Here is a 114,185-nt window from a genome sequence, read left to right as displayed (position 1 = left end):
GACGGCCCAGGCAAGTCCGTTCCGACTTTTCGCCTCACCGCTCGCCGAGCAATTCCCAGGCACCGCGGACCCTGGTGCTCAGCCGACGCTGTGTGTCGTGGCTGTCGAGACGCACGTCGAGCGCCCCTGGCAGGTGCGTGTCCGCACGCCGGCCGGCGGGCAGCCGGGAGGCGTTGAGGCCGTCACGCTGGGCGACGAACACCCCGAGGTCGTAGCAGCTAATCGCGTCGGATCCAGCGACGTGGAATACGCCGGCCATTTCGGACAGCGCCAGCTCCCACAAGGCAGCCGCCAAGTCCTCGACATGAACGGGGCAGCGGTAGTCGTGCTCCCGTGCTGACTCGTGGGCCGCAGCTCCGCAGGGCAGGAGGGGATGCGGGCGAGTGACCCGCGCTCACGCTTTCTTCACGGCTCTGAAGCCCCTCGCGGAAACAAACCTGCACCTGCCCGACGTTGTCGATCTCCTAGCCGAGGAGGGGAAGGTGTCGGGCCTGAAGCTGTTCCACACGACGAAAAGCGGCATTGCCGAGGTCATGCCGCGTCTTGCTGAGGTCGAGGCAGATGTGCAGGGCCTCGTCGAGGCGCACATGGAGACATTGCTGGGCGTCCGCTTCCTGGCGAGGGAGTACTGCACCGGGCTGCGCCACGGCGGTCGGATCGACTCGCTTGGGCTCGACGAGAACGGGTCGCCGGTCATCGTTGAGTACAAGCGTGGCGTAGACGCCGGCGTCATCAACCAGGGCTTGTTCTACCTCTCGTGGTTGATGGACCATCGCCGGGAGTTCGAGCACCTGGTCCGTGACCGGCTCGGGGTTACGCCTGCGGCCCAGGTGCTCTGGAGCGGACCGAGGCTGATCTGTATCGCTGGCGACTTCACACGCTACGACGTGCACGCGGTCCGTGAGCATCGCCGCAGCATCGACCTGGTTCGCTACCGGTATTTTGGCAACGACCTCGTCGGGCTTGAGACCGTGGCCTCGGACACCGGGCAGACACGTGCGAGCAGGCGGGTTCGCCGGCGCGCGGGTGGGCTCGAGGTGTCTCAGAGGCGGATCGTGGCCATGGCGGAGCTGACCGAGGCTGCCGACGAGGTTCTCCTCGGCCTGGCGGACGGCGTCACCCGTGTCCAGCGCAAGCAGTACGTGGCCTATCAGCGACTGCGGAACTTCGCCTGCGTGATACCGCCCCAGCGGACCAAGGTGCTGGTCTACCTGAAGGTCGACCCGAAGGCGGTGGACCTCGTGCCCGGGTTCACTCGGGACGTGACGGGGCTCGGCCACCATGGCACGGGGGACCTGGAGGTGCAGTTGCGCACCGAGCGGGACCTGGAGCGTGCCCAGGATCTGTTCCGTGCGAGCTACGCAGCAGCGTGATCGCTGCACGGCACTTCGGTGATGCGCGCTTCGCGCTTGGACTGAGGTCGTCTGGGTGATGCCTTTCGACGTACGGGCAGTTCGTGGCGGTGGACTATCAATGATGCGAGGGATCGCCGGTTTGGCTAGCCGGCGATCCCACGCTATGTTGCCCCGCCTGACGGGGCTCCGATGTCCTGCCTTTCGCCGCCATGGTGAGCGCCCTGGTTGTCACTCTCGCCTTCGCTCACACTCCCGGTCGATGAATACACTCCTTCGGCCCAGCCCAGACCAGGCAGTCGTCTAGGCGGAATCAGGCCCTAGCTTCCTCCCCTGAGAAGGGGCAAGAGCGTCCTGCAGCGCTGTCCGAATCCCGCCCTACTGCCGTGCAGTGGACGCGGGTTAACTCAGACGTTCGCCCAGAGCTGGGTTGGAGAACTGAGAGGAGAGCTCGATGGCAGACAGGGCATCCACACAGGTGGCGGGGACCAGCCCCGCGCTTCTGATCGCGGTGGAGGAGCTGGCGACTGCGCATGACCGCAGCGAGTCCGAGCGGTCCGACATCACCAGCTCGCAGAACAGCGCGGGAGATGACGGCGACAACCGCGACCTGAACCTCCCGAAGGAGTAGGGGAACCCATGGAGCACCGGCTCGTCAGCCACATTGAGAAGGCTCTCGGCTGGGACGGGCCGGGTTCCGTGGGATCCGCGTTCGCGCGCGGCCGTCTCACGGACCCGGAGCTGCCCGCACGGCTGTTGACCCCGCTCAGACTGCTGGACCTGATCAAGCGCCGCCATCTGGCCAATCCGCAGCTGCGCTGTTATGCCGAAGGCGAGGAAGTGCACCCGTCCACGTTCCTGTCCACCAACGTCAACCGGCGCAGGCAGGCTGTGAGCCAGGCGGACATGGCGGCCCTCGGACGAATCCTCAACGACGGCGGCACCGTGGTCCTGGATCACGTGGACTTCTTCGACGCGACGCTGGAAGTCGCCTGCCGGGCCTTGGGCTGGTGGTCCGGCGAGCTCACCTCTGCCAACGCCTACCTCGCGGTGGGTGACACCGACGGATTCCATCTGCACTGGGACGACCACGAGGTCATCGCCGTGCAGCTTTCTGGCGAGAAGTCGTGGGAAGTGCGCGGTCCCTCGCGGCCGGCGCCGATGTACCGCGACGCGGAACGCAACCGCACGCCCTCCGAGGAAGTGCTGTGGAAGGGCACGATGCAGGCCGGGGACGTCATGCACATCCCACGAGGCTTTTGGCACACCGCGACCCGCCTCGGCTCGGGGAGTGGTGGACACTCCCTGCACGTGACGTTCGGGTTCACCAAACGGACCGGTGTCACCTGGGCCAACTTCCTCTCTGACGCCGCCCGCGCCGACGACGCGTTCCGTCACGACCTGGAGGGCGTGCAGGGCACCGCACACCAGGTGCTGACGGACAAGCTCAGCGCCCTGGCCGCCACCTACAGCCCGGAGCGGTACCTGGACGAACTGCGGTCCAGCACCCCGCCCGCACGCCACATGCCGCACGTGGCGGCCTTCGGTCGGCCGGACGGAGTCGCGGCCGTCACCGAGTTCGCGCCCTCCATCGTCCGCTCCGGTGACACCGTCCAGGTGTGCGGTGGCGGTAAGCGGCTGACCTTCCACGAGCGCGCAGAACCGAGCTTGCGTGCGCTCCTGTCAGGTCACCCGGTCTACCTCGAGGGTGCCCCCGACGACATCATCACTTTGGCCGACTTGTTGATCACGGAGGGGCTGTGCGAACCGCTGACGGAACTATCGTCCTCGGGCTACACCGGTCTGGTCACGCCCGTGACCTACTCGAAGCGGCCGCCGACCTCGATGTAACACGCCTCGACACCGCGTCTAACTACCTGCGTCATCGCTCCCACGAGGTCCTGACGCGACGGCAGGCGATCTTCTGCCGAAATTCTCGGTCTCCACCAAGGTCGGGTATTTCCCCGACGGACACAGTCTCGCTCCCGCCCGGCTCCGCGTAGCCGTCGAGCAAGCCATCAAGGATCTTGGGCGGGAGCCTGATCTGGTATTTCTCCACAACCCAGAGCGCTCGGCACCCGACGCCGAGACGCTGGAACAGGCGTGCACGATCCTGGCCGACGCAGCGCAGGCGGGGCTCTGCCGTTCCTGGGGCGTCTCGACCTGGGATCCGCGCTCGCTCATGGACTTCGACGTGCCAAGCCCTGATGTCCTTATGGCCCGAGCGGGGTTGCTGGTCGGGGTCGACGTCCTCGAAGCGGCCGAGGCCCTGGCGATGCGGTGGTGCCCGTCGCAGGTGTGGGGCATGAGCCCCTTCGGCGGAAGTACGGCCGAGGCGGTGTGGGAACGCTTCGATCCGAGGATCTTCCTGCGAGGCTCCCCGTCCGCCACGAAGATCCAGGCTGCCTTCCGTTCTTCGTATGGCCTCCCTCGGGTCGACGCGGTCGCGGTCGGCACAGACGACGTCGCCCATCTTCGGGAGCTGACCGAGGCCCTGGCGTACGAGGTCGACGAGAACGTGGTCCGGGAGTACAGGCAGCTCCTCAAAGCCCGTCAGGGCGCCTGAAGTTCCTGCAGCAGCTGCTCCGCCGTCTTCCTCGCGGGGACCAGGCGGGGGTCCTCGGGATGGGCGTAAGGGCCGAGGATCTTCGCGGCGACGAACAGGGTCATCAGCATGCCGTCCCGGCTCTCCAGATCCTCACGCCGCTCGCTGCGGACGCGGTCTGCCAGAGCTGGGACGGCGAGCGAGGCCCCCCACAGACTTGCCGCGTCCAGGCCGCGAGGGGCCATGCCCCAGTCCTCCCAGTCGAACACACAGAACACCGGCGCCGTGATATTCGCCCAGTTGAAATCTGCATGGGCCGGCCGCCATTCGGCTACGGCCGCATCGACACCCGGGAAGACGTTGTGGATCGTTCCCCTGACCAGGTCCTGAGTGAGGGTCTCGGTATCCGGTGTCGCGATACGGTTTGTGTGCTGCGTGGCCAGGGCACCCAGCGAGGCGTTCAGCGCATTCCACCACTCCTCGGGCAGCTGTGGATCCTCCGCCACTACAGCGCTGCTCACCGGCGCCGCCGGCAGCATCTCCGTCTCGTCCGCTCGCCACGTCACCGGCTCCGTGTCGTCCCGCCACGCGACGCCTGTGAGCCAGGCCGGTTTCGCGATCCCGCGAAGGGCCTCGGCGGACGCGGTGCCATCCCCTCCCTGGACCCCGATCCGATCGAGTCCGCGCCGCTCGATCCGCACCCACGTATTTCGGTCCGTACGCGCCCCCAGAGACCGGCGCTTGCGCACTACAGCCTCCCGGCTAAGGCGTACCTCAAGCGACCGTTCGACACGGTCCAGCACGGCTTCCACAGGCTCCTTGCGCAGGTCCATTGAACGCGGTGTCATGCGCCCGAACGTACCAAGTCCCAGCCACATCGCGAGGGAGATTCGGGGCGAGGCGTACAGGTGCAGCTGATGAGGAGATCGATCCCGTGATGCCCTCTAGGTGAGGACGCGCCCCCAACGGGGACAGGTGCGATACCGGGCGTACCGGGCGCAGGGCTGCCGTTGGGCGGCATCAGCGACATAAGCCGCTCGTGTCCGGTTCAGAGACTGCGGCTGATCGTGTGCCCGGTCGTTGGTGGGGAGATAGCTGGCGGCGAGGGTCGGAGTCGGACGCTGCGGGGGCGCCTTGCGGTATTGGTGCGCCGGGTGCCGGTTCTGTGAGCGAGGGGCTCGGAGAGGTCGGCCAGCAGCGAACTTGGGGTGTGCGGGGACGCGGTGAGGGCCCAGGTGGGTCGGTCGGGACCTGGACCGCCCCAGACGGTCCAGGTGGCGAGGTTCTGGCTCGGGTGCTGGGCGGCGAAAGCGTTGAACCGGACCCCCGCGTCCCCGGCGGGGGACGTCCAGCCGATCCATCGCCCGTCCACAGTGTGCTTCCACCCGGCCTCGGACAGGGGCTGTGTGGCGGCGGCGACGGTCTTCTCGTCCACCGGGGCGCCGACGGCCGTGTCCCAGCCGTCGCCGTCGGCGAGGTGATCCAGCAGTTCCTGCAGCACTGGGGCCGGAGTGGCGGCGGTCGCGGTGAGGACCCACATGCGGTCGGAGACGGGCGTCTCGTACGCGGCTACGGTCCAGGCGGTCTCGCGGGGGTGGGCTTCGTGGACGCGCTCGATGCGCAGGGTCTGGGACTCGTGGATCGCGTGGGTCGTCTCGTCGGACCAGGTCCGCCACTTCTCCCAGTCACCGTGGGCGGCGAGGAACGCCTCCAGCAGAGCATCGTGGTCGCCGGCATCAGCCGCGTACGCGGGGACCGTTTCCGGCGGGGGGCGTGGAGGTCCAGATTCGGCGGCGGGTGGGGACGTTTCCGCCTGGGCGGCGGCGCGCTCGGTGTCGGTCATGGGTGCCGGGCCTGGCCGCATGGCGGCGCCGTGGACCCTCTCGAAGGTGACCAGGGCTGCGGCGGGCGAGTCGAAGGTGTCGACGACCTGCCGCAGATGGTTCTCGCCGTGGAGATAGACGCTCCTGCCGCTGCCGAGGTAGGTGCCGACCGCGACGGTGGTGTGGCCGTCCTCGGCGTGAGCGTGGATGAGGAGCTGGCCATGGCGGATGTCGTCATAGATCTTCTGGGCCGCGTCGGAGACCTCGCGGATTTCGCTGCGGGTGCACCAGGGCATTGGATAGTCGGCCCAGGTCCATTCCTCGGCCATGGCTTCCCGGAGCCGCGGGGTGATCTCGACGCTGACCCCGTCAGCGGCCAGTTGCTGGGCCGCCGTTTCGGCCCAGTAGGGCTCCTCGTGATCGATGCGGGCCAGGACCAGGGTGTTCTCGGCCACCACGGTCCAGTTGGCGGCCTCTAGGCCCACGTGGGGGATGTGGGCCTGGGAGCCGGTCAGGACGGCGGTCACGGCACTGGGGTGGGTGGGGTGGACGTCGAGGCGGACGTGCGCGTCGATGAACTGGGCGGTGGTCACGTGGGGGTGTCATCTCCTGTGCCCGGTGGCCGGGCACGGGCCCGGCCACCGGCGTGTGCGGGGGGCTATCGGGTGGCGCGAGTGGTGCGGGCGGCCGTGGTGGTCGGGGGGCCCGCGCGGGTGGTAGGCGCGGGGCGTGGGCGCTGCGGAAGGATCCGTCCGGTGGCGTGCTGCCAGCGGGGGCGGATGGCGCCGAGGTCGGCGAGGGCCCGGCGGGCACCGACGACGAGCTGGAACGGTGTGTTCGCAGGGTCGCTGGCGTACGCCTCGATGCGGCGGCCGACGTGGTCGGCGGCGGCCAGAAGGGAGCGCTGCAAGGTGCGTTCGCCCCAGTGCTCGACGGAGCCGACCGGTCCGGCGAGAAGGCAGAGCACGTCGCCGGGTTCGCTGCCGTGCTCAAGAAGGCCGCGCTGTTTTGCTTCCCATAGGACGGTGACGGGGTCGATGGGCTCGTGGCGGCGTTCGAGGGTGGTGAGGCACTGCCACAGGCCGGCGTGCAGCGGCTGGGTGAAATCCTCGGGAAGCAGCCACCGTACGGACTCGATGCCAGCGGGGTGGGCGGTGGCGGTAGCGATCAGCAACTGCTCCTCCTGCGCCGCCTCGGCATAGTCGGGTGCGATGGCCGGCGGGGGTGGCGGGGTGCGGGGCAGGACGCCCGCGCGTGGCGGGAAGCGCGCTGCGATGTCGTCCACGACTGCGGCGAGCGCGTCGGCCTCGGCGAGCACCGTCTGGACGGGGTGGGGGAGGGAGGCGTCGTGGACGGTCTGGAGAAGGTGCTCGGCGGCGGCCCGCAGCCGGCGGCGGGCGTGTTCGGCCTCGACCATCCGAGCGTAGGCGGGTGCGTGGCGGGGCCAGGGGCAGACCTGGATGAGGGTGTGCAGATAGGAGGCAGTCAGTCCGCGTCCCTGCTGCTGGCTCGCTGCGAGCACCTGGTTGAGCCACGTGGTGTTCTTCGCGTGCTCGGCCGGGTCGGGCGGCGGCAGGGTGCTGATCGCGGCGAACAGGGCGGCGTGCGCGGCGGTGGAGAACGAGTCGGCGGAGACCCCGGTCACGTCGCCGAGACGGTGCGGACCGAGAAGAAGCGCGCCGAGGAGGGCCTGCTCGACGTGGAACACCGGCTGCGGCGCCGGGATCGTGTCGAGGTCGTCCTCGTCGGGTTCGGGGCTGAGGGGCATCAGGCGGCCAGGGTGAAGTCGTTCGGGTCGAGGGTGACGCCGAGGTGCGGGGCGAGGAGGTGGCCGGCGAGCAGCGGCGGGACCGCGTTGCCGATCTGCGAGAACTGCTGGCCCTTGTTACCGGCCCACGGGTAGTCGCCGGGGAAGGTCTGCAGGAGGCCGGCCTCGCGAGCGGTGATCCGGATCGGCTCCGGTACTGCCGGCGCGTCCGTGTCCTTCGTCGGCGCCGAGAGCGGTGTGGCGACCCAGGTGCATTCGTTCGCGCGGTGCCCGAAGAACAGCGTGCCTGCCGGCTCCTCGATGGACCGGACAGTGGCGTTGGCCTGGTTGTTGCTGCGCAGAGACCAGGACCAGCGGTGCGCCTCGGCGGTGAACGTCGGCGCCGGGGCGGTGGCAGCACGGTTCTCACGGGTGCCGTGCCGTGCCGCCCACCCCGCGCCTTCGCGACGGGACTGAAGGACCACTCCGTCCGGTCGCGGCATCCAGGTTCCGCGGTCCCGGGCGTCGGAGAGCGTCTTGCGGGAGCCCGAAGGGAACGGTTCGGGCCCGCCGCCGGGCCCGCCCCCGGCACAGACGGTGGGAACGGGCCGGTCGGTCGCACCCCGCCCCAGAGCTTCGGCCATGCTCACCCAGCGGGCACGTCCCGGACCGAACAGCGAGTCGGGCTCGGCGACACGGGCGTGCGTCGGCGTGGGAGGCTGTGCCGTACGGACTCGCGAGGCGAGCAGGATCGCCCGCTTGCGCGTCTGCGGAACGCCGAAGTCGGCCGCGTTGAGGATCCCGTACCAGACCGAGAAGCCCCAGCCGCGCAGGATCGCCGCGTACTGCTTCCACAGCGGCAGGACGTCCGGAACCTCCTCCATGGCGACCCACTCGGGCTCGCCGACCGCGTTCAGGGCGTGGAGGTAGCGCATCGGCTCGGCCGCGAGCAGGGAACGCTCGTCACGGCAGGCGGCGAGGAGGCGCTCGCGGGTGTCGCGTCCGGCGGCGAGGTCCTCGACCGCCGCATGCACCAGCGGCTGGTCCACCAGGCCAAGACGTTTGCCGGCCATGCTCCACGCCTGACACGGCGGAGAAGCGATCAGCCCGCGCGTCCGGCCGAGGAAGGGCCACGTCGGATACATCGCCACGTCGGTCCGGATCGTCAACTGCCCAGCGGCAGCACGGGTCCTGCACGCCCACTCGTCCCACTCCAGCCCCACGTCACGCACGCCGAAGACACCCAGTGCACTGCTCCAGCCGCCCGGCCCCGCGAAGAGGTCGAGTATCACGTGGCCAGCCCGAAGTCGTCCTGCGCCAGCGCGTCCGCATCCCCGCGGCACGCCCAGGGCGAGCAGCCGTCCGTGACACCCCGCTCCAACTCGTCCTCGTCGGCGAGCTCCTGCTGGAGGGCCGCCCACTCGGAGGCGGTGACGTGGTCGATCGGGGCCCGGCCGAGGGGGACGCGGGAGCGGTGCAGGAACGCCTCGCCCAGCAGCCGATTGCCGCTGGCGTTGGCGCGGGCATTGCCCTTTCGGATGGCAGCGTCGAATTCCACGACGTCCTCCCACTCGGCGGGGGAGTTGTCGCGGATGTGCCGCCACTGAGCATTGCCATGGAAAGGGCAGCCCAGGCAGCTTGATTTCGGGGTTTCGGCCAGATCGAGAGAGGTGAGATAGCGAACGCAGTCGGAACGCGACCAGCGCATGTCGATCAGCGGATGTCGGTTCTGCATGTACTTCACGTCGGCGTCCTTGGCGCGGTGGAATTCGTCGGTGGATATGCCGATCCACTGCTCGACGAAAACGCCCTTTGGTACCCGAGTCGGATACGGGTAGCCGAGAAGATCGCGGATCTTCTTCTTGATGGGCTTCACCTTGTACTCCCCGGTGCTTCTCTGCACTTCACTCTCATGGGTGAAGGCGGGTATGTGACTCGTCAAAGGGCCTCCGAGATGGATGGGGTGAGGGGTGGTGGTGGCGCTGGCGACCGTCCAGCACGTCGCCGGGCGTCGGTAAGATCAGCGCTCTCAATGGGGGTGCGATGCGAACATCAGGGCGGGGCGGCGAAGGGCAGAAGTACGCGCTGACCTCGGACGAGGACGACAGCGATTTCTGGGGCTTTGCTCACGAGGCCGCGGGGTTGTTCACTCCGCTGCCGGATGAGGAGGGAGCGCGCCGAGTGCACCTCGCGGGTTGCCTCCCGCAGGGTGGCCTACTGAAGGGCATCGATCACGTCGGCAGTCGTCGTGCTGTGGCAGGGAACGCCTGGTTCGAGCTCCTCGACGGTGACGGTGCCATCATGGGGTCCTACTTCGTCAACGAGGTCACCGTCCTCGACGTCAAGCCTTCTGCCTGCGGCGCCGGCCTCGTAGACCTCACGGTGACGCTGTGGTGCGAGAATGCCCTGGCTGGAGCGGAACAGGTGTGGGACCTGATCCGCACGGGGCACCTGAATCGCACCGGCATGTGGCACGAACTTGCCCCCGAGGAAAGACATGCGTGGCTGTCGGTGGCGCTGTGGTCCCAGGAGTACCAGCGCCAAGGGAAGCCCGACGCTCCTGCAGGCCAGGTTTTCAGCCTGGACGGCCGACACATCGCTGACAGAGACACCTTCTACTGCGCGATCGGTGAGGCCATCAATGGGCCTGGCGGATACTTCGGCTGGAACCTCGACGCTCTGGACGACTGTCTGAGCGGCGGCTGGGGCGCCACCACTCCGTTCACCTTGCACTGGGAGTCGTCGACCGAGACCAGGGCACGGTTGGTGGAGCGCGTGCCCGCCGGCGATCGCGAGGTTGCGCTGTTCGACCTGCTCCTGGAGATCTTCGAGGAACGGGGTGTGAGCGTCATCCTTCGGTGACAGCTCGTAGCTTCCGGGCATCGGTCTGGGCAAGGTCATTCGGACTCCTGCGGACGGCGGCGGGCGGGGATGCCGAGGTGGACAGCTGGCCGTTGGGCTCGGCGTTGGGTCTCGTCGCGCTTGGCGCGAAGGAAGGTGAGGGTGAGGTCGATGCCCTCGATCTCGCCGATCCAGCCCTCGGCTTCGGCTTGCTGTCGGCGGTGCAGTAGGTCGGCTTCCAGCTCAGTGAGCCGGGCGAGCATCCTGGGGTTGACGTGGAGCATCGGGCAGCGGATGCACGCGTGTTCGTGCTGGCACGGGGTGCCGTAGGGACGTCCGCAGGAGCCGAGCTCGACCTTGCGGCGGTCGAAGTGCTCCTCGAACTCGGTCCACTCCTGCTCGGTGGCGTCCCGGTATTCCTCCGAGGGCCGGACCTGGCGCCGTTGGTGCAGGTGGGCGTGGTAGTGGCGGATCACGTCCTCGTCGAAGACGGCGACGTAGCCGCGGGTGGTCTGGATGCTGAGGTGGCCGAGCAGGGCGGCGCCGATGTGGATGGGCAGGCCGCTGTTGACCAGCTCGGTGGCGAAGATCCTCCGGAAGTCGTGCGGGGTGAACTTCAGCCCGCGGAAGCCGGGGTGGGTCTCGGCCAGGTCCTCACAGCGTCGGCTGATCATCTTCTGGATGGTGCCGGGGTTGAAGATCTTCGATCCGATCGCTCCGTTCTGGCGTTGGAAGAGGAAGGGCATCGGAGCGCTCCAGACCTTGTCGTGCGGGTCATGGCGGCTGACCAAGGGGATCGGCCTTCCCCGCCGGCCGTGGCGGCGGATGATCGAGGCGATGACGTGGAACAGCTCGGCGGACATCGGGATGACGCGCTCGCGGTCGGTCTTGGACGGAGCGATGACCAGCAGGGCGATGACCTCGCCGTTCGCGCGCTGGTACTGGCGGATGCTGAGGTGGGTCAGCTCGCACAGCTCCTCGATGCGGACGCCGGAGTGCCGCAGGGTTTCCACTGCCGCCCAGTCCCAGAAGGCGGCCTCCTCCTCGGTGCCGAGGTGCACCAGCTCGCCGGAGTCCAGGTTCAGCACGCGCGTGGGAACGGCGTCGCCGTGCCGGAGGCGCTTCCGGTCCGATTCGCTGATCACCCGGCGGTAGGCGGTACCGGCGTGGGTGAACACCTCGCCGTCGGCGGCCTGGTCGGCGCGTTCGAGCAGGAGCCTGGCCTGGTCGTAGCGGGACTCGACATGCTCGACCAGGACGGGCAAGAGGGGCTGGCGCTGCCGGGTGCGGTCCGCGGAGCGTTCACTCACCTTCCGTCGGCGGACGCCCAGGCCGTGGAGCTCACCGGGCGGGACGGGACACGGTGCGACCCAGGTGGCCCAGCGTTCGGGTTCGGCAGCAGCCCAGGTGTGCAGGTCGTAGTAGAAGCTGCGGACCGAGATGACGATGTCGTCCTGGCCCATCCTGTGGGATCCGTCGTCCTTGAGACGGATCGTCTCCCGCCAGCGCGTGTAGAGGTCAGGCGCGATCCGCAGGCCCTGCTGGCCGGGGTTGAGCTGTTCGATCTTCACCCAGAAGTGCTTGACCAGGAGGAGCGCGAGCTGTTTCAGGCTGGCGTAGTCGAGGTCAGCGCGGCGTCGGCCGAAGTAGTCGATCAGCAGCCCACGGACGGCTTGGTCGCGGACTCCGTACTGGTCGATGAGTTCTTCGATGGTCCGCTGGCCGCGCATCATGGCTGCCCGCATGGTCGTCGGCGTGGAGGTCGGGAACCGGCCCATGCCAATGAGAGCCGTCCACATTCCGTGCCCGAACAGACGGTTGGAGGCGGGCTGGCCGGGCTGGAGACGGCAGCGGGCCAGGCGGTTGTCGTGCGCGTACTGGAGGATCGACGCCGGGGTGACGTCGGCCAGCGCGACGCCCTGATAGGTCAGGAGGGTGCACATATCGAGCACCGCCTCCCGCTGGTGTTTGAGCCGCAGCTCCTGTGCGGCGATGTGCTCCTCGAAGGTGATCAGCAGTGGGTCGTTCTGCGCGGAGATGAACAGGGGCGTGAAGTTGTTCAGCTGGTTCTGCCGGAAGGCGAGCATCGAGGGCTGGACGACGCGGAGACAGAACAGCGTGCGGACCCCAGGGGTGACCGCGAGGCCGGTCGTCCGGCGGGATCCGAGGCTGTTCGCCTTGATCAGCCCCTTGCCCAGAGGACTGGCATCCCAGCGCTCCTGCCAGGTCTGGCCCGGGTAGGTGGACAGGTACTGGAGGATCCCTCGGGTAGCCTGGCTGCGCTGGTGTCGGGTGACGGAGGGAGCGTCCGCCCAGACGTCGAAGGCCAGTCGGGAGATGTGGTTGATCGAGGCGGCAGACAGCTCTCCATGCGGTCGCGGCGGGGTATCCGCGACTGCGGCCTGCGGCTTCATCGGACCGCCCACGAACCGGCTCGGGAAGGTGAGCCCCTCCACGATGGGCCCGTGCCGGCGGCTGACGCCTGTGGTCGGGCTGGCCTGTGACCTAGGCACCGAACACCGCCTTGATGTCGTCCGCGGAGTACCCGGTGGGATAGCTCGTCGCGGGCCGGGGGGTGCTGTAGTGCTCGGCGAGCTTGTCGAACATCTCCTCCACCCGGGCGGTCAGGTAGCGACTGGTGGTCTGGATGTTGGCGTGCCGCATGATGGCCTGGACCTCGACCGGGGTGAGCTTCCCGCCGTTGGCCATCCGGGACGCCGCCGTGTGGCGGAGGTCGTGCAGGGTCCAGTTCGTGCCCAGCAGCTCGTTTGGCGTCCCCGCTGCATGATCCGGCGCATCGCCCAATAGGACAGGGGGCGATCACTCCCGCGCCGGGTGCGCCAGACCGGCTCGCCCCGTGACGGCGTGCCCGCCTCGTCGAGGTAGCGGGCCAGCCTGACGAATGCCTGCGGCGAGGCCGGCACCGCTTCCCTCTCCCGGGTGCCCTTGGAGATCACGTAGACCCGCTGGCCGGCCCAGTCGATGTCGTCCACTCCGACCCCGAGCAGCTCGACCGCGCGGGCGCCGCTGGAGACGTAGAACTCCAGCAGGGCGCGGTCGCGCTCGCAGCCCATGCGGTCGAACAGCTCGTCCCAGAGCCGGTCGGGAATCGAGCGGGGCGGCCGGTCGGATACCTTCTGCCGCAGCCGGGCCCGCCCCACGACCGCCCGCGGCTCCAGCGGGCTTCGGTGCGCGAGGGCCCGTCGGCGCTGCGGAGAGATAGGGACGGGATTGACCACCGGCCCGTTGCCCTGATGGGCGTGGAACCCATAGAAGCCGCTGACCACCGACAACGCGTGGTTGATCGTCCTGGGTGCATACCCGGCACGCAGCGCAGGCTTGCCGGTCCTCAGGTTGACCGACCCCGGCGCGGCGCCACCCGCCTGCGTCCGCTGGCGCTGCGGATTCGAGGCCGTCCGCAGCCATCCCGCCAGCACCGCGACCTCAGACTCAGTCGCCTTCTCCCACGCGACCCCCAGCAGCCACAGCAGCCGAAACCACCGCAACAGGCCGTACCCGTAGCTGCGTACCGTCAGCGGACTGCAGTCGTTCAGTGCCAGGTCCCGCAGGTAGGCGGTGGCCGCCTCGATCTCGTCGTCGTACGCGTTCAGGACGACGTACGGAGGGTGGACACCCCGAGCGGGGACCACGGCCCCCACCCGGGGCAGCTCGGCCCGCCCCTCGATCAGTTCATGTCGCAGTTCCACGGTGTTCCTCCTCGTTGATCGCACTGACCATCAGGCTGACCAACGAGGAGACTTGGTGCAGATAACTGTGCACTGGCGCCGGGTCATCCCAGGAGGCCCGTCCGTGTTGAGGATGTAGAGGGGCATGGAGGCGAAACGGTGATCCGGGTTCAGGGCGTCGTTGCGGATATTTCCGGAGGAAACCCGGAGAACAGGTATACCGGCGGGCGTTGCTATTTCGCGTTCGAGGCGGTCGAGATGGTCATAGACGGATTTGGGCTCCCATCCGGTGTCGGCGAAGATCGCGTAGTCAATTTTCGGGAGGATGCCTTCGGCAGACAGGGCGAGCAGGGTGCTGGACTGGACGCCGGCACCGAGAGAAAGGGCGTGGAACTGGGGGGAAGGGTGAATGGGCAATCCTTGGGCGGAGCGTGGAGGCCGGGTCAGCGGGCGCGGGCTCGGGAGAATGTCCGGTTGCGGGACGGGCAGGAGCGCGGGCACCAAGGAGCGCCGTGCGGCGAGGGCGGCGGTGGCCTCGCGGGCGCCGGTGACCGCAGCGGTGTAGTGGGGCAGGATGCGGTCGGTGATCCGCCAGGCGGCGCGGGCCGGATCGAGAGGGCCGGCGACGGTCGGCGGCGCGGGGATGCGGTCGGTGATGCCCTCGTGCAGCCCTTGGGGGATCACAGGGCAGACCAGGACCCGGCCTCGCCGGTGCTCGGCGAGGTACAGCTCCAGGTCGTCGTGCCGCCGCAGGGTGATTCCGTGGCTGCGGAAGGCGATGGCCGGCCTGGCGTCCAGCGGCGTCCACACGCGGCATGTGTCAGCGAACTGGTCGGCGGCGCGGGTGTACTGGCGGTAGAGGGCCGTCCAGGTGCCGGGCAGACGGTCGGCGAGCTGGAGGGCGAACAGGTGGAAGGGGTGCAAGAAGTGTCTCGGCGGGAGAAGGTCAGCGTGTCCAGCTGGCGGCGTCGGGGCAGCGTCAACGCCGTACGCGGGGAGTGCGGGACGCTGAGGGGGCTGTGGTGGGGCCGGTCGCCCGCTGAACAGGCTTCGCTTGTTCTTGTATGGCGGCGAGGTCGCGGGTGATGGCGGTGGCGACGTAGTGGCACCCGATCGCGCTCAGGTCGAGCTGGTGGGCGGCATCGGCGAGGTGGCCGGTCATACGCGGTATGGCCTCGGCGTGGCGAGGGGTGCGTACCGCTTCGTCGTCTGCCGGGTAGCCGACGAACGGCGCGCCTTCGTACGGGTTGGCGTACAGCGCGCTGGCGAGGTCGTTGCCGGCCAGGGAGGAAGCGACCACGACCGAGGCCAGGCACTCCAGGCTGGCGCGGCTGCCGGCGATGTCGGCGTACGCGCCGCCGTCGAGCGCGCCCAGGCGTACGAGGGCGGTGGCCATCAGGTCCTGGACCTTGAGCAGGAGCGGGCTGATCCGGCGCAGCGCGTCGGTGCCGGGGGTGTAGGAGAGGTCCCGGACGCGTGCGTGCAGGGCCTCGAACTCGCCTGCCAGGTCACGGAGTTGTTCTGCCTGTTCTGCAAGGTTGAGCGAAGGCATGGGGCGGTGTGCTCCGGGAGATCGGGTTAGAGATGGAGGCGCAGCGGGAGATTCGGTCGGTGACCAGCTGGGCGTGACGCAGGGGCAATGCGTGGGTGGCGTCCGGGACGATCTCCAGCTGGGCGCTGGGCAGACAGGCGGCGAGACGACCGGTCCGCTCGGGCGGGATGTGGGCGTCGAGGCTTCCGGCCAGAAGGTGGACCCGCCCGCCGAGCTGCTGCAGCGAACCGGGGTCGGGCCGCTGATTGGCGAGGTCGTGCCACAGGGCAGCGAGGTCTCCGGTCGCCATGGTGTGCAGGCCCTGCCGGCACGGCAACGGCAATGCACCGGACGTCGACTGTGCGGGGGAGTGCAGGGCCCACCGACTGGTGGTGGGAAGGCACCGCCGGACCGCGTCGAGCAGGTACGGCGCGTGCGTGCACGCGGACGCGAGAAGGTTGCGGCCCAGCGTGAGGAAGGACTGGGCCGGACCGGTGCCCGTGCGGGTGCTGATGCCGCCGTACGGGGGCGAGATCAGCACCAGCCCGCGGATCCGGGGCGCGAGGTGGGGGTGGCGCGCGACCAGGCGCATGAGCGTCATCGCTCCCATGGAGTGGCCGGCGAGCACGAGCGGGCCGCGTGGCGCTGTCGTCTCAAGAACCTGGGCGAGGTCGTCGGCCAGCTGGTCGAGGCTCAGGGCGGCGGTCCCGCGGGTGGAGTAGCCGTGCCCGCGCTGGTCGTAGCGCACGACGCCCATCCCTTCACGGAGCAGGAGCGGTACGTGCGAGCGCCACAGGGCAGCGGTGACCGAGAGCCCGTGCACCAGGACTGCCGTCACGGGTGCTTGTGCAGGATCGTCGATGTAGGTGGCGAGCCGGGCACCATCCGGGAGCCGTATCGATCTCATGCTGCGGTCCCGAAGTCGGTCTGCCGCGGTGCGTGCTTGGCGACGGCCCGCTTGGTGATGCCGTCGGAGGCCCGCTTCGAGGCGGCGGTCAGTTCGGCGGCGCCGGGCTCCAGGTACCACGGGCGCAGGTCGAGCATCGCCGCGCGCATACCGGTGGCGAAACACAGGGCAGTGCCCTTGGGCAGGGCGCGGATCGCGTCGGCCGGCAGGATCCGCTCCTGCCGCATCGACACGGAGGTCGACTTGCCGGACTCGGAATGTGAGGTGGACGTCGTCTCGACGTCATGGTCGCCGATCAGCCGGGACAGCTTGTCGGCGAAGTCCGGGTCGTCGATGCCGGAGCCGATCACCTTCACGGTGGACGCTGACCACATGGCGTCCATGCCTGCATCCCCCCAGACCTTCTGGCCCTGGCGGTAGGACTGCAGGATCGTGATCGGGATGATCCCGCGCGACCCGAGATGCGAGTACAGGTCCGGAAGGTCCGAAATTTTGCAGACGTTGGCGGCCTCGTCGAGGATCGCGAGCATTGGCGGGTCGAGCCGCCCGCCGGCTCGCTCGGCCTACGCGGTCGCGGCGCGCATCACCGAGTCCGCGCACGCGGCGATCAGCGCGCTGGCGCCGCCTCCGCCGTCCTTGCTCAGGAGGAAGAGTGTGTCGGTGGAGGTGACGAACTCGGTCGGCCGGAACTCGGGCACGTCCTTCTGCGGGGTGACCCAGGCGGCGATCTCGCTGTTCAGCAGAGCGGCGGCGTACTGGCGGGCGGTCTCGTAGATGCCATCGCGGGTCTCCGGCGGTCCCTCGACCGTGCCCTTGAGCTGGGCGGCGACGGCGGCGAAGTCGTGGTCACGGAGGATGTCGAGCGGCGTGCGGTCGGCGGGGAAGGCGAGCCACTGCATGACGTCGGTGATCGGCCGTTCGTCGAGGGCCGCGGCCAGGAACAACTGGGACAGGATGTTGGATCCGGCCTTCGACCAGAAGTCACCCTGCTGGCTCGCGTCCACCGAGGCGGCGAGGAAGTGGCCGGCCAACCGCCCGGCGCCGTCCAGGGTTTTGGCGTCCGCCAACGGGTTCCACCACATCTCGCGTGCTGCGTGCGCGATCTGCTGCGGATCCATCGACCACACCTGACCGACGCGTGCGCGGGCGTCGTAGGTGGCGGTGAACGCATCACCCGCAGCCTTGTTCGAGGTCAGCAGAACCGGGCCGGGCGCGGCGAGTACGGAGGGGATCGCGAGCGAGGTGGTCTTACCCGAGCGCGGCGCCATGATGGCGACGGCCACATCCTCGTAGCCCATGCGCACCTCGTGCTTGGTGCCCTGCAGGTTGCCGAGCAGGATGCCGGTGTCGCCGGCCTCGATGTGCTTGGCGTCCTTCAGGCTCGGGCGCAGCGAGCGGGCCTTGGCGGTGATCGCCTTGGCCATCAGCGGTTCGATGTCCCGGGCCTTGGCCATGCCGGTGATCTTCTTCCGGCCGCCGCCGCGGCTCTTGTGCCGCGCCCACAGGACGCCGGTCACAGCGCCGAGGGCGAGCAGGGCTGCGATCGGGACGATCCGAGCGCCGACAAGCAGGGACGTTTCTCCGACCTGGGGCCAGAGCTGGTCAGGATGGAGCAGGGCGGCGGTCGGCTGGTAGGGCGCCCAGTGGTCGGCGGTCAGCCATGCGGTGATGTTGCCGGACAGCCAGGCGAGATGAGACAGCGGGACGACGACGCCGAGCACTCCGAGGAGGAGGCGCAGGACGATGTCGTACCCGTCGGAGGAACGGTTGGAGGAGGGTGGCAAAGGGCTATGTGCTTCCGGGCGGGGACGAAGGGGTTAGCGGCTGCGGGTGGTCTTGGCCGGTGACCGTCGAAGGGGGCTCGGATTCGCCGGCGTGCTGGCGCGGCGGGCGGCGAGGGCGTGGACGCGTTCTTCCAGGGCGGAGGCGACCTGCGCGGCGGGGACTTCCCGCCGCGTGACGGTGATGCGATCCGGGTCCCGGGTGGGGAGGTTGACGACGGTGGCCGCACGCAGCACCGGGCTGGGGTCGGTCAGTGCTGCGGTGAACGCGGTGATCAGGTGGGGCGGCGTGTGCTCGCCGAATCGGGCCTGCCACAGAGGAGGGCCGGTGCGATCGAGGGCGGCTTCGACCCACCAGCAGCCGGTGGTCTCGTTGACCTCGATGCGGATCGTGCCGTCGGCCGAGGCGAGATGGTTGTGGCTGTAGGCCGGTGACCAGCCGGCTTTCTGGAGCGGTTCCAGCGGGTCCCAGTCGTCTGCAGGATCGGCTGCGGGACAGGTGAGGGTGTCGGTGAAAGCGGCGATGAGTTCGACCGGGGTGCGGGCACCGAAGCTCGCGTACCAGGCGGGTCGGTCCGGCTGCTGGGCGTGATGGAGCGTCCACCACTGGCCGCCTGGGTCGGGCTCGAGCCGGAGGAGGGCCCTCTGGTCGGGGCTGGAGAGGATGACGCGCGGCATCAGGGGGTCGTGGCCGTAGCTCCAGCCGCAGGCCCGATGGAGAGGGACGGTGACCCAGGAGGGATCTCCGCCTCCGGCCAGGTGGCGCGGGGCGACGAAGTTGATATCGACGATCTTGGGGGGCTTCGGCATGGTCACCTCCGCACTGTGCTGGCCCGGCCGGACGCGGGGGCCGTGGTCGCCGTCGGTGGCGGTGCCAGGGTCGAGGGGGCGTGGCGGGCAGCTGTGTTGATGTCGAGGACGGGCTGGCCGTGGGAGGCCCAGTCGTCGAGGTAGCTCCAGGCTTCGGCGTGGTACTCGGCGAGGGCGTCGTCGTACGCCGGGATTCCGGGGCAGGCGTCGGCAGCGAGGTTGTCGCGCGTCTGCCGCCATTCCTCTTGCAGTACATCCAGGCGGTCGAGGGCATCCTGCAGGACGCCCAGCTGCCATACCCAGCGGCTCTGTACCGCGTGGGAGGGGAGTTGGGCGAGCTGAGTCTCGGCGGTGGCCAGCAGGTGGCGGGCGCCGGCGTGGACGGTTTCGAATGCGGCGCTGGTGTCGGCGTCGCGCTGGCTCTGGCGGAGGCCGTAGGCGTTGTCGTCGTACGGCCAGCCGTCGAGGCCGGTGTGCTCGTCGGAGTACGCGTCCCAGGCGTCGAGGATTTTCTTGCTGTCGCGGATGAAGGCGTTGAGGTGACGCAGCACCTCGCGATGTGCGGCGGGGGCGAGGGGAATGGTGGGGTGTCCTATCGGGATCAGCGGCGAGCGGTGGAACGGGTGGTGTTTTCCTTCGCCGGGGGCGTCACGGCCTCTGGCCGGCGCCGCATGCCGCGGGTCTGCCTGCGGATGCCGGCGAGTCGGGCGGCGTGGGCCTCGACGACCTGCTCCGGGGTGAGCGGGCTCGGCTTCTGCACGGCGCCGTGGGCGGTGCGGTCGTACATGCCGCGCTGGAGCGGGGCGCGGTCAGCGAGCGTGGTGATGAAGGCGGTCACGAGGTGCTCCGGTGTGTTGCCGTCGAACCAGGCGTGCCAGATCCGGGGGCTCGCAGCGGAGGGTCCGGGGTGGTCCCGGACCTCGATGTGCCAGGACGTACGGTCTGGTTCGCGCCATGGCACGGTGCCGTCACCCTTCTCGGGCCGGCGCTCCACCCTGCACCCCGGTGGATCGGAGACGGCGGCCCCGCGGCCGTCGATGAGCCAGCCGGCAGCTTCCAGCGACGGCAGGGGGTTGCCCGGCTCGGCGGGTGCAGGTGTGACGAGGGCGTCGGTGAGGCCGGCGAGGACCTCGGCGGGGACGAGTTCGCCGAACTCGGCGTACCAGCCCGGCTCGCTGCCGGTGGGCTCGGCCCGCAGCCGCCACCACGCGGAGGTGGCGGACTGCGGGTCGAACTGCAGGCTGTGACGGTGATCGGAGCTGCGCAGGACGATCTCGGGGCTGAGCGGGTCGGAGGTGGGTCTCCATCCGGCGGCGGCCAGGCCATGGGTGACGTGGCGGGCGTCTCCGGGGCCGGCGAGGTGGCGGGGGCTGGTGTCGAACGGGATCCGCCAGGCGTGCTTGTCGGCGAAGGCGGCGAGCTGCCGTTCGCTCAGCGGCACGAGCCGCACTCCGGCTCGGTGGCGACGGCGCTGCCGTACAGGCCCCGGAGGCCGTCCAGGACGTAGTGGAGGCTGTGCTGGTCTGCCTGCTCCCATGCGGCGGTGCGCAGGTCCGTGATCAGGAGGCCGACCTCAACGGTGCGCGGGGTGTCCGGGTGGTCCTGCACGGCGCGGGCGAGGGCGCGCAAGGTGTCGGCGAGCTGGACGGGCAGGCCCGTGTACTCATCGAGCAGAGGCTCGACGAGGGCGAGCGCCTCTTCGGGGTCAGGGCTCTCACGCAGGTAGTCGGTAAGAAGGGACAGGGTCTCGGTCGCCGTGCGGATCGTGTCCGGGGTGAGTGCGGGCATCAAGCTCCTCGGTTCGTGGGGTGTGGGTGATCAGCGGTAGGTGCGGGCGCCACCAGTGTTGGCGTGGGGGCGGGCCGTGGTGCGGGGCCGGCTGCTCCGGGCGGCGTTGCGAGCCCAGGTGGCGGCGCGGGCGGCGGTGATCCGGGCCTGCTGCCAGGCGCTGAGCTGGGAGGGCAGGACGGACACGGACGTGGTGCGGATCTGGGCGCTGTGTGGAACCCGTCCCAGCGGGCGCATCACGGGTTCGGGGCTGGCGAGCGCGGTCGAGAAGGCTTCCACCAGGTGCATCGGGGTGCTGGGGGCGAACTGGGCTGTCCAGCCGTTGCCTTGCTTGTCCTTCGCCCCGGACCACCACATCGCCTCGCCGTCGGGGCCCTGGTGGAACTGCATCCAGGCGCTGCCGTCGGGGCTGGTCGCGGTCACGTGCTCGGCGTTGGGCGGACGGTCCCACCCCTGCTCGCGCAGCGGTGCCCACACGTTGGGGGCGTGCGCGGAGCGGGGCCGGGTGAGGGCGTCGGTGAGACCGGCGACGATCTCCACCGGTGTTTGCCGCCCGAGGACTGCCCACCACTGCTCTTGGTGGCGGCTCGCGGCACCGTGGATCGTCCACCCGCCGGGCAGTACGAAGGGGTCGTAGGTGATACGGACCGCGCGGTCCGGGCTTTCCATGGCGAGAGGACCGCCGGCCTTGGACTTGTCCCGCCAACCCGAAGCGCGCAGGAACTCGGAGACGTGCTGGAGGTCACCGCCGCCGGCGAGGGCGCGGGGCTCGACGAGGTAGTGCTGCTGCGCCTGCTCGCCCGCCCCCCAGCCCTGCCACTGCTTCCTCTTCACCGGCGCCGCCGTACGACGAGTGGAGCAGGGGCCGGCGGCTTCGCCGGTGCGGTGCTGGGCCGGTCGCCGGCCTGCCGGAGGATCTCTCGGTGTTCGTCCAGGTCCCCGCCGATGGCGTCGAGCTCGTTCGTGGCCCGCCCCAGGGCGAGCCACACCTCAGCGGGCAGGGCGCCGCGCTCGGCCTGGACCTTGGCGAACATGCTGCTGACGGAGACGAGGTGGGTGACGCCGGCGAGGACGCCGTCCGCAGGGTTGACAACGCGTGCGATGACCTGCGTTGCTTCATGCGGGGGGAGTATCGCGAGGTGGTCGCCGAGCTGGCCGAGCTGGCGGGCGATCTCATCGGCCAGCCGCACCGGGTACGGGTTGGAGTGGGGCATGCTCCTCCAGGACGGGGGTCGGTATCAGTGGTGGTGGCGGTGGCCGATCCGCCGGGCTTCGCCGGGGACGGCTTCGGGACGGGCAGGTGCCGGCGGGGAGGGGCGGTGGGGGCTGGTGGTGATGCAAGCGCGCAGGTAGCGGCGGAACAGGGCGGTGGCGAGGCGGGGCGTGAGGCGGTGGCTGATCGGCGGTGGCTTGCGGGGTGTTACTGGGTTCTCCGATAAGGCTGTCGGTGCGGGGCGGGCGGCCCCGAGCAGGAAGCCGGGGCCGCCCGACGGGCGTTACGGGGTACGCCGGGACGGTGTGGGGCGCGAGGCGGAGGCAGCCCGTGGCGGCTGCTGTCTGACGGGGCGCGGCTTCTTGGCGCGGATCTCGCGAACGGCCTGCTGGTAGGCGGTTTCGTCGAGCAGGTCGGGGTCGATGTTGACCCTGTATCCGGCCATCAGCAGCGTCGGGACCGCCCGGCTCGCCAGGTGCTTCTGCTCCTCGGCACCGAGGTGGTCGGGCACGGTGTGCCAGATGTACAGGGGCGTGCCGACGGGGTACTCGTGGCGTTCCATCCCGAGCTGTTCCAGCAAGTCGTGGAGCTTGGCCGGGGCGCCGGTGGGAGTGGCGACGTGGATGGTGGTGGTCAACGCTTTGACGTAGATCTCGACGTCGGTGCCGTAATCATCGGCACGATTACCCATGGGCGGTTCTCCAGTTCATCGGCGTCGGGGTGCGGGGGCGGACGGCTGCCTCGCGGGGCTCGGCGGCGGTGTTGTGGCTGTCGACCGCTCGGGAGCCCGCGCGGCGCGATTGCGGGCGGCGAGGATCCGGTGGGCGGCGCGCGCTAGCGCGCTGGCGGTGTTGCCGAGGTCGGCGACGGGGTCGGGGTCGGGGTCTGCGCTCTCGGCGTCCGGGGCAGGGGACAAGGCGATCCAGGCCCTGACGACAACGTCCCGGGTGAGCGGCAGCAGGCCGCTGGCCGGCCCAGCGATCTCGGTCAGGACCTCGGCGACCTCGGTGCTGCTCTCAGCGCGGGAGGCCCGCTCGGCGAGCTGGGCGAGGTAGCGCAGAGCAGGGCGTGCGATGCTGCGGTGGCCTTCAGGCGCTGCTGCTCGATCGGGAGGCCATGGGGAAGACGGTGATAGTCCCCGCGGGGGCCGGGAGCGGTCAGGAAGCCACCGGTGCGCTGGAGGATGTCCGCCGCCCGCTCGGTCCCGCCGATCGCGACGACCAGCCCGGTGCGTGGGTCCTTGGTGATGGTGACGTACTCCAGCACCAGGAAGTCGGGCTCCCCTGGCTTCATCGAGCTCTGGAGGCCGACGTCCGTGTGGCGGCCGGGGCCGGCGGCAGGACGGCACTGGGGGCGGTCCGAGCTGCGGGGTGCTGGAGCGCCGTGCCGATGCCGAGCGCGTCGAGCTGTGGGCCGATCGCGCGCAGGGCGCGGGCCTGGGCCCTGGTGTCGTCTGCGCCGAGGCGGTAGATACCGGTCTGCGGATCCTGGATGAAGCCGTGAGCAGCCAGGACGGCGCCGGCTGCGTCACCGACGGGCGCGGCGGCAACGCTGCCGTCCTGCTGCCAGGTCAGGACGACCCGATCCGGCTGGGACGGCTGGATGCCGCCGAGGGCGTTGTGCCGGACCTGGGCGAGCGCGGCTTCGTAGCGGGCGAGCAGGTCGCCGGTGACCTGCTCGGCTCCCAGGAATGGATCGTCCGTGAGCGCGATGCCGTTGGGCTCGGGTACGGCGCGGTACGCCTCGTCGGGCAGTGCGCGCGGGGCGACGGCGGCAATGAGGAATCCGTCGCGTTCGTCGTGTCGTTCCAGGACGACGAGCTGGGCTCCGTCCGGGCGGCTCAGGACGGCTGCCTGCTGGAGTGGGTGCTCAGCGAGTGACGCGGCGACGAGGTCCAGGTCCCAGATGCGGTCGGACAGTTCGGCGAGGTCGTCCTTGTGCTCGGGAGGGTGGTAGGAGCTCGTCCAGGTGCCCGGGAGTTCGCCGCGAGGACGTCGGCGTACGAGGCGAGGCGCTCGGAGTTGGCGTGATCGTGCATGGTGTCCTTGGGCGAGGTGGGGTCAGCGGCGCAGGCCGGCGGCCACGGGAGGTGGTGGCGGGGCCGGCGCGGTGCGCGGTGGTGGCGGGCAGGCGCAGACGGCGGAGCGCTCGCGCTCAGTGGCGGGGACCTCTTCGGCGCAGATGCTGCGGCCGGGGTGCGGGACGTGCCGGTCGGCGAGGGCGTTACGGGTGTCGGAGAGGTCGCTACGGATGGCTTGGAGACGCTCGTCGGCGAGGTAGCGCAGACGGCGGGCGATGTGCGGGTCGGCCGCGTCGCCAAGGCCGTCGTGGAACTCCGCGGTGGCGATGAGGACTTCTTCGAGCGCGGCGAGGATGCCGTCGTGGGAGGCGGTCAGTTCGGTGAGTGCGCCGGCCGCATCCCAGGTGGTGGTGGCTTCGCGGATGCGCTGGGCGAGATGGGCGACGGTGGCGCCCAGCGGCAGATCGTGGACCGGTCGGCGGTCGGTGTCGAAGTCCTCGTCGCAGTCGACGTGGTATCCGACGGCCCGAAGCCGGGCGACGGCTTCGATCCCGAGGCGGGTGTCGTCGCCCTCGATGAGGTTGGTGGGGGCGCGATGGTAGGTCTCGTGGACGCGGACCACCGGGACGAAGCCCGTACGCTGCAGGACGCTGTGGGCCTCGGGGTCTCCGCCGCGGGCGAGGACCTCCTCGGAGTGCGGGTCGCGGCGGACGGTCAGGAATCGGTCGGCCAGGGGCAAAGAGACGTTTCTCCTACGGTGATCGCCGTGCGGCTGCCGTGATGGTGGGCAGTGTCGGGAAGGCTGTGCGTCGCCGGGTGGGTGCGTTCAGGTGGTGTCGAGGTCCTGCTGGATGCCGTAGAGGCGGCGGGCGATCAGCTCGAGGCAGTGCGCCGTGGCGGTGCTGGCGGCATCGGGCTGGTGGGCGATGCGGTGGGCGGTGTGTTCGACGAGTCCGCGCACTGTGGCCAACGGGCCGGTCTGCTCGTCGGCGAGCTGCGAGAGGATGGCCGCGAGCTGGGCTGATGCTGTGGAGGCGGGCCGGGCGAGGGCTGGCGGCCTTGGAGTGCTTCGTACGGGCATCAGGCGCAGGTCCTGCTCGATGCGGCGGGACTCGGCCGAGAGGCGTCGCAGGACCTCGGCAGGTTGCGTGTGCCAGGAGCCGTCGAGGCGCGGATCAGGTTGGCGATCAGGTCGAGGCGTCCGGGCTGGGCCTGGACGGCGATCCACCGGCAGTCGTTCGGCTCGCCGGGGACTTCGATGCCTGCGGCGCGGGCCAGCCGGTGGGCGGCTTCGGCCCATTCGGGGCCGGTCAGCTCACGGTCGTCGGGGTGGAGCCGGACGTCGAGGTGGAAGATCGCGCGCCGGTCGCCGTTCGCGCTGGCGGCGAACGGGTGCTCCATGAGCGGGTCTTCGAGGTGCTCAGCCCACTGGAGGGACGTCCAGATCTTCTGCTCGTCGTCCAAGGTGTAGTAGTCGAGGCCCGGCCAGTGGGCGACGACGGTGTGCTCGGTCAGCCACTCGTCCGGCGACACCGGACGTCCCAGCGCCTCGGTGAGCACGTCGTTCGGCGTGTGGGTCCGCTCGTGGAGACGGGGAATCACCGGCTGCTCCGGGCGTCGGCTATGTGCACCAACTGGTTGAGGGCGGTGGTGGTGTACCAACCGCAGTCGATCAGGGCGTTGTCGTCGGTGTACTTCGGCAGAAGGGCATCTTCCATGGCCCGGAGATGGATCAGGCAGTCCGGGCAGCGACGCGAGAGGTGCACGAGGTAGCGAGGGTGGGCGGTGATGTACGACTGCGCGCCGCCGGTCGCATCGCGCAGCCGCCATCCGTCCACGTCGGTCGGGGTGTGCCAGGACGGGGCGACCACGCGCATGGCGTCACCCCACAGTTCTCCGCCGGCGACCCCCTTCAGGACGACGACCGTGTCGCCGGCCTGGAAGTGCTGGTGCGTGATGTCCCGATCCGGGGTGAGCGGGTCGGGCGTCGGAGCGAACACCGGTGTGGGCGGGGGCTGGGACATGCGGTTCCTTTCCACGCGAGACGGGTGGCGGTGGGAGGAACAATGGTCCGGAGGATCGCCGGTTTGGCTAACCGGCGATCGTCGGCTATGTTGCGCCGCGATCAACCGGATCGGCAGCGCAACTGACCGCATCTGACGAACCGTTGGTACGAGAGGCGGCGTCCGCAATTCGCTGACGCGATTGACCTTGTGCCAGGCTGCCGCACGTTGTCAGTGCTGCCCGCTAAGTTCCTCCCGAACACGGGGGGTGCCTTGGGCCGGAAGAAGCAGGACATGTGGATCAGGCTGATGGTGCTGTTCACCAACATGGGGCGTTGCGTCTACTGCGACGCTGCCGAGTCAGCGGAGATCGATCACGTCGTCCCGGTAACGCATGCCGGGTGGGACCACTGGGTCAACATGGTCCCGGCCTGTGGGCCGTGCAATCAGGGCAAGAGCGACAAGGGGTTGCTGGCGTGGGTTGCTCAGCTGACGTATCAGCGCTACGGCGCGGAAGCCAGTACGTGGCCGCACGGGGACAAGGGCCTCTGGTGGATGCGGGAAAGGATCGAGCGCGCATTCGATGAGGTCACGGCGCGCATTGAGGGCGTCAAGTCGGAGCTGGACGACAAGGAGCGCCGCGACTGGTTCTTTGACCGTTATTGGTTCCTCGGGAAGAACGATCCGGTCTATCTCTGGCGTGCCTGGGTTTCGACCCGCGTGGAGAAGGCCCGCGAGGAGGGCTGGCCGAAGCCGCCCCCGCCACCGCGCATGAGGGTCGTACGAACCCGCCTGGGGCAGGTGATGGAACCGATCCCGGAGGACGAGACAGCGTGACGGTGGCCCCCCTACGAAGGGGGCCTGTCTGACGCACGACCACGGCCGTGCACTGACGGCTGGTCATCGGAACGGGTTCTCCGTCCCGCGGTCGTCCTCGCCGGCGGCGTCGAGGAGCTCGAGCAGGTCGGTGCCCTCCGCATCACGCTGGTCGATCCACCATCCGGCGCGGGTGATGGAGCGGGCCTTCTCCTCCAGCTCCGCCCAGTCCGCCTCGTCCCAAGACCCCTCGACGACCAGTGCGGTGTGAGCGGAGGTCATGAGCTGGTGGCGGGACCGCTCGCCCCAGGCCAGGGCCTTCTCCGGGCCCTCCAGTTGCGGCATGTCGAACTTTTCCGCCCATTCGACGGCAGCCTGCTGCTCTTCGGCGCGCTTGGCGGCGAGCCACTCCTGCGTGGACTCCGTGTCGGCGTCGCGAGCTGCCTTCCAGCAGTCGGTGCAGTCCCGGCCGGCGAGCCAGCGGGCGAATCCGGCACGCTTGTCGGCGGGACGGTTGGACAGGTCATGGACGACCTCGTGGGAGCAGGAGTGCTCGACAGTCCACTGCGTACGGACAGCCATAGATGAATCTCCTCAAATGGGTATGAAGGTCGGAGGCTTGCGGGGTTGTTCTGGGCGGCCTCGTGCCGGCCTCGGGGTGGGCGGCGGTGTCGACCGGCCTGGGAGAGACGTCCAGCCGGGCCGAGGTGCGGGCGCGCGGCGAGCAGGACGGTGAGGGCGAACGCGGCGCCGGCGGCGGGGAGCGCGGCGCTGGCGAAGGGGTGCTCGGCGAGGCGTCCGGCGAGGGCGGTGCCGGCGGACTGGCCGGCACCGATGGACGGGATCAGCCACGCGTACGCCTCGCTCGTGCGGGCCGCGGCGGTGAGGGCGTCGGTGGTGACGTAGGCGCAGGCGACCACGACGGTGAGGAAGGCGCCGGGCACGATGACCGTGCAGGCGGCCGCGTACGGTCCCAGGAGGGCGAGAAGTGGGAGCCACCCGGCCAGGAACGCGGCCCCGGCAGTGATCATTCGGTCGGTGGTGGTGCTGGTCCAGGTGCGGCGTCCGTAGACGAGGCCCCCCAGGAAGCTGCCGGTCGAGAATGCGGCGGGCAGGATCCCGGACAGCATGTCCTCGTCGTGGTGCTCGGCCATGGCGATCGACCACACGTTCATGGATCCGATCGCGAACCCGATGCCGGTGAGAGAGACGAAGAGCAGCACCAGGCCGGGGCTGGTCAGCCGCGGTCCTGGCCCGCCGTCCGTGCTCGTCGGCTGCGCGGGACGCCAGCGCCGGGAAGGCGGTGCGCTCGCGACGGTGGCGGTGCCGACGAGACCGAGGGCGGCGGTGACGGCGAGAGCGAGGGACGGGCTGTGCGCGGAGGCGAGCGCGGCGGCGAGCAGGGGGCCGACGATGTACAGCAGGCCCTGCGTGCCGGTGTCGAGGGCGAGCGCGGCGTGCCGCAGTCGGCGATTGGGCAGCACACTCGGCCACAGCGCCCGCAGCCCGGCCTCCAGGGGCGGCGTGGTCAGGCCGGCTGCGACGACCACCGCCGTGGCGAGCGCCGGACTTACTTGGATTCCGACCACAGGCAGGGCCACCAGCAGTGCGGAGTTGAGTACGGCGGCGGGAAGGTGCACGGCGGTCTGTCCGCGGCGGTCCATCAGGCGCCCCTTGACCGGCTGGGACAGTGCGGAGGACAGCCCGTACAGGGCGCTGAGCAGTCCGCCGAAAGCGATGCTGCCTCCGGTCGCGGTGGCCCACAGGAGGATGGCGACGGGTGCCATGCCGTTGGGGAGGCGGCCGGTGAGGGTGCCGCCGAGAAGGCGGGCGACGTACGGGCTGCCCAGCACCGCGCCATAGGTGATGCGCGGGGCCGGGGCCGGGGGTGCGGTCAGGGACAACGGGTGCTTTCTCTCGGGGGAGCGGTACCTAGCGGGGGCGGGCGGTGGTGGTGCGCGCTGGCGGCGTGGGTGGTGTGGTGTCCACGGCGGGGCGCGGGCGGACCCGTAGGACGGGGGTGCGGTGCGGCGGTAGAACGGCGACGGTCGCCCCGAGGTCCTCGGCCGCGTCATGCACTTCGCGGATGAGGAAGTCGATCTGTCGGCCGAGTGCGGTGAGCCGGGCGGCGATCTGCCGGCCCTGTACGGTCTCCAGGGCGCTGGCGAACTGGCCCGCGGTCTCCAGGAGTTCCTGAAGGCGGACCATCGGGCCCGCGTGGTAGCCGCGTTGGGTGGCACCGAGGAGCGCGTTGGACGCGTCACCGGCGTGCTGGGCCTCGATGACGTCCCGGATGAGTTCCTGCAGCGATATCTCGGGGGCGGGCACGGGCCGGTTGAACACAGAGACGTCCGCGCCAAGTACGCCGGGTGGGACGGGGGCGGGAAGCACCTGTCCGGCCTCGTATTCGTGGGCGAAGTGTCCGATCACCTGCCAGCCGGGGGCGTCCGGGTCACCTCTGAGGGCGACCACCGTCGAGTCGTCGTCCTCGATCAGATGGGCGAGGGTGATGGGCTGCCCGTCAGCGGCGTACCAGGACTCGGTCAGCTCTAGCTCGCCTCGCCGCTGCGCGGCCTGGGCCCGCTCGGTCCACGCCTGCTGTTCTTCGTCGGCCAGCGGGACCTTGTAGTGCTGGTGCTGGTCGGCGAGGTTGCTGGCAATGAAGCCGTGGTCCGCCCAAGCAGCGAGGTAGGGCCACAAGGCCGCATGCTGCGTACGTACGGCGGAACCGGGGGCGGCGGGCCGGTCGAGCGCCCGCCGGATCTCGGCGGCGGAGACGGCGAGGCCGTCCAGCACGGTCCGCCACCCAGTGATGTGCCGGGCGGGCGGCAGCTCGTCGAGCGCTCGGTGAGCGGCATCGAGCAGTGCATCGGCGTACGGGGCGAGGTGCGTGGCGTACGCCTCCACGGCAGCCTTGTCGCGGTGGGCTCGTGAGGCTGCCGCGGCGCCTTCGTGAACGGTGCGGCCGTAGCGGTCGCGGGTCATGTCGAGCGCGATCTCGGTCTCGCGGGCGATGACGGACATCCGGAGACGGAAGTCGCGTGCTCGGGTTCCGAGGTCGCGTGCCACGGGCAGCGGGCTTTCGGGGGCCGGGTCGCTTCCGGGGGTCATCGGGATCGCCTGCCACCCGACGCCGTCAGGTGGACGGTCGGCGCGTAGGTGGGCTTCGGCGGGATCGGCCGGGCCGACGGCGGCGAGGTGGTGGGTGCCGTGCCGCGCTGCGTCGTACGGCCGGCGGCGGCCTGTGCGAGACGGCTGCGGCGTTCCAGGAGCCCGTTCGGCCGCACGGGAGGTGGCGGGCTGGCCGAAGTGGCGGGGTCGAGAACGACGTCGGCGTGTACGGCGTAACCCTGGCGGCGCAGGTCGTGGACGGCCTGTCGAGTGCGGCGAGGGCCGTCCCGTTCCGGTTCGCTGAGCCTGAACAGCCCGGGTTGGCCGGCGACCGGTTCGAACTCTTCGCGCAGCAGAAACCATTGGGCGAGGTGCGAGGGCATGGAGGAGGTGAAGGAGGCGACGAAGCCGTGTTCCTTGTGAGTGCCGAAGACAAAGTGGGTGCCGGGTTCCAAGAGGGTGGGCATCTCCTCACGTGGTCGGTGGTGGAGCAGGTCAGCGGCGGGGTGCCGGACGGGCCGCAGGCAGGGGACGCAGGGGTGCGGACACGGCGAGAGCCGGGCGCCGGTGCGGTGCGCTCACGCGGGCTTGGCGCAGGAACGCGCGGCCCAGGCCGTCGCCGACCGGTAGGCGAGGACGATGTGCGCGTCAGCCACGGGCGAGAGCCTCGCGGGTACGAAGAGCGGCCCGCAGGCTGAGTCCGTAGCCGTGCGCGTGCTCGCGGGCCGCCGCCTCAAGCTGGTCGTACGACGCCTGCTGCGTCATCTGCCCCGGGTGCTTGCGGTATCGGTAGACCGGCAGGCGCAGCAGGATTCCCGGGGCGAGGACCGTGATGCCGACGGCCGCCATATAGTCCTCGCCCTGGACGAGGCCGCCCATCGGGGCTGCTCGTACGAGATCGGTGCGGGCGAGGATCGTGGTCGGCCCGATCGGGATCGTGTCCTGCGGCCGTGCCCAGTAGTTCATGACGTCGCCGGCCCCGTGTCGGCCTGGCGGCGTCGGGCAGCGCCACAGGGTGGTCGAGCCGTCGGGGAGCAGGTCCTCACTCCAGCCGGCGCACCAGCCCACCCCTGTGGATTCGAGGGCGGACAGCCGTGCCGTCATGGCGTCGTCGGTGAACTCGTCGTCATCGTCTGCCCAGTTCACGTACTTGGTGCGGACCTGGGTGAGGGCGAGGTTTCGGGCGCAGGCGGCGCCGACGGGGCGGGGCAGGGTGAGGGTACGGATGCGCGGGTCCGCCGCGAGAGGGGCGGGCAGGCGGCTCGGGTCGGCGCCGTCGAGGGTGATCACTGCCTCCCACGGCACGGACTGCCGGGTGAGGCTGGCGTGCATGGCGGTCAGGTAATCGAGGCGGTCCTCGCGCAGGCGGCTGGCGATGACGATTGTGATCGGGGGCGTGGGCAGGGAAATCTCCGGGAAGCGCGGGCGGGAAGGGTCAGCGGCGGGCAGCGGGGCGGGGACCAACCGAAGGCGAGGTGGGGGCGAGACGGGCCGGTGGCGCGGCGGCCGAGGCGGGGGCAGACCAGTGCGCCGGGTGGTTGCTGAACCGGGCGCGGGGGTCGGTGCCCCACGCGACGAGAGGACCGGCGGTGGCGTGCAGCACGCTGATCACTTCGATCCCGTGGGGGCGAAGGATGTACCCCCACTGCACGTCCAGATCGGCGGCGGTCTTCTCGGTGACCGTCATGCGGACCGGCGGGGAGTCGTCGGGCGTGACCAGGTGGTCCAGGGTGCTGCTGGCCCACTGTTCACCGCCGGTCAGCGCCGAGAGGATCTCGGGCGGGGCACCGTCGAGGAGATCAGTGCCCAGCTCGTCCCATCCCACGGCGACGCCATCCACGAGATGCTGCGCCATAGCTTTGACGTCACGGCCGAACCGGTAGCGGTGGGCAGTGAGGAGGATGGGCAGTTTCTCGCTCGGCTGGCCGTCGAGATGGACGTATATGCCGGTGTAGCCGGTCTCGGTGGGCCGAGCGATGAAGGAACCGGTCGACAGGAGGGGCCTCCAGGGCGTTTCAGGATCACTGGGTGGGTGCTGGGCCGGCGGGCGGGACGTGCGGCGGGGTCGGGGCAGTTCTGTCGAGGCCGGTGCCTGGCCCGGCGGCGGGAGGTTCGGCCACGGGTCCTTCTAGACAGAGGTGCTGGGGCCGGCGGCCTTGGCGTCGGTGCGACGGCAGCTGTAGCCGAGGAGGCTGGACGCCTCGGGCATGCTCGGGACGGCGGCGATGTCCGAGCAGGTGAACGTGTAGGTGAAGGCGGGGCTGGGGCTGGTGCCGAGCCAGGCGCGGTCCTTCTTCTCCGGAATGATCCGCAGACCCGGTGCGGCGACGGCGTCGTGCTGGGTGTGCGTGTGGGAGAAGACGACAAGCGCGCCCATGGTGGTCTTCAGCGCGTACGCATCGGTGAACTGCGGGTCGGCGGCAGTGAAGCGGGTGGTGCCGCGCGGGCCGAACTTCCGGGTCGTCTCGTCGTGCACCTTGATCTGCCGCTGGGAGGTCTGGTTCGAAGTGAAGACCTTCTTCCCGGTCAGCTCGCCTCCGGTGGCGAAGTTGTCGGTCACCGCCGAGCGGAGCTGGCCGACCGGTGCGGCCAGGGACTTCGAGGAGGCGTCGATGGCGGTGGCGTAACCATCCTTGTCGAGCACAATCTGCGGGAGCTGCTTGGGATCGTCGACGTCGACGGTGGCCACCATCTCCCACTGCTTCGACTTCGTGTTCTCGGCCATGACCAGGGCGCGGGCGAACTGCTGCTGGCTGCCGCCCCTGGTGACGGCGGCGAACCACCGCTGCTGTCCGCTGTTCAGGCGCGGGATGTACAACTCGGTCGCCGACAGGTCGTACGACCACAGCCGGTACGGCTGGCGGTCCGCCTGCGGCAGCGCCTCGTCCTGCTTGAGGTCGGCCAGCGACATCGCGTAACGGGGACCGTCCTCGACGGTGTCGAGGAGCGCGCGGTCCTGCTTGACGTGCGCGAGGTTGTTGGTCGTCGAGTAGCGGGTGATGGCGTCGCGTGCCTGGGCCGGCGTGAGCGCGGGGGTCGCCACCGGCGCGGCGGTGGAGCTGGGCGCTGTCTTCTTGGCCGAGGGACTGCTGGCGTCGTTGGTGCAGGCGGTCGTAGCAAGGGCGACGCAGAGTGTGGCGGTGATCAAGGGCAGGGTGCGGCGGATGGTGCGGATGGGGGCTCCTCGTACTGGGGAAGAGGGGGGAACGGGTAGGCGCGCGTGGCCGGTCCGGCGGTCGGCCTATCGGTGGCGCAAGGTGGCTGCGGCGCTAATCGGCGCGGGAACGGGCTGCCGCATGGTGAGGGTGGTCGGTGTGGTGGTGTGGCGGAGGTTGACACCGATGCCCTTTGGGGCGAGGTGGTGCACAAGGGCCTGCAGGCGGAGAGCGCGGCCGTCCTCGCCGTACGTGGCGGGCAACAGGAATGCGGCCTGGTGCGGGTGATACTGGAATCCGAGGGCGTAAAGCATCGTGCGGGCTTCCTCGGGGACGTCCTTGTACGGAGTGCCGAGCGCGCCGTCCTCGTACCAGGTCAGGGTCACGACGTCGGCCACCTGCGGCGGTCCAGGGCGGTGCGGCGGCTCTGGCTGGACGGTTGCGTTGTGCAGCACGGTGTCCAAGGCCCGCTGGTAGCGGGGCAGCAGGCGCCGGGTGACCTGCGCGGCTGCCCGCGCTGGCTGGGCACGAACGGCGATGCCGTTCGGTTCCTCGACTCCAGAGAAGTGATGGGGCTTGATGCCGGGCCCTTCGGGCTCCAGCGGCGCCACGACGAACTGGTACCGGTACAAGGGGCGATCGGTGAGATAGAGCTGTCGTCCGTCCTGGTCGCGCAAGACGGCGTGGTGACTGAGGACGTACTGGCTGACGATGTAGCCGACGTGGCCGACGTCCCAGAGCGCCTCGGCGCTGGCGAACTGCTCGTCGCAGGAAGCGTGTCGGACGTATTCGGTGGTCCAGTGGCCCGGCAGCCGGTCGGCCAGGGCATCGGCGAAGGCGGAGAGATCAGCGCGGAGTGTGGGCATGTGCTCCCAAAGAGATTCGTGGCGCTCTAGCGGCGGGAGCGCGGAGGGCCGGAGGCAGCCGAAGGCCCCAACGAACGGGGACGGGCAGCGGCTGGCTGGACGGCCCTGTCTTCGTCCGGGCCTACTGCGGGCGGGGTGTAGTGGGCACGCAGGTTCTCCAGATCGGCCTGGGTGACCTGTGCCGGCGCCAGGCGGACACCGTGGGCGGCGTCACGTAGCAGGCGCACCGCCTGTGGTGTGTGGCGGTGCTCATGGCCGGCCCAGAGGGCTATGGCCACGAAGTGGCCGGCTATGTGGTCGAGCACGGGCGTGGTGGCTTCGACGAGCCGACGGGTGACGGCGCTGACCTCGGCGGGCGTCTCCGCCATGGCGAGCGCGGTGAGGTAGGGAGTCAGGTCGGGAAGCGGCAGCGGCTCGTCGGGGAGCAGGTGCGCGGCCAGGAAGGGCTCGGCGTCCCGGCGGGCGTAGCGGTGAAGCGTGTTGGGCGAGGTCTCGCGCTGTTCCGGATCTTGGTAGGGCAGGGAGAGGTCCGTTCTGATCGACGGGCGGTGAGTGGCAGCAGGATCGTCTGCGGTCACGGTCCGAAGAGGGCGGCCTGATCGGCGTGGACATCGGTCCAGCCGAAGACCACGCGCTCCATCGATTGGTGGCGGTCGGCGGCAGGACGCGGGGTCACTGCCAGTTGGGGTGAACTCGCGGGACTTCTCAGTGCATGCGGGCGTCGGTGTCGAACAGCGACAGCTCACGCGAATGCAAAAGATGTTGAACAATGAACGATCGCCCGGCGACCTTCCACAGGCCACGCCCTCGGTTGAGGTGGGCGACCGCGTCCATCTCGACGGAGGTCAGGCCGAGCAGGGAGGCCGCGGCGTGGAGCTGGTCGGTCTCCTGGCGGTAGATGATGCGGGTGCTGCAGTCGGCGAGGAGGCCCTCGGCGAGAGCACGGCCCTGGGATCCGGCGTCGCCGGCGGTGAGCAGGTCGGACAGCCGGTGGATCACCATGAGGTTGGCGATGCCGAGTCCGCGGGAGAGCTTCCAGTGGGCCTGCATTCGCTGCAACAAGCCGACATGGCGCATCAGGCGCCACGCCTCGTCGTACACGATCCAGCGTCGGCCGCCGTTCGGGTCGGAGAGGGCGGACTCCATCCAGGCGGAGGCGCACGTCATCGCCAGGACCAGCGCCGTGTCGTCGCCCGAGCCGCCGAGTCGGGACAGGTCGATGGTGAGCATCGGTGCGCTGGGATCGAAGGCGACGGTGGAGGGGGCGTCGAACATGCCGGCCAAGTCGCCGTGGACGAGGCGGCGCATGGCGTGGGCCAGGTCACGCGCCGCGTCGCCGAGTTGTCCCGACACCATCCCGGCGGCCTCGTCGAGCGCGCCGGAGTTGTTGAGCGTGGCGGCGACGTCACCAAGGAGAGGGGTGCTGCCGGTGTGGGCGGTGCGGGTGACGACGGCGTCGAGGGCGATGTCCAGGGCGGTGTGCTCCATGGGCATCAGGTCCCGGCCCAGAACGGTACGGGCGAGGGAACCGAGCAGGAGAAGGCGCCGTTTCCGGATCTCGCCGACCCAGTCGGCCTCGGAGACGCTTTCCGGGCGCGGGGCGGCGTCCAGGGGATTGAGCCTGCCGGGCAGTCCGGGCCCGAGGGCTACGGATCGGCCGCCGAGGGCTTCCGCCACCGGTGTCCACTCACCCTTGGGGTCACACGGGACGTAGACGCGGTACCCGAAGGCCACAGAGCGCAGCGCGAAGGACTTGGCCAGCGCGCTCTTGCCCTGGCCGATGACTCCGGCGAGGAGGAGATTCGGGTTGGTGAAGCCCTCGACCTTGCCGTACAGCGCGAAGGGGTCGAAGACGAATGATGCCTCGGCGTGTACATCGCGGCCGATGTAAATGCCTTCCGCGCCGAGGCCGCCCTCCGCCAGGAATGGGTACGCGCCGGCGGCCACGGCGGTGGTCATGCGGTGTGCGGGGAGCTTCAGCCGGTTCCTGCGAGCGGAGGCGGGCCCGGGGCGTCCGCTTGAGGGGTAGAGGGCGGCGGGAGTCTCGTGCTCGGCGCGTGTGGTCTCTGTCTGGTGGGCGCTGGCTTCGGCGCGGGCCTTGGCGGTGGCTTCGGCGAGCTGGCGACGGGCCTCTTTGCGGCTGGCCCGGTCCGTTCTGTGGGGAGTGAAGAGCGGAGACGCGGAAGCGCGGCGGGCGCGGCGGGCGGGCCGGTGGCTCATCGGGGGCCCTCGATTCTGCGGGTAATGCTCATTGCGCACAGGCCGTGGTGTGCGCGCGGAGGTCGGTGGGGGTGGTCTTGCGCCGGACCACGTGGCCGGCGGCGAGGTGGCGCTGGCAGATGGTCAGCACGGGCGGTTCCTCGGGCAGCCGCTCCGGACGGCACGCGCTTGCTTCGCTGCCCGCCGTCGTGTTGCTGGGCAGCAGGTGGAAGGCGGCGTGGACTTCGCTGGCGGCCTGCCACAGGTGGGTGTGCGCGGTGGCCAGGCGGCGGCCGGCGGCGGGGTGCGGTGGCCGGGTGGTCTCGGCGAGCCGGTCGAGGAGCTGGTGCAGGGTGGTGAGGTGGGCGTGGAGCACGTCAAGGTGCAGTCGGTCTGCCGGCCGGGGAGGGCCTGTGTCCGACGGTGCCAGTGCACGGGTGTGGTGGCGGACTCCGGCGCTCGCGGCGCGAAGGTAGGGGTGCGCGTCCTGTGGAGTGTGAGAGGTCAATGGTGGTGGTCCTTCCTGCCGGGATGCAGGGGGCGGCGGGCAGCGGTTGCTCTGTCACGCCTTGATCGAAAAGGGATGGGTCCGTCACAGGGCGGTCCGCGCGAGCGGCAGCGCGGTGAGGGTGAAGGCGTCGGGCTGCTGGTAGTTGAGCCGTCGCAGATCGACCCCGGAGGTGACGGCGCTGGTCTCGATCTGCGCGCAGGCCGCGTCCAGGAGGGCATCGGTCTCGGCCGTGACGGTGACCAGGCCGGTCAGGGCCACGTCCGCGTGCCCGGCGATGAGCTGGCGCTCTCGCATTTTGACGTCGGCGTACTCGACGGAGTCTTCCTCGCTGTCGACCTGTCCCCGGCGGGCGCGCTCGTTCGCGTCGGCGATGATCGCGGCCTTCTTCCGCTGGACGTCCCGCAGCGCAGACTCGAGCCCCTGCGGCGCGTATATAAGGGACAGGCTGCGCCGCACTCCGGCCGTGAACATGATCCCGTGCAGGAAGCCGGCTCCCATTTCGGTGCGCGGCCAGTTCTCCACCCAGTACGTGGCGTGGCGGGCGGAGTCGGTGGCGAGGCGGTCGTACTCCTCGAACTGGACGACAGGTCCGGCGGCTGCGGGGTCCGCCTCGGCGCGGCCGGTGTCGGACCACTGCTGGAGCGCGGCGAGGGCCTTCGGGTCGTAGGCGGTGCGGATGACGGCGGCGATCTCCCGCGAGGTCAGCCAGCCTGTGACCATGAGTCCGGCGTTGCGGGCGGCCTGGGCGATGGACGCGGTGGTCTGTTCCATGACGGTGAATGCGCCTGGCAGCCCGCCGCCGGCCTGGCTGATCAGGCGCTTGGCGGCCTTCAGGTCGAGGGAGATGGCGAGGTAGGTCTCGTGCGGGGCGGCGGCGGGGCCGGCTGAGGTGACGAGTTCGGAGTAGATCTGTCCGGCGACTGGGGCCTGGGGCTGCCCGTTCTGGGTCCAGTGGCGGGTGAGGGTGTCGCCGCTGTCGGGGACGGTGCGCTCCAGGACCTGCACGGTGGCGATGTGCCCGGTGCGGGCGATGCCCGCGAGCGCCCGTCCCCAGCTGGCCACGTTGTGGTTCTGGGTGGCGGGGTCGAGGAGGGCGAAGGCGCGGGAGGTGACGCGGGCGATGGCGGTCAGGGTCTGGCGGTGCGGGTCGTGCACGGCCGCGGCGCCATTGGCGGAGTCGCCAGGGGTGACCACCTTGAGGGAGGCGGCGGTGCCGGGCAGGTGAAGGACGCCTTCCTGCCGCGGGTGGGTGACGGGCCGGGCGAGCCAGAGCGTCTGGCCGGTGCGTCGGCGCTGTGCGTAGCGGGCGACGATCGGCGCCCAGTCGATCAGGGAGCGGCCGTGCCGGCGGATCGCGACGAGAGCGCCCGATGCGGCCCAGAGCGGGGTCAGGGCAACGGCGCCGAGCAGCCCGGTGGAGAGCACCGTCATCAGCAGCAGGGCCAGTGTGCACGACACGAGGACGAGTTGGGGAAGGGAGAGGCCGAGGAGGATGCCGCGACGGGACCGGTGCGGGAATTTCACCGTGACCGGGGCGACGGAAAGGTCAGTCATGGGGCGGGTCCTGGAGGCGCGGGTGGGGGCCCGGGGGCGGGAGCGCGCGGTGCGTCCCGCCCCCGGGAAGCGGGCAGAGGATCAGAGGCCGGTCGGGGGCGGCCCAGCCGGTCCGCTGGTCGTGGCGTTCTGTTGGCCGGAGGACGGCGGTGCGCCCTGGGGCGGCGGGGTCGTGGTCGGGGGAGCGGACTGCCATCCGCCGCCCTGGCTGGACGCGGCGCTCGGGCCGGACCCGCCCGGGCCCGGGCTGCCTCCCACCTGGCTGCTGGTGTCGTCGGAGACGCTTGTCGGCGGGGGCTGGACGGCCTTGTCCAGGCCAGACTTGATGGCATCGCCACCGGGCGAGACGCCCGTGCCACCGCCTTGCGCGTCTTCCTTACCGCCGCCTCCACCGGTCGAGTGGGAGGCGATGTCGCCCGGGAAGCCGCCTCCGCCTGCGGCGTCGGGGCCTTGCGGAGCGGCGCCTGCTCCGGCTGCCGCACCGCCGGTTCCGGCGGTGGCGGCTGCCGCCGCGGCCTTGCGGGTCGCGTTCTCGGCGTGTGCCTTGGCGACTTGGGCTCCGGCGCCGCCGGCGCGGTGGATGGACTCGCCGTCGGTTCCGTCGGCGGCCCAGTGCACGAATTTGAACACCGCGTACGGGCACAGCAGCACCAGGACCATGATCACGATGCCGGACATGACGTCGGCGAGGGCACCGATGCCGTCCTTGGCCTCGGTCTTGCCCATGGCGGCGATGCCGAGCACGAAGATCACGGTCATCAGGAGCTTGCTGACCACGAGGGTGGCGGTGGCTTCGATCCAGCCCTTGCGCCAGCGGCGTGCGACCTCCCAGCCGCCACCGGCACTGGCGAAGATCGCCAGGGTGACCATGACGAGGATGCCGACCTTGCGGACCATCATCACGCACCAGTAGAGGAAGGCGCCGATGGCGGCGCCGAGACCAGCCACGACCGGGACGAGCCAACCCAGTCCGGCCAGGGCGCCGATCTGGCTCACCTTCACAATGCGGCGCACGGCCGACTCGATGTCCAGGCTCGCGGCCTTGAACAGGCCGTCGGAGATCGCGTCGACCACCTCGACGGCGACCGTGGTGAAGGCGATGGCGCAGAAGGCGAACAGGACGCCCGACATGGTGCCGGTGAATGCCTGTGTGAGGGCTTGACCGTCGCGTCTGACGGCAGCCCGGACGAGCTGCGCGCAGAACGTCGCGACCAGCAGGACCAGGCCCAGCGGCAGCAGCATCTCGTAGTTGTCGCGGAACCAGCCGGCGTTCAGGTCGACCTTCGTGGTGGTGTTGACCGCCTTGGCCGCCAGGTCGGCAGCGGCGGCTGCCAGTTCACCTGCCGACTTCGCCATCCAGTCGCCGATGGCCTTGCCGGGATCCGAGGCGAAGTCGACCGCGTCACCGACGGCGCACAGCTTGTCCGCCAGGGGGAAATCACAGAAACCCACGGAGAGTTGCCCCTCCTTTCTTGTGTCAGGCGCGGGTCACTGCGTGACGCTCGGAGCGATGGCGGCCAGGGCGCAGTCGTGGTTGGGCCGGCACTGCACGGCCAGGGTCACGGCGCGTTCCTCGGCTCCACCGCCGCCCTTCTTCCAGGCGATCTGCTGCTTGCCGTTGACGGTGACGACGTAGATGTACGCCTTGGTGATCGCGGACGGGTCGTCGGCCAGGGCCTGCTTGAACGCGGAGGGGTAGTGGCCCTCGGTGACGGACGCGGTGGCGTGCTGGTCCTGGTCGGCCATGCGCGACCACAGCACCGGATCCGGGACTTGGCCGGAGACCGATGCCCAGTCGGCGTACGTGGGCTCGTTGGTCATCCACGCGCGCATGCCGGCGAGCTGCTGGTCGCGGCTGGTGTTGCGGGTGTCGTAGGACCAGAGCATCTGGGCCACGGCCTTGGCGTAGGCGACCGGCTCGGCGATCTGCGGGGGCTTGGGCACCGATCCGGATCCGGGGGCGGGCTTCGGGGCGGCCTCGGAGGAGGACGGGCTGCTGGCCGGCGCCGGGGCGGCGTGGTCCGGACCCTGGCGGCCGTTGCCGTTCCCGCTCAGCCAGGCGACGGCGGCGGCGGTTGCGAGCAGGACGGTGACGACCAGAGCGACGATCGCGATCCGCTTGTTGGCCGACCAGCCGATGCCGTACGAGGACAGGGACAGGGAGGGGAGTCGTTTCTGCATCAGTGGACCTGCGACCCGAGAGCCGAGAAGAAGGCGACGATTCCGTTCGCGGCGCCCAGGCCGAGAGCGGCGCCCGCGGCGACGACGGCGCCCTTCTTGCCGTTGGCTTCGGCTTGGTGGCCACCGGTGTGGTGACCCCAGGCCCACACGCCGAGGGAGACGGCGAGAGCGCCGACGACGGCGATGATCCCGAACATGTTGATCGAGTTGACGACGTTCTTCAGCACGGCGAGGCCGGGCAGGCCGCCGCCCGCGGGGGTGATGCCGGGGTCGAAGGCGAGCTGGATGACGCGGTCTGCGAGAGGGAGGGACATGGGTGTGGCGAGGCTCCTTGCGAACGCAGGCCAGGCGAGGGGCCGGCGGGAAAGGGGGGAGGGGCGCTCGGAGCGCGGGAAGTGGCCGCGGCGGCGGCCCGCCCGCAGCAGCGGGGTGCGGGCGGGAGCGGCGTCAGAGGACGCGGCGGACGGCGAGGATGTCCCAGTCCTTGATCGGGGTGATCCGGACGGGCTTTCCGGTGCGCGGGGCCTCGATCACGAGGCCCTCGCCCATGTACATGCCGACGTGCTCGGGGCGGCTCGCGGTGCCGCGGCTGAAAATGAGGTCTCCGGGCTGGAGGTGGCTGGGGGAGACGGCCTTGCCTTCGTTGACCTGCGTGTACGTGGTGCGGGTGAGGGTGATGCCGGCGTGGGCGTACGCCTGCTGCATCAGCGAGCTGCAGTCGCAGCGGCCCATCGGGTCGGGGCCGTGCGCGGCGGTGCAGCTGCCGCCCCACTGGTACTGCGTGCCGAGCTGGTGCATCGCCCAGTCGAGGGCTTTACGGGCCTTGGGGTTGGCATCCTTGGGGATCTTGTATCCCTTCGGGACGCTGCCCTCGGGGATGCGGCCGAATCCGGATCCGTCCTGGGCTGGAGCGCAGCCGGTGGTGCCGGTCGCGGACTCCTCGCCCTTGTCCGGCCCCTTGTCGTCCATGTCCTTGCCGGTGCTGGGAAAGGTTTTGGCGATGGCCGTCTGGAGCGCGGTGGCCAGGTTCTCCCACTGCGCGTACGCGTCCGGGTAGCCGGACTTCTGCACGGCCTGTGCCGCCTGGGTGACGGTCATCTGCTGCCAGCCGTTGACCTTGAGCAGCTCCTTGTAGAAGCGCTCACTGGCGTAGACGGGATCACGGATCTGCTGGGCAGTGCCCCAGCCCTGTGAGGGACGCTGCTGGAACAAGCCGAGCGAGTCCCGGTCGCCGTAGTTGAGGTTGCGCAGCCGCGACTCCTGCATCGCGGTGGCGAGCGCGATGATCTGGCCCTTCTTGGGCACGTCGAGGCTGATGCCGGTGGCCACGATGGTCCGCGCGTTGGGGACCTGCTCGGCGGGCAGATCTAGGCCCTCGATGCGGACGTCCTTGCCGGACGCGCCGTCGAAGATCTCGGTGACGTGCTTGGCGACCTCGTCGGAGTCGATGTCGGTCAGGCAACCGCTGAAAGAGCCGGAGGTCTGCACGGCTTCGGCGGAGGAGGCCATCAACATGGCCGTCCCGGCGAGCAGCAGTGGGGAGAGGAAGACGACGCCGATGCCGGCGGCGACCGCCTTCAACCGGCGCGGACCGCTCGCGCGTCAGCGATTTCGGGCATGGGTGGGGAGCAAGGCGTCATGAACGTGTCCTTGGGGGTGCGGTGTCCGGCGTGCCGCGTGCGCGTAGCGGGTGGAAGGGCGCGGCGGCCGGGGTGGGCAATCGTGAGGGCCGACGGGCGAGTTGCCGCTCGCTCCGCATGGCCGTGTCGTGGTCTAGGTGTGCCGGGGCAGGGGGTACCTCCGTGAGGCGTGGTGGGGAGTAGCCAGCGGCGGTGTGCGCCGGGCGGTTCAAAAACAGTAGGCCCGGATTGGCGGCTGACCAAAAAGTCGGCATGAGGTGCCGGAATCCGGTACGTCAGCAGCGGACTTCTTGGTCGTCGGCGTATTCGCCTCTACAGTTTTTGGACTCCCCTCGCCCTCCTCGGTCTGCGGCCCGGGCTTCTTCATGCCCAATTCCGGCCTGTGCGGGGACTCGTATGCGCGACGGGAGTTTCCCTCCACGCTTCCACACCCGAATTGGGGCCCTCTTTGCCTTTTTCCCTGCACCAGGGCGACGCTCTCAGCGTCCTCGCCGGCCTGCCGGACGACTGCGTCGACTCCGTCATCACCGACCCGCCGTACAACTCGGGCGGCCGGACTGCGAAGGAGCGCACCACGCGCTCGGCGAAGCAGAAGTACACCTCCGCCGACGCCCAGCACGCCCTGCCGGACTTCACCGGCGAGAACATGGACCAGCGCAGCTACGGGTTCTGGCTGACGCAGATCATGACCGAAGCCCACCGCCTCACGAAAACTGGTGGCACCGCTCTGCTGTTCACCGACTGGCGGCAGCTCCCCACCACGACGGACGCGATCCAGGCGGCCGGGTGGCTGTGGCGCGGTGTGCTGGCCTGGCACAAGCCGCAGGCCAGGCCGCAAAAGGGCCGGTTCACCCAGAACTGCGAGTTCATCGTCTGGGCGAGCAAGGGGTCGATCGACGGCGCCCGGAACCCCGTCTATCTACCGGGCATGTACTCGGCTTCCCAGCCCTCGGGGACGAAGCGCCAGCACATCACGCAGAAGCCGGTCTCGGTCATGCGCGAGCTGGTCAAGATCAGCCCCGAAGGCGGCACGGTGCTCGACTTCTGCGCCGGCTCCGGCTCCACGGGCGTCGCCGCCCTGCTGGAAGGCCGCGACTTCATCGGCGTGGAGAAGACCGAGCACTACGCGTCCATCGCAGCCGACCGACTCACCGAGACGATCCGTGAAACCCTCACCCAGGACGACGTGGACCTCTCCGTCTGAGGCTGCGACCGCCTTTCCTGCGCAGAATCCGACGCCGCTTCCGGCCCCGAGTGGTATCCCGCCGTGACGCCGGTAGTCCGTCGACCGGCCCGCACTGCTTCCGCTCCCCCTTTTTTTCCGCACCTCGTAGGAGGCCCCACGTTCCATGTCTGAATCCATAGAACCCTCGGACCGCGGGGAGTTGGAACCGGTTCGTATTCCGGACCCCCACCTGGAGGGAATCGAGGCGAGCGTCCGCAGGCTGATGGAGCAGTCGGCTCAGCAGGCCCAGCAGCTCGACCATCTCGCCTCCGCCCCGGCTCCGGGCGGATCACCGTTCGCCGCGTTCGGCATGCCGGGACTCGGCGGACCGCCCCCGGCTGCGCCGCCGGAGCCGCGCCCGATTCTGGAACTGGATGGGGAGGAGCGTGAGGACGAGCTCGACGCCTTGTCCGACTGGGTCGATGACTTCTTCCTCCCGGTCTACGGGGCGGAGGTCACCACCGCGGCGCCCTGGTGCCTGCAGTGGCAGGAGCACGACGACGTCGTTGCATGGCTTCACGCCCTGTGGCTCGCATACCAGCAGCACAAGGACCCCGAAGCCGGTCTCTCCGGTCTGTTCGTGTGGCACCGGGACTTCCTCACCCACGCCATCGCGGCGATCCGCGCGCCGGGCGGTCCGCTGTCGGCCTGCATGACCTCCCCCGAGCGCCCCGCCCACCGGATCCTTCCGGGGCCGCCTCCCTCGGCTCGTACGGAGAAGGCGATGGCGAGCGCGGCGGAGGCGGGCACGCCCCCTGAGCCGGACGAGCCGACGTCGTGAACGGGGGGCAGCAACCGGCTTTCGGCCTGAGCTTCGACCCCCGAGCCCTGACTGACCTCCTCCAGGCGCCCAGCGACATCCGCGATCTCACCCTCGCCTACCTGCAGGAAGTCGTGAACGCGCAGCGCTTCGGCCTCCGGCTCACGGGCGACCTGGAGGGCTACCGCAAGTTGTTCGTGGACTCCCGCAAGGACTGGCGCGTCGTCTACGGCGTCCGCCCGGCACCCGCCGAGTCCACGCACCAGCGGGAGATCCACGTGGTCGCGGTCCGGCCGCGCGCGGGCAACGACGTCTACGACGAGGTCGGCCGCCGCCTGGGCATGACCCGCCGGCCGCTGAGCGCCCGCACCCACGCGGCACGCTCCCGCTCCCCGCAGCTCACGACCCGAGGCCCCGCACCGCGACCCGCTCCGCCGCCCTCCGCGCTGCCGGGCCTGCCCCGCCCCGCACACAACCCCTCGCACCATCACGCCCGCTGAACGACGGAGCCCTGCCTATGCCCCCTGACCCCGCGCCGGCAGTCCGGCGTGCGGTGTCCCCACTCGACCATCGCATCGAAGCCGTCACCGGCCATGACGTCGACACCTTGTGGGCGTACCGCGACCGCGGCGTCCTCGACGAGCCACATGCCCACCTGGTCGACCGGCACCGCGAGCTGGCCCGGGCCGAGACCGGCGTGACCTTCTACCGCGTCCTTCTCCACCGCCTCTCCAGCGGCGAGTTCCCCGTCGACGGCGCCCTGTTCGCGCGCATCGACCGGACTGTGGACCAGTTGGAGGAGGCCGCCAACGAACGCGACGCTGCCGCCCTGAAGGTGATCACCGCCCTGGAGCCCATCGAGGCCGCCGCCGTAGCGTCCTCCGCGCCCGGCGAAACGCCGCTGTCGACTGCTGACCAGGCGGCGCTGCTGGCCATCGCCGGCGGGGCCAAGCTCTACGAGCATCTCCTGACCGGCCGGATGTCGGTGACCACTGCCTCCGGCACCCGCATCCCCTACGCCGAGCTACAGCAGCTGGAGGGTGCCGGCCTGGTCTCCCGTCATACCGGCCACGCCGTGCGCGCTGGCCAACCCGTCGCACTGACCGATGCCGGCCGCGCCGCGCTGTTCGCCGCGCGCCGGCCGCCCACGACCCATGTGCCGAAGCCCCCGGCTCGCCCCGGGGCCTGGCCGTCCACCCCAGCACGGCGGCGCTGAACTCCTGAAAGGCCCTTGTTGTCCCCCAGCGAACCGGCACCCGCCCGGAAGCCCCTGCCCCAAGTCGAATTCGACGTGGACGACCTCGACGCCGACGAGCAGGTTCACCTCGACTTCTACCGTCAGGTCGAAGTGCGGTCCGACATGCTCGTCCCTCTCGCGGAACACCACACCGCCAACGGTGTGCACAGCTACTACGTCCTGTTCGACCGCACCGCCACGTGGGGCCACCCCGGCACGCCCCAGTACGTCGCCGTGCACCTGCAGCGGAACCAGCAGGAGCGGACGTTCGCCTTCGAGAAGGCTCCGCTGCCGCTGCCCGCGATGGCGCAGTCCTGGCTGATCCACCGCGGCTGTCCATCCGATGCCATCGGCCTCGACCCCGAACTGGGTCCACCGCCGGCGGACGAGGCGACGCGGGCGTTGGAGCAACGCCTCGCGGGTGACGGCGACCACTACGCGATGGGCTACTCCTACACCAGCGACGACCCGGACGACATGGTCACCGTCGTGGCTCTGCGCGCTCTCGACGAGCGAGCCCCCTCACCGTTCCGCGTCGTGGTCGAGGAGGTCGACACGGACGCGTGGACCCACACCCTGCGCGAGGGCGGCTTCGCCACGGTTGAGGAGGCCCTTCGGTGGTGCGACGACCGGCTCAGAGGCGAGGCCGGCCCTCTCCCGCCGGTCCGTCCGGCAGCGTCATTCACCCGCCCGGCTGCCATGCCGAAGGCCCCCGCTCCGCGCCCGCCCGGCCGATCCCGCTGAGTTCAGAGCCCCGACCGGCGCGGCGGAACATAGCCGACGATCGCCGGTTAGCCAAACCGGCGATTCTGCGGACTCTTATACAGCCGCCGGGGAAAAGCCCCGGTGTCTTCCCCTCAAGCCTTATGCCTCATGGAGGTTTCTTCCGCATGCGCTCAACCCGTATTGCCATATCCGCTGCGATGCTCGGTGCGCTCGCTGTGCCGGTGCTGTCCGCCACCGCCGCAAGCGCGGCGCCCGTCGCCACCGCGACGACTGCCCTGCCGACGAGCAGCTGCTCGTCTCTGCCGCCGCTGCCGTACGAGGTCCACACGAAGGCGGTGACCATCCGGTCCAAAGCCACCACGAAGTCCACCGCGGTCGGGGTGCTTTACCGCAGCCACAAGTTCACCGTGCACAAGAAGAGCGGTAACTGGCTCTACATCACGGACAGGACGACCGGCGTAAAGGGCTGGGTCTCCGGCACGTACGTCTACCGAGACGTCTGCATGTGCCTCAGCTGACAGGCCGGCAGCAGTAACCGGCGTACCTCACAGCCGGGTTGTTCGACCGCCCGTCATTTCCCTGCCCCTGAAGTTCCAGGTGTTGTCTTCCGAAAAGGAGTTCCCGTTGTCCGACGACATACCCGAAGACACAGCGGATGTCCTGGGTGTACTCACCGAACGGATCGAAGCCCACTTCGGAATGGGCATGGATCAGTTGAGGGCCGCAGTCGCCGTCGCGCCGACCGCGAACCCCGACGCCACCGAGGTCGTCAAGTGGCACGGCCATCTCGTCGACTCCCAGGCTGTGCTCGACCGAGCGGAGGACGACCTCCTCGCCGCGCTGGAAACGCAGCCCGGTGAGGTCGACGACCCCACGATGGGCCTCGCCCAGCGCGTCAACGCAGCCGTCACGGCACGGGACGGCCGAGCCCAGGTCGTGGCCTGGCTTCTCGATCCGGATGCTCCGGGGAAGAAGGGCCTCGCTGCCGAACGCCTCGCCCGTCTCAGCCGTGGAGCCCGCAAGGGCCCGGCGGTGCCGACCAGCGCGCCGCACCGCCCCGCGGGCGCGTCGGCGTCGGTGCCGCGAGCGGGAAGGGCCCTGCTGTGAGCGTCCGGCTGAGGTCCAGCACCGCAGACGGCCGGCTGCAGGAGGTCTTCGGCGCCCCGGTCGCCGAGCTGTACGCGACGGCTACCGCACCCGATGCGCCTCCCGCGCTGACCCGCGCCCTGGAGCTGCGCTCCTTCCTCGCCCTGGCCGAGGAGCAGGTCGCCCGCGTCCGTGACCGCGTGCACGAGGCGATGGCGCCCGACCGGGACACGGGCGAGCTGTCAGCCGGTGACCTCCGCTTCGACGCGCAGTGGCTGGAGGCGGCGCTCGATGCCCGCGACGGCTACCGCGCCGCGCTCGGCGAGCTGCTGCGCACCATGCCGCCCCCCGATCAGCAGTCCCGCCCCGTCCGTACGGCGCAGCCGGTGGTCGCCGCCGCCCTGCCCCCGTCCCTTGCCGCCCCGGGCCCCGCGCGTGCCGGGGCGGCAAGGGCCCGCCGACCGTGAAAGCCCCCGCTTGCCCCACTCGACGTCCACCGAGATAGCCGGACGGATCGAGGACCTGTACGGCGCACCGCTCGCCGACCTCGAAGCCCACGCCCGCGACCAGCCGCCGGGCATGCTCTCCGCCCTGCTCGGTATGCACGACGACCTCACCCTCGCCGAGCGCAGCATCGACTTCCATCGCGACCGCCTCGCCCAGCTCCTCCACCTCGAGCGGCAGATCGGCGGACACGAGGTCTCGCACCTTCTCGACGGCGCCCGCCGGCTCGCCGAAGCGGTCGCCGTCCGCGACGCCCAGACCAAGTCGGCCCTGGCCGTTCTGCAGAGCCTGGCGCGCGTCCCGGCCCCGGCGCCGCCCCCGCCGACTCCCTCGCTGCCGCCCCCGGCCCCGCCTCGTCCGGCCGAGAGCACGGCGCACCGGCGCTGACAGCAGGCGATTTCCCTTTACTCATCCAGGAGTTCCTCCCTTGGCCATCACCGCTCTGCCCCCTGACACCGATGCCGACATCGCCCGGGTCACCGAAGCCCTCGCCATGATCACCCCGCGATGGAACGTCCGGATCCTGCTGGCTCTGTCCGGTCCGCCGCTGCGGTACAGCGAGCTGGCGGGCAAGGTGTCCTGGCTGCAGAACGGCCAGCTCCACCCCAAGCTCAAGTCGCTGTGCGACGCCGGCCTCGTCCAGCGCACCGAACACTCCTCGCGGCACGTCACCTACGGCCACACCGACCGCGGCGCAGCCCTGCTGCCGGTACTGCCGGTGATCGTCACTTGGGCCGAGGAACATCTGGAGAAGGCGGACCGCCCGCTGCTTGCGATCGAGCAGATCGAGGACAGCCTCACCCTGCTCACCCGGCGGCATGCCGCCGCCATCCTGTGGGTGCTGAAGTCCCGCGGCGAGGTCAGCGGCCGGGCCTTGGCCAGAATTGTCATGCCCAGCAGTGACTGGACCAACGTGTACCCGCCGCTGCGGCAGCTTGTGGCCGACGGTCTGGTCGACACCGAGGGCATTGGCCAGCCCTACCGGCTGTCCGTGGCGGGTGAGGGCCTGGGGCCCGTCTTCGGTGCCCTGTCCGCATGGTCCTCCGGGCAGCCCCTCAGCCATGCTGCCCAGCACCCGGTCTGGGGACGCCCGGGAGCCGCGCCCGCCCCGAAGCAGTGGGTCAGCAATCAATCGCTGCCGGCTCCCGCAGCCTCGTCGCCTGTCCGGGTGGGAGGGGCCTCTCGCCCGACGTGGCAGAACCGCGACCTGTTCTCGCACACTGCGACGGCCCGCCCGATGGCGGCGCTCGCGGCAGGGGGCCCGCGCCGATGACTGCCTCCTTCACTCCGGCCGAACTCCACAACGCACTGGCCCTGTTGTCCTCGCCGGGCCTGATACGGCTGATCACCGAGATCGACGACAACGGACCGATCCCGCCGAGAAGGCTCGCCGCCACCCTCCCCGTCCTCTCTTCGCACCACCTTCGCCGGACCACCCACGTTGCCCGCGCGCACGGTCTCGCCCGGGTCGCACCCGGCGCCGGCCTTTCCCTCACCGAGGCGGGCTCGGAGCTGGCCGACGTCTACGACGCCTCCGCCCGCTGGGCCCGCCGCCACGCCTACCCGACCCGGGTCTGCGACTTCACCACCCGCCTCCAGCACTCCCTGAGCCTCCTGGTCCCCGCGCTCGTGGCCGACCGAGCCGACGACTCCCCACGCCCAGCGGACGAGGGGACGATCAGCGCCGAGGCCGCAACGGATCTCGTCCACCCCCGCGCTCTGCTGCTGCAGTGGCTGAAGGCCAACCCGCAGGTCACCGTGCTCCTTGAAGCAGAGCCGGTCGCGTGAGCGCAGGCATCACCCCCCGGCACGCCCACCACACCGGGGGACTGCTGCGCAGCATCTACCTGCCGCGCACGGTGGACGCCCTCGCGTTCGCCATGTCCACCTACGGCATCCCGCTCCTGGTGCTCGTCACCACGCGCTCCCCGGCGCTGACGGGCCTGGCGTTCGCCCTGGAGTGGATTCCCCGGCTGGCAGCATTCGGGTGGGCCGGCGGGATCGTCGACCGGCGCGGGGCAGCGGTCGTCTTCTTCCTCGCCTCCCTCGGCCGCGCGCTGGTCATCGCCGCCGGCGCAGTCCTTCTCTACCTCCACCCATCCGGCGCCGTGGCGAGCGTGACGGTGATGGCGCTCGCCGCGGTTACCGGGGTGCTCACCGAGTTCAGTTACATCGCGGCCGAGACCGCGGGGGCAGCCGCCGGCCGCCGCGCGGGTAAGCGAGCCCACCGTGTCCAAGCCGTCCTGCTCGGGATCGACCAGACCGCCACCCTGGCCGGCCCGGCACTGGCAGGTCTGCTGCTGCTCGCCGGACCTGGGCAGATGCTCGCGGTCATCACAGCGTTCTCGCTGCTCGCTGCGCTGCTGGCGCTGCGCACACCGCCGTCGTCGATCCCCCCGGCCCGCGCGCCGAAGGGCAACACGGGTGCGGGACTGCTCACCGGGTGGCGGACCATCCGGTCTCTGCCCGCGCTCGGCTGGCTCGTGACCGGCCTGACCCTGTCCAACTTCGCCATCGGCTTCCTCCAGGCGGCCGGTCCGGTGATCGTCGTCAACCACTACGGGCAGTCGACCACCGCCGTCGGTCTGGTCTGGTCCGCCGCCGCCAGCGCGACGCTCCTGAGCGTCACGCTCTGCCGGTTCGCGATCGACCGCCTGGGCCTGTGGCCAGTCGGCGCGGCCTGCGCCGCCTTCGCCTCGATCGCCACTCTCGCCGCCGCCCAAGCCCCCGACTACCTGTCCTATCTGATCCTGGTCGCCGTCCTGATGGCGGCCGAGGGCGGCATGACGGTCGTCCTGCGCACCCTGCGCTCCCGCCTGATCCCGCCGGAGAAGTTCGGCAGCACCTTGTCGGTGACCATCCTCATCCTCCTGCTGCCCTTCCCCGTCGCCGGCGTGCTCACCGCGCTCACCCCGCCCGACGCGCTGGGCCACGTCATCACCGCGTGCGCCGTCCTGCAGGCCCTCGGCTTGTTCCCGGCCTTCGTCCGCCTGCGCACCGATCCCGCCCTGCGCACCTGACCCCATGCGCTCCCCAGCCTGTGGAGAACTCCCCGCCATGTCCGTTGCCTGCCCCAGGACGCACCGTCCGAGCGGTCGCACCATCACCGAGCAGTTCCACGCCTTCGACGCGCGACACCCGCACGTCTACCGCGCGCTGGAGCGCATGGCCGCCCGGCGCCTTGCTGCCGGCGCCACCCGCGTCAGCCTCAAGGACCTCTTCGAGGACTTGCGTCGCCAACTCCCGTACGGCGTGCCCGGCCTGAACAACAACTTCACCGCCCTGTACGCCAGGCGGCTGATCGCCGCGCATCCCCACTGGGCCAGCGCCTTCGAGCTACGCCGCCGCCGTGCCGACTGACAGCCCTCTTCCCGCGCCTTGCCGTCCAACGATCCGGAGAACTCCTTCTTGTCCGCTCGCCCCCTCGTGCTCGTCGTCTCTCCCGGCGATGAGACCTATCGCGGCTACTGCCTGGAGCAGGTGGCCGCCGCGTACGACGTCGTCCTGCTGACCGGCACCGAGCCGTCGTGGGAGAAGCCGTACATCGTCGACCACGCCGTCGTCGACCTCCACGACGACACCGCGCTGCTCGCCGCGGGCCGGGCTCTGGCGGCACGCCACCAACTCGCCGGCGTCGTCACCTGGCAGGAGTGGCACCTTGTCTCCACCGCCCGCCTTGCACGCGCGCTCGGTCTGCACGCGGACTCCGTCGAGGTGATGCGGGCCTGCCGCAACAAGGCCACCGCCCGTACGCTGTTCGCCCGCCACGGGGTGCCGTCGGCCGCCTCGTTGAAGGCCCGCACCCTGTTGGAGGCGGCACAGGCGATGGCGACCATCAGCTTCCCCGCCGTCATCAAGCCCGCCGCGTTGGCCGGCAGCATCGGCGTGGGCTCAGTCGCCAGCGCTGACATTGGGATTCCACCGTGTGTAGACGCTTCCGCCAGTGCGCCTGGGGGCCAGCGTGGCCATCAGATTGTCGGTGGGGACAATTCCGTAGGTAGGCGTTGCTTGCTGGAATAGGACCTCCGTCCCGATAGCGAACATCGGGATGGTGTCGAAGGTGGTCAGCGGCGGTACGGGTGGGTCCGGCACGTCGACAGGCTCCGCACGAGGAGGTGGAGCCAGCTTCCGAAGCAGGTGGTAGAGGAGATGGGCGTCTGGGCTGTGCGGTAGCAGGTGCAGAAGCTGGTGAGCGATGGCGGTCGACCACTCCGTCACCGTGCGGTTTTCGAGTTCGCATCGGTAGTAGTTCTTGTACTGGCGTGCGAATCCATATGCGCCGATCAGAGCCAAGATCGGGTTTGAGGAATCGCCATCGAGCAGGGCTCGCTCATCCTTACGGGTCAGAATCATCCGACTGCGGGCCAGACCGTCGAGCGCGGCCTCAATGTGGTGGTATTGCCATTCGTTGACGAGGTCGAAACCCTGATCGATGGGCAGCATGGCGACTAGCGCCCGCTCGGCTCCGGCGCCTTCCCGGTCCCAGGGGATGAATAGTTGGGTTTGCCATCCCTCCTCCACGAAGATTGCCTGTCTCCGCAAGCCAAACTCAGATGTCTTATGTTCCAACGCATACATTCCTGCCGGTAGCGCGACGGAGAGCACACAGAAACCCATTCCTGGGTGGACAATCCCCTGCTTGTCAAGCTGTACAACTATGTTTCTGTCCATAGCCTGAACGGCGAGATGGGGTATCTGTTCGCGCGGGGATCCGTCCGAGCGCAGGAAGATGAAGAGACGTCCGGAGTAGCCTTCTGACAGGTCGGCGTGGATGTTACGGCTCTCCCTTCGAGCGGCATCCTCGTGGCTCTGCTGATACGAACGCACTCCCTGCAGCGGTGCGGGGGAGTCGAGCAACGGATCCAGATTGCGAACCTGGGTGCGGCCGGAGGCAGGTAGGTCGATGAGGCGTTTGTCGACCATTCCGGGCTGTCGAGCTTCCACCTGATAGATGCCGCGATGCAGGTGAGCGCTCAGGGTGTGCGTGTTGGCGGCGATCTCGCGCATAAGCGGATCGAGCACCCTCAACTCGGTAAACTCGTATGGAGCCTCGATAATAAGCCGCGTCATGGCGCGCGTCCTCCCAGGTCCACGAGATAGGTGGTGTTGTTCCCATCGGGCATCAGGTCAATTACCTTCGATGCCTTGGTCGACGCAGTCGATTCTGCCGTGATCTTCAGCCAGGCGAGGGGGAGGTCCAGTAGTGCGTCCGTGTCGTGCGGGCGGACCGGTATCGCTGTAAGAGTTTCCCCGCCCTCGTCGGTCACAATGAGATGTTTCGTTCCCTTGGGAAAGGTGACCGTCACGCTCCGTACCCGTGGATCCACGTCGGTGGCGAGGATGAGAGGCCGCTGCCTGCCATATACCGTGCACTCGCAGTTCTGGTCCTCCTCGACCTTCCATCGCCGGGCGAGGTCTTCGACTCGACGCTGAACATAAGACGCGAGTCGGTCGCTTGTGACTATCCTATTCTGACTGGCGGCGGCGCCTTCCAGCCCTTCCATCAGTGCTTCAGTGAATAGTCCGCGCCGCTCGTCGTAGTGCATTCGACGCTCCCAAGCAGCTTCCTGGAAGCCTGCCGCGAACATCACAACCTGGACGAGGCCGGTCAGGTTCTTCTCCTTTGGGTTGGTATCCCAATTCGGCTTGGTGCCCCAAGTTATGGCGTCGTACCTGCGGCAGCAGTCAAAAAGGTATATTTGCTCGCGGAAAACACGACGAGCAAGCGCCTTCCGATACTCCACTGCGTTCGCCGCCGCACGATTGTAGTGACCTTCCGCCGCATCGGCCATGAACAGCGCAACATGCTCAAGTTCCTGGGACATGCCGTGCCCGGCGAAGTAGATGTACAACCGTCGGCCGGCACCTGCAGGAGCCTCGGCTCGTGTGAGGATTTCTTCGAGCGCCGCGTCGACCTCGGCCAGGACGGGCTGCCCTTGGCGAGCTCTACTGCTCTCTATCCGTTTCACGTTTTCCCGTGGCAATCCCCCGCGGCGCTCCAGCCAATCTGCCACCCTCTTGGCGTCTTTGACTGGCCCTTCCAATTCTTTGAGGTGCGGATAGTGATCAATCCCAATGATGAGGGCGTAGTCGCAGTTCGCTGATGCACTCATGGTGCGACCCCCGCTGCCAGCGCTCGGTATGTGCCCGGAAGGTTCCAGTACTCGCTGTGCGCGGCGGGGAACGGCGCACCTGTGTCAATGTCCATGTCCCTGACCCGTTCGAAGACGGGTGCAGCCAAAAAGCTCAGAACGTCATCCGGATCGTAGATGTTGCGCCACTGTCTGACATTCGCAGGGGGTTGCAGCTTTCCAGCGGTAGTTGGCGTAGGCCCGCTCAGCACACCGAGCTCGCCGAACAGGCCAACCTGGCTTCCGACGGTTCCGAGCAGCTGGATGTCTCTACTGGTGACTTGCTGGCAGTACTCGTAGGCGATCACGCCGCCGAGGCTGTGTCCAATGAGCGATACTGGGCCGTCGGTGCCCGCCCCGCTTACTGCTTTCTCCACCCGCTCGAGGATTTCGGACCTGTTATTGAAGTAGGCGAAGGTGTCACCCAAGAAGAGCGACAGACCAGGCATTATGCGGTTGCGTAGGCCGTTGCGGAGCGCGAGTGTCAGCGAATCAGCGGCCATGTCCTTGATTCGGTCCTTGAACGCACCGCGTTCGCCACCGAGTCGGTCTTCAGCGCGGAGCGCGGATTCAACCACCTCGACGGCGCGGTTCCAACGGAACCCGATCGCCAAAGGTTCCTCACGCTTCACGGTCTCCCGGTACAGCCCAGCCGTGAGTGCGCGAGCCATTGGCGGGCATAGTGCGGCTGCTGTCAGACTGCGATCCGCGCGCCGCGCCTCATGTAAGATTCCCGTGACGACAGCAGTGACGCTGTTGGCGTCAGGCGGGTCATAGGGGCCGGTGAAGGAGGCGGCTTCAGCAGCCACTCGCCCGGCAACTGACAGCATGGCCTCGCTCAGGATCTCGTTGCGCCGCTCCACGCCCTCGGGCAGCGTGAGAAGACCGTCGAAGTCCTGCGTGTCCCGCAGCGGTCTTAGCTCCGCGAGCGGGTCCTCCAGCATCAGTGTGAGGAGACTCGTGCGAGAGGCAGGCCGTAGCTGCGTGTCTACAGTGCGCGCTCCGACATTGAATCCTGGAATGCTAACGCCGGTGTATGAAGCGGAACGGCCCAAATCCCCCCAGTAGCAAGGCTTTACCGTGAGGGGTGGCGTAGTGGCCGCGCCGAACCCCTTAGCGACGTCACTCAGCAGATAGTCGTAGCGATCACGGCGAACAGTTATGCCGTGGATGAATAGGATCGGCATCATGCCTCCCCCGTGTAAACACTGATGCGGTAACAATTTGCCTGATCAGCGGGAACTGCTAGTAAGTGTACTATTTGTGCGCATCATGCGCAGATTGCCACGTCTGTCTGTAGCCGGTGGGGAGGTGCGGAGACAACGGCCACCGACGGCCCGGGTCGTACTGCGTCTGCGGCGTGTGTCGGCACTGACAGTGCGGCCCCGTTCGTGGCGTTTGCTGGCGCCTGCTTCAACGACCGCACCCCCACCGAGTTCGTCCGCGCCTTCACCACCGCTCTCGCCACGGCGTACGAACAAGGGCCGGACGCCTACCTCGCCAGGTCGGTGGCAGGAATCGACGAGCACGAGCCCTTTCTCGCCGTCGTCCCTCTGCTCCAGCAGGGCTGGGAGATGGCCCGCCCCCGCTGGGGCGTCTTCGCGGTAAACGCGCCGGACGGGCTCGCCGGAATGGAGTTCACCACCGGCGACCTCGACCCAGAAGCCGAGCTGACCACGCGCGACGCGCGCTGGCAGCTGTGGGCCAGCAAGTCCATCGACCGCCCCGCCTGGTACGCGACCGCCAGCACCGACACCCCCGTCGCCCTGCTCACCGCTGTCACCCGGTGCCTCTCCGACCCGGCCCCGCTACCCCGTTGGCGACAGGACACCCACAGCTACATCAAGGGCATGGCCCGGCTCACCCCCATCCTGCCGCTTGAGCCGCCGGCCCCTACGCCACTCGATGTCTAACGGGCTGCCGCAGCACGCCGCCCGGCCGCCCGCTCGCAGCGTCCCGCGGTGGAGCACCACCACCAGCCGCCCGGCCCTGCCCGGCCCGCGCCGGTAAAACCGTCCCGTTGACCAGAGGTCCTCTTGCCCCTGCACGCCCGCGAGTTCTTCGCCGAACTCCGCCTCCCCTTCCCCAGCGGCACCACCGTAGGCACCACGTACTACGCCACGCCCATCGCGGGCGCACCCCTACGACTGCAGATCGGCTTCACGGACACGCAGTACAGGAACACCTACGGCGGCCTGCGCCTGACCGTGACGCACATCGACCAGGGCACCATCGACGCGGTGGCGCTCAGCTTCGCCGAACACGGCACTTTCCGCCGCCGTCAGGGGACCTTGCACCATCGCAACATGCCCGACACCTTCAACATCACGCTCGCCAGGCCGGGGCAACCCGCATGGGAGGGAGCCGACTTCACGGGTCTGCGCGATGCCATCGAGCAGTACACCGCCGTCTGGTTCCCCGGCGCGTGGACCGCGTCCGCGCCGAGCCGCGCTGCGGGCAGGACCGCCCACAAGGCTCCCGCCCCGCCAGCCGCCCGCAGTGGTGGACGCGCCCGCTGAACCTTAAGTCCGAACCCTCCGCCCGGCGCTCCGCGCGGGCTTCCCGGCAGGAGCCCCCTTCGTGTCCCCCGACCCCTTCAACAACCGACCCCACCCAGACCGTGAAGGTCCTCCCACGACATCTCGCCGGCCCCGGCCCGGTGGGCCTCGGTACGGTCTGGCCCTTCCCCTTCGACGAGGACTGGGCACCGCACCAGCCCGACGAAGGGACGGCCTACGCCACCAGCCCCTGCCTGCGGCTGTGGACCCGCTTCGTCCCCGAACCCGAAACCCGGGGCAAGGGGACGTGGACCATCGGCGCGAACCGTGTCCCATTCGGGCCGACGGCCTGGCAGATCACGTTCGACGCCACCACCCCCATCGAGCTGCTGCACGACATCCACGTCGAACTGCTCGACCTCTACCTGGAAGACCGGTACAGCGACCAAGACCTGCTGTTCGAGGACGCAACGGCACCGCATGAGGCGTACGCGCCGCTGTTCACCCGCGGCTGGAGCCTTCCTCGCGCCCGAAGGGCTCGGGGGCGTCCGGCACCGGTACACCATCGGCGGCTCCGACGGACCGGCCTGGCGAGCCTGGGGCGGATACCCGAGCGAACCGCACTGGAAGGCGACCTTCTCGCTCGGGACGCCCACCACACTCGTCGCGGCCTTCACCGCCTCGCCGATCTCCACCGAGCCGCTGCACCGCACCGTGCAGGACGTCCCCTTCCGCACCCGCAGCCACCTCTACGTCGTCACCACGGCGGCAGCGAAACAGCCGCCCAGCTACTCACCCGCCCTGCCGCCGACGCCTCCGGTCGCTGGCCGGACCCGATGACCTCCCACCACCTGATCAAGGAGCACCTCTTCCCGTGCACGCTCGTATCGTCCGTGGCGCCGTCCGATCCGCTGCCGTCGCCGCCGCGGTGACCGGCACCCTCACCTGGGCACCGACCGCCACCGCCCAGTCGTCCGAGCCGACGCCCTCGGCCTCCGCTGCCTCCACCGAGACACCGGCCCCGAATGCGGGCAGCATCGCGATCACCAAGAAGGACGCGGCCGGGGACGTCCTCCCCGGCGCCGAGTTCCTCCTGCTCGACTCCACCGGCAAGGAAACCGGACGCGGGAAGACCGACGCGCAGGGCAAGCTGACCTTCAGCGACCTCGCTCCCGGTGTGTACCGGCTGAAGGAAACGTCCTCCGGCAGCCCGCTCCACGAGGTCGTCGCCGACCAGGACGTCATCGTCACCCCAGGTGTGACCACACCGCTGACGATCACCGACCCGTTCAAGGCCGCCAAGGTTCTCCTCCAGGCCAAGGACGACAAGACCGGAAAGCTGCTGCCCGGATCCACCGTGAACATCGGAACGGGCAGCGAGACCCTGCTCACCCTGACCACCGGGTCGCAGGGCACAGCCACCGGAGAGCTGCCCGTGACCAGCCGGAAGACCGAATTCTGGGTTAAGCAGATCAAGGCCCCTGCCGGCTACGGCCTCTACAAGCCGTCGAAGACGTTCACCGCAGGCCCCGGCGCGCCGGTCACGGTGACCGTCACCAACGCCGACACCGCCACCACGCCGAAGCCCGACCCCTCGGATAAGCCGACGCCCGAGCCCACCGGCACTCCGTCTACACCTGCGGACAAGCCGAGCGGCAGCGGGACCGGCGGGTCGAAGCCCTCCCCGACGGGCACCGGCACGCCGGTCGCCGTCTCCTCGCCCACCGCAGCGGCCGGGCTGGACGACGAAACGACACTCAAGCCTCCGGCCGGCTCCCTTGCCCACACCGGCGCCGACGCCACGGCGTGGATCGCCGGCGGAGCGGGTCTCCTCGTCGCCGCAGGCGCCGTCGCCCTGGTCGTTGCCCGCCGTCGTACGTCGGCCCAGCCCGAGCCGGACGACACCGGCGAGGCCATCTAATCCAAGATCACCCACCATCAGCAGGCCCCTGGGACGTCATTCCGGGGGCCTGCTCTCGTCTACCGCTGTGTACCCGCTGGGTCCACCCCGCGCCGCCGTATGCAGCGCCACCCGCTGCCCGGTCCGGGCGTTATGCCAGTACGGGTGCCACCACAGCTGGACCGACAGCTCCAACAGGCGCCTACGCAGTACCGTCGTCCGCTCACGGTGGGCCGGGTCGGTGAGGTTCCGATAGGTCCGGTCCCAGGCAGACTGCGCGGCGATCAGGTCCTCGGGGAAAGCAGCGCATCGCATACGATTATTGCATCACGTGTTCGATTTCTGTCGCATCTGTGCAGGTAGTGGGCGCAGGCTCGGCGTCTCGCCTCACCCAAGGTTGAGCATTCTCACCAAACTTTGACCGCCGTGCGGGCCTATTGGGCCAGGGGTACCGCGCAGGTCGGAGTTGCTCACCACCGACGGCCTGCAGGTCAGAACCTCATAGCCTGGCTTGCCGCTGACACGGCTCCGTCGTCATCGTGCAGTACCTCAAATCGGCCGGCTGCAAGGTAATTGGTGGCTAGTTCACCTGATCTAATGAAACTCCGCCGTACTAGCTCGGCATTGCGCGGGTGCGGGTGGCAGATTCCGTGGTGCACGTCGGTGGCTCATCACCGGCGTCCGCCTCATGCCGCCGTCGGCGGAGCAGGAGCAAGCTGCGAGACGTCCAGACGCCACCGAGGCGTTGTTGGGGCTGATCGTTCTTCGGGCGTTGGCAGGTGGGCTGTACGGGGCGAGGACCGCCACACATCCTTGTGCAGGGTGTTGGCCTGTTCTTCGTCGGCACGAGGCTTCGGCGCTCGGGCGCGTGACACGCTCCCGAGAGGCGGGGGCTTTGTGTTCGGCCCGGCACGCCCGGGCGGAAGGACAACACCATGGTCGCGAAACGACGCGACGGCATTTTCCCGCACATCGGCACCGACACGTGGGGCCGGTCCCTTGCGGACGCCATCGAGAACACCTGCGCGGAACACGGGGTCGTGCCCCCTCCCCGACAGGCGATCACCGAGGGGCTGGCCACCGCTCTCCCGGACACCGAGATCAAGGGCCTGATCGCCAGCCGGAGCAACAAGAAGGTACTCAAGCCCTCGGCCTACCGTCTCGTGCAGGCCGGCGACGAGCAGGTACTCCTGCTGATGTGTGACGTCCATGGCGCTGCGGTGGTCCCGTGGGACCTCAACGACCGCACCGTCAGCTGCTGGTCGCCGCCCGTTGCTGAGGCCGGCCAGCGCGTCAAGGAGCTCATCGCCGCCGAGCTGGCGCTGCACGAGGCCAGGAAGACCGCGAAGACCGCCGAGAAGGAACGGGAGAGCTGCCGCCGCGCGGCCGGCGACGATACGTACGCCGCGCAAGCCCTGGCGGCGGCCACGCAGAAGCACGCGGACGCTGAGCGCCGCGTGAGGGAACTCGAAGACGAGCGCGAGGCCCTCCTCACCGCCCTCGGTGGTCGGCGGCCGCGTCCTGTGGTCCGGGCGGCGGAGGAGGACGGGGAGCCGAAGGCGGCGCTCGCTCTCGCCGAGCAGCCGTACGAGGTGGCCGTCCACATGCAGCGGTACGCCGCCGAGAATCTGGAGCGTGCCGGCAAGACCCGCGGCTACGACCTGGCTGAGTCCCTCGTGGACGCGGGCCAGCTCTCCAAGGGCATGAACGTGCTGCAGCAGTGGCAGGTCACCCATCCTGACGGCACGGTGTCGAAGCTGTGGAGGCTGGCCGCCGTGACCGGGAACAACCGTGCGCTGGCCCGTCTCAACATCTTCCGTGTGCGTCCGGAACACCTGGTCACGGGGATGCCCCAGTCCCTCCTGCCCATGCCGAAGGACAAGAAGGCCGATCCCGAGCTGCTGCTGCTGGGCCAGCGGGAAATCCTGAACCGGCTCTCCGACCGGCTCAACGAGGCCGCCGCCAAGCCGGAGACGGAGGCAACCGACGCGTCGGTCCGGGCGGGGAAGATCGCCACGGTGTCCGCGGAGATCGTGATCGGCTGCACCAAGCCGGCGGCGCTGGAACACGTCCTGCGGACGCTGAACGTCAACGACCACCTGCGCGGCATCCAGCCCTACGACGAGGATGCGCGCCTGATCGCCCTGTTCGCGACGCTCGTCGACGCATACGCCAGGGAATCGCTCCTCGCGGACGCGCTCGCCGAGGCGTTCCCCGATGCGCGTGGCGCGGACCTCCTCGACCTGGTCGGGGTGCGCGACGCGCTGACCGCCAACGGACCGCTCGACCCGCTCGCGCCGCTCGTGCCTGCCGTCGACGACGTTACCCCGGCCGTGCTCCGCGACGTCGCGGTGCGCGCCATCACCGCGCTCGTGTTCCCCGAGATCCCGCCCGAGGCCCCGAAGCAGACGAACGCACGCACCGTCCGCGACACAGGCCGCTTCTGGCCGATCGTCAGGGGCACTCTGCAGGAGCCGGCGTGGAGCCAGACGAGGGCGAAGACAGCGGAGGCACGCACCCGCTTGTGGTCCGCCGCCATCGCCCAGCTGTTCCTGCACCGGGGGAACATCCTCTCCGCCCTCGGCTTCTTCGGCGTCCCGGAGACCGCCAAGGGCGCCGGGCAGGACCCGCGGTCGCTCAAGGTGCTCCTCCTCGGGGCAGAGGCCGGTGACGCGACCGCCTGGGCCGCCCTCGTCCAGCGCATGGCGCCGGGGCTGATTCACGCTCCGCAGCCGTTCATCACCGCTGGCCAGGGCAGCGAGGCGGGCGATGGCCGCAAGGGTGTGCGGCGCACCCCTAAGAGCGCCCTCGCCGCCCTCACTCTGGCGTACACGGCAACCGGCGCCCCGAACATCAGCCGGGCACTCCTCCTCGCGTTCGCAAAGGCCGTGCTGGAGCACCCGGACGCGACGCAGCCGCCCGAGGCGGAAGACGGTGAGCCTCTGGTCTGTTACGGGGAGCGGCACTGGGTGGAGGGCCGGACGCCGGTCACCGCGGGGATGGTGATCGCTCCTGACACCGAGGGCCAGCCCACCCACTACGTCGCCGACAAGGCTTGGTTCGACGAGACGTTCCCCGTGGACCTCGGCCGCCCGGCCCCGGGCAGCCCCGGAAGCACCACCACGTCCCCCACGGCCGGGACCAACACGGATCCCACTGCCACCGTGCACGGCGCGCCGCCGGCCGACCCGCACGACCAGCTGGCCACGCTGCGACGGGAACTGCCCGCCCGTGTGGAACTCGTCGAGAGCGCCTACCAGCAGGCCGTGGACTCCGCCCACACCCTGATGACGGATTTCGAAGAGGCGCGCCGCCTGCGAGTCCAGCTCGGAGAGGACGCGCTGCCGGCCGAGCAGCGGATCGAGTGGATGGAAAAACTGACGAAGGTCCGGGCCGCGGCCCAGGCCAGCGTGACGACGCTCGAACAAGTGGAAGCGCTGATCCTTCAGGTCTGACCAGCACGGTAGAACCCGAGTCAATATGTGCCGGCGGGCTCCTCGTGGCAATTGAGGAGCCCGCCTCCCACTCGGCTGTGAATCATGGGCTATGAGTGGTGCTCAACGAAGGTTGGTGACGGCGCCGACCGGTGCCTCCGAAGTAGGAGCTCCACCGCGCTCGAGCCAGCGGTCGACCCAGGCTGGCACGGAGAGAGCAAGCTGCTGCTGGGCAGCGAAGGTCGCCGGGCGGTGCTCCTGGATGCGCTTCAGGCGGTCGCCGTGGCGCTGGATGGCGCGAACCTCCAGCACTCCGGGCCGCTCGGCCAGGCCGGCGGCGACGGTGGTGCACTGGTCGCTGTAGCCGGGCGACAGATGGCAGGTGCAGTGTTCATCCACGGAGGCGAGGGGCAGGCCCCAGCCGGGCGCCGCGAGCAGTGCCATGAGCCGCCCGTGGCCGGTGGTGCCGGAACCTTCCGCGAACGTGGGGTCGATAATCCAGCGTTCGCCACCGCCGCGTTCGTGGTGGCCGAGCCAGCCGGTCACGGCCAGCGGCGCCCCCAGGGTGCGGATCAGACCGACACGGCGCAGCAGCCCGCTGGTCAACCAGGCCGACGCCGCGGTGCCCCGACGGCCCGGCCGCCGGTAGGGGCGCTCAGCCGGGTGCCACCGGGCCGGCATGTCGCGGTGGCACGGCGTCATGCCGTAGGCGCCCATCTGCCGGTCCTGGACGTCGACCGCGCGCAGCCAGTCGTCGGGGTCCAGACCCAGCAGGGTGACGGAGGCGGACGTGTCCAGCACGCGCAGCACCACCAGCCCGCCCTCGACGTGGGTACGGGCCCCGGGCACCCCCTTGATGTCGCCGTACTCGTCGGCGCGCGGCAGCAGCGCCTCGGCCAGGTCCAGAGCCTGGGTCTCCTCCGGGTCGCGCCGCTCGACCGGGTCGGCCTCGAATCGGATCAGGAGGCGGTCGGAGCGCGGGTCGACATATTCGATGCCCCATGGGTGCAGAGTGGTGATTCGACGCCAGGCCAGTGCGGCCATCACCCGGGCCTCCAGCAGCATCTGGTCGGCGACCGGCTGCGGGATCAGCAAGGAGCCAGGCGCGGCGGCTTCGACCCGGCGCCGGGCGGACTGCCAGGGCATCCCGGTGTACAGATGCAGCAGTTCGGCGCGACGTTCGACGGCGGTTGTCTTCATAACTCGAAGCTCCTCAACACCGCGGAGCCGTCCCGACACAGCACGCGCGGCGGAGAGCCACGAAGAACATGCGGACCATGCAGCGGCGCCAGCCGAGTTGGCTTCTCCACGGCGTGCTCGATGTCGGGTCGAGCACAGGGCAGGGACCCCGCCGGGCCCACCGCTCCGGATTTCACCACATCGACCCGGGGCAGGCCCTGGTCGCCGGGGTGACGCGCTGCCGCGTCACCCGAACGCGCAGGCGGACGTTTATCGAATCATCGGGTTATGAAGTGGATCCTCGTCTGCAGGCGGAACGCGTGGGCACCTGTGGTGCTCACAGTGGCCCACTGGCCTGCTCAGTCACATCTCCACGGGCTAGGCGTGGGTCGGGGGTACGTCGTAGCGGCTGACGGCCAGGTACGTCTCCGGCGTCGCTGCTTCGAGAAGACCCTCGTCACCCTCCAGATCAAGCTTCGGTTCCTCGGGACGGCGCAGCAGGTGGCTCCAGTTGCTCGTCGCCCCCCGCTCGTAGGCTTCACGGAGCAGGGGGCGCAGCCGGGGACGGGCTTCCTCCTGCTGCTCGCGGAAGATCTGTCGCCGGGTGAGTCGCTGTTCTTCCTGAGCGTCCTCGCTGAGCCCCGAGTTGTCGGCGAGCTGGTCCTCGGCGCGCAGCCCCGGGGTACGCCGGGCGATGGCGAGGTCTTCCTCGTGGAGGCGCTCGCAGGCGGCGAACAGCTTCCGGGACATGCCGAGGTGGACCTTTGTGCCCGGCGGCGTCCTGAGCCGGGTCGTAGAGCTGGATCAGGGCCCGACGCGAGTCCGGGTCCTCCTTGAGGATCTCGACGACGCGGTGCAGCTGATCCACGTTGCCTGCCCACTTCCGCATCCGCGGCCCGTACGCACCACGCAGGACACCGTCGTCCGCGTACTGCCGGAGACGCGCGTTGTAGTCGAAGATCCACGGGGCGTCCGAGCCGGATAGGTGCCAGACGGTCTCCGCCACCGCGAACGCCGGGTTGATGACACGCGCCGGCGGCGCGTACAGCAGACGGGCCCGCGGCTGGGTCAGCCGCATGTGGACGTCGAGGACCTCGCGGGTCGCCATGTCCCGCGGGCTGACCTTCTCGCCGCTCTTGGCCAGGGCGACCGCGCCGACGAAGAGCTCGGCGACGCTGTCGGCGGTCAGATGTGTCATCGGGCAGAAACTCCTTCACCCTGCGGCCGTCCGGAGTCGGCGCCGCGGGCATCGTGATGGACATGGTGGGAGTGCAGGACATCGCCGTCGGCGCGCCGGGCGATGAGGCGTGCGACCTGGGCGGCGCTGTCGCCGCGCCACCGGCACACCGCGTCCGTCGCCGCCCGGTCGGCGGGCGGGCGCGGATCGCGAAGTGCTCCGAGGGCGTCGGCCACCTCGTCGGCGGTGCTGCACCGCCGTGCGAGGCCGTGATCGGAGAGTCCGAGCGTGCGCTCGTCGGGCGAGCCGAGTTCGAGCACCGGGACCCCGAGCAGCGCGGCCTCGATGCCGCACGTCGAATAGGCGCTTGCCAGGGCGTCGGCGCCGACGAGGCAGCCGCGAGCGCCGACCCGGGGATCGGCCACGGCCACGAGCGGCCGGCCGTCCCGTTGGAGCACGGGAGCGAAGACGTCGACGCTCTGTGCCGGGTGCGGCGCGATGACGAGTCCCCAGTCGCCGGCCTTCCACAGACCGTCCAGGAGGAGGTCGGCATGGGCCTTGAGCCGGTCGGGTCCGAAGGGCTGGCAGGCCCACACCGCGATACGGGCAGGGCCTCGCCGTGGGCTGGGTGACAGCAGGTCCTCCAGGTAACGCCGCTGGGCTTCGCGGCTGAGGCCGGCGAGCGCGTCGAAGCGGGGCTGGCCCAGGACGTGGATCTCAGCGCCAGGGTGGCGCACCCACGCCTTCGCGAGAGGGAGATCCCGTTCACCCATGACGACGATGTCGCGGCTGTGTAGCGCAGGCCATGCGACCGACTCCGCCGTCCAGGCTCCGTGCTGGACATGCACCGCATTCGCGCCATGGCGCTCTGCCACGTGTACAGCCAGTGCACCCAGCGGGCTGGTGTCGTTGCTGACCAGAACGGTGTGCGGCCGGGCTGCGGTGAGGACGCCGTCCAGCCACGTCTCCGCCCGAACCACCGATCGCCACGAGGGCTGCGTGCATCCGCCGCTCGTCTCCAGTAGTACGGACACGAGACGGACCAGCCGGTCCAGTCGAACCTCGTGCTCATCGACCCGAACGACGCGGCCGTCGTCCCGCCGCCTCAGACCGTCCACGGCGCCGGAGAGGTCGAAGAGACCGGTCGGCGGCGAGCACAGGTTCACCCCCGCGACTTCTGAAGCCGGGCACCGCTCCGCCGGGTCGGTCGCCAGGTCCACTACGAGGCTCGGGTGTCCGTTCCTGGCCAGCTCCTCCAGCACCGGCAGCAGAGTGGCCGCGTGACGGGAGGACCACGACAGCGCCACCACTTCACTCAGCGGCAGCTCCGAGGGAGCCGGACCCGGCACCGCTGCGGCCGCCAGGAGAGGAGGGAGGTTGCGTAACTGAGCGGAGCGGAGGGAATTGTGAGGGGCCGCGGCACCGAGCAGATAGGCGATGCCTGACCAGGTGACGGTGTAGGCCCGGTACTCCCGCGAGCTGCTCGACCGCAGCCCGACGAGTCCTTCGTACGGCGCGAGCCTCAGCGGACCTGGAGCCTTGGCGAACGGCCCCCAGGTGCTGAGCGCCGCCAGCTTGCGTACGACCTGCGCCACCAGGCGCCGCGCCGGCACGTGCTGGACGTACAACCACCCCGCGCCACGCGGCGTCCTCGCGAGGTCAGCGCCGTACGCTTCGAGAGCCTCCATCACCTGGTCGACCCGTACTTCCGCTTCCCTCGGGTCGAATGGCAGGGCCTCCAATTCGGACGTGGCCATCCGGTCGGATTTCATGGTCGCGAGCGCGCCCTCGCCGACCAGCGCCCACAGGGGCTTGCCATCGGACGCGAGCTGGGCGATGCCGAGGGCGCTGCGTTTGGGCGGCGTCATACCAGGCTCCCTTCGAGGAGCGGCCCGGTGTCCACAAGCCGCAGCAGGTCCTTCGGCGATTCGGCGACGAAGGGGGCCGGGGAGCTCGGGGTGCCGTAGCCCCAGCCCGCGTGCACGTACGAGACGCCGGCGCGGCGGGCCGCTTCCTGGTCGACTGCCATGTCCCCGACGTACAGCGCGTCGGCCGGGTCGGCGCCGAGGTCGATCAGGGCGAGCATGATCGGGTCCGGTGCGGGTTTGCCCCGCCCCACCCCGTTCGGAGTGCGTACCGTGGCGAACGGGACACCGAGCTGGGCCAGCAGAGGAGTGGCTCGGTCCAACGGCTTGGACGTGACGATCCCCATCCGCCAATCGGCAGCGGCGAAGGCGTGCAGGACCTCCGCGACGCCGTCGAACTGTCGGGCGAGGTTAGAGGCGGCTGTCGACGCCTTCGAGTAGGTCTGGTGGATCGGCTCGGCGTCAGCGAGCCCGAGCTGCTCCATGATGTCGGCGAAGGGCCGGCCCAGGTGGCGCTCGTACTCCTCGAATGGCACATCGAGGCCGTGGTCCTCACACACCTGGCGCCACGCGCTTTCCATAACTGGGCGGGTGTCGACGAGCACGCCGTCCAGGTCGAGCAGCAGCACACGTACGGCTTCGGTGTCGAAGCCCACCCTCGTTCCGCCGGAGAGCGGCATGGGCGAGGGCGTAAACCGGGATGGCATCACGGGTCTCCAAGGGGAGTTGGTCAGGAGGTGATGGGCGACTCGGGGCGCCTCACGAGGGCGATCACCCTCTTGCCGCGTCCATCTTCCGTGGGGCAGGCAGTCCAGGCGTCAGACGTCGCCGACACGAGGTGCAGGCCCCGCCCGCTTGTGGCGTAGAGCGAGGCAATCTGAGGAACCGGGGGCTCCGGGGAGTTGTCTTCGACCTCGATCCCCACAACGCCGGCCTGAAGGGCGAGCGTCAGCGTGATCTCATCGACGGGCTCGCCGTCCGTTCTGGGCAGAAGGACCAGGTCGGCGTCGGGAGTTCGGCCATGCCGCTCGGCGTTGGTGGTGAGCTCACTGACGATCAGCACGGCCTGGTCCAGAAGGTCTTCCACCCCCCACGCCGTCAGCGCCTCGCGGGTGAAGGACCGTGCTCTGCCCGGCGCCCTGTCATTGGCGGCGAGCGTCAGGCTCTTCTGGTGTTCAGGGGCGCTGATGACGCTGCCCAGGCTCTCGATTCGGTCCATGCTCGCCTTCTCACAGCTGATGCTTGAGCCCGCGGAGGACTCGATCGGCGGTTTGGTCGGAGCGGTCGAGGCGGCGGAGGTTGTGCACGACCACGACCAGGACCACCGGCGGGGGATGGTCGAAGTGCCGAACGTCGGACGTCGGAGCGGGATCGAGCCCGTCGCTCGAAGCGGTCCGGGCGTCGGCGCCAGTCGTGTGGCTGGTCTTCACCGGTTTCCTCCCGGACAACGGCGGTTGGTGGTTTCGTTGACCACGAGCGAACCGTGGATCACATTGCGGCGGTATCTCCGGGCGGCTGCCGGGGCCGTCAAACCCGTCAAAGATCGTTTTGGTGAACCGAGGTAGACGATGGCGCGCGAGCGGAACGTGAAGCTGGCCGACGCGATCGCGGAAACAGGCTGGTCGCAGCCAAAGGTGGCGGCTGCCTTCGTGAGGGTCGCGGCCGAGGTAGGAGCGCAAGAACTGCTGGGCACCAGCCGCTCGCACATCGCCATGTGGGTGGCGGGGACACAGCCCTCGGGCAGAGCGCCCCTTATCTTGTGCGAGACGTTGTCCCGGCGGCTCCAACGCCCCATCACTCCTGCTGAGATCGGGCTCTCCATGCCGGACACGGGTGCAGTCACGGCTTCGGAGTGGAACGTCGATACGCTGACTGCGCTGGTAGACCTTGGGAGAAGCGACGTGGACCTCGAACGCCGCCGACTGCTGGCCGGTGCCGCCTACTCGGTGGGCGGCTTGGTCCTGCCCGGACAGCAGTGGTGGGACGAGGCTCCCCAGCGGGCGAAGTCCCGCCCCGCCGCGACGAGCCGCAGAGTCGGGGCCGCAGAAGTCAGTGCCGTCCGTGAGATGACGGAGTTCTTCTCTCGGAGAGACCAGCGCCACGGCGGCATGGACGGCCGTACGGCGCTCTACCAGTACCTCGTCGACGACGTCGCCAGGTACATCGGCGGGGTCTTCGCCAGTGACGACACTCGTCGTGCCCTTCTTGCCGCTGCCGCCGAGGCGGTGTACGTCGCCGGTTGGATGAGCTTCGACGCCTCCCACCACGAGGCCGCGCGGCGTTACTTCACGCTGGCCCTGAAGCTCGCGGCGGAAGCGGACGATGCTCCGCTCGCCGGCCATATCCTGCGGGCGATGGCTCACCAGGCAACGGACCTCGGCCACCCACGGTTTGCCGTCGCACTCGCCACAGCCTCCGTGGCGCGCAAGCGGTACACCCTGGCGACCCCCCGCGAGCGGGCGCTGCTCGGAGTGGTGCAGGCACGCAGCCTGGCCGCCGACGGTCAAAAGCGTGCCGCGATCGCAGCGCTTCTCCGGGCCGAGGACGACCTCGCTGCGGCGGACGTCGGCGACGAGGATCCGAGTCGGGTGTGGTTCTTCCAGCGGGCTTCCCTTGCCCACGAGACCGCCCGCACCCTGTGGACGCTCGGCGATCTCGACGGAGCGCTTAGAGAGTTCAGCAACAGCGTGCTGACGAGGAAGGCCGACACCTTCAGCCGGACCCACGCGGTGACGTTGGGCTACATGGGCACTGTGCAGGCCCGTCAGGGGAACGTGGAGGCCGCGTGCCACACGTGGGCACAGGCCCTGGACGCGATGGAAGGCGTGCAGTCGGGCAGAGCACGCGAGGCAGCCGTGAACATGCGCCGAGTGCTGTCCCCCTTCCGCAATCGGGGAATCAGCGTGGCGGCGGAGATCGACGAGCGCGCCAAGGCCGTACTCGAACGAGTAGCCTGACGGCGCCATGGTGGTGAAGGCGGGCATGCTGTGGTTGACCGGCTTGCCGTGCCGCGAGCGGAGAAGGGGGAACCCGTGTCCACAAAGTCCATCGAGGTGCCGGTGATCGCCGAGGTGATCGGAGGCCACAAGGGGCGGCTCGACGACTTCAAGGGCGGTGTGGAGTCGATCATTCGGCTGCGCCCGGAGTACCCGGAGGAGACGCTGCAGGGGATCGAGGAGTTCTCCCATCTCCAGGTCACCTGGTTCTTCAACTTCGGTTCCCCCGAGGACGTCGCTCTCCACGCGCGCAGCCCCCGGGACAACCCGGAGTGGCCGGCCACGGGAACCTTCGTGCACCACAACCACCGACGTCCGGCCCGGCTCGCGACCTCGTTCCCCAGACTGCTCCGCGTCGACGGACGGGACCTGCACGTCACCGACCTCGATGCCGACGATGGCACCCTGGTGGTGGACCTGGTGGCGGTCTTCGAGGAGTTCCTGCCGCGTGGCACGGTCACCCAGCCCTCGTGGCCCAGCGAGATGCTGAAGGACTACTGGAGGGACGCCGCCGAACGCTGACTCGAGGCATCCTCCGGAACCGCGGCTGGCGGCCCGACGGAACGTGGCCGTCTGAGCGGGCGCCAAGGGCTAGTTGTATTGCCCTGTGAGGTTGGGGACGCGGCTGACGGGTGGTTTGCCTGCGAGCGCGGTGTGTCCGCGGTGGTGATTGTAGGAGTGCAGCCACTGCGGGAACGCGTCGCGTCGTTCCTGCTCTGAGCGGTAGGGGCGGGCGTAGGCCCACTCGTTCAGCAGGGTGCGGTTCAGCCGTTCGACCTTGCCGTTCGTCTCGGGCCGGTAGGGCCGGGTTCGCTTGTGGGCGATCCCGGCCGTGGCCAGCAGGTCTCGCCAGTCGCGGGAGCGGTAGCAGTAACCGTTGTCGGTCAGGACCCGTTCGACGGTGATCCCGCACTCGGCGAAGAAGGCGTGGGCCCGCTGCCAGAAGCCGGTGGCGGTCTCCTTCTTCTCGTCCGGGTGGATCTCGCTGTAGGCGAGGCGGGAGTGGTCGTCGACGGCGGTGTGGATGTAGCTGTAACCGGCGTTCTTGCGGGTCTTGCGGCCTGCTTGCCGGCCGAGGACCTTGTGCCCGCCGCCGTCGGGGATGTTGCCGAGCTTCTTGATGTCCACGTGGACCAACTCGCCTGGCCGTTCACGTTCGTAGCGGCGTATGACCCGGCCGGTTGCCCGGTCCAGATGGGCGAGGCGAGCCAGTCGGTAGCGGGTCAGAACGCGGTGCACGGTCGAAGGGACAAGGCCGAGCAGGTGGGCGATACGGGCCGGTCCCCACCGGCGTGCGAGGCGGACCTTGATGATCCGCCGCTCGGTCCGCGTGGGCGTCCGGCGCGGGCTGGTGTGCGGGCGGGACGACCGGTCGGTCATTCCGGCCTCGCCGAACATGCGGTAGCGGTCCGCCCACCGCTGGGCCGTGGTCGGCGAGACCTGGAAGCGTTCGGCGGCCCGGCGCAGCGGCCAGCCGTCCTCGACCACGCAGCGGGCCAGACGCAGCCGTCCGGTCTCGGTCAGGGGTGCATTACGGTGGGCACGAGGGCCTTTCTGAGAGCCGGTGCAGATGTCGCAATCCACACCGAACCCGGAAGGCCCTCACCCGTTCAAGATCCCTCAGCCGAGACCTGCATCACCCGTCCACAACCTCCCGAGACAGAACAGCTGTAGGAGCCACGCTCCATGTGGACGCCGGCCAGCGTCAGCTCGACCTCACGCCGGTCACCGGGGCGCGGGGATACCGCTGCGGCACCAGCGGCACGCGCTACCTTCAGGTAGCCTCGTTCGCGGCCCAAGGGTATCGGGCCTTGACCCCGGATGTTGAACACACGTCTATGCCGCTCGGGTCAGGGTAGTTGCTGCGGGGTGAAGGTCGCTCTCGTAGGCGATCGGAGACCGCTGGCCGAGGCGGGAGTGCCTGCGTCGGGTGTTGTATCGGGTCAGCCAGCGGAACGCGTCGATCCTGGCCTCGCGCTCGCTCGACCAGGCCTTCCGGCCTTTGAGTGTTTCTCTCTTGAAGGCAGCATTGAAGCTCTCCGCAGCGGCGTTGTCGGCGCTGGACCCGATCGCTCCCATGCTCTGCCGGACCCCTACTGACCTGCAGGTTTCAGCGAAAGCCCGACTCGTATACTGCGAGCCGTGATCGGTGTGCATCACCGCTCCAGTCAGGCTTCCGCGGGTCCGTTTGGCGGCCGTCAGGGCGTCGATGACGAGCTCGGTGCGCATGTGATCGGCGATCGCCCATCCAGCCAGCCGTCGTGAGGCGAGGTCGATGACGGTCGCGAGGTAGAGCGGTTTCGCGCCGCTGACCGGCAGATATGTGATGTCGCCGACGTACTTCGTGTTCACCACGGCCGCGGTGAAGTCACGTCCGATCAGATCCGGGGCCTTCACCGCGGCCTGGTCCGCGACTGTGGTCCGGTGCCGGCGGCGCAGACGGACTCCCTCGAGTCCGATGGCCCGCATGATCCTCGCGACGCGTTTGTGGTTGACCACCGGGCCGCCCTCGTCGCGGAGTTCGGCGGTGATCCTGGGGGCACCGTAGGCGCCGTCGGAGTCCTGGTGGACCTTGCGTATCCGATCCGCGAGCCCGGCCTCGGCGATCTGCCGGGCCGCCCTTGCCGGTGCGGTGCGGCGCCAGTAGTAGAAGCTCGAGCGAGAGGTACCCAGCATCGAACACAACCGCGTGACGCCGAACCGGCGCTGATGGTCTTCAACGAACTGGCAGCGGTTCACCAGCGCGTCTCCCCGGCGAAATACCGGGCCGCCTTGCGGAGAATGTCGCGCTCTTCCTCCAGCTCACGGATCCTCTTCCGGGCTGCCGCCAACTCCGCCTGAACGTCGTCACTGCTGGCTTGCGAGGCGGCCGGCTGTGTCGAGTGGGAGCCGGGGCGGCGCCCGTCGGCAGCCCGGATCCAGTTCCGCAGCGTCTCGGTGTTCACCCCGAGATCAGCGGCGACCGACTTGATCGTTGCTCCCGGCCTCGACCGGTACAACGCGACCGCGTCCGCTTTGAACTCGGCGGGGTAGTGCTTCATCCCCACGGGGACTCCGTTCTCCTGGACCATCAAGATCCAAGTCTCTCCGGTGTCTAAAATCCGGGGTCAAGGCCCATCCGTGGTTTCCCTTCCGTACCTGACGCTCGGTATATGGGATGGCGGGCGCGAGGTCAGCGCCGTGCACTGGACCCTCTCGCGAAATACGGAATCCGAGGCTGTAACCGAAGAACTCCGCGCTGTCGCCTTCCGATACCGCGATTGGCTTGCACGGGTCTGCGGTCGACGCCCTTGAGTACGCCCTACCTCCGAGGCCGTGTCGAATTTACGAGTGCCGCCTCCCTCCGCGGTCGCTGCGGACCCTGCCTTACCCATGGATGGGAATGCTGTAGGGGGCCGAATCCGAGCTTGCAGCACGGCCTCGTCCTCTGTTGACCGTCGGATGGCTGTTTCTCTGCGCCCGAGCAGGGTGTCGAATGCGCTATGCGCGTTGCTCGGGAACAGAGGAAAGCATGGCGTGAGCGATCAGTGGAGGTTCGGACACTGCCGCCTTGCTGAGCGTGTCCGGGCTATGAGGGGCCACAACATCTGGCATTCGCCCACGGCAGACGAAAGAACACCTTGAAAGACTGGATCCCTCTCCCGAAGCTATGTCAACGTACAACACCCCGGAAACACGCGGCTGGCGAGTGGCCCACCGGTTGAATGATCAGGAGCCTCTCCTGTTGACACGCTCACTCAGATCTTTGCGGCTGACCACTCGGTTCCCTTCTTCTTTTGGGCGCTTAACGCCTTGATTGTCTGCTTCTCGGCTCTGCCGGCAAGAATCCCGGATCGGGAAGCCGAGCCATCGCAGCTCAGGGCGGCGGCGTGGACGGCGAGGCGCCAGCGCTCTGCCGCGCGCAGCAATTGATCCAAGACTCCGAGACCAGGGGGCACCTAAGGGCGCACCGGATGGCGTCGTGCGGGGCAGGCATTAGTCAGCTCCTTGGCTGCTGCGAGCGCAACATAGACCAGGATCGCCGGTTAGCCAAACCGGCGATCCTGGTGACCATTGAGGGTGTTCGCATCCGGCTGCGCTTGGCGGTGGAGCCGTCGCGAACACAAGACCGCGCCGCGATTCTGAGAGGAGAACAGAAGCGGCTCTCGTCTCTGCGGCCTTGTGCAATGAACAGCGCTACTCCGTCGCGAGCCGGCAATTCGTTGCCCGCCCGACAGGTCGACTGAACCGTCGCTGGTTGCCCTTCCCATCTCGTTCTCAAGGAACACCCATGCCTGCCCGTTTGCTGTCCGTACCCGCTGTCGCCGCCGCATTGGACGTCGACCGGCGCACCGTCTACCGCTTCATCGCCGCGGGCGAACTGCCGGTCGTCGACCTACGCACCGGAACGGGCCGCTCTCGCGTCCGTATCCCCGCTGACGGGCTGGAGGAGTTCATTACGAGCAGGTCGGCCGCTTCCCCACGCACCCGCCGCTGACCTCTCACTGGCAGCCCGGCCCCTCACTGTCACCGATAAAGGAGTAGTACCGCGTACCTGCGCAAGCTGAAGTCCGGTAAGTGGCAAGCCACCGTACGCAACCGGGCAGGAGACCGGTTCAGCGAGTCATTCCCCCTCAAGGCCCAGGCGCGGGCCTGGGCCGTCGAGCTGGAGACCCAGTTCGCTCGCGGAAGCATGCGCGACCCGCGGGCCGGCGAAATAGCATTCCGCGATTGGCACGACCGATGGTGGAACGCCCGTGTGGTCGAGCCCCACACCTTGCGGGGCGACGCATCCAGTATCAACAACCACGTCATGCCCTACTGGGCGGATTGGGAAATGCGGGCCATCACCCGCATGGACGTCCAGAGCTGGATCCGCGCCCTGATCGAGAAGGGCGCTGGCGCAGCAGCGATCAAGCGGGCCTACAACCTGACGTCCTCCATCATGCGTGCGGCCGTCGACGACGACGTGATCGCGGTGACCCCGTGCCGCAGCATCGACTTGCCTCAGGTCGCGGTAAAGCCGCCGCAGTGGTTCACGCTCGATCAGGCACAGAGCATCCTGGACGAACTGCCCACCGCGTGGCGGACGATGTGCCTGCTCGGCTTCTACACCGGATTGCGCTGGGGCGAGCTGTCCGGCCTTCATCGGCACCGGATCGACCAGCGTCGCTCGCGACTGTTCGTGGTGGAGGTCAACACCAAGAGCGGTATCAAGGAGTACCCGAAGAGCTCCAAGAGCCGCCGGGAGGTTCCGCTGCCGCCCCACGTCCTGGAGGCGCTTGAACGCCACATTCATGGGCTCGACCGCGACGCCGTGGTGTTCACCACCGTCACCAAGGGCCGGGCGGGACGGCTCCTCGACGACGGCAATTGGCGTCGGCAGACCTGGTGGCCGGCTGTAGAAGGTGCCTACTACTTCGATGGCGACGGTGAGCAGCAGCTCGTCCCGCACTATCCGCCGCACTCCATGCGTCACACCTGCGCCTCGTGGCTGGTCCAGAAGGGAGTCTCGCTCTACGAGGTCCAGCACCTTCTCGGCCACGAGAGCTTCCAGACTACCCAGCGCTACGCCCACCTGCAGCCGGACGCACATAAGGCCGTCCTCGGAGCCTGGGAGCGTCTGGACGCTCCGCTGACCGTCGCCGCATAAACGTTGCTTCGCCCTATCTCTTGCCGGACAGGCCGAGGTGTTTGCGCGCTCAAAAGTCCTGCGAGCGCTTCGTCGGGCGACGTCCAATGCCCGTCGCTGTCGTACGGCCAGGGGTGGGCACAGGGATCGGCACGGAGGATGTCGTGCAGAGCCGGACGGCTGGTCAGCGGATTGCTGCTCGGGTGCCTGGCGGACCGCCACGAGCCAGCGGCGCCGCTGCTCGGCCTTGTGGAGTTCTTCCGCCTGCTGCCGGCGGTCGGCCGCTGCGGTCTTTGAGATCGTGGAAGGGGTCGCGCCTTGCCTGATGCAAACGCGACCGGCGTCGGTTCCGTCCGGCGTGGCAGCCTCGAAGACGAGGCTGCCACGCCGGACGGCTCGGAGCTTCTGAGCCGTCCCTGTGCCTACAGGTCGGTGCCGCTGGCTTCCTTCAGGATTTCGATGCTCTCGGGGTCCTTCGGCGCGGAGCGTCGGTACTGGGGGTGGCCAAGGTCCATCTGAAGCGCGGCGTGGAGCGGGGCCGGGTATCGCGTCCGGTCTGACCAGGAGAGCGCCTGGTGGCAGAGCCGAGCCGCGGCAACCGCGAGAGTCTCTCGGTCGTAGCCGTCCCGCGTGTGCATGGGGGTGATCTCCCTGGTGGTCATGCTGTACCAAGGTGCGTTCAGTTCGTTCTCCTTGCGTTCGTCGGCATTCTTCGATGCCTTCCCGGGGTCTGCGCGCCAGCGGGTCTTCCACTGCCCGTGGCGCTTCTTGCCGTAGTTGCGGGGTTCGGTGAACAGGAACCAGGGATGGCCTTCGGGCCGGGATTCCGGGTAGTAGAGGTCGCTGGAGGTCTTGACAGTGACGGTCTTGCCGTTCTTCTGCTTTTCGGTGACGGCGACCAGGCGGGGCATTTCCGCCTGCGCGCAGTTCATGCGGATGATGCTGACCGGGTTCCAGGACGGGGGCAGTCCGCTTGCGGGGAGCCAGAGGCGCGGGTCGCCGGGATCTTTTCCGAGGCCCTGCTTGTTGTTGTGGAGGCCGGGCCATACGCGGCGGCTGGCGTGGCCGTCGATCATCAAGGCGTAGGGCAGGCCGTCGAGCTCGTCGTGGAGCTCTTGGAGAGCGGTGCGGACGTCTTCACCGGCCTGCGCCCAGCGCTGGATTTCGCCGTCGCCGTTTTCAGTGTGAAGAGGGTAGTTGGCGGCGTGGAAGTTGCTCTGCGCGAGGGCGTAGTGCTCCCACTGCGGGTGGATGTTGCTCCAGCCGATCATGTGCCACGGGCCGCCGGGTTCAGGAGAGGGGATGATTGCGCTGGCGGTGATGATCCTTTTGGGCTGGCCCTTGTACTTGCGGTCCGTGGCCTGCTTGCGGATGTGGATGCCGCAGAAGGCCATGCGGGGCAGCGGGTAGGGGTCGTCGTCGGGGTAGAGGGCACGCTCGAAGCGGTCGTCCACGACCCCGCATGAACGGTAAAGGTCCAGCAGACCCATGTAGACGCGGTGGTCTTCAAAGGCTTTCGCGGGCTTCTTGATGATGGTGAAGGTCTTGGTGAACGGGTCATACTCGCGGCCGATGAGGAATTGGGACGGCACTGCGGCCTTGGCCAGCTCCCGTACGACTTGGTGCTTGGCGTCGTTCTCCGCGAGGACGGTCTTCACTTCGGCGGGCTTCATGCCCTCGTGTTCCTCGCCGCGCACTGGGATCTCTGTTTCGCACCAGGCGGCGAGGAGGACGCCGGGTTCTGCGAACGTGCCGGTGATCCTTTGGGCGTCGGTGGCGCGCTGAGTGCCGGGGCCGTGCTCCAGCAGGGATTCGGCGTTGCAGAAGACAGCTTCGATGCCGTCAGCGAGTGGGAATGACTTCTTTCCGTCGGGGTCAGGATCGATGCCCTCCGGGTCCAGGCCGTAGGGGTGGGCGAGGCCGTGGATCATCCGAGTGAGGGTCGCGTCGCGGTACCACAGGCAGAGGATGCGGAGTTTCTTGTATCCGGCTGCCTTGATGGAACGTCGGATACCCTCCGGGGAGGGCTTGCCGATGAGATCGACGTATTCGCCATCCTGCTTCTTCTGTTTCTTCTCTTTCTCCTGGGCGGCGGAGGCGGGCTCGTGGGAACGCTTACCGAAGACGTTCCCCTTCGACTTCAGGTCGAGCGGGGAGACGGCGTCACCGAAGACTCGCTGGATGTGTTCCCGCAGCAGCGAGAGATGGTAGATGCCGGCGCCGGTACCGACAGCGAAGGAGTCCGTCTTCGGCATGGTCGGCTTGATCGCTCCAGGAGGAGGGGTCAGGATGTCGATCCTCTTGCCGTTTTCGTCCCTGACGTTCAGGCGGCTGCGCTCATCGGCCACGCGTTCCTCGATGGCGTTCAGCGACGATCGGTCGGCGTCCATCTTCGCCAGGATTTCCAGCGCGTGCTTGTTCGTCTGTCGCAGACCGCGGCCATCCAGGGACACAGACATGATCGGCCGGTTTGGTCCCTGGTCCACGAGAACGGTGCTGGCGTGGATCACCGTGTTGTTGATGCGCCGGATGTGGGCATCAAGATTCAGGACGGGGTTCGGCTCGGCCGTGTAAGTGGCCATCTTCACCGACAGACGGGACAGCGCGTACTGGACTTGGCTGCGGGTGGGGTTCTCGGGACGGGCCTTGACTGCTTCGGCGAGGTCGACCGGATGGGCGAGGGTGGCGAAGATCGGGCCGATGGGCTGTTCCCAGGCGATCAGGTCACCGTTACTGATGGGCCGGTACTGCAGGGCCGCGACGTTGTCGGAGGGCTGCCAGTCGACGGTCCTGCGTTTCACCTGGCCGTTCGCCGCCTCGTACGCCTCACGGACCGGCTCGACTTCCCGGTCGAGGAGGGGCTTTGACGCCAGCTTCTTGGCGATGTGCCACTTCACCGCCTGATAGGCCCAGCTGTCCGGGCTGGCGGGCTTGCTGTCTTCCTCCTGGAGGATGTTCTTGGCAAGGCTGCGGTGCTCAGGAGCGACGTCCGTGACCAGACGGGCCAAGGTGGGTGGATCCATGAAGGGGATCTCGTCCAGAGGGACACGTCGGACGATGCCTTCCAGGTAGGTGAAGACCGTCCTGAGGCTATCGGGCTCCACAGGGTTGAGCGTCACCATGAAGGCCAGGGTCTTGTCCAGGTAGACGTAGCCATCGGTGATCTGTTGGAGCACGGTGACAGCGATGGAGTAGGGGACCAGGAAGGGGTCGGATTCCTGGACACCCTTGATCCATTTTCCGTTCTGTGAGGCAGTGCTCCCCAGTTCCCGCCAGGCCGTGCGGATGGGCGAGTGGTAGTCGCCGAAGTCCCAGACCAGGGCTGTCATGCCGTCCAGGAGCTCGGGGGTGCACCGGATCGATGTGGTGTGCGCGGTGAGATCCCGCTGCGTGTTGCTTCGCCCCATGAGCGGGGGTACCTCGTCTCTCGGTCTCTCCGTTTGGGAGAGGATGCGGGTCTGCCTCCGCCGCGGCAAGGCGGTGACAGGCATGGTCAGTTCAGAGCGTCTCGCGGTCGAGCCCTGCGTAGGTCAGGAATGCCTGAAGCGCTTGACCGTAGAGCTCATTCATGATGTCGCGCTGTTTCGGCGTCCAGTCGCGGTAGATCTGTTCGATGATCGTGGCCAGGTCGGAGCTGAACTTCTTGTCGTGGATAGAGTGGTCCACGATGTGGAGGGTCATGTCGGTCTCGCCCCGCCGGGCACGGCCGGCGAGCTGGATGAGCAGGACGAGCATGCCTGCGACGAGTTCCTTGCGCAGGTCGTGGTCCATGTTGGAGAACCGGGCCGGGGAGCGAAGGATCTTGGTGAGTTGCTTCCAGGCGGCTTCGCCTGCTGCGCGCAGGACGGCCAGGGGCTCGTCGCTGCCGCCAGCGGGAAGGGTGTTGTAACCGGCGGCGTTGACGCTCGCGTGCAGCCAGTCGGTGTCCTCGATGCTCAGGACAGGCCGGACGCACAGATAGATGTCGCGGACTGCCGAGCGCGTTCCGACGACGATGTTCAGGCCCCGGCCGATGACAGCGAGGGGAGCGATCAGGATCTCTCCGCGGTCGGGGAACTCCTTGAGCTCTTCGCGGACCATCCGGTCCACGTGGGTAGGCAGGTGCTCCTCGTAGTTCTGTTTCTCCGGCTTCTTCACCAGCAGGCAGATCCGGTGGTTCAGCCCGTCGGCCTGTGCCACCCCGGAGGCGAGGTAGGCGGCCTGCTCATAGGAGTTGACGGCGAGGATGACGCGAGCCCGTTCCGGTTCGTGCTTCTCCAGGCGGGCCAGGCGCTTGGCGAGCTGCTGCTCGTACAGGCCCCGGCCGAGATCGCGCAGTGCGTTGGGCTTCAGCTCTGGCGGGAGACCCCCGATCCTCATGGCATCCCCGCTGCGGCCCCGTACAGGCGTGGCTAGGGTGACGATGGACTCCGGACGGGTGTCGGGGAGCCACCAGCGGACCGGGGCATGGATGTGTTCCTGCACGGCCTGTGGTAGGTAGGCGGTGGCGGACAGGCCCATGACCGGACGCTGCACGCCGGCCGCCAGCAGGGCGGTGAGGCCGCCGAGCTCGCTGACGAAGGTGTGCGGATCGCCGCCGAAAGAACGTGACAGGAGTTCCGCTTCCTGCTCCTTCTTGTCCATGCCCTTGACCTGGTAGCCGTGGATGGAGCGGCCCAGCATGGCCAGGGGGTAGAGGGTGGCGACCGTGCTGCTGCGCATGCTCTCAAGGATCTTGCGGACCGATCCCAGGTCGAGATAGCGCAGGGTCTGGGCCTGCATGCGCAGCTCGTCCAGCGCGCTGTCGAGTTCCCGTAGCACGGTGCGGGTGATCAACAGGTTCACCACGGCGGCCTGCTGATGCGCATCGGGCACGAGCTCACGCAGGAGCGTGCGCATCGCGTCGCGAGTGTCGGTGAGGTGGTCCTGGCCGCGCTGCGCGGTGAGGATCGTCAGCGCTGTTTGGATGGCGTCCCAGTCGGCTCCGTCGGGAAGCTCGGCCTCCGCATCCGGTTCGGTCGCGTACCAGCGGGCGGGCATGATCTCGTCGAGGAAGGCGAACAGCTCGGGCGGAACGTCGTCGGCCGCGGTCTGGTCGGGGAACAGGAGCTGAAGGATTTCACGGTCCCTCGAGCGGGCCAGGCGCCAGCCGGTGTTGTCGCGGCTGGCCCCGTCAGGGCTGTCCGCCTGGTTGCCCGGGTTCAACCTGAGCCCGCTGCCTGAGCAGAGCCACAGCAGCAGCATCTCGGCCATGAGCCGGGCGTGGCTGACCGGCGCTGCGAGGGCCATCTCATGGACGACGGGGAGGTTCCTGGCGTCCGAGTCGATTTCCCGCAGCGCGGTCGTCCGTTTCCGGGAAGCCAGAGTGAGCTCCGAGGTACAGCGGCTGATGGCGGCCGTCTGGAAGGCATCGATCTCATCGATCACCAGCGCATCGCAGGCACGGAGCGTCATCTCCAGCACGCTCATGCCCCTGGTGCCACGTGCCTTGCCACGGAACTCCTGCCCGTCCAGGACGACACCGATGCGTGTGCGGCCTTCCAGGAGGTTGGCGTGGTTGGTGACGATCACGGCCGCGTCGGTGGCCCGGTAGAACTGCTGGAACTTGCCGCACACCGGGGCGAAGGAGCAGGTGAGCCGGGTGGAGCCGGTGGCCGCAGAGGTCAGCGAGGTGCAGTTCTCCTCCCCGTACGGGTACAGGGTGGGCGGGTCCATCAACGCCCGCTGCGCGCAGCCGGCCGACAGCAGCGCGATGTCGGTCCTGGCGCGCCGGTCCCATTCGTCGATCTGGGTGGAGGTGCCCAGGGCGGCGTAGTCCATGGCCCGCCGGTGCATGCTCGACGGGGACATCAGCGGAGTGCAGTGAGCGGGCTCGGCTAGGTGCTTGTTCTTGTGCAGATAGGCCAGGTCGTTGTTGATGTCCCAGGCCATGTCCAGGGTGGCGCGGACATCGGTGACGGCGAGGGTGATCCGCCGGTCGTTGAGCGCTGCCCAGGACGCCATGACCCGTACGAGTACCGTTTTGCCGCTACCCGTGGGGGCGTTGAGGACCTGCAGATCTCCGGACGTCAGGTCGAGTTCGGTCAGCTCGCCGTCGGTCGTCTTCATTGCCTTGAAGAAGCGCTTGAGCACCTTGTGCAGGTAGGCAACGCTCTTGTCCTGGCCGCTGAGGATCTTGGCGACATCCAGGAGTTGGTTCACTGTCGGCGCGACCCGGTCGCGCTGCGGGCGGGTGTGCACCTGCGGGAGCACCTCGTGGCCGGGCGCTTCAAGGAAGCCGGGAGTCGCCTGGATATGGATCTCCCTGCTGGTCGTGCCGTGCTCTTGGCCCAGGTAGGCCGTCCTCGTCTTGAGGGTTCCCGGGCCCGCGAACGCCTGCGCCTTGGGGCGCTTGCCGAAGGTGAAGAACGGCCCGGTGACCCGCTGTGCGTAGCCGAGGAAATCCCCTCCCACCCTGGGGATCACCGCCTCGGCCAGCTGCGGGTCTCCGGCCGGCAGCCGCAGCGAACCTCCCGACCTGTCCGCGAGGTCGGGATCGGGGGCCAGGGCGCCTAGGAGTGCGAGGACGGCGGCCCTGAGTTTCTTCGCATCCGTCCATTCGGGAGCCATCAAGGCCATCACCTGCCGGATCAGGTTCCGCTCGGCCACTGGCAAGCTCGCCCATTCCGACCATGCGTGCGGCTTGCGGTGGGCGAAGAACGTGGCCTCTTCGAAGCCGGCCAGGATGCGCCCCTCGTCGTCCTTGCGGGGAAAGTAGTGCGCGGCCAGAGCGAGTGCTCCAGCCAGGCCGGCTTCCTTCCCCGTCATCTCCCCGCTCACGCCTGGCCCTCCTTGATCTGCGTGATGACCATCTCCAGGTAGTCCGTCGCGGTCATCGCCGCCTTCATCCTGTATGTACGGCACACCGCATGGAGCTGGGCCACCTGGTCCTGGCGATGGTCGGGCACCACCAGGTACTCGGCGCCGCCCTTATCGCCGCCGTCCATATGGAGCTTGCTGACCAGGTGATTCGGCCAGGTGTAGTCCTTGAAGTCAGCAAGAAACTGCGGCTGTTCGCTGCCTTCGCGGGTGATCCACAGGTCACACTGGTCCCCGTTGGGCCACAGATGTGATGTCCAGGCGGTCCCCTCCAGGGCCGCCGCGGCGGCTCGGTGCAGCGCCAGTTCGGGCAGGCCAGGGATGACCGTGTAGCGCCACACCGGCCGTACCAGCGCCATGTACTCCGCGGCCGGCTTGGCCTGCGGCACGTGCGGTAGGGCCCCGGTCCACAGGCGTGCGAACCGGCCAGACGGGACCCGGCATTCGAACGTCGGACTCAGCTCGGGGGCCGACTTCTTCCGGGCGGTCACGACGAACTCGTACGACGCGCCCGTCTCCTCATGCCAGGGGTACAGACACCGCACCCTGCCCCTTGTACGAGCGCCCGTGCGGGCAGCGGTCACCTTCATCGGCCACTTGCAGGCAGGGCAGGGCCACCACCAGCCGTTGAACTGCGCGTACTGGGCGATCGGCTTAAAGAAGTCGTTCGCCCGGGACGGCAGCTTGAGCTCCGCGAGACTGCCCGCCGGCACCGTCGGGTTCTCAACCAGCGTGGAGCGGTGCCTCTGGTAGAAGGAGCCCTTGATCGCGCTGAAGACGGCTTCCTGGCTGTACTCGTCATCCAGCTTCGGTTTCGTTACCTGCCCGGTGAACTTGCCGACCTTCTGCGCGGCCCGCAGGACGCGCTGGGCTTCGTGCCGGAAGTCGAACCCGTCCTCCGTGGCGACGCCCTCGCTGTCCATGAGCCGCACGCCGGCGAGAGCCTCGCTGTCGATCCAGTCGGGCAGCAACCCTTCCAGGGAGCCAGCCCGGTCGCCAGTGAGCCTGCCCATCAGTTCGTCGAACAGGATCAGGTGCCCCGGGCCGCATGCCGCCATCAGGATGCCGTGGGCCTCCATGAGGCGTTCCAGGCGTCTCGGCCCGTCCAGTCCCTCGCCGACCATCGCGTGCTCGCACACGGCGAACGCCTTGACGATCTCCAGCAGTGCGTGAGTCTGCTGAATATCCGTTGTGTCGTCAGCTTGCATCACGCGCCGGACCCTACGGCAGGCCACTGACAACGGGCTCTGGAAATCGCGAAAAGAGTTCAGCCAGAGCTCTCGTCGAGGCCCTCGGTGTCGATACTGGGATACAGGCCGCGGTAGGCGTCGAGGTGGTCGATGATGTGGCTCCGCCCGGAGTCGGTGAGGAACCACCGGTACGGTCCATGAGCTACTCCGTCGGGGTGCCGCAACACGATGAAGCCCCGGCTCGGGGTCCGTCCGTCAGGGCTTTGCCCCACCGCCAAGTAATGCGGCCCACGCCCGGCGAGGCTGCCGTCCACCCCCTGCGCCCCGGCGCGCGCGACCCTAACCATGATCTTCCACAGCCACAACGACAGCAGCGGCGCGGGTGGCCCTGCTTCCCGGGGAACCCCGAGGGCCGCACGGGCCACCGCTCGCCCGCGCCGGGTCATCTCCACCCGGGTACGCGGGATATCCCCCAGCCCATCGACATACAGCCGGTCCCGGTACACGACGATCAGGCCCCGCCGCTCCAAAGCGGCCACCGACGATCCAGCTCCGGGGTCATGTACACCCGCTGCGCGCAGCCCCTCCTGAATGCGGGTGTACCCGACTACATCAGACGAGGCGGAAACCGCCAACGTCATGCGCCGCCATTCGGCTGCCGGTCGTTGTTCCGCTCCCACCAAGCGGGCCTGCCGCTGTTCTTCCTCTACCTCCTGGTCGTGACGGAAGATGCACGTCAGATAGGTACGTTGCCGCTCGTTGAGGGCCCTCCATACAGCCATCGACTCCTCGGAAGGCTGACGTGGACGTCGGACGGGAAGCACTGGGAGAGGGCCCTCCGGGCGGCTGCGGCGCCAGGCATCCATCACCACCCGGTCGGGGACTCTATAGACCTGGGCGATCATGTGCGCCACCCTCCCCAGGGTCTCCGGAGATCCCCACATCCGGCCGCGCACACGTCTGCCACGTTCAAGATCGCGGATCTTCTCGGCGCTGATGTGCAGGCCGTGTGCACCACGCTTGCGTCGTAGAGCTGAGGCGGCCTCTTCCGTGCTCAAGCCAGCATCACGACGCAAGTCGGCCAGGCTCTCCGTACCCGGTTCGCGCCCTGTCAGATCCTGCGCACCACATCGCAGAACCTCTAGCAATCGGCCGAAAGCTCGGTCACCAACAGTCCGTGTTCCCGCTTCCCAGTGGCGCACAGCACGTGGCGTAACCCCTACAGCCTCGGCGAGCTGTTGCACGCTCATGTCTCTGAACAGTCGTTGGCGTTGCAGGGCCTGGGGACGGAGGGACTGTGCCATACCGGAAGCAAAACGTAGTGAACAGTTCACTGCAACTGTTCACGACAGGGCGATCCTGATCCCGGCCAAGGCGGTTGCGGGCATCTACCGTCCAGAGCTTCGGGCCATCGCTGGTTGTCCCTTAGGACGCGCGCGGTCCGTGCTTCTCGGTGGGCCGCGGGGCGAAGGTGCCGAGCATCGGTTTGGCGGCAAGCCGCGCGGGAGTGCGCCACGGTGTGAACGTGCAGGTGGTCACCGATCCGGACGGCAGGTTGCTGTGGCTCTCACCCCCGCGCTGCCGGGCCGGTCTCAAGACCTGACCGCCGCCCGCACCCACCGGATCATCCGCGTTTGCGAGCGCCAGGGCGTCCCCATCCTGGCGGATCTTGCCTACCAGGGCGGTGGCCCCTGGCTGACCAGGGCATCAAACACAGCCCCCGCAGGAACTCACCTCCACCGAGAAGACCGTCAACCGGGCCCTGGCCGCGGCACGGGGCACCGGTCGAACGCGGTGTCGCCCGCCTGAAGTCATGGCGGATCTTCCGCAGAGCCCGCTGCAGCCCGAACCGCATGACGTCAATCGCCAAAGCCGTCCTCACCCTGGAGCGGCAACGCTGAAGAAACTCACTGAAGAACCACCACACCACGTCGCCGCTTGCGGCTACGGTGGGCGCGTCGTTTCAGAAGGAGGGGAATTGCCAGAGCTACGGTGGCAGGTCGTGGCCGAGAGCCTCGAACGTAGGTGCAAGGCGCCGGCGGCCGAGCAGATTACCATCGCCCGCGCCTTGGCCTTGCCCCTAGGACAGGCCACACCCGCGCCGGTCGCTGCCGCCGAGCTGCGCGTCCTGCTTCGAATGCCTCTGGGACTCACGCTCGCCGGTGACTTCGGCGACGACGAGTACGAGGTCCTCCTCGATCTCGCGAACCGCACGGACCTGGCGGTTCCCGACATGGACAAGCTCGGGTGCCGGGAGGTGCTTAACGCCTGGCTGCGCGTCGCCCGTGACCGCGAGTCCGCCGCCGCCCTGCGTCGGCTAGAGCCTGCGGTCGATGACGTAGTTACCGCTCGGGACCGGCGCAAGGGGCCGGATATGCACGGCGAGATCTCATCAATCGGCGCCAATGGCCGACTGCACTTCCGGGGCGGCCACGGGCTCGGCACTGCGCCGCATCGGGTCACCCGCATCACCCGCCCCGGTGAGGACGGCTATCTCGATCAGCTCCATCTGGCCCGCGAACAGGCCGCTGCGGTTCAGAGCAACCCGGCTCGGATTACCCGAGCCCAGGAGGCACAGCTGGAACGCTGGCGGATCAACTTTCCAGCGACCCCGGCGGCGATCGAGGCACTGCGCAACGCACTGGAGACAGCGGACGACGAGGCCGCGATGCAGCGGCTCTTGGAGAAGCACCCGGCACTGCTGGCCGGCACCGTAGTGGGCACCCACGACACCTGGATCCGGCCCCAGGTTCAGCTCGGCAACCACTACATGGCCGACTTCATGATCGCCGGTCAGACCTCACTCGGAGTTCGGTGGACGCTGGTCGAACTGGAGAGCCCGGTCAGTCGCCTGACCAACCCCGGCAATAGGCGGGCGACGGCCACCCTGCGGCACGCGGTCGACCAGATCGAGGACTGGCGCAGGTGGCTATCCACCAATCTGCACTACGCCCGCTCGGCGCGCGACGCCGACGGGCTGGGCCTGCCGGGTATCACGGCCGAAGTCCCAGGCTTGATCATCATGGCCCGCGAGACTTACGACGACGCAGCCGCCGAAATCCGGGAACTGCATGCCCGGCGCTCCCACATCCAGGTACGCACCTACGACTGGCTGATGCGCATCAACGAATCCCCCGACCCTCTGCGCCGAGACGCCCCCGACCAACGCCTTCGGCTCGCTTGAAACCAGCCGTCCCTCTGCAAGCAGCGTCAGCCTGGAAAGACCGAGGCCCTGGCGTTCTCGATGGAGTGCAGAAGGCACGCCTTCATCGGGTGTGCCGGCCGGTCAGCCCGAAAGCCCACGGGCGTGCCTGCCGAGCCAATGGGCCGTGCCGGGGCAGTTGGTCGTGGCAGCCTGTTCCGTCCCGGAGAGGAGGGATGTGCTGTGCGTCATGACGCTCGTTTGACGCTCTGGTCTCCCGCAGGCGGGACAGCGAGCCGATGAATGGCCTCTGACCTGGCCTTTTCCGAGACTCGCTCAAGCCGACATCTTTCCGATGACGCACCACGTGGAGTGCGTCGCGATCCTCGAGCCCGTGGCGAAGGGCGCCTGACCTGCAGGTTTCCCGGTGTGCGTGATGTGCACCGTGGGTGATGCGGGCGAGTATGAGCGCGGCCGTGAAGCCGGTACCAGGGCGGTACCGGCTGCAGCAGGAGGTGCTCCGCGCGACTTGGCAGTTCCCGTCAGGCGCCCTATGAGCTGGAGCGGCGCGTTCCTGAGCGGCGCACGCTGCGTTCCGTCAGCGGGCCCGCTCCACGCGGCGCTCGTCCCACACCGGCTCCGGCGTCTCCCGTACCCGGCCGTCGCTGCCGAACACCAGGAAGCGGTCGAAGGACCGTGCGAACCAGCGGTCGTGGGTGACCGCCAGGACCGTCCCCTCGTACGCCTCCAGCCCCTCCTGCAGGGCCTCCGCCGACTCCAGGTCCAGGTTGTCGGTGGGCTCGTCCAGCAGCAGGGCGGTGGTTCCCTGCAGTTCCAGCAGCAGGATCTGGAAGCGCGCCTGCTGCCCGCCGGAGAGCCGGTCGAAGGCCTGGTCGCCCTGCCGGTCCAGTTCGTAGCGGCGGAGCGCCGACATGGCCGCGCCCCGGTCCTGGGCGTGCTCGGTCCACAGGATGTCCACCAGGGTGCGCCCCATCAGTTCGGGATGCGCATGCGTCTGGGCGAAGTGGCCCGGTACCACCCGTGCGCCCAGTGTCACCGTGCCCGTGTGCGCCACGCCCTCCCCGGCCAGCAGCCGCAGGAAGTGCGACTTGCCCGACCCGTTGGAGCCGAGCACTGCCACCCGCTCGCCGTAGAAGACCTCCAGGGAGAAGGGCTTCATCAGCCCGGTCAGCTCCAACTGCTGACAGGTGACGGCCCGCACCCCGGTGCGCCCGCCGTGCAGACGCATCCGGATCTCCTGCTTGCGCGGTGGCTCCGGCGGCGGTCCGACCTCCTCGAACTTGCGCAGCCGGGTCTTCGCCGCCTGGTAACGGGAAGCCATGTCGTCGCTGCGCGCGGCGTACCGCTGCATGTCCTGCACCAACTTCTTCAGTTGGGCGTGCTTCTCGTCCCAGCGGCGGCGCAGCTCCTCGAACCGGGCGAACCGCTCCTGCCGCGCCTCGTGGAAGGTGCCGAAACCGCCGCCGTGCACCCAGACGTCGGAGCCCGCCGGGCCCGGCTCGACCGCGACGATCCGATCGGCGGCCCGTTCCAGCAGCTCCCGGTCGTGCGAGACGAACAGCACGGTCTTGCCGGTCTCACCGAGCCGGTCCTCCAGCCACCGTTTGCCCGGTACGTCCAGGTAGTTGTCGGGCTCGTCCAGCAGGAGCACCTCGTCGGGACCCCGCAGCAGCACCTCCAGGACGAGCCGCTTCTGCTCACCGCCCGAGAGCGTGCGAACCTGACGCCACTGCGCCTTCTCGTACGGCACGCCGAGCGCGGCCATGGTGCACATGTCCCACAGGGTCTCCGCCTCGTAGCCGCGTGCCTCCGCCCAGTCGGCCAGGGCCTGGGCGTACTTCATCTGAGCGGCCTCGTCGTCCACCGTCATGAGCAGGTGTTCGGCCGCGTCCACGGCCTGCGCGGCTTGCCGGATGCCCGGCGGCGCCACCGACACCAGCAGGTCGCGGACCGTGCTCTCGTCCCGCACCGAGCCGACGAACTGCCGCATCACCCCGACACCGCCGCTCGACGTGACCGTGCCGCCGTGCGGCTTCAGCTCGCCGGACAGCAGCCGCAACAGGGTCGTCTTGCCGGCGCCGTTCGCGCCGACCAGGGCCGCCACCGCTCCCTCGCCCACCCGGAACGACACGTCGCCGAGCAGGATGCGCCCGTCGGGCAGGTAGTACTCGAGGTGAGAGGCCTCCAGATGTCCCATGTTTCCTGTGTCCTTGTCTGCTGTACGGATACGGCGTGCTGCGCCGGCGCGCTGTGTGGGCGGGAGGCCCCGGACCACGGTGCCAGGCCTGCCCGGTCGGAGGCTGCTCATTTTTTTCGGGGCCGCCGGCGGACGGGGTCCCCGAGGCCGCCGGGGCGTCCGCTCAGGCCGCCCGGGGGGCGGGGGTGTCGGCCGGGGCCGTGAACCGGTGGCGTACGGCGAAGGCGAGGGCGGCGCCCACGAGCAGGGCGGCGACCGCGGCGACGAAGGCCGCCCAGGTGCCGTAGGCGCCGACGAGGAGACCGCCGAGCTGAGCGCCGACGGCGGTGCCGACGACGTTCACGGTGATGACCCAGGTGAAGGCCTCGGTGATGGCGCCCGACGGGGCCGTGCGCGCGACGAGTTCGTACTCCACGGCCGTCACCGGGGCGATGATCACGCCGCCGAGGGCGAGGGCCACGCCCATCGACCAGTTGTCCCAGGCGAGCAGGGGCAGTGCGGTGAACGCGGACAGGACGAGCAGGCCTATGGCGAAGGTGCGTTCGGCGGGCCACTCCCGGGTACGGCTGCCGTACCAGAGCCCGCCGACGATCCCGCCGACGCCCCAGGCGCCGAAGATCAGGCCGACGCTGTCCGCGGAGCCGTGTTCCTCGGCGAAGGCGGGCAGGACCAGGTTGAACACGCCCATGGACACGGCCGCGCAGACCAGGACGGCCAGCAGCCGGACCAGGCCCGGCGAGCGCAGCGCCCCCAGCAGGTCGCTCTCGGTCTCCGTGGCGCGCCAGTTGCGCGATGCTTGCGTGGTGGCGAAACCGAGGGCGCCCACCCCCGCCAGGACCCCGCCGACGACCAGGGCCGTGGCGGGGGTTCCCCAGAACAGTACGGCGCTGAGCAGCAGCGGTCCGCCGATGACGAAGACCTCGCTGAGCACCGCCTCCAGGGAGAAGCCCGCCTCCCGGCCGCTGGGCAGGGCGCTCCACAGCGATCGGACACAGCCGCTGATCGGCGGGATCGTGGCGCCCGCGACGCTCGCGCACACCAGCTGCGGGATGCGGGCGTCGGGCGCCGTGCACACCAGGCCGATCAGTGCCAGCGGGTGGACGACTCCGGTCAGGAGGAGCAGGGGAGTCTGGCCGTGCACGTCGACGCGGCGGGCGACGACCGGCGCGAGGACCGCACCGCCGAGCGTGTAGCAGGCCAGCAGCAGGCCCGCGGAGCCGTAGCCCGTGCCGCGCGAGGTGGCGAACACGACGAGGGCGAGCGTGACCAGGTACAGCGGGAACCGGCCGACGGTGCTCCACAGCAGTGGGGCGCGCATGGCCTTGTCGCTCAGGACGGTGAGGAACCGGTTCCTGGTGGGCGGGGATTCGGAGCCGGTTTCGGTGGACGGGTCGTCGTGCCGGCTGTCGGATGCGGCGTGGGTCATGGTCTTCTCTCGGTTCTCGTGGAGACGGTCCACGAGGAGGGACGGTCCGCCGGGCGGCGAAGTGCCGGTCAGAGCGCGGCAACGACGGCGGCGATCTCCTTGGCCAGCAGGATCTGTTCCGCCTCGTCGACTTCCGGGGTGAGCGGTATGCACAGGGTGCGGCTCAGCCCGTCACGCGTTGCGGCGAAACCGTCCCGGCTCAACGGCGCGTAACGGTCGTCGCCGTCGGCAAGGTTCCACGGGAACCCGTCCGCGTACAGCGAGGCACGGCCCGCCACCACCGGGTGCTCGGGCAAGAAGTACTTGTCCAGGCTCCAGCAGGGCAGCCCCCGTTCCTCCAGCCGCTCCATGGCCCGGTCCCGCAGCTGTCGCGACTCCAGCAGCAGCCGCACGCTGGTCTTGACGTCACCGGGGCGCTTGGCGGTCACGGTGACGTCCGAGCGCTCGCCGAGCGCCTCCAGCGTCAGGGCGTAGTGCCGCTCCAGAGAGGAGAGGATCTCGTCCAGCCGCCGGAACTGCTGGAGCTGTACGGCGGCCACGGCCTCGTTGGCACACAGGTTCTCGCCGTAGAACGCGCCGGGGTTCCAGCCCGGGTACTTGCCCTGCTCGCGGGCCGAGCCGTGGTCGGTGTAGGAGCGCAGGACGTCCCAGTGAGCGGGGTCGCGGACCACGACCAGGCCGCCCTCGCCGGAGGTGAGGATCTTGGCGTGGTGGAAGCTGAAGGTGCCCGCATAGCCGACGGTGCCGGCGTGCCGCCCGTCCGTGTGGCGCCCGCCCGTGGCCTGCGCGGTGTCCTCGATCAGGTACGGCACCCGCTCGGGCAGGTCGACGACGGTGCCCTCCATGTGCGCCACCACCACTCGCTCCGCGTCCGCGGGCAGCAGCGAGGCGTCCAGGCCGAACCGCTCATCGACGTCGACGAGCACCGGAACCAGCCCGCAGGACAGCACGGCGCCGGCCACCGCGACGAACGTGACCGCCGGTATGTACACGGGGTCGCCGACCCGCGGTCGGGTGCCCATCAGTGCCACGCGCAGGGCCTGTGTGCCGTTCGGCACGGTCAGCGCCCGCCCCGCGCCGAGCCGCTCGGCCGCGTACGCCTCCAGCAGGTCGGCGTTGCTCGGCGCAGGGGCGCTGTAGCGGAAGAGGACCTTGTTGTCGAGGGACCGGTGCAGTTCGGGGGTGTCCTGCAGGGAGAGGTAGTTGGCGCCGTAGGGGAAGGGACGCAGCATCAGGAGGCTTCCGCTCGAGGTGGGTGGACAGGGGCTGAGGGGCGGAGGCCCCGTCAGAACGGGGCGAGGAGGAGCTGCCGGACCTGACGGGCGACGCGCTGGGCGCCGCGCCGGTCGTCGCCGGAGTGCTCCAGTGCCCGGGAGACACGGCTCCACAGCGGGTCGGCAGCTCGGACGGCGCGGTCGGCCGAGGTGTCCGGCGCGGCCGCGTCGAGCACTCCGACACCGGTCGCCTCCGTGATCCCGGCGAGCCGACCGGCCTGGTCCGCGTCCAGTGCCGGGAGCAGCAGCAGCGGGACCCGAGCGGCGTGTGCCTGGTTGACGGCGGTCAGCAGGGGCGAGGAGACCAGCAGCGACGCCTCGGCCAGCAGCCGCTCCGTGGCGGCCTCCTCGACCCCCACGACGGGCAGCGCGTCGGTGTCCTCTCCGGCCGCGGACAGCAGGGCGGACCGTGCGGGCACGGGCGCGTCCAGGACCACACCGAGCAGCGGTTTCCCGTCGTACCGTGCCGCTTCCGCGGCGGCGCGCAGGGCCGCGCCCGCCCGGGCGACGGCCGCGTGGTCGGCGGGGTCCAGATCCGGTGTGGACAGCTGGACTACGGCGCCGCGCGCCGCACGCGCCCGGGCGGCCCGGGGCGGGGCGATCGTGCCGACCGCGTGCACGCCCTTGGCGCGCTGTCCGGCCAGCCAGCCGGGCCGGTGCAGGCAGCGGACGGCCGACGGCGGCCAGATGCCGCCGGGCGGGGGGCCACCGGAGGCGACGAATACGACCGGCACGCCGGAGGCGCTCAGACGCGCGGCGAGAACATCGTCGTCGCACACCACGGCGGCGTCGGGGGCGGGGCCCGCGTCCGGCTCACCGGTCAGCTCGATTTCGGTGAGGTGGCTGCTGACATGGCGCAGCACGGCCCGGGACTCCAGCGCGGGCCGGGCGGCGACGAGCACGCGCAGCCGCGGCGGGGCGGGGTGCGGGGCGGTGGTGGGTGAGGACATGGTGGCTCCGGGCGCGGTCGGTTCCAGACGCGGGCGGGATAGGGGGCGGGCGGGGCCGTCAGTAGTTCCAGGCCGGTACGGCGCCCATGCGGGCGAGGTCGTCGCTGTAGCCGGCGGCGGTCGTGGAGCAGCCGCCGCACATCGTCGGACCCTGCTGCTTGAAGAGATCCGCGTGGGTGCGGAAGACCGGGCTGTCGAGCATGACCTTGCCGTCGGTGCGCAGCGGAGCGCCGCCGGGACCCTCGTCCCCCTCCTTGTGCGGCAGGCAACTGCACGAGAACATCCGGCCGTTCTTGCCGTCCAGGTAGATCACGTCGTCGGTGACCAGGCACAGCGGCTCCGAGGCGCGCGGCGGCAGGGACTCCTCGAAGAAGGCCTTCTGCTCCTCGGGTGTGTTGCCGTAGAAGCGCTTGCCGAGCGGCACGAGCGTGGTGGCCGGGTCGGCGGTGTAGATGGGCTCGCAGGCGGCGATGACCTCCTCCGCCGACGGATAGCGGATCTCACGGTCCAGCTTGATCGCGGACAGCTCCCACTGCTGGACGCCGAGCTCGGTCAGCGTCCGCTGCAGCTCGGGCATCTGCGCGAAGTTGTGCGGTCCCACGACGGAATTGACGCGCGGGATGATCCCCAGCTCCTTTGCCCGGCGCAGCCCTTCCAGACCGTTGTCGAACATGCCGGGAGAGCGGCGGTAGACGTCGTGGGTGGCGGCGGAGGAACCGTCCAGGCTGACGATCACCTGGGCCAGTCCGGCGTCGGCGAGCCGGTCGACGAAGCGGGGCAGGAACATGCCGTTCGTGATCAGCGACATGCGCATGCCGTGCTCCGTGCCCATGCGCACCAGCTCGACGACGTCCCGGTGCATCAGCGGCTCGCCGCCGGTGAAGCGGACGTAGCCCACCCCCTTCGCCACCGCCTCCGGCAGCAGTTCGGCGAAGTCCTCCGGGCTGAACCGGTAGGTGTCCCGCGACAGGGCGAACTCGCACATGAAGCAGTCGGCGTTGCACGCCTCCAGCACACGGATGAACAGATACCTGTGTCGGTCCTGCATGATCGGTCAGCCTTTCAGGAAGGTAGGTCGGCGGGGTGGTGACTGGTGCTGCGACGAGCCGCGGTGGCCCGCACGATGTCGGCGACCTCCGCCGCGCCGCCGGTGCCGACCAGCCGGGCCAGAGCGGTCCATCGGCCTTGCTGCCGCTCGACCGAGGCGAGGCAGGCGGCGATGCGCTCGGTCAGGGCCGCGCGGACCGGCGCGGGGGTGCGGGCGGCGCGCGCGATCCCGCCGTAGATCCGTTCCAGGGCGGCATCCTCGCCGGGCGATCCACCGCCGTCCGCGACGTCAGCGGGTGCCGTGGCCAGGCGGGCGTCGAGCACCTCCTGGGCGCGGAACACCTCTTCGGGCCACTCGGCGACCAGTGCCTCGGTGGCCTGCGCGTAGAAGGAGGCGTTGAGGATCTGGCTGATGTTCTGCGGGGGCAGGCACACCACGGGCACCCCGCGCGTGCTGGTTTCCAGCAGCGTGGTCAGACCGGGGGAGGTGAGCAGGACGTCGGCCTCGGCGATCTCGGCCAGGAAGCCCTGGTGGTCGAGGGGGCCGCTCCGTACGTCCAGGCCCGCCGGGAGGGTGATGCCGTCGAACACGCCCTCGGGCACGTTGCCGCACAGGGTGACCTGCCGGGCGCCCCACGCGGCGAGAGCGCCCAGCGCGGCCGGCACCGTCAGGGACAGGTAGGCGGACGGGTCGTCCAGCAGCGGTGACAGCAGGCCGCCGAGGCTTACCACCGCGCGGCGTTCGCCGGCCCGCCGTACCTGGCGTTCTGTCCGAACCGGCCCGGGGACGACCACGGACTCGACCCAGTGCAGGTTCTCCACGCGGGCCAGCACGGGCCAGGCCGGACCCGGCAGCCCGGGAACCAGCTGCGCGCAATAGGCGCTGGCCTGCAGCGGCAGGCTGTCCAGGTCGTCCTTCGTCCACAGGAACGGCAGGCTGTCGACGAACACGACGGGGCAGCCGGCGTCCTCCAGCGCCACCGCAGCGGCCCGGTCCAGGACGCACACGGCGGCGTCCAGGGCCCGCTCGTCCACCAGGGCGCGCAGCGCCCGCGCATCGGTGAGGTCGACGTCGTGCCACTCCTCGACACCGTGGCCGCGTACGATCTCGCGGCCGAGCCGCGAGCCGAGCCCGACGAAGCGGACGCAGTCGCCGAGCTCCGCCCGCAGCGCGTGCACGATCGCACCGAGCTTTCCCGCGCTGCCCCAGCCGAACTCGACACCGCACAGGGCGACGGTGACGGCGGTGGGCGGCCGGGCGGGCCCGGCGGCCGCGGGGGGTGTCCGCAGTGCGGTCGTCATGCCGGCACCACCGTTTCCGCGGCGGCTGCCTCCGCCGCGGTCGCGCCGGGGCGGTCCGTCGCGTGCCGGTGGTAGGCCAGGGCCGGGTCCAGCTCCGGTGCGCTCCACGGCCCCGGCCGGACGCCGAGACCGGCCGCCCAGTCCAGGGTGGTGCGGACCGCGCCGCCGAGGCTCTGCGCGGACCAGCTGGCGTCGAACGGCAGCTGCAGCACCGGGGAGATCTCGCCGAGTGCCGAAATCATCGGGCTGTAGTTGGTGCCGTGGTCGAGCAGCAGGGCGACGGGCTTGCGCAGCGCGGAGGCCCAGCCCAGTTCGAGCGCGACGCCCGTGGAGGGCGGGGTCCCCGGGTAGGCGAGCACCAGGTCGGCGCACTGCATCGCGCGGAAGTCGGAGGGGACGCACTCCTGCGGGGGCAGACCCCACTCGCCCCACCCCTCGTTGTGGTGGGCGTTGAAGACTGCGTGCCCGGCGTCGAGGAGTGCCTCGCGCAAGGCCGACAGCCGCTGCCGCCACTGCGGACGGACCACGCCGTCGGCCGGATCGATGAACTGCACGAACGGCGCGGCGAGAAAGACGCGCAGGCCACCGGTGAGGCCGTCGCCGATGTGCCGGCCGGCCGCGGGCTGCGCGGCGGCAACGGGCGTAGGGGGCGGGGGAGTGGTGCCGCTCATGCCCGGTCACCCGCCTCGGTCAGCCGGTCGTACTTCAGGGCGTTGCCGCGGGCCAGCTCCACCGGGTAACGCTGCTCGTTGAGGGCGAGCTTCTCGCGGGCGGCCGCGAGAAGGTCGATGCCGGCCGAATGGGACAGCCTCAGGAGGTAGTTGAGGATGTCGGCCAGCTCGTGGGCGAGTTCGCGGCGGAACTCGGGGTCCTCGAAGGGGCGTGCCGCGGCCTCCTGCGGGGTGAGCCACTGCAGAAGTGCCAGCAGTTCCCCGCTCTCGCCGCCGAGGGCCATTGCCAGGTCCTTGGGGTTCTGGAAGGCGTCCCAGCCGCGCGCGGTCACGAAGGAGTGCAGTTCGGCTGCGTACTGGTCCAGGTCACTCATGTGCGTCTCCGGTGCGGTGTGGCGCTGCGGGCAGGGGTGTGTGTGTCAGGGCTGTCACCGTGTGATCACCTTGGTCCGGGTCGCTGGGCTGCTGTCGCTGTCACACCAGGTGCCGTCCGGCCGAGGACTCCCGCAGGGCACGGGACGTGCGCATGTCCCGGGGAGACGGCCTTCGTCAGCCGGCGGTCGGTGCCGTGGGGCTCCGCATCGTGGCTCGCCGTCCGGCGGAGGGAAACCCGCCCTGTCGTCACCGCGCGCCCGCTGCGGCGGGCGCCGGGACATCAGGGACAGGGCCTCGGCAACACCGCAGCTCTCGTTCGTGACAGGACGCTAGGCGCGGCCGGACAAGTTTGTCAATGACCCGTCGAGGCTTGTCAAACTTTGGCAAGTGATCTAGGTTTACGCTGACCAAGCGACGGTCGCCGACTTCCAGGAACTACCGTTTCGGGCCGGCCCGTTCGCACCTACAACCTCCGGTGGGCCGACAAGGACCACCGCGCTCGAATTGCAGGGGGAACACCATGAAGAACGCCCGTCGTCGCACTCTGTCACAAGGACCCGTGGCCGGGCTCACGGCCGGCGTCACCGCCGTCCTGTCGGCCCTCGTCCTCGCAGCGGGGGCGGCCACCGTTCATGACGGCGCCGAGGGTCCTGCGGCCCGGGCCGCGCACGTGAGCATCGACTGGCCGCTTCACGGCGCGCACGACAACCGCGTGCAGTCCGCTCCGGCTGCCGTGACGGTCCCCATCGACTGGCCGTAAAACCTGCGGGGTGTCCGGTTGCGGCGAGGGTTTGCGCCTGCGCGGAACAGGTCGCGGAGACCGGTCTTGACCTGCACGGCATCCGTGGCGACCCCGCTCGCCGCGACGGGACGGCCGGGCGTTCCGTCGCGGTACCGGCGTGCCGCTGCGCGGCGTCCCGCGCGGGCGGAGGCGGTGCCCGGGCGGAGCCTGCGCAGCCGCAGCCGCAGCCGCAGCCGCAGCCGCAGCCGCAGTCGCAGTCCGAAGTCCCGGCGACCGGCCCGGTTCGCCGGGCCGCCGTCCCCTCAGGCCGGGGTTGCCAAAAGTTGACAGCCTTGTGACTCGCGCTGATGATGGCTCCGTCCACGGGGGACCCACAGGCTCAGGGATGGCGTAAGTGCTCGAACAACCCGAGTTCGGTCAGCTGGTGAAGACCCTCCGGCAGGAGCGGGGCCTGTCCCAGGCCGAGGTTGCCAAGGAGGGCATGTCCACCGCGTATCTGTCTCGCCTGGAGTCCGGGGCCCGGCGCCCGACCGCCAAGGTGCTCGACCACCTCACCCGGCGACTGGGCGTGCCCGCGTCCGTCTTCCAGGGCACCCGCACCTCGCTGCTGGGTCAGGCCCTCGCCTCCGCCAGTTCCTCGGACGACACCGACGACGCCATACGGCTGCTCGGCGAGGCCGTCCAGGCGGAGAGCGGCGAGGACCTCTCCCTGCGCTGGCTGTCCCTGTGGAAACTGGCCCAGTTGCACGCCAAGCAGGGCAAGCGCCAGGACGAACTCGCCGCGGCACGCGAACTCACGCAACTCGGCGACCGCCTGGAGGTGGCCACCCTCCAGGTGCGCTCCCGCACTCTCCTCACCCGCTGCCTGCGTGCCGTCGGTGACATCGACGAGGCCCGCGCCGTCGCCCGGACAGCCTTCGGCGCCGCCGGCAACGGGGCCGTTCCGGTGGCGGACACCATCCGCGCCCAACTGGTACTCGTCTCGGTCGTGGCGGAGTCGGGCCTGATCACGGAGGCGCGCCGGCTCGCCGACGAGCTGCTGGAGCCGATCGACGTCCTGCCCCCCGTGCTGCGCGCCGAGGCCCTGTGGTCGGCCGCCAACGTGCGCATCCGCCAGGGTGACGACCAGGGCGCCGCCGGGCAGTTGCAACGGGCCCTGACCGAACTGCCCAGCCACGACGACCTGATGCCCCGGCTGCGGCTGGCCGCCTCCTCCCTGTACCTGCAGATGTCCCCGCGCCGGGTGACCGAGGCCCAACAATTGCTGGCCGAGGCCGAACGCGCGCTGGGTCTCTTCGGAGGTCCGCTGCACCGTCAGGAGCTTCTCGTCCTCAAGGCCCATCTCGCCTTCCAGCAGGGGGACTTGACGCAGGCCGAGGGGCTGTGCGAACAGCTCACGGACGCCCTGCCGCAGCTGACCTTCCGCGACCGGATCCGGCTTGAGGTCCTCGCCCACCAGATCCGCATCCTCGAGGGCGACCGCGAAGCCGGCGTCCGTCGTGTCGAGGAACTCGCCCTGGAGGCCCAGAACGCCTCCAACGTCCACCTGGCCTCCGAGGTCTGGCGCACGCTGGCCGAGACCCTGGCCTGGGCCTCGGAGGGACAGGCCGCCCCCAGCAGCCGGAAGCCCTCGAACTTCCTTGAAGGAGTCACCCGCTGATGCAGTCCGCCCTCCACGCCGGCGCCGATGGGACGGCGGTCCCGGCCCCCTCCCCCTTCCTGACGGTGGACGACCCGGCCACGTACACCGCGGCCGTCGAACAGTTCCTCACCGATCCCTCCCCGGCGACCGTCCCGGTGTGGACCGGTGGCCGCCCGGACCTCGCCGCCTCCGTCGGGCTCGCGGCCACGGTGTACTCAGGCGTGCGCCGCCCGGCCCCCCACGCACGCGGCGTCCTGCTGAGCCCCGACACCCTGCCCGCCGGGCTCGCGGCACTGATCGCACCGCTGGCCGAGGAGTGGCTCGACGAGAAGGAACTCTCAGCCGCGCTCTTCGACGAACCCGGCGCGCGGCGCCGAGCGCCGGGCGGAGCCGGACCGGCCCCCGCGCGTTCCCTGGTGATCGCCGGGCTGTACGAGCACTTCACCCTCGACCCGCTGTGGGCCACCCTGCTGGCTGCCGCCCACCGTGCCGACGTGACGGTCACCTTCCTCACGGGCCGTGACGCTGCGTCCCTCGCCTGGTTCACCGCCAAGCAGTACGCCGGCATCGCCGCGGACGTCCGGCAGCTGGGCCTCTACACCTCCACCGACCGTCCCCCGGCCCCGGAGGGCATCCACCTGCGCGACGAACGCGACGTGGAGGGGGAGGACACCAAGACCGAGATCCTCGGCACCCGCTGGAGGCGCATCCTCTTCCAGGGCCACGGCAAGGACGACTCGATCAACCTGGCCGACTTCACCGTGTGCGGCCTGAACGAGATCGCCCCGCGCGCCCCAGGGCTGCTCGGCCCCGCCTGCGCCTACGGCCCCACCTGCTACAAGCCCATGGACAAGCTGATCCAGCTGCGTGAGGTCCGCGCCGCCGAGATCGTCCTGAGCTCGTGCAACAACGCTCCCTTCGCCGACGCGGGCAGCTACGACCCGAAGTACCAGCTGATGCTCAACGCGATCGACGGCACCGCCAAGGACGTCGTCGCCGCGGTCACCATCCATGACTCCGACCGCGTGGAGAACCGGGTCTGGATGGACGCCGCCCTCTGCGGAGCTCCCTCCGCCCCGAGCCTGAATGCCGGCATCTCCACCGCCCAGCCCTTCCCCGCCTATCTCCACTTCGGCATGGCCGCCGATGACGCGGGCCCCGTACCCGAGCCGCCGTCCGTGGACCCCGATCCGCTGCTCCTCACCACCTCGGCCCGCCTCACCGCCTACCTCGCCGGCGGGCTGCTGCCCCCCAACAACCCGCTGCGACCCCGGCTGGGCAAGCTCGCCGCCAAGGTCGACGGACTGGTCACCCGCCGCTCACTGGCGGCCCGTGACCAGACCGGCACGACGCGCAGCCTCCTGGACGATCTGCAGTCCCTGGACCAGGCCATCGCTGCGCGGATCGCCGAGAACCCGGAGAACGAACTCAGCGACTACCCAGCCCACTTCGGCGACCGCAGCCGCCTTGACGCGTCCTCCGCGGCGCAGGTGCAGTGCCACTGCGGTCGGCCCGCCGAGCGGTTCACCCGCAGGGCCCTGGTGCCCACCGCGCTCGATACCGAGTGCGTCGTCTGCCCGCGCTGCGGGGACGTCTCGCTGCGACTGCCCGGCGCGCCGACGGTGCTGGTCCACGCCGACGACGAGGTACCCCAGGGCGGCACTCTCCGGGTACGGGTGGTGGTTCGCGGCGCCCGCACCGGCCCGCTGCGCCTCGGCGTCTACGTTCCACGCTACCTGCGCGCCGACTGTGCGGTGGAGCCGGCCCTGCACAGGATCCGCGTCGCGCCCGATGAGGACCGTGAGGCCGAGTTCACCTTGCGTCTGTCCGCCGACACCTCGCCCCAGGCCTACTACCTGACCGCGTACGCCGTCCAGGACCTCGCCGTCACGATGGCCCGCCGCCACTTCGGCGTCGTACCGGGCTGATCCCCGAGCCGCCCCGGACGGGCATGCCTCCGTCTTCGCGGCGGTGTCCGGCCGGCAACCAGTACGGGTCTCGCTGACCGGCGAGGCTGACGAAGCCCATGGCTCTGAGCTGTTCAGATGCTGTGGGCTTCCGTCGTCGGGGGCCGCTCGTCGATGTGACGTGGCCGCCCGGACGCTGTCGGGTGCGAGCACGCGGGACGCGCAGGGTCCGCCGAGTACGGAGGCCGGGTGGTGAGCGTCGTGCTGCCGTGGCCGCCGCGCAGCGCGGTGCGCGTCCCGGGGTGCTCGTTCCACTCGGCCACACGGCTGACGACCTCGAGCAGATCCGTTGAATTTGCCTTTTTTTGCCAAGAGTTGAGCGAAGACTCGCCTGGCGGGCAGGGAGCGGGCCCGTGCGGCGCCTCAGGCCCGCCGGCCTGACGGAGGCCGGCCCGACGGCAGTTCCTCCCTGAGGCACCTTCGGCATCGGCCACGCCCGACACCGTGACACCGCCCCGGCCGCCGCCGCGTCGGGGGAGTCGCCGAGGCTCTGTGTAGGCACATCTTAGGCAATATGTGTTGTCAAGAGTTGACATGTTTTGGCAACTACAGCAACATCATTTCAGTCCCGAGGATCTCCCAGCCATGCGGGCCGGGGGCTTCTTTCGGCTGAAGCGGAACTGTGGCAGGGCTCGACCGCTGCCGCTGGACCACAGGAGATATGGAGGAGGGTCTCGATTGTCAGCCCTTCATGCACACGTGGAGCACCGGACGATGGCAGACGCCGATCGACGTGACGCACCACCCCTGGACGGCCCGGGGCAGCCGGTCCCCAGGACCCTCGCCGACCACCTGGCGAACCACGCTTTGCTCACACCCGACGCGCCGGCCGTCCGGCACGGCGATGCCGAGCTGACCTACGCCGAGCTCGACGAACGGGCGACGCAGCTCGCGATCCGTCTGCGCGACCTGGGCGTCGAACGTCGCGCGCGGGTCGCGGTGGAGATCCCGCGCTCGATCGACCACTTCGTGGCGCTCCTGGCAGTCTTCCGGGCAGGCGGGACCCACGTCCCGGTCGATCCGGACCAGCCGGCCGAGCGCAGGCAGTCGATCGTTGAAGCCGCGCAGGTCCACGCCCGTATCGGTCGAGGCTTGAGCGTTGAACGTCTGCCGGCGTTCACGGCGGCGGCGCCCGATGCACGTGATCTCGCCTACATCATCCACACGTCGGGATCGACCGGTACGCCCAAAGGCGTGATGGTGAGCCACGAGGCGTTCCTCCACCACCTGACGAGGGTCCGGGACGTCTACGGCTGCAGCTCCGGCGACCGGATCCTGATGCTGGCAGGCCCGGTCTTCGACGTGGCACTCGAGCAGATCGGACTCGCTGTCCTCAGCGGGGCCACGCTCGTCCTGCCCGACGCCGATTTCTGGATGCCGCAGGAGATCCCCGGCAAGATCGCGGACCTGGGCGTCACGGTGGTCGACATCTCTCCGGCCTACCTCCGCGAGACGCTCGCCCATGTCGAACGACGCGATCCGCGGCTGCGCACCCTGCGGCTGCTGAACATCGGCAATGAGGTCATCCGCTACGGGGACCTCCAAGAGTGGTTCGCCAAGGACGTTCCGGCGGATGTCATCTGCTGCTACGGGCCCACCGAGAGCACGATCACCGCCACGGTGTACCCGGTCACTCCGGCGATGGCCGAGGGGAAGAACCCGTCCGTTTCGGTCCCGATCGGGTCGCCGCTCCCCGAAACCCGTGTCCATGTGCTGGACGAACAGCTGCACCCCGTCGGGGACGGTGCTGTCGGGGAGCTGTTCATTTCCGGGCCGCGAGTCGCCGACGGCTACCTGAACCGCGCGGAGGAGACCGCCGCCCGTTTCCTGCCCGACCCGTTCGCGGGTGAGACCGGTACACGCATGTATCGGACCGGCGACATGGTCCGCAGGCGGTCGGACGGCGTTCTCGAGTTTCACGGCAGGCGGGACGGCCAGGTCAAGATCCGTGGTTTCCGGGTCGAGCTCGGCGAGGTCGAGCACGCTCTGCGTACTCATCCGGGCGTCCGAGCGGCTCACGCCCAGGCCGAAGAGGACCGCGACGAGGTCGCGATCACGGCCTACGTCGTGGGAGAGGTGGATGTGCGGGAGCTCGCCGAGGACCTCCGCAAGCGGCTCCCCGACCACATGGTGCCGGCGAAGTGGGCAGTGCTCGACGCGCTGCCGTTCACGCCCGGGGGCAAGGTCGACCGGGCGGCACTGCCCGCTGCCGGGCGCATCGTCGCCGACCCGCAGGGGGCGCGGCCCCTCTCTCGCACCGAAGCCGAGCTGTCGGAAATCTGGGAGTCGCTGCTGGGCACCGCCCCGGCCACTGGGAGCGATGACTTCTTCGATCTCGGTGGCGATTCGCTGAAGATCTCACGTCTCAGTGCGCGAATCGGCGCGGTGTTCGGAGTCAGGGTTCCGCTGCGTCAACTCATGGAGCACAGCCGTCTGTCGGATCTCACGGAGCTCGTGGAGGAACTGGTACGGCGCGACTCTGCCCGTCCCGCCGCCAAGGAAATCTTCAAGGCGCGTTCCGAAGCGTTCGACGTGACGGTCTCGGTCAGCGATCCAGGATTTCTCGGGACGCCGATCGGTCACCGCCGCACCTGGATGCTGGAACGTTCCCTCAGCGAAATCCAGTCGGACCTGGAACATCTGGACCGGCTCGTCGCGTCGCAGACACGCGGCGTCGACCGACCCGTCATCCATGGGTCCTGGGATCGGAGCGGAGCCCGGTACACGTCCTCGCAGCTGGTCATCGAGGGCCAGGAGGTCATGCAGGACTGGGAGCGCCCGCTCATGCGGGCGATGGCGGCCCATGTCACCGAGAGCCGGGGGCACGTGCTGGAGGTGGGCTTCGGCATGGGAATCTCGGCCACCTTCATCCAGGAGTTCGGAGCAGCCTCCCACACGATCATCGAGCCGAACGCAGACGTCATCGATGCGTTCGAACGGTGGCGCGAAGGCTATCCGGACCGCGACATCCGGCTGGTTCGCGGGTTCTGGGACGAGGTGATCGACCAGATCGGACAGTTCGACGCGATCTTCTTCGACACCTATCCGACCAACGAGCGCGAGTACCGCGACACGGTCGTGCACAGCACCAACTACGCGGAGAACTTCTTCGAGGCGGCCGCCGCCCATCTCCGGCCCGGTGGCGTCTTCTCCTACTACACCAACGAGATCGACACCGTCGGACGCTCCCACCAGCGCAGCCTGCTCAGGCATTTCTCCTCCTTCTCGGTGGAGGTGGTGCGCGATCTCGCACCGCCGAGTGACTGCACCTACTGGTGGGCCGACTCGATGGTCGCCGTCAAAGCCGTCAAATGAGAGAGGCTGATACACGCATGACGCTCGTGACCTATGTGCTGAGCGAAGAAGATGTCGAGGCGCTCGACGCTGTCATCGACGACATCGTGCAGGCGGGGCACGACCCGCGATCCGGTGACCTGTACGACCTTGCGTGGCGGTACCTGGCCGGCGTCCCCGCGGGTCTGCGCGAGGCTCTGAGCCGTTTCCGCAACGCGGAGACCGGAAGCGCGTTCACGATCCGAGGCTTCCGCCTGGACCCGGACGCGATCGAGCCCACCCCGGTGAGCTGGTCCGATCCCGACGCGTTGCGGAGGGAGGAAGTCTTCCTCGCGCTCACTGGTATGTGCCTCGGCGAGGTCTTCGGTTGGTCGACCCTCCAGAACGGCAGTCTGATCCAGAACGTCCTGCCCCTGCCGGGCGTCGAGCAGGAGCAGAGCGGCCACAGCAGTGACGTCCTGCTCGGGTGGCACACCGAGGACGCGTTCCATCCCTATCGGTGTGATTTCGTCGGCCTGCTCGGCATCCGTAACCACGACCGGGTTCCCACGACGGTCGCCTCGATTCGGGACATCGAGCTCAGCGAGGACGCCAAGAAGATCCTCTCCGAGCCCCGGTACGTGATCTATCCCGACACCGAGCATCTGGGCCAGGCCCTCGACGACGGAACCCATTTCGGACTGTCGGAGATCCAGAAGCTGCGGGACAGTCCGGAACCCGTTGCCGTCCTCTTCGGTCACCCCGATGAGCCGTACCTGCGGCTCGACCCCTTCTACATGACGACCTTCGGGACCGATCCGGAGGCCGAGGAGGCGCTCAAGGAGATCTGCGAGAAGCTGAGGATCGCCGAGTACGACGTCGTTCTCGAGTCGGGCGACATCGTCTACGTCGACAACTTCACCGCGGTGCACGGCCGGCGTCCCTTCCGTGCGAGGTACGACGGACGAGACCGCTGGCTCAAGAAGCTCACAGTGACGAGGAACCTCCGCGCTTCGCGCGGTCTGCGTCGCTCGGCTTCTTCCCGCGTGATCGGCTGAGCTCCTCCGGCACGGCCGGCCGCGACGGGGCCGACGGTGGCAGACCGGGTCCACCTCCCGGCATTCCCCGTGTCCGCTCCGACATCGAGGACTGCGCCCAGGCCATGGGCGCAGTCCCCCGGACGGTGCCGTGTCCGTGAGAACGCGGACGGGAAGACCATGCGCGGCCACCACGACCACGGTTCGCTGCGACAGCCGGGGACGTACCCGGCGTGGCAGGACGCCCTGAGCGATCTGCCGGGCAGGGGGCTCGCACCGCGGGGGCGGGGCGACTCGAAGCCGGGCGGGCGCATCGTCGTGCCCACCGCCGAACTCCGCGACAGATGCCTTCGGTTCCTGGAAGAACGATCCATTCCGGCATTCCCGCTCGATCGATATGTGCTCCCCGACCACCCTGCCCCCAGAGACCGCAGGTCGCCCTACTCCGACGGCTTCCTCTGGAACCCCGCCGAGGGGCGACTCATGTGCGGTCTCCCGCAACGGACCCGCCCGGACCAGGGACCTGCTGGCCGAACGTTCAGCATCCCGGTCGCGCGCCCGCGTACTCGTCCGAAAACAGATCCGCTTCAGCGATCTCGTCCGCTCCGTCCGCTGCATCCTCTCCGGAGAGAAGTCATGCGTCCCTGTCTGCTGCTCGTCGATGGCCGGCCCGGCACCTTCCCCGATCACGTCCTGAGCCGGGAGGATCTCGACCTCGTGCTCCTGAGGTTCGAAGAGCACCTCTCCTCACTGCCCGCCGGCCACCTCCGGCGCACGGCGGACATCCCCACGTTCGTCATCGCCGCCGATGCCGACATCCGGCGGGAGGCCGAGCGCTACCTGACGTGGGTGGCGGGGCTTCCGGCACGACCGGCCCACTTCTGCAACCCGCAGGAGCCCCTGCAGGAGATCTCCCAGAGGTTCGCCGGCCTCGTCGGCCTGCCGCACCTCGACGCCGAGCAGGTCGCCTGGGTCCGGGACAAGACCGCAATGAAGCGGCGGTTCCGGGAAATCGGCATCCCCTGCGCAGAGTTCGCCGAGGTCGCGGACGGCGACGACGTCCTCGGCTTCGCTGCCGCGCACGGATGGCCCCTCATCCTCAAGCCGGTCGACGGCTGGTCGTCCATCGACACCTACAAGCTCGACGACGAGCGCGATCTCGCGCGGCTCCTTCCCCTGCCTCCCTCACGGCGGTGGATGGTGGAGGAGTTCCTCACCGGACGCGAGTACCAGTTGTGCGCTCTCGTCGCTCATGGACGGGTGCTCGACACATTCGTCTCCTGGACGCCCTGCGCGCTGCTGGAGACCGTCCACGGCGGCATCAACGGCTCCATCAGCCTCGGCGTCGACGATGAACTGGGCATCGACGAGAAGGAGCTGGTTCAGCGCATCGTCGACGGCATGCGCATCGACCACGGCTACCTGCACATGGAGTTCTTCCGATCGGACGACGGCGGCGTCCACATGAGCGAGGTGGGAGCCAGGCTCGCCGGCTGCGAACTGCCCTCCAACCATGGCCTCGCCCGGAACTTCGACATGATGGCTGCGACGCTCGACACATACCTGGGCCGCGTGCCGTCGCTGGAGTACTCGGCGCTGCGCTGCGCCGGAGACCTGCTGCTCCCCTACAAGCCCGGTCGCGTCGTCAAGGTCACGCCCCTGGAGACGCTGCTCTCCATGCCCGGGGTGGTTCACGGCCGGATGAACGTCGCGAGCGGCGACGACCTGCCGGATCAGCGGGCCTCCCATGCCTCGGCCGGTTACGTGCAGATCGTCGGCCCGTCCCGTCAGATCGTGGAGGACCGGATGACCGAGGTCCTGGATGCCTTCGAACTGGTGACGGAAGACGCGGCGTGAAGGCCTCGGCGGGGCGGCTGCGAGGCCGCTGACGGCGGTTCAGCACGAGGTGCTTCCGGGATCGGGGGGGTTCTCACGCCGGCCGTGGTGGCCGGTTCCCCGGCGCCGGCCCGGCCTGGTTCGGCGGGCCGCCGTCATCCCATGCCCGGCCTGGCGGACGACCCGCCTGACGCGCTGCCCACGCGTCCCGGAGATCACTCGAAAGCGCCTTTCATTACCCGACCAGACAAGGCTGATATGTGATGACAATCCTTATAAACAACAAATTCAGCGATGAAGCCTCGCGACAGTCATCGGGTCCCGTCGTGGCGCTCGCGACCGAAGACGACCGGGAATTCTTGAGGGACATCTTCGCGTCCAGTCTCGACCCGTTCTACGACGGAGATCACGAGGCGCACGCGGACAGGGTCCTCGACGCCCATCTCGCCGCGGGAACCGACAGCTACGGCCATTTCTCGGTGGCGCAGCGAACCTTCGTCCTCTGGTCGGACGGCTCGCCGCAAGCGCAGCGACTGGGTGTCCTGCACCTGGCGGTCAAGCGGCAGGGGACCGTCAAGATCAGCCCGCTGATCCTGGTTCCGAGCCACCGCCGGCGCGAAGGTTTCGGGAGCGTACTCCTCCGCACCGCCCTGGCTTTCGCCTGGGAGCAGGGTGCTCGGCAGCTCTACTGCACGGTCGCCGCGGAGAACGCACCGGCCATCACGTTCTTCACGCGCCATGGGTTCAGGCTCGCCGGTGAGTCGCCGAGCCAGTACAAGCCCGGAATGACCGAACTGATTCTCTACCGCGGGCTCGGCGCGGCTGCCGACGAGTCACCGCGTGACCTGCGCATGCGCCTGTTCGAGGACGGGGACGCGGCCGTGGTGCGCGATCTCATCCTGGATTCGATGCCCAGCGCCTTCCAGGGCGTCGACGACGACTGGGTCCGAGCGCTGTTCGACGGCCATGGCCGCCGGTCCGGCGGGGACCTCAATCAGAAATACAAGATCATTTATGTGGCGGTCGACTCGTCCGGGGCGATCCAGGGAACCGTCGCCGCCGGCCCCAAAAAGGGCGACCCGGTGAAACTCATGCCGCTGTGCGCGAAGTCTCCCGAAGCGTTCGGCTTCATGCTCGACGAGATCCCCCGGCTTTTCGGAACCCTGGGCCGGAAGCTCTATACGCATCTTCCGGCGTCGCCCGTGACCACTGCCCTCATGCAAGGGGGCGGATGGCGGCTCGAAGGGCTCATGCCCGCGGCCTACCACCCGGACTGGTGCACCGTCCAGTGGAGCCTCGGGCTGTGAAGGCCTCACGAGGCGGTGAGAGGGTGCGCATCGGTATCGCCCCTGCGGAGGAGAGCGATGCGTTCCTCGCCGGCACCGCGGTGCTCGCCAGAAGCCGGGGGGTTGACTCGGAGAGGACAGAGGGGGTGGGGAGTTGAGAGTTCGTCGCGCTCCGCGGACCTCGTCCGAGATCTGGTTCCGCTGCCCCCGGCCCATGCCCGGTGCCCAGGTGCGGCTCGTCTGTTTCGCGCACGCGGGCGGCTCTGCGGCGGCCTTCCGCTCCTGGAACATGGGACCCGACGTCGAGGTGGTCGGTGTCCAGTATCCGGGTCGTGCCGATCGTTTCGCAGACCCGTTTCCCGAGGATCTGGAACAGCTCGGCCGCGAAATCGGCGAGGCGATCGCCATGCTGGACGAGCGTCCGACGGCCCTGTTCGGTCACAGCCTGGGCGCTCTCGTCGCCTATGAGGCAGCTCGCCATCTCGAGGCTATCGGTCAGGCACCCGTTCATCTGTTCGCCTCGGCGTGCCGGTCGCCGCAGGTCGCCGACAGCGGACCACCCCTCGCAGGGCTGGACGACGCGACCCTCGCCGCAGAAGTGATGAAGATGGGAGGCACCGAGGCGCCGGTACTGGAGGATCTGGAGCTGCGCGATCTGGTACTGCCCTATATCCGTGCAGATTTCACCCTGCTCGAGGCTTACGCGCCCTTGGTGGAACCACTCGCCGTGACACCCGTTCTGGCGCTCAACGCAGTTGCCGACCCCTACGCAACCGGCGCGCAGATGGACGGATGGTCGGGGGTCACGCAGGCCGGGTTCCGGGTGGAGAGGTTCCCCGGAGACCACTTCTATCTGGTGACGAGGCAGGAGGAGGTGCTCGCCACGCTCCGCGCCGCCCTGGGCGTGCAGGAGGGCCGGGGCTGAGCGGCAAGCCCCGGCCCGTCGAGACACTGGAGTTGTGGCACCGCCGGCGGGCACGGGCCGAGGGCCGGATCCGTGCTGCCCGCGCCACCTGCCCCTGCGCGACGCCGCCCGGAATCGGATCCGGCTTGCGACGGCGGGGCGGTCAGTATGCCCTCCATCAACCTCAACACCCGAATCGCCCCACCGGAAAGACGCAGCGGACCGTCATGAAAGATCGAGGATGACGTAGTAGATGAAAGACCCCTTAGTGCGACTATATGCCAGAAATTCCCAAGGGCTCGCCAAAGTTGGCAATGGCAAACGTGGGTTTCCGGGTGATCTGCCCCAGGCGCCATGTCGGTAGGTGAATCGATCTGATGAGTGGAATCCCGCGGCAGTCCGACTCCGGGTGCCGGCTCGGGCGAATGAGAACCGGGCGACATCTGTCGCAGGCGGCCCTTTTCGGTGAGGGTTCGTCTCGCTCGGCGATGACCTGGGCTCGATGACCTGTACGTCCCGATCCCGGACCCGGCCGGACCGCCCTCCGGGTGACGGCAGTGATGCGTCGAGCAAGGAAGATCGAAACGGAGGTATTGGGGGTCGTTCGGAACGCCGTCAAGGCTCGCGGTTCGAAGTTGACAAGTGCATTGCCATCTCTTCTTGCCGAGAATTATCCACGCCGCACAAGTATGCTTTGGCAACCATTGTCAAGGTTGCCTGCCGGAGCGTTCCATTGCTGGTCACACTGCTTTAGGATGCAGGCAACAAGCTGACAGCAGGTCCGAGCGGCCGCTGAGCACGCTTGCACCCTTGAGTATGATTGTGCGGACGACATGACAGAAGAAGCGTCCTTCGGTGCCAACCTCAGAGCGCTGAGGCAGAAGCGGGGGCTCTCCCAGGCGGCGCTGGCCGGCAAGGAAATCTCCACGGGCTATCTGTCCCGCCTCGAATCGGGCGCCCGACAGCCTACCGAGCGCGTCATCACCTACCTCGCCGACCGTCTGGGCGTCGATCGGTCGGCCTTCTTCACCCCCGACACCAGCGGCTCCCTCAACGCGGCGGTGAGCGTCGCGGCGTCCACGGACAGCGACGACGCCGTCGAGGCGGTCGTGACCGCGCTCGCCTCGGCACAGGACGACGATCCCCTGCTGCGGTGGCAGGCGCTGTGGCTGGTGGCCCGGTTCCGCCGCTGCCGCGGCGAGCACGCCGAGGAGCAGGCCAGTCTGGAGGAGGCCGTCCGGATCGCGGACGGCCTGGCACTGGCCGCGCTGCAATGCCGCTCCCGGACCGAACTCGCTCGCTGCCTGCGGGCGAGCGGCGACATCACCAAGGCGCTCGAACATGCGGTCGCCGCGTATCAGATGGCCAGGGAGTCCGGCGTCGGCCTGTCCGACACGGGCAAGGCCCTGCTGACGCTGGTCTCGGTCGAGGCGGAGGCCGGCCGGCTGCTCGATGCCCGCGCCCACGCCGACGAACTGGTCGCTCTGGTGGCGGACCACCCGGACGCGCTGCGCGCCGAAGCGCTGTGGACGGCAGCAACGGTACGGTCCCGTCAGGGTGACGACGACGGTGCCCGCGCCTTCCTGCAACAGGCGATGGAGTCGCTGGACAGCCGCGTCGACCCGGTGCTCTGGGCGCGGCTGCGACTCGCGGCCGCCTCCCTGTACCTGCATGCACGCCCGACTCTCACGGAGCCGGCCCGGGCGTGCCTCGCCGAGGCCGACAAGGCGCTGTCGCTCATCGGCACGCCGGTGCAGCAGCAGGAACTGCTGACGCTGCAGGCGCAACTCGCCTTCGAGGAAGGCCTCTTCGCGGATGCCCGGGGCATCCTGGAGCAGCTCGACTTCGACCACCTCGTGCTCAGCTACCGCGACCAGGTCCGGCTGCGCCTGCTGGAGAGCCTGCTGCTGATCGAGGAGGGCCGACGCGAGGAGGGGCTGACCCGGCTCAAGGAGCTGGGTGCGGAAGCCCAGCGGGAGTCCAACGTGGACTTGGCCGCCAAGGTCTGGCGGGTGCTGGCCGAGGCCCTGGAGCGGTCTTCCTGAGACCTCGGCCGGTCCCGCCGTCTGCTGACCAACCGGGGGCAGCGGGGCCAGCCGGGAGGAACCTGCTGTGCGTCACGCAGCCGATCCGGCCGGATTCGCGGAGCGTCGGCGCTTCGGGCGTCGGCGGGAGGGTTCGTTGCTCGGCGTGTTCGTCTACGAAGAGTGACGGCCGTGCGGGGGACCGTGCTGTGGCTCGGTGGTGGTGTTCGGCCGGGTCGGTGCTGGTCCGTGACACTGACGGCCCTGTGTCGAGGGCTCGGCTCCGCCGAGCGGGGTGCGTGCATACCGTCATACATCTGTCGCTGTGGGTGACCACCGCCCACGGCAGGCGGCCCGCCTGTCCGCACGTGCTCACAGGTGAGGATTCACATGTCACGCAGGCACCGCCCCCGGAGGATCGCGGCGTCGCTTTCCGCGCTCGCGGCCACCGCCCTCTTCGCCGCCGCCGTTCCGGCCGCCGCCCATGACGGGGCCGGCCATCCCGATGAAGCGGCCGAAGCCGCGACTCTGGGAGCCGGGCATGCTCAGGAACATGCCAAGATCCGCGCGGCGGCCCAGGCGCTGGGCGGGTACTCCCAGCTCGCGCGGATCGAGAGCCTCAACGATCTGACCAGGTCCCAGGAGCTGGCGAACTCGAAGTTCCACCCCAAGGCGTACGGGCAGTTCGCGGAGTACTTCCCGTCGCCCGACTTCGCCGCCCACATCGCCATGCTGCCCACCGGCAAGGTGCTGCTGTTCTCCTTCGAGCGGGTGGAGACCGACCCGACGGAGGAGCCCGCGCCGACCAATACGCTCGGGCCGGAGAACGCCGGCCGTGCCTTCCTGTGGGATCCGGGGAAGGGGACGGGACCGGACGCGTTCACCAAGGTCACCCCGCCCGAGCTGGTGGTGCCGGACGGCACGGGCGTGAAGCGCCCGGCCCCGTTCTTCTGCGCCGGACACGCCTTCCTGCCCAACGGCATGCTCGGCGTCTTCGGCGGGAACCTGGGCTACGGCGGAGGCGCCGGAGCGAGGCTGTCCCTCGTCTTCGACCCGTGGACCGAGTCGTGGGCGGTCAACAAGGACATGGCGGTGGGCCGTTGGTACCCGTCCGTCGCCACCGCCCCCGACGGGCGCCTGCTCATCATGTCCGGCCACACCGAACAGGGCTGGGGCACCTCCACCTCGGTCGTCGAGCGGTTCCCTGCCAAGAGTCACCCGGTGCCGTTCGAGAAGACCCTGACCCCGCGGGACTTTCCCACCGACACCCTTCGCGTGGACGCGCCGTTCGGCGAGGACAGCGACTACCCGCACCTGTTCACACTGCGCGACGGCAAGGTGTACGGCCTGGGCCGCCACGCCGCGCGCCAGTGGGCCTTCGACCCGGTCGCGGAGACCCGCACGGACCTGCCCGCACGCCCGGACGGCGTCCACCGCGGCTACGGCTCGGCGGTACCGCTGCCCGCCGGCTTCCGGGGCCCGGACTCCGTACTGATCCTCGGCGGTGACCGCGACGACCCGAACACCTACAAGCTCTCGGGCGGGGGCTGGGAGAAGGAGCACCCGCGCGCCTTCGGCCGGACCCAGGACAACACCCTCCTCCTCCCGGACGCGAGCCTGTTGACGGTCAACGGCGCCTACGGGATCCGGGATTACGGAAACGGCGACTACAACCCCAAGTCCGATCTCAAGTACCGCCAGATCGAGACGCGCAACGCGCTCGGGGAGTGGCGGCTCGGGCCCGTGCAGCGGCTGCCGCGCGGCTACCACGCCAACTCGGTCGTCCTGCCCGACGGCCGCGTCCTGGTCACCGGTGACGAACTCCAGCAGCTCGCCAACGACCCGAAGATCGACGACGAGATGAACGGCAGTATCGAGATCTTCGAGCCCGCCTACCTCCACCAGGGCGCCAGGCCCAGGCTCGACCACGTGCCCGACGGCCCCATCGGCTACGACTCGCGGTTCAGGGTGTCGACCTCGACTCCCGGGGAGGTCAAGAAGGCCGTCCTGCTGGCGCCGACCACCGCCACCCACGCCGTCAACACCAGCCAGCGTCATCTGGAACTGCGGATCGTCCACCGCCAGGGCAACACGCTCTCGCTCCAGGCCCCGCCTTCCGCCAACGACGCCCCGCCCGGCCACTACATGCTCTTCCTGCTGGACGAGAAGGGAGTGCCGAGCACGGCCAAGTTCGTGTCCCTGCGCTGAACGAACCGAACAGCAGCGAAGCGGAAGCGGCGGCCCGGCTCTGGATTCCGGATCCCCGGGACTCCGGAGCCGGGCCGTCGCGCGGCGGGAAGCCGCCGACGCCTCACCAGGAGGCGTGTGCTGAGGCCCCCGGCGGCTGGGTGGGCGGTCTGCCGGTTCGGGGGCTGTGCGTCCTATGATCGTCACTCCTTGTGTGAGGGGGCTTGGCATGGGGGCTGGGTTGTCGCAGGAGGCGCGGCGGCAGGAGCGGTTGCTGCGCGAGCAGTGGGAGGCCGCCCGTCGGCAGGTGCGGGAGCGGCGAGGGGCGGCCGGGGAGGGGGATCGGCGTGTTCTCGCGCAGTTACTGGTGCTGACCGCCCGCGGGTGGCGGTTGCTCGTCGGCCGCGGGGACGTGGTGCTGGTCGGGCCCGGCGGGGTCTTCGTCGTCGGTGGCGGTGGCGGTGGCGGTGGCGGTGGCGGTGCCCGGGCCGGGGCAGGGGTCGGCACCGGTGACGTGGTGCGGGACGGGGCCGCGGCCGGGCTGCTCGCCGCGACCAGGGTCACCGAGAGCGCCGTCGCGTCGCTCGGGATGTCGCCGGTGGCGGTGCAGCCCGTCATGGTGCAGGCCGGTCAGAGCGCCGACCACGGGCACGACCACGGGCACGGGCGGATACGGGTGCTCGGCGAACAGGAGCTCGGGCGGGTGCTGCTGGCGCAGCCGCGCCGGCTGCGGGCGGAGTCCGTACGGGCGATCGCCGACCACCTCGAGCGGGTGCTGCCGGGCCGCGAAGCGCTCGCGCTGGAGGAGCGGACCCGGCCGCCGGAGCAGCGGGATCCCGACGGGCTGTTCGATCTGGACGGGCTGCGGGACGCGGCCCTGGAAGGGGCGCGGCGGGCGCCGATCGAGCAGTGGATGACCTTTCTGCATCCGGACCAGGTGGCGCTCGTACGCCGCAACTGGTCCGGCCCGGCCCGCATCAGCGGACCGGCGGGCACCGGCAAGACGGTCGTCGCGCTGCACCGCGCGGCCCACCTGGCCAGGCGGACCACGGGCCGCATCCTGTACGTCACCTTCGCCAACAACCTGCCCCGCGTGCAGAGCACCTTCCTGCGGACCATGGCCCCCGCCGTCGCCGACCGGGTGGACTTCCGCAGCCTGCACTCCTGGGCCCAGGAGTTCCTGCAGGAGCGGGGCGTACCGGTGCGGTTGAACGGGGACAAGGCCGAGACCGCCTTCAGCCGTGCCTGGACGCACGTCGGGCGGGAGAGCCTGCTGGCCCGGATCGACCCGGGGCCGGGGTACTGGCACGAGGAGATCGACCACGTCATCAAGGGACGCGGCCTGACGCGGTTCGAGGACTACGCGGTCGTCCCGAGGCGGCGGCGGAGGGCGAGCCTGCACCGGACGCAACGGCGGGCCGTGTGGGAGCTGTACGAGGAGTACGAGGCGCGGCGTCATGAGCGCGGCGTGCACGATTTCAACGACGTGCTGTCCCTGGCTCTCGCGCAGGCGTCGAAGGAGGGCGGACCGCCCCCGTACGCCGCCGTCGTCGTGGACGAGGTCCAGGACCTGACGCTGGTCGGGGTGCGCCTCCTGCACGCGCTCGTCGGCGACGCCCCCAACGGTCTGCTGCTCGTCGGTGACGGTCAGCAGACCGTGTACCCGGGAGGCTTCCGGCTCACCGACGCGGGCATCGACATCCGCGGCGACCGCGGGCAGGTGCTGCGCACCAACTACCGCAACAGCAGGCAGATCCTGGACGCGGCCCTCGCCGTCGTGGCCGACGACGTGTTCGAGGACCTCGACGGGGTGCCCACGCCGGGGCGCCGCGACGTCGACCTCACCTACCACGACGGGGACGTCGTACGCGTCGCCGAGCCCACGGCGGACGCCCACGACCGGGAGCTGGTCGGGGCCCTGCGGGCCCTGCCCGACGGCGCGCTCGCCGACACCGCCCTGCTGTGCCCCTCCAAACGGGCCCTCGGCCACTACCAGCGCCTGCTCGCACGGGCCGAGATCCCGGTGCGCCCGCTGGAGCAGTACGACGGCCACCCCGTCGACGCCGTCAAGCTGGGCACCTATCCCCGGGCGAAGGGGCTGGAGTTCAAGAACGTCTTCCTGCCCCGGTACGACACCGCGCTCACGGACACGGCGCCGGAGACCGACACGGCGCGGGAGCGTGCGGAACTCATGCGCAGCCGGCTCTTCGTGGCCATGACCCGGGCCCGCGACCTGCTGTGGCTGGGCAGCGTCACCGGCCCGCCGGCTCCCCGGCGGTGAGGCCGAGCACCGGCGCGCCCGGCGCGGCGCGGTGATCTTCGTGTGATCGTTTCGTCCCGCCCGGCGTCACCGCGGCGGGGCGGGGCCGCTGCTCGACCCCGTCCCCGCGGCCCCGGTCCGCGCCCCGGCCCCCGTCCCCGCGGCCCCGGTCCGCGCCCCGGCCCC

General features: G+C 69.6%; 100 protein-coding genes and 12 pseudogenes. 44 read left to right on the top strand and 68 right to left on the bottom strand.

Annotated features, from left to right (window positions below):
* Positions 1 to 34: 34 nt before the first annotated feature.
* On the bottom strand, positions 35 to 295 hold the full coding sequence (locus tag IH80_RS0105320) for a hypothetical protein (protein ID WP_199819215.1): 261 nt from the start codon (positions 293 to 295) through the stop codon (positions 35 to 37).
* 187 nt (positions 296 to 482) lie between these two features.
* Between IH80_RS0105320 and IH80_RS0105315 the strand changes: the two genes are divergently transcribed.
* The 5 genes and pseudogenes from IH80_RS0105315 to IH80_RS47100 all read left to right on the top strand — a co-directional run bounded on the left by IH80_RS0105315 (position 483) and on the right by IH80_RS47100 (position 3,918).
* Positions 483 to 1,373, top strand: a complete 891-nt coding sequence (locus IH80_RS0105315) for a DUF5655 domain-containing protein (protein ID WP_030958087.1) — start codon at positions 483 to 485, stop codon at positions 1,371 to 1,373.
* 433 nt (positions 1,374 to 1,806) lie between these two features.
* A complete protein-coding gene (locus tag IH80_RS45275) occupies positions 1,807 to 1,983 on the top strand; it encodes a hypothetical protein (protein WP_185923492.1) in 177 nt (58 codons plus the stop codon).
* Positions 1,984 to 1,991: 8 nt separating this feature from the next.
* A complete protein-coding gene (locus IH80_RS0105305; RefSeq protein WP_030958085.1) occupies positions 1,992 to 3,203 on the top strand; it encodes a JmjC domain-containing protein in 1,212 nt (403 codons plus the stop codon).
* 73 nt (positions 3,204 to 3,276) lie between these two features.
* A pseudogene (locus tag IH80_RS47105) lies at positions 3,277 to 3,480 on the top strand (aldo/keto reductase); the annotation flags it as partial.
* A 66-nt stretch (positions 3,481 to 3,546) separates the two neighbouring features.
* The gene (locus IH80_RS47100) at positions 3,547 to 3,918 is read left to right on the top strand and encodes a hypothetical protein (RefSeq protein WP_324609393.1); all 372 of its coding nucleotides are present in this window, start codon (positions 3,547 to 3,549) and stop codon (positions 3,916 to 3,918) included.
* Here the strand turns inward: IH80_RS47100 and IH80_RS0105295 are convergent.
* From IH80_RS0105295 to IH80_RS0105275, 5 genes are all read right to left on the bottom strand, one after another.
* A complete protein-coding gene (locus IH80_RS0105295) occupies positions 3,906 to 4,745 on the bottom strand; it encodes a hypothetical protein (protein WP_199819214.1) in 840 nt (279 codons plus the stop codon). The genes IH80_RS47100 and IH80_RS0105295 overlap by 13 nt on opposite strands.
* A 200-nt stretch (positions 4,746 to 4,945) precedes the next feature.
* Positions 4,946 to 6,313 carry a DUF317 domain-containing protein gene (locus tag IH80_RS0105290; protein WP_030958082.1) on the bottom strand — a complete coding sequence of 456 codons (1,368 nt, stop codon included), beginning with the start codon at positions 6,311 to 6,313 and terminating at the stop codon, positions 4,946 to 4,948.
* Between the two features lie 65 nt (positions 6,314 to 6,378).
* Complete coding sequence (locus IH80_RS0105285) at positions 6,379 to 7,488, bottom strand: DnaB-like helicase N-terminal domain-containing protein (RefSeq protein WP_030958080.1); 1,110 nt, start codon at positions 7,486 to 7,488, stop codon at positions 6,379 to 6,381.
* The gene (locus IH80_RS0105280; protein WP_030958078.1) at positions 7,488 to 8,759 is read right to left on the bottom strand and encodes a DNA cytosine methyltransferase; all 1,272 of its coding nucleotides are present in this window, start codon (positions 8,757 to 8,759) and stop codon (positions 7,488 to 7,490) included. The genes IH80_RS0105285 and IH80_RS0105280 overlap by 1 nt, the downstream gene beginning before the upstream one ends.
* Positions 8,756 to 9,343 (bottom strand): hypothetical protein, encoded by a 588-nt coding sequence (locus tag IH80_RS0105275; RefSeq protein ID WP_234432135.1) that lies wholly within the window; start codon positions 9,341 to 9,343, stop codon positions 8,756 to 8,758. Before IH80_RS0105275 ends, IH80_RS0105280 begins: the two co-directional genes overlap by 4 nt.
* A gap of 167 nt (positions 9,344 to 9,510) precedes the next feature.
* Here IH80_RS0105275 and IH80_RS0105270 point away from each other — a divergent pair, with 167 nt between their 5' ends.
* Positions 9,511 to 10,329, top strand: coding sequence for a barstar family protein (locus tag IH80_RS0105270; protein WP_030958076.1), 819 nt, complete (start codon positions 9,511 to 9,513; stop codon positions 10,327 to 10,329).
* A gap of 35 nt (positions 10,330 to 10,364) precedes the next feature.
* Here the strand turns inward: IH80_RS0105270 and IH80_RS0105265 are convergent, their stop codons facing one another.
* The 20 genes and pseudogenes from IH80_RS0105265 to IH80_RS0105180 form a co-directional block, all read right to left on the bottom strand.
* Positions 10,365 to 12,821: a tyrosine-type recombinase/integrase gene (locus tag IH80_RS0105265; RefSeq protein ID WP_030958074.1), complete on the bottom strand. Its 2,457-nt coding sequence runs from the start codon at positions 12,819 to 12,821 to the stop codon at positions 10,365 to 10,367.
* Entirely contained in the window at positions 12,814 to 13,017 is a 204-nt protein-coding gene (locus IH80_RS47095; RefSeq protein ID WP_324609392.1) for a hypothetical protein, read from the bottom strand. Before IH80_RS47095 ends, IH80_RS0105265 begins: the two co-directional genes overlap by 8 nt.
* Positions 12,933 to 14,015, bottom strand: a complete 1,083-nt coding sequence (locus IH80_RS38910; RefSeq protein ID WP_324609391.1) for a tyrosine-type recombinase/integrase — start codon at positions 14,013 to 14,015, stop codon at positions 12,933 to 12,935. Before IH80_RS38910 ends, IH80_RS47095 begins: the two co-directional genes overlap by 85 nt.
* 66 nt (positions 14,016 to 14,081) lie before the next feature.
* Positions 14,082 to 14,405 (bottom strand): annotated as a pseudogene (locus IH80_RS43535) (hypothetical protein); the annotation flags it as partial.
* 568 nt (positions 14,406 to 14,973) lie between these two features.
* On the bottom strand, positions 14,974 to 15,546 hold the full coding sequence (locus IH80_RS0105250) for a hypothetical protein (RefSeq protein WP_051808818.1): 573 nt from the start codon (positions 15,544 to 15,546) through the stop codon (positions 14,974 to 14,976).
* Positions 15,503 to 16,432, bottom strand: coding sequence for an alpha/beta fold hydrolase (locus IH80_RS40610; RefSeq protein ID WP_078906337.1), 930 nt, complete (start codon positions 16,430 to 16,432; stop codon positions 15,503 to 15,505). The genes IH80_RS0105250 and IH80_RS40610 overlap by 44 nt, the downstream gene beginning before the upstream one ends.
* Positions 16,429 to 18,216: pseudogene (locus IH80_RS38895) on the bottom strand (type IV secretory system conjugative DNA transfer family protein). Before IH80_RS38895 ends, IH80_RS40610 begins: the two are co-directional and overlap by 4 nt.
* A gap of 33 nt (positions 18,217 to 18,249) precedes the next feature.
* Positions 18,250 to 19,023: a DUF317 domain-containing protein gene (locus tag IH80_RS0105235; RefSeq protein ID WP_030958068.1), complete on the bottom strand. Its 774-nt coding sequence runs from the start codon at positions 19,021 to 19,023 to the stop codon at positions 18,250 to 18,252.
* A gap of 2 nt (positions 19,024 to 19,025) precedes the next feature.
* Entirely contained in the window at positions 19,026 to 19,574 is a 549-nt protein-coding gene (locus IH80_RS0105230; protein ID WP_234432134.1) for a hypothetical protein, read from the bottom strand.
* A gap of 50 nt (positions 19,575 to 19,624) precedes the next feature.
* The gene (locus IH80_RS0105225) at positions 19,625 to 20,464 is read right to left on the bottom strand and encodes a DUF317 domain-containing protein (protein ID WP_030958065.1); all 840 of its coding nucleotides are present in this window, start codon (positions 20,462 to 20,464) and stop codon (positions 19,625 to 19,627) included.
* A complete protein-coding gene (locus IH80_RS0105220) occupies positions 20,455 to 20,811 on the bottom strand; it encodes a hypothetical protein (protein WP_030958064.1) in 357 nt (118 codons plus the stop codon). Before IH80_RS0105220 ends, IH80_RS0105225 begins: the two co-directional genes overlap by 10 nt.
* A gap of 30 nt (positions 20,812 to 20,841) precedes the next feature.
* Positions 20,842 to 21,645: a DUF317 domain-containing protein gene (locus tag IH80_RS0105215; RefSeq protein WP_030958063.1), complete on the bottom strand. Its 804-nt coding sequence runs from the start codon at positions 21,643 to 21,645 to the stop codon at positions 20,842 to 20,844.
* Positions 21,642 to 22,025 (bottom strand): hypothetical protein, encoded by a 384-nt coding sequence (locus tag IH80_RS0105210; RefSeq protein ID WP_030958062.1) that lies wholly within the window; start codon positions 22,023 to 22,025, stop codon positions 21,642 to 21,644. The genes IH80_RS0105215 and IH80_RS0105210 overlap by 4 nt, the downstream gene beginning before the upstream one ends.
* Positions 22,026 to 22,307: 282 nt before the next feature.
* Positions 22,308 to 22,715 carry a hypothetical protein gene (locus IH80_RS0105205; RefSeq protein ID WP_030958059.1) on the bottom strand — a complete coding sequence of 136 codons (408 nt, stop codon included), beginning with the start codon at positions 22,713 to 22,715 and terminating at the stop codon, positions 22,308 to 22,310.
* Positions 22,716 to 23,011: 296 nt separating this feature from the next.
* Entirely contained in the window at positions 23,012 to 23,317 is a 306-nt protein-coding gene (locus IH80_RS45730; RefSeq protein WP_234432133.1) for a hypothetical protein, read from the bottom strand.
* Positions 23,314 to 24,062: pseudogene (locus IH80_RS45725) on the bottom strand (hypothetical protein). The gene IH80_RS45730 and the pseudogene IH80_RS45725 overlap by 4 nt, the downstream one beginning before the upstream one ends.
* A 22-nt stretch (positions 24,063 to 24,084) precedes the next feature.
* Entirely contained in the window at positions 24,085 to 24,783 is a 699-nt protein-coding gene (locus IH80_RS0105190; RefSeq protein ID WP_030958057.1) for a hypothetical protein, read from the bottom strand.
* Between the two features lie 87 nt (positions 24,784 to 24,870).
* Complete coding sequence (locus IH80_RS47090) at positions 24,871 to 25,125, bottom strand: hypothetical protein (protein ID WP_324609390.1); 255 nt, start codon at positions 25,123 to 25,125, stop codon at positions 24,871 to 24,873.
* Complete coding sequence (locus IH80_RS38885; protein ID WP_324609389.1) at positions 25,125 to 25,646, bottom strand: hypothetical protein; 522 nt, start codon at positions 25,644 to 25,646, stop codon at positions 25,125 to 25,127. The genes IH80_RS47090 and IH80_RS38885 overlap by 1 nt, the downstream gene beginning before the upstream one ends.
* Positions 25,643 to 26,068 (bottom strand): hypothetical protein, encoded by a 426-nt coding sequence (locus IH80_RS0105180; protein WP_030958056.1) that lies wholly within the window; start codon positions 26,066 to 26,068, stop codon positions 25,643 to 25,645. Before IH80_RS0105180 ends, IH80_RS38885 begins: the two co-directional genes overlap by 4 nt.
* 273 nt (positions 26,069 to 26,341) lie before the next feature.
* Between IH80_RS0105180 and IH80_RS0105175 the strand changes: the two genes are divergently transcribed.
* Positions 26,342 to 26,884, top strand: coding sequence for an HNH endonuclease (locus tag IH80_RS0105175; protein ID WP_126888826.1), 543 nt, complete (start codon positions 26,342 to 26,344; stop codon positions 26,882 to 26,884).
* A gap of 63 nt (positions 26,885 to 26,947) precedes the next feature.
* Here the strand turns inward: IH80_RS0105175 and IH80_RS45720 are convergent, their stop codons facing one another.
* From IH80_RS45720 to IH80_RS0105090, 16 genes and pseudogenes are all read right to left on the bottom strand, one after another.
* Positions 26,948 to 27,445 carry a hypothetical protein gene (locus IH80_RS45720; RefSeq protein WP_030958053.1) on the bottom strand — a complete coding sequence of 166 codons (498 nt, stop codon included), beginning with the start codon at positions 27,443 to 27,445 and terminating at the stop codon, positions 26,948 to 26,950.
* A 245-nt stretch (positions 27,446 to 27,690) separates the two neighbouring features.
* A pseudogene (locus IH80_RS45710) lies at positions 27,691 to 28,650 on the bottom strand (MFS transporter); the annotation flags it as partial.
* A 145-nt stretch (positions 28,651 to 28,795) separates the two neighbouring features.
* Positions 28,796 to 29,974, bottom strand: coding sequence for a hypothetical protein (locus tag IH80_RS0105160; protein ID WP_030958051.1), 1,179 nt, complete (start codon positions 29,972 to 29,974; stop codon positions 28,796 to 28,798).
* The gene (locus tag IH80_RS0105155; RefSeq protein ID WP_030958049.1) at positions 29,971 to 30,429 is read right to left on the bottom strand and encodes a hypothetical protein; all 459 of its coding nucleotides are present in this window, start codon (positions 30,427 to 30,429) and stop codon (positions 29,971 to 29,973) included. The genes IH80_RS0105160 and IH80_RS0105155 overlap by 4 nt, the downstream gene beginning before the upstream one ends.
* 193 nt (positions 30,430 to 30,622) lie before the next feature.
* Entirely contained in the window at positions 30,623 to 31,357 is a 735-nt protein-coding gene (locus tag IH80_RS0105150) for a glycosyltransferase (RefSeq protein ID WP_030958048.1), read from the bottom strand.
* Positions 31,358 to 31,409: 52 nt separating this feature from the next.
* A complete protein-coding gene (locus IH80_RS0105145) occupies positions 31,410 to 31,829 on the bottom strand; it encodes a hypothetical protein (RefSeq protein ID WP_324609388.1) in 420 nt (139 codons plus the stop codon).
* A 273-nt stretch (positions 31,830 to 32,102) separates the two neighbouring features.
* Positions 32,103 to 33,122 (bottom strand): hypothetical protein, encoded by a 1,020-nt coding sequence (locus tag IH80_RS38880; protein ID WP_234432132.1) that lies wholly within the window; start codon positions 33,120 to 33,122, stop codon positions 32,103 to 32,105.
* A 93-nt stretch (positions 33,123 to 33,215) separates the two neighbouring features.
* Positions 33,216 to 33,995 carry a hypothetical protein gene (locus tag IH80_RS0105135; protein ID WP_030958043.1) on the bottom strand — a complete coding sequence of 260 codons (780 nt, stop codon included), beginning with the start codon at positions 33,993 to 33,995 and terminating at the stop codon, positions 33,216 to 33,218.
* Between the two features lie 26 nt (positions 33,996 to 34,021).
* Positions 34,022 to 34,573: a hypothetical protein gene (locus IH80_RS40605; protein WP_051808816.1), complete on the bottom strand. Its 552-nt coding sequence runs from the start codon at positions 34,571 to 34,573 to the stop codon at positions 34,022 to 34,024.
* A gap of 127 nt (positions 34,574 to 34,700) precedes the next feature.
* Positions 34,701 to 36,215, bottom strand: coding sequence for a VirB4 family type IV secretion system protein (locus tag IH80_RS0105120; protein WP_030958039.1), 1,515 nt, complete (start codon positions 36,213 to 36,215; stop codon positions 34,701 to 34,703).
* A gap of 28 nt (positions 36,216 to 36,243) precedes the next feature.
* Positions 36,244 to 36,702: a DUF6238 family protein gene (locus tag IH80_RS0105115; RefSeq protein WP_030958037.1), complete on the bottom strand. Its 459-nt coding sequence runs from the start codon at positions 36,700 to 36,702 to the stop codon at positions 36,244 to 36,246.
* 84 nt (positions 36,703 to 36,786) lie between these two features.
* A complete protein-coding gene (locus tag IH80_RS0105110) occupies positions 36,787 to 38,259 on the bottom strand; it encodes an SCO6880 family protein (RefSeq protein WP_030958036.1) in 1,473 nt (490 codons plus the stop codon).
* Between the two features lie 81 nt (positions 38,260 to 38,340).
* Positions 38,341 to 39,711, bottom strand: a complete 1,371-nt coding sequence (locus IH80_RS0105105) for an SCO6881 family protein (RefSeq protein ID WP_030958035.1) — start codon at positions 39,709 to 39,711, stop codon at positions 38,341 to 38,343.
* A gap of 36 nt (positions 39,712 to 39,747) precedes the next feature.
* Complete coding sequence (locus IH80_RS0105100; protein ID WP_030958033.1) at positions 39,748 to 40,440, bottom strand: hypothetical protein; 693 nt, start codon at positions 40,438 to 40,440, stop codon at positions 39,748 to 39,750.
* Positions 40,440 to 40,754 carry a DUF6112 family protein gene (locus IH80_RS0105095; protein WP_030958031.1) on the bottom strand — a complete coding sequence of 105 codons (315 nt, stop codon included), beginning with the start codon at positions 40,752 to 40,754 and terminating at the stop codon, positions 40,440 to 40,442. Before IH80_RS0105095 ends, IH80_RS0105100 begins: the two co-directional genes overlap by 1 nt.
* Positions 40,755 to 40,887: 133 nt before the next feature.
* Positions 40,888 to 42,021: a C40 family peptidase gene (locus IH80_RS0105090; protein ID WP_030958030.1), complete on the bottom strand. Its 1,134-nt coding sequence runs from the start codon at positions 42,019 to 42,021 to the stop codon at positions 40,888 to 40,890.
* Between the two features lie 507 nt (positions 42,022 to 42,528).
* Between IH80_RS0105090 and IH80_RS0105085 the strand changes: the two genes are divergently transcribed.
* The 14 genes and pseudogenes from IH80_RS0105085 to IH80_RS41830 form a co-directional block, all read left to right on the top strand.
* Entirely contained in the window at positions 42,529 to 43,284 is a 756-nt protein-coding gene (locus tag IH80_RS0105085; protein ID WP_030958029.1) for a DNA-methyltransferase, read from the top strand.
* A gap of 244 nt (positions 43,285 to 43,528) precedes the next feature.
* A complete protein-coding gene (locus IH80_RS0105080; RefSeq protein ID WP_030958027.1) occupies positions 43,529 to 44,086 on the top strand; it encodes a DUF4913 domain-containing protein in 558 nt (185 codons plus the stop codon).
* Positions 44,083 to 44,565, top strand: a complete 483-nt coding sequence (locus IH80_RS0105075; protein WP_030958026.1) for a hypothetical protein — start codon at positions 44,083 to 44,085, stop codon at positions 44,563 to 44,565. Before IH80_RS0105080 ends, IH80_RS0105075 begins: the two co-directional genes overlap by 4 nt.
* 17 nt (positions 44,566 to 44,582) lie before the next feature.
* Complete coding sequence (locus IH80_RS0105070; RefSeq protein ID WP_030958025.1) at positions 44,583 to 45,281, top strand: hypothetical protein; 699 nt, start codon at positions 44,583 to 44,585, stop codon at positions 45,279 to 45,281.
* Between the two features lie 15 nt (positions 45,282 to 45,296).
* Complete coding sequence (locus tag IH80_RS0105065) at positions 45,297 to 46,046, top strand: hypothetical protein (protein WP_030958024.1); 750 nt, start codon at positions 45,297 to 45,299, stop codon at positions 46,044 to 46,046.
* 146 nt (positions 46,047 to 46,192) lie between these two features.
* Positions 46,193 to 46,546 carry an SH3 domain-containing protein gene (locus IH80_RS0105060; protein WP_234432131.1) on the top strand — a complete coding sequence of 118 codons (354 nt, stop codon included), beginning with the start codon at positions 46,193 to 46,195 and terminating at the stop codon, positions 46,544 to 46,546.
* Positions 46,547 to 46,652: 106 nt separating this feature from the next.
* The gene (locus tag IH80_RS0105055; protein WP_030958020.1) at positions 46,653 to 47,135 is read left to right on the top strand and encodes a hypothetical protein; all 483 of its coding nucleotides are present in this window, start codon (positions 46,653 to 46,655) and stop codon (positions 47,133 to 47,135) included.
* On the top strand, positions 47,132 to 47,581 hold the full coding sequence (locus tag IH80_RS0105050) for a hypothetical protein (RefSeq protein WP_030958019.1): 450 nt from the start codon (positions 47,132 to 47,134) through the stop codon (positions 47,579 to 47,581). Before IH80_RS0105055 ends, IH80_RS0105050 begins: the two co-directional genes overlap by 4 nt.
* A 10-nt stretch (positions 47,582 to 47,591) precedes the next feature.
* Positions 47,592 to 48,005 (top strand): hypothetical protein, encoded by a 414-nt coding sequence (locus IH80_RS0105045; RefSeq protein ID WP_030958017.1) that lies wholly within the window; start codon positions 47,592 to 47,594, stop codon positions 48,003 to 48,005.
* Positions 48,006 to 48,045: 40 nt separating this feature from the next.
* A complete protein-coding gene (locus IH80_RS0105040) occupies positions 48,046 to 48,891 on the top strand; it encodes a winged helix-turn-helix transcriptional regulator (RefSeq protein WP_030958015.1) in 846 nt (281 codons plus the stop codon).
* Entirely contained in the window at positions 48,888 to 49,406 is a 519-nt protein-coding gene (locus IH80_RS0105035; protein ID WP_030958013.1) for a hypothetical protein, read from the top strand. The genes IH80_RS0105040 and IH80_RS0105035 overlap by 4 nt, the downstream gene beginning before the upstream one ends.
* Entirely contained in the window at positions 49,403 to 50,638 is a 1,236-nt protein-coding gene (locus IH80_RS0105030; protein ID WP_030958012.1) for an MFS transporter, read from the top strand. The genes IH80_RS0105035 and IH80_RS0105030 overlap by 4 nt, the downstream gene beginning before the upstream one ends.
* A gap of 37 nt (positions 50,639 to 50,675) precedes the next feature.
* The gene (locus IH80_RS0105025) at positions 50,676 to 50,978 is read left to right on the top strand and encodes a hypothetical protein (protein ID WP_030958011.1); all 303 of its coding nucleotides are present in this window, start codon (positions 50,676 to 50,678) and stop codon (positions 50,976 to 50,978) included.
* A gap of 66 nt (positions 50,979 to 51,044) precedes the next feature.
* Positions 51,045 to 51,506, top strand: a pseudogene (locus IH80_RS41830) (carboxylase); the annotation flags it as partial.
* 3 nt (positions 51,507 to 51,509) lie between these two features.
* Here IH80_RS41830 and IH80_RS44545 read toward each other — a convergent pair.
* Genes IH80_RS44545 through IH80_RS40600 form a run of 3 tightly spaced genes read right to left on the bottom strand, consistent with a single transcriptional unit; the run spans position 51,510 to position 54,693 of the window.
* Positions 51,510 to 52,688, bottom strand: a complete 1,179-nt coding sequence (locus IH80_RS44545; protein ID WP_030958008.1) for a hypothetical protein — start codon at positions 52,686 to 52,688, stop codon at positions 51,510 to 51,512.
* Positions 52,685 to 53,731 (bottom strand): caspase family protein, encoded by a 1,047-nt coding sequence (locus IH80_RS38875; RefSeq protein WP_037878922.1) that lies wholly within the window; start codon positions 53,729 to 53,731, stop codon positions 52,685 to 52,687. Before IH80_RS38875 ends, IH80_RS44545 begins: the two co-directional genes overlap by 4 nt.
* Positions 53,728 to 54,693 (bottom strand): thioesterase domain-containing protein, encoded by a 966-nt coding sequence (locus IH80_RS40600; RefSeq protein ID WP_030958004.1) that lies wholly within the window; start codon positions 54,691 to 54,693, stop codon positions 53,728 to 53,730. The genes IH80_RS38875 and IH80_RS40600 overlap by 4 nt, the downstream gene beginning before the upstream one ends.
* A gap of 459 nt (positions 54,694 to 55,152) precedes the next feature.
* Here IH80_RS40600 and IH80_RS38865 point away from each other — a divergent pair.
* From IH80_RS38865 to IH80_RS0104975, 6 genes and pseudogenes are all read left to right on the top strand, one after another.
* A pseudogene (locus IH80_RS38865) lies at positions 55,153 to 55,759 on the top strand (DUF317 domain-containing protein); the annotation flags it as partial.
* Positions 55,760 to 55,785: 26 nt separating this feature from the next.
* A complete protein-coding gene (locus IH80_RS43525) occupies positions 55,786 to 56,268 on the top strand; it encodes a hypothetical protein (protein WP_030958003.1) in 483 nt (160 codons plus the stop codon).
* A pseudogene (locus tag IH80_RS45705) lies at positions 56,175 to 56,609 on the top strand (DUF317 domain-containing protein); the annotation flags it as partial. The gene IH80_RS43525 and the pseudogene IH80_RS45705, both read left to right, overlap by 94 nt.
* A gap of 118 nt (positions 56,610 to 56,727) precedes the next feature.
* Positions 56,728 to 57,087, top strand: coding sequence for a DUF317 domain-containing protein (locus tag IH80_RS45700; RefSeq protein ID WP_234432130.1), 360 nt, complete (start codon positions 56,728 to 56,730; stop codon positions 57,085 to 57,087).
* A 34-nt stretch (positions 57,088 to 57,121) separates the two neighbouring features.
* Complete coding sequence (locus IH80_RS0104985; RefSeq protein ID WP_030958002.1) at positions 57,122 to 58,168, top strand: MSCRAMM family protein; 1,047 nt, start codon at positions 57,122 to 57,124, stop codon at positions 58,166 to 58,168.
* A gap of 914 nt (positions 58,169 to 59,082) precedes the next feature.
* Entirely contained in the window at positions 59,083 to 61,602 is a 2,520-nt protein-coding gene (locus IH80_RS0104975; RefSeq protein WP_051808814.1) for a hypothetical protein, read from the top strand.
* Between the two features lie 102 nt (positions 61,603 to 61,704).
* Here the strand turns inward: IH80_RS0104975 and IH80_RS0104970 are convergent, their stop codons facing one another.
* The 7 genes and pseudogenes from IH80_RS0104970 to IH80_RS0104945 all read right to left on the bottom strand — a co-directional run bounded on the left by IH80_RS0104970 (position 61,705) and on the right by IH80_RS0104945 (position 67,232).
* Positions 61,705 to 62,781, bottom strand: coding sequence for a hypothetical protein (locus IH80_RS0104970; protein ID WP_030957997.1), 1,077 nt, complete (start codon positions 62,779 to 62,781; stop codon positions 61,705 to 61,707).
* A 357-nt stretch (positions 62,782 to 63,138) separates the two neighbouring features.
* Positions 63,139 to 63,510 (bottom strand): hypothetical protein, encoded by a 372-nt coding sequence (locus IH80_RS0104965; protein WP_030957995.1) that lies wholly within the window; start codon positions 63,508 to 63,510, stop codon positions 63,139 to 63,141.
* Positions 63,511 to 63,553: 43 nt separating this feature from the next.
* Positions 63,554 to 63,838, bottom strand: a pseudogene (locus IH80_RS45695) (thymidylate synthase); the annotation flags it as partial.
* A gap of 116 nt (positions 63,839 to 63,954) precedes the next feature.
* Entirely contained in the window at positions 63,955 to 65,805 is a 1,851-nt protein-coding gene (locus IH80_RS0104960) for a hypothetical protein (RefSeq protein ID WP_030957993.1), read from the bottom strand.
* A complete protein-coding gene (locus tag IH80_RS0104955) occupies positions 65,802 to 66,482 on the bottom strand; it encodes an HAD family hydrolase (RefSeq protein WP_234432129.1) in 681 nt (226 codons plus the stop codon). The genes IH80_RS0104960 and IH80_RS0104955 overlap by 4 nt, the downstream gene beginning before the upstream one ends.
* Positions 66,483 to 66,532: 50 nt before the next feature.
* Positions 66,533 to 67,021 carry an ATP-binding protein gene (locus IH80_RS38855; RefSeq protein WP_051808812.1) on the bottom strand — a complete coding sequence of 163 codons (489 nt, stop codon included), beginning with the start codon at positions 67,019 to 67,021 and terminating at the stop codon, positions 66,533 to 66,535.
* A 10-nt stretch (positions 67,022 to 67,031) separates the two neighbouring features.
* Entirely contained in the window at positions 67,032 to 67,232 is a 201-nt protein-coding gene (locus IH80_RS0104945) for a hypothetical protein (protein WP_030957989.1), read from the bottom strand.
* Between the two features lie 138 nt (positions 67,233 to 67,370).
* Between IH80_RS0104945 and IH80_RS0104940 the strand changes: the two genes are divergently transcribed.
* Complete coding sequence (locus IH80_RS0104940) at positions 67,371 to 68,759, top strand: hypothetical protein (RefSeq protein WP_030957987.1); 1,389 nt, start codon at positions 67,371 to 67,373, stop codon at positions 68,757 to 68,759.
* Positions 68,760 to 68,834: 75 nt separating this feature from the next.
* Positions 68,835 to 69,320 (top strand): TrmO family methyltransferase domain-containing protein, encoded by a 486-nt coding sequence (locus IH80_RS0104935; protein WP_030957985.1) that lies wholly within the window; start codon positions 68,835 to 68,837, stop codon positions 69,318 to 69,320.
* Between the two features lie 69 nt (positions 69,321 to 69,389).
* Here IH80_RS0104935 and IH80_RS0104930 read toward each other — a convergent pair whose 3' ends face one another.
* Both IH80_RS0104930 and IH80_RS0104925 read right to left on the bottom strand, forming a co-directional pair.
* A complete protein-coding gene (locus IH80_RS0104930) occupies positions 69,390 to 70,370 on the bottom strand; it encodes an IS481 family transposase (protein WP_030957983.1) in 981 nt (326 codons plus the stop codon).
* A gap of 264 nt (positions 70,371 to 70,634) precedes the next feature.
* A protein-coding gene (locus IH80_RS0104925; protein ID WP_107056754.1) for an IS3 family transposase occupies positions 70,635 to 71,845 on the bottom strand; the annotation gives its coding sequence in 2 pieces (ribosomal slippage) (positions 70,635 to 71,554 and positions 71,554 to 71,845; 1,212 coding nt in all).
* A 1,223-nt stretch (positions 71,846 to 73,068) separates the two neighbouring features.
* Between IH80_RS0104925 and IH80_RS0104915 the strand changes: the two genes are divergently transcribed.
* Positions 73,069 to 73,275 (top strand): helix-turn-helix domain-containing protein, encoded by a 207-nt coding sequence (locus tag IH80_RS0104915; protein ID WP_030957979.1) that lies wholly within the window; start codon positions 73,069 to 73,071, stop codon positions 73,273 to 73,275.
* Between the two features lie 195 nt (positions 73,276 to 73,470).
* Complete coding sequence (locus tag IH80_RS0104910) at positions 73,471 to 74,430, top strand: tyrosine-type recombinase/integrase (protein WP_267883509.1); 960 nt, start codon at positions 73,471 to 73,473, stop codon at positions 74,428 to 74,430.
* Between the two features lie 401 nt (positions 74,431 to 74,831).
* On the opposite strand, the gene IH80_RS0104905 is transcribed toward IH80_RS0104910, so the two are convergent.
* From IH80_RS0104905 to IH80_RS47085, 5 genes and pseudogenes are all read right to left on the bottom strand, one after another.
* The gene (locus IH80_RS0104905; protein WP_030957976.1) at positions 74,832 to 77,816 is read right to left on the bottom strand and encodes an RNaseH domain-containing protein; all 2,985 of its coding nucleotides are present in this window, start codon (positions 77,814 to 77,816) and stop codon (positions 74,832 to 74,834) included.
* A 91-nt stretch (positions 77,817 to 77,907) separates the two neighbouring features.
* Positions 77,908 to 81,207, bottom strand: a complete 3,300-nt coding sequence (locus tag IH80_RS0104900) for a hypothetical protein (protein ID WP_030957974.1) — start codon at positions 81,205 to 81,207, stop codon at positions 77,908 to 77,910.
* Positions 81,204 to 82,454, bottom strand: a complete 1,251-nt coding sequence (locus IH80_RS0104895) for a hypothetical protein (RefSeq protein ID WP_030957973.1) — start codon at positions 82,452 to 82,454, stop codon at positions 81,204 to 81,206. Before IH80_RS0104895 ends, IH80_RS0104900 begins: the two co-directional genes overlap by 4 nt.
* A 59-nt stretch (positions 82,455 to 82,513) precedes the next feature.
* Positions 82,514 to 83,341 (bottom strand): hypothetical protein, encoded by an 828-nt coding sequence (locus tag IH80_RS0104890; protein WP_234432138.1) that lies wholly within the window; start codon positions 83,339 to 83,341, stop codon positions 82,514 to 82,516.
* A gap of 222 nt (positions 83,342 to 83,563) precedes the next feature.
* Positions 83,564 to 83,740 (bottom strand): annotated as a pseudogene (locus tag IH80_RS47085) (helix-turn-helix domain-containing protein); the annotation flags it as partial.
* A 206-nt stretch (positions 83,741 to 83,946) separates the two neighbouring features.
* On the opposite strand from IH80_RS47085, the pseudogene IH80_RS41820 reads away from it, so the two are divergent.
* Positions 83,947 to 84,337, top strand: a pseudogene (locus IH80_RS41820) (transposase family protein); the annotation flags it as partial.
* 101 nt (positions 84,338 to 84,438) lie between these two features.
* Complete coding sequence (locus IH80_RS0104885) at positions 84,439 to 85,620, top strand: Shedu anti-phage system protein SduA domain-containing protein (protein WP_051808810.1); 1,182 nt, start codon at positions 84,439 to 84,441, stop codon at positions 85,618 to 85,620.
* Between the two features lie 556 nt (positions 85,621 to 86,176).
* Here IH80_RS0104885 and IH80_RS0104880 read toward each other — a convergent pair.
* The 8 genes from IH80_RS0104880 to IH80_RS0104845 all read right to left on the bottom strand — a co-directional run bounded on the left by IH80_RS0104880 (position 86,177) and on the right by IH80_RS0104845 (position 94,840).
* Positions 86,177 to 87,796, bottom strand: coding sequence for an ABC-F family ATP-binding cassette domain-containing protein (locus IH80_RS0104880; RefSeq protein WP_030957969.1), 1,620 nt, complete (start codon positions 87,794 to 87,796; stop codon positions 86,177 to 86,179).
* 163 nt (positions 87,797 to 87,959) lie between these two features.
* Positions 87,960 to 89,222, bottom strand: coding sequence for an MFS transporter (locus IH80_RS0104875; RefSeq protein ID WP_051808841.1), 1,263 nt, complete (start codon positions 89,220 to 89,222; stop codon positions 87,960 to 87,962).
* A 68-nt stretch (positions 89,223 to 89,290) separates the two neighbouring features.
* Entirely contained in the window at positions 89,291 to 90,454 is a 1,164-nt protein-coding gene (locus IH80_RS0104870; protein WP_030957965.1) for a DegT/DnrJ/EryC1/StrS family aminotransferase, read from the bottom strand.
* Between the two features lie 53 nt (positions 90,455 to 90,507).
* On the bottom strand, positions 90,508 to 91,446 hold the full coding sequence (blsF, locus tag IH80_RS0104865) for a CGA synthase-related protein (protein WP_030957963.1): 939 nt from the start codon (positions 91,444 to 91,446) through the stop codon (positions 90,508 to 90,510).
* A 58-nt stretch (positions 91,447 to 91,504) separates the two neighbouring features.
* Positions 91,505 to 92,494 (bottom strand): cytosylglucuronate decarboxylase, encoded by a 990-nt coding sequence (gene blsE, locus IH80_RS0104860; RefSeq protein ID WP_030957961.1) that lies wholly within the window; start codon positions 92,492 to 92,494, stop codon positions 91,505 to 91,507.
* Between the two features lie 14 nt (positions 92,495 to 92,508).
* Entirely contained in the window at positions 92,509 to 93,795 is a 1,287-nt protein-coding gene (locus IH80_RS0104855; RefSeq protein ID WP_051808808.1) for a hydroxymethylcytosylglucuronate/cytosylglucuronate synthase, read from the bottom strand.
* Entirely contained in the window at positions 93,792 to 94,466 is a 675-nt protein-coding gene (locus tag IH80_RS40595) for a nucleoside 2-deoxyribosyltransferase (protein WP_051808805.1), read from the bottom strand. Before IH80_RS40595 ends, IH80_RS0104855 begins: the two co-directional genes overlap by 4 nt.
* Complete coding sequence (locus IH80_RS0104845) at positions 94,463 to 94,840, bottom strand: nucleotide pyrophosphohydrolase (RefSeq protein WP_030957957.1); 378 nt, start codon at positions 94,838 to 94,840, stop codon at positions 94,463 to 94,465. The genes IH80_RS40595 and IH80_RS0104845 overlap by 4 nt, the downstream gene beginning before the upstream one ends.
* Positions 94,841 to 95,400: 560 nt before the next feature.
* Between IH80_RS0104845 and IH80_RS0104840 the strand changes: the two genes are divergently transcribed.
* The 11 genes from IH80_RS0104840 to IH80_RS0104785 all read left to right on the top strand — a co-directional run bounded on the left by IH80_RS0104840 (position 95,401) and on the right by IH80_RS0104785 (position 114,020).
* Positions 95,401 to 95,601, top strand: a complete 201-nt coding sequence (locus IH80_RS0104840; protein WP_030957956.1) for a hypothetical protein — start codon at positions 95,401 to 95,403, stop codon at positions 95,599 to 95,601.
* 376 nt (positions 95,602 to 95,977) lie between these two features.
* Entirely contained in the window at positions 95,978 to 97,243 is a 1,266-nt protein-coding gene (locus IH80_RS0104835) for a helix-turn-helix domain-containing protein (protein WP_030957955.1), read from the top strand.
* A complete protein-coding gene (locus IH80_RS0104830) occupies positions 97,243 to 99,153 on the top strand; it encodes a hypothetical protein (protein WP_030957954.1) in 1,911 nt (636 codons plus the stop codon). Before IH80_RS0104835 ends, IH80_RS0104830 begins: the two co-directional genes overlap by 1 nt.
* A gap of 753 nt (positions 99,154 to 99,906) precedes the next feature.
* A complete protein-coding gene (locus tag IH80_RS40590) occupies positions 99,907 to 102,507 on the top strand; it encodes an amino acid adenylation domain-containing protein (protein ID WP_158943288.1) in 2,601 nt (866 codons plus the stop codon).
* Between the two features lie 17 nt (positions 102,508 to 102,524).
* Positions 102,525 to 103,523, top strand: a complete 999-nt coding sequence (gene gntD / locus IH80_RS0104820; RefSeq protein WP_051808803.1) for a guanitoxin biosynthesis L-enduracididine beta-hydroxylase GntD — start codon at positions 102,525 to 102,527, stop codon at positions 103,521 to 103,523.
* 615 nt (positions 103,524 to 104,138) lie between these two features.
* Positions 104,139 to 105,359: a hypothetical protein gene (locus tag IH80_RS0104815; RefSeq protein ID WP_030957950.1), complete on the top strand. Its 1,221-nt coding sequence runs from the start codon at positions 104,139 to 104,141 to the stop codon at positions 105,357 to 105,359.
* Positions 105,360 to 105,664: 305 nt separating this feature from the next.
* A complete protein-coding gene (locus IH80_RS40585) occupies positions 105,665 to 106,645 on the top strand; it encodes a GNAT family N-acetyltransferase (RefSeq protein ID WP_051808802.1) in 981 nt (326 codons plus the stop codon).
* 193 nt (positions 106,646 to 106,838) lie between these two features.
* Entirely contained in the window at positions 106,839 to 107,549 is a 711-nt protein-coding gene (locus IH80_RS0104800) for a thioesterase II family protein (protein WP_051808800.1), read from the top strand.
* An 812-nt stretch (positions 107,550 to 108,361) separates the two neighbouring features.
* The gene (locus tag IH80_RS0104795; RefSeq protein WP_030957943.1) at positions 108,362 to 109,573 is read left to right on the top strand and encodes a helix-turn-helix domain-containing protein; all 1,212 of its coding nucleotides are present in this window, start codon (positions 108,362 to 108,364) and stop codon (positions 109,571 to 109,573) included.
* 369 nt (positions 109,574 to 109,942) lie between these two features.
* Positions 109,943 to 111,760 (top strand): glyoxal oxidase, encoded by a 1,818-nt coding sequence (locus tag IH80_RS0104790; RefSeq protein ID WP_030957942.1) that lies wholly within the window; start codon positions 109,943 to 109,945, stop codon positions 111,758 to 111,760.
* Between the two features lie 208 nt (positions 111,761 to 111,968).
* Entirely contained in the window at positions 111,969 to 114,020 is a 2,052-nt protein-coding gene (locus tag IH80_RS0104785) for a UvrD-helicase domain-containing protein (protein ID WP_030957941.1), read from the top strand.
* Here the strand turns inward: IH80_RS0104785 and IH80_RS45685 are convergent.
* Positions 113,992 to 114,185 (bottom strand): annotated as a pseudogene (locus IH80_RS45685) (hypothetical protein); the annotation flags it as partial. The gene IH80_RS0104785 and the pseudogene IH80_RS45685 overlap by 29 nt on opposite strands.

This window comes from Streptomyces sp. NRRL S-378 (assembly GCF_000720645.1).
Taxonomy (GTDB): Bacteria; Actinomycetota; Actinomycetes; order Streptomycetales; family Streptomycetaceae; genus Streptomyces.
This window is presented reverse-complemented; position numbering and strand designations above follow the sequence as displayed.

What these genes read in the sequence shown, in the direction of transcription:
- IH80_RS40600 (WP_030958004.1), bottom strand. Translation starts at nt 54,693, where the DNA reads ATGCTGGAGGACCCGCTCGCGGAGCTAAGACCGCTGCGGGACACGCAG.
- IH80_RS0105235 (WP_030958068.1), bottom strand. Translation starts at nt 19,023, where the DNA reads ATGCCGAAGCCCCCCAAGATCGTCGATATCAACTTCGTCGCCCCGCGC.
- IH80_RS0104875 (WP_051808841.1), bottom strand. Translation starts at nt 89,222, where the DNA reads ATGACCCACGCCGCATCCGACAGCCGGCACGACGACCCGTCCACCGAA.
- IH80_RS0105145 (WP_324609388.1), bottom strand. Translation starts at nt 31,829, where the DNA reads ATGGCGCAGCATCTCGTGGATGGCGTCGCCGTGGGATGGGACGAGCTG.
- IH80_RS0104855 (WP_051808808.1), bottom strand. Translation starts at nt 93,795, where the DNA reads ATGACGACCGCACTGCGGACACCCCCCGCGGCCGCCGGGCCCGCCCGG.
- IH80_RS0104960 (WP_030957993.1), bottom strand. Translation starts at nt 65,805, where the DNA reads ATGACGCCGCCCAAACGCAGCGCCCTCGGCATCGCCCAGCTCGCGTCC.
- IH80_RS0104890 (WP_234432138.1), bottom strand. Translation starts at nt 83,341, where the DNA reads ATGATCGCCCAGGTCTATAGAGTCCCCGACCGGGTGGTGATGGATGCC.
- IH80_RS45700 (WP_234432130.1), top strand. Translation starts at nt 56,728, where the DNA reads ATGAGGCGTACGCGCCGCTGTTCACCCGCGGCTGGAGCCTTCCTCGCG.
- IH80_RS38875 (WP_037878922.1), bottom strand. Translation starts at nt 53,731, where the DNA reads ATGAGTGCATCAGCGAACTGCGACTACGCCCTCATCATTGGGATTGAT.
- gntD (WP_051808803.1), top strand. Translation starts at nt 102,525, where the DNA reads ATGACGCTCGTGACCTATGTGCTGAGCGAAGAAGATGTCGAGGCGCTC.
- IH80_RS0105270 (WP_030958076.1), top strand. Translation starts at nt 9,511, where the DNA reads ATGCGAACATCAGGGCGGGGCGGCGAAGGGCAGAAGTACGCGCTGACC.
- IH80_RS0105180 (WP_030958056.1), bottom strand. Translation starts at nt 26,068, where the DNA reads ATGTCCCAGCCCCCGCCCACACCGGTGTTCGCTCCGACGCCCGACCCG.
- IH80_RS45720 (WP_030958053.1), bottom strand. Translation starts at nt 27,445, where the DNA reads ATGGCTGTCCGTACGCAGTGGACTGTCGAGCACTCCTGCTCCCACGAG.
- IH80_RS0104970 (WP_030957997.1), bottom strand. Translation starts at nt 62,781, where the DNA reads ATGAAGACAACCGCCGTCGAACGTCGCGCCGAACTGCTGCATCTGTAC.
- IH80_RS45275 (WP_185923492.1), top strand. Translation starts at nt 1,807, where the DNA reads ATGGCAGACAGGGCATCCACACAGGTGGCGGGGACCAGCCCCGCGCTT.
- IH80_RS0105205 (WP_030958059.1), bottom strand. Translation starts at nt 22,715, where the DNA reads ATGGGTAATCGTGCCGATGATTACGGCACCGACGTCGAGATCTACGTC.
- IH80_RS0105160 (WP_030958051.1), bottom strand. Translation starts at nt 29,974, where the DNA reads ATGACCCCCGGAAGCGACCCGGCCCCCGAAAGCCCGCTGCCCGTGGCA.
- IH80_RS0104915 (WP_030957979.1), top strand. Translation starts at nt 73,069, where the DNA reads ATGCCTGCCCGTTTGCTGTCCGTACCCGCTGTCGCCGCCGCATTGGAC.
- IH80_RS0105080 (WP_030958027.1), top strand. Translation starts at nt 43,529, where the DNA reads ATGGAGCAGTCGGCTCAGCAGGCCCAGCAGCTCGACCATCTCGCCTCC.
- IH80_RS44545 (WP_030958008.1), bottom strand. Translation starts at nt 52,688, where the DNA reads ATGACGCGGCTTATTATCGAGGCTCCATACGAGTTTACCGAGTTGAGG.
- IH80_RS0104830 (WP_030957954.1), top strand. Translation starts at nt 97,243, where the DNA reads ATGCAGTCCGCCCTCCACGCCGGCGCCGATGGGACGGCGGTCCCGGCC.
- IH80_RS0104790 (WP_030957942.1), top strand. Translation starts at nt 109,943, where the DNA reads ATGTCACGCAGGCACCGCCCCCGGAGGATCGCGGCGTCGCTTTCCGCG.
- IH80_RS0104880 (WP_030957969.1), bottom strand. Translation starts at nt 87,796, where the DNA reads ATGGGACATCTGGAGGCCTCTCACCTCGAGTACTACCTGCCCGACGGG.
- IH80_RS0105295 (WP_199819214.1), bottom strand. Translation starts at nt 4,745, where the DNA reads ATGACACCGCGTTCAATGGACCTGCGCAAGGAGCCTGTGGAAGCCGTG.
- IH80_RS0104800 (WP_051808800.1), top strand. Translation starts at nt 106,839, where the DNA reads ATGCCCGGTGCCCAGGTGCGGCTCGTCTGTTTCGCGCACGCGGGCGGC.
- IH80_RS0105220 (WP_030958064.1), bottom strand. Translation starts at nt 20,811, where the DNA reads ATGCCCGCACTCACCCCGGACACGATCCGCACGGCGACCGAGACCCTG.
- IH80_RS0104795 (WP_030957943.1), top strand. Translation starts at nt 108,362, where the DNA reads ATGACAGAAGAAGCGTCCTTCGGTGCCAACCTCAGAGCGCTGAGGCAG.
- IH80_RS0105060 (WP_234432131.1), top strand. Translation starts at nt 46,193, where the DNA reads ATGCGCTCAACCCGTATTGCCATATCCGCTGCGATGCTCGGTGCGCTC.
- IH80_RS0104905 (WP_030957976.1), bottom strand. Translation starts at nt 77,816, where the DNA reads ATGGGGCGAAGCAACACGCAGCGGGATCTCACCGCGCACACCACATCG.
- IH80_RS0105035 (WP_030958013.1), top strand. Translation starts at nt 48,888, where the DNA reads ATGACTGCCTCCTTCACTCCGGCCGAACTCCACAACGCACTGGCCCTG.
- IH80_RS0104965 (WP_030957995.1), bottom strand. Translation starts at nt 63,510, where the DNA reads ATGTCCCGGAAGCTGTTCGCCGCCTGCGAGCGCCTCCACGAGGAAGAC.
- IH80_RS0105305 (WP_030958085.1), top strand. Translation starts at nt 1,992, where the DNA reads ATGGAGCACCGGCTCGTCAGCCACATTGAGAAGGCTCTCGGCTGGGAC.
- IH80_RS0104910 (WP_267883509.1), top strand. Translation starts at nt 73,471, where the DNA reads ATGCGCGACCCGCGGGCCGGCGAAATAGCATTCCGCGATTGGCACGAC.
- IH80_RS0105110 (WP_030958036.1), bottom strand. Translation starts at nt 38,259, where the DNA reads ATGACTGACCTTTCCGTCGCCCCGGTCACGGTGAAATTCCCGCACCGG.
- IH80_RS0104845 (WP_030957957.1), bottom strand. Translation starts at nt 94,840, where the DNA reads ATGAGTGACCTGGACCAGTACGCAGCCGAACTGCACTCCTTCGTGACC.
- IH80_RS0104815 (WP_030957950.1), top strand. Translation starts at nt 104,139, where the DNA reads ATGCGTCCCTGTCTGCTGCTCGTCGATGGCCGGCCCGGCACCTTCCCC.
- IH80_RS45730 (WP_234432133.1), bottom strand. Translation starts at nt 23,317, where the DNA reads ATGAAGCCAGGGGAGCCCGACTTCCTGGTGCTGGAGTACGTCACCATC.
- IH80_RS0105285 (WP_030958080.1), bottom strand. Translation starts at nt 7,488, where the DNA reads ATGCCCCTCAGCCCCGAACCCGACGAGGACGACCTCGACACGATCCCG.
- blsF (WP_030957963.1), bottom strand. Translation starts at nt 91,446, where the DNA reads ATGTCCTCACCCACCACCGCCCCGCACCCCGCCCCGCCGCGGCTGCGC.
- IH80_RS0104870 (WP_030957965.1), bottom strand. Translation starts at nt 90,454, where the DNA reads ATGCTGCGTCCCTTCCCCTACGGCGCCAACTACCTCTCCCTGCAGGAC.
- IH80_RS0104785 (WP_030957941.1), top strand. Translation starts at nt 111,969, where the DNA reads ATGGGGGCTGGGTTGTCGCAGGAGGCGCGGCGGCAGGAGCGGTTGCTG.
- IH80_RS0105120 (WP_030958039.1), bottom strand. Translation starts at nt 36,215, where the DNA reads ATGAGCCACCGGCCCGCCCGCCGCGCCCGCCGCGCTTCCGCGTCTCCG.
- IH80_RS0105250 (WP_051808818.1), bottom strand. Translation starts at nt 15,546, where the DNA reads ATGCCTTCGCTCAACCTTGCAGAACAGGCAGAACAACTCCGTGACCTG.
- IH80_RS0104895 (WP_030957973.1), bottom strand. Translation starts at nt 82,454, where the DNA reads ATGCAAGCTGACGACACAACGGATATTCAGCAGACTCACGCACTGCTG.
- IH80_RS40595 (WP_051808805.1), bottom strand. Translation starts at nt 94,466, where the DNA reads ATGAGCGGCACCACTCCCCCGCCCCCTACGCCCGTTGCCGCCGCGCAG.
- IH80_RS0105070 (WP_030958025.1), top strand. Translation starts at nt 44,583, where the DNA reads ATGCCCCCTGACCCCGCGCCGGCAGTCCGGCGTGCGGTGTCCCCACTC.
- blsE (WP_030957961.1), bottom strand. Translation starts at nt 92,494, where the DNA reads ATGCAGGACCGACACAGGTATCTGTTCATCCGTGTGCTGGAGGCGTGC.
- IH80_RS40610 (WP_078906337.1), bottom strand. Translation starts at nt 16,432, where the DNA reads ATGAGATCGATACGGCTCCCGGATGGTGCCCGGCTCGCCACCTACATC.
- IH80_RS0104955 (WP_234432129.1), bottom strand. Translation starts at nt 66,482, where the DNA reads ATGCCGCTCTCCGGCGGAACGAGGGTGGGCTTCGACACCGAAGCCGTA.
- IH80_RS0105175 (WP_126888826.1), top strand. Translation starts at nt 26,342, where the DNA reads ATGTGGATCAGGCTGATGGTGCTGTTCACCAACATGGGGCGTTGCGTC.
- IH80_RS0105095 (WP_030958031.1), bottom strand. Translation starts at nt 40,754, where the DNA reads ATGTCCCTCCCTCTCGCAGACCGCGTCATCCAGCTCGCCTTCGACCCC.
- IH80_RS0105100 (WP_030958033.1), bottom strand. Translation starts at nt 40,440, where the DNA reads ATGCAGAAACGACTCCCCTCCCTGTCCCTGTCCTCGTACGGCATCGGC.
- IH80_RS0104975 (WP_051808814.1), top strand. Translation starts at nt 59,083, where the DNA reads ATGGTCGCGAAACGACGCGACGGCATTTTCCCGCACATCGGCACCGAC.
- IH80_RS38855 (WP_051808812.1), bottom strand. Translation starts at nt 67,021, where the DNA reads ATGGACCGAATCGAGAGCCTGGGCAGCGTCATCAGCGCCCCTGAACAC.
- IH80_RS0104940 (WP_030957987.1), top strand. Translation starts at nt 67,371, where the DNA reads ATGGCGCGCGAGCGGAACGTGAAGCTGGCCGACGCGATCGCGGAAACA.
- IH80_RS0105135 (WP_030958043.1), bottom strand. Translation starts at nt 33,995, where the DNA reads ATGCCCACACTCCGCGCTGATCTCTCCGCCTTCGCCGATGCCCTGGCC.
- IH80_RS47090 (WP_324609390.1), bottom strand. Translation starts at nt 25,125, where the DNA reads ATGCCCGTACGAAGCACTCCAAGGCCGCCAGCCCTCGCCCGGCCCGCC.
- IH80_RS0105210 (WP_030958062.1), bottom strand. Translation starts at nt 22,025, where the DNA reads ATGCCCCACTCCAACCCGTACCCGGTGCGGCTGGCCGATGAGATCGCC.
- IH80_RS40590 (WP_158943288.1), top strand. Translation starts at nt 99,907, where the DNA reads ATGGCAGACGCCGATCGACGTGACGCACCACCCCTGGACGGCCCGGGG.
- IH80_RS0105025 (WP_030958011.1), top strand. Translation starts at nt 50,676, where the DNA reads ATGTCCGTTGCCTGCCCCAGGACGCACCGTCCGAGCGGTCGCACCATC.
- IH80_RS47095 (WP_324609392.1), bottom strand. Translation starts at nt 13,017, where the DNA reads ATGGCCAACGGCGGGAAGCTCACCCCGGTCGAGGTCCAGGCCATCATG.